Origin of the sequence: Hominilimicola fabiformis (assembly GCF_020687385.1) — a bacterium.
Classification (GTDB): Bacteria; Bacillota; Clostridia; order UBA1381; family UBA1381; genus Hominilimicola; species Hominilimicola fabiformis.
In genome coordinates, this window is the sequence record NZ_JAJEQM010000010.1 from 1 (window position 1) to 105,690 (window position 105,690).

Annotated in this window: 121 protein-coding genes, 2 tRNA genes, 1 rRNA gene and 5 pseudogenes; 28 read left to right on the plus strand and 101 right to left on the minus strand. The window is 36.7% G+C overall.

The genetic code is table 11. The features are described 5' to 3' along the window. Positions 1-297: 297 nt before the first annotated feature. The 3 genes from LKE05_RS07915 to LKE05_RS07925 form a co-directional block, all read right to left on the minus strand. On the minus strand, positions 298-1,383 hold the full coding sequence (locus tag LKE05_RS07915; protein ID WP_178832548.1) for a HipA domain-containing protein: 1,086 nt from the start codon (positions 1,381-1,383) through the stop codon (positions 298-300). Between the two features lie 9 nt (positions 1,384-1,392). Then, positions 1,393-2,001 (minus strand): protein adenylyltransferase Fic, encoded by a 609-nt coding sequence (gene fic / locus LKE05_RS07920; RefSeq protein WP_308456464.1) that lies wholly within the window; start codon positions 1,999-2,001, stop codon positions 1,393-1,395. 115 nt (positions 2,002-2,116) lie between these two features. After that, positions 2,117-4,576, minus strand: a complete 2,460-nt coding sequence (locus LKE05_RS07925) for a hypothetical protein (protein ID WP_308456465.1) — start codon at positions 4,574-4,576, stop codon at positions 2,117-2,119. A gap of 330 nt (positions 4,577-4,906) precedes the next feature. Here LKE05_RS07925 and LKE05_RS07930 point away from each other — a divergent pair, with 330 nt between their 5' ends. From LKE05_RS07930 to LKE05_RS07950, 5 genes are all read left to right on the plus strand, one after another. Next, a complete protein-coding gene (locus LKE05_RS07930; RefSeq protein ID WP_308456466.1) occupies positions 4,907-6,574 on the plus strand; it encodes a hypothetical protein in 1,668 nt (555 codons plus the stop codon). Beyond that, complete coding sequence (locus LKE05_RS07935; RefSeq protein ID WP_308456467.1) at positions 6,571-7,368, plus strand: hypothetical protein; 798 nt, start codon at positions 6,571-6,573, stop codon at positions 7,366-7,368. The genes LKE05_RS07930 and LKE05_RS07935 overlap by 4 nt, the downstream gene beginning before the upstream one ends. Positions 7,369-7,436: 68 nt before the next feature. Further along, entirely contained in the window at positions 7,437-8,093 is a 657-nt protein-coding gene (locus LKE05_RS07940; protein ID WP_308456468.1) for a hypothetical protein, read from the plus strand. A gap of 47 nt (positions 8,094-8,140) precedes the next feature. Continuing rightward, the gene (locus tag LKE05_RS07945; RefSeq protein ID WP_022230532.1) at positions 8,141-8,272 is read left to right on the plus strand and encodes a hypothetical protein; all 132 of its coding nucleotides are present in this window, start codon (positions 8,141-8,143) and stop codon (positions 8,270-8,272) included. Between the two features lie 31 nt (positions 8,273-8,303). Beyond that, positions 8,304-9,824: a recombinase family protein gene (locus LKE05_RS07950; RefSeq protein ID WP_308456469.1), complete on the plus strand. Its 1,521-nt coding sequence runs from the start codon at positions 8,304-8,306 to the stop codon at positions 9,822-9,824. Between the two features lie 42 nt (positions 9,825-9,866). Here LKE05_RS07950 and LKE05_RS07955 read toward each other — a convergent pair whose 3' ends face one another. Beyond that, the gene (locus tag LKE05_RS07955) at positions 9,867-12,344 is read right to left on the minus strand and encodes an excinuclease ABC subunit UvrA (RefSeq protein WP_308456470.1); all 2,478 of its coding nucleotides are present in this window, start codon (positions 12,342-12,344) and stop codon (positions 9,867-9,869) included. A 191-nt stretch (positions 12,345-12,535) separates the two neighbouring features. Between LKE05_RS07955 and LKE05_RS07960 the strand changes: the two genes are divergently transcribed. Then, positions 12,536-13,573, plus strand: a complete 1,038-nt coding sequence (locus LKE05_RS07960) for a HipA domain-containing protein (protein WP_308456471.1) — start codon at positions 12,536-12,538, stop codon at positions 13,571-13,573. 36 nt (positions 13,574-13,609) lie between these two features. Here LKE05_RS07960 and LKE05_RS07965 read toward each other — a convergent pair. Both LKE05_RS07965 and LKE05_RS07970 read right to left on the minus strand, forming a co-directional pair. After that, positions 13,610-13,761 (minus strand): annotated as a pseudogene (locus LKE05_RS07965) (IS3 family transposase); the annotation flags it as partial. Between the two features lie 8 nt (positions 13,762-13,769). Then, a pseudogene (locus LKE05_RS07970) lies at positions 13,770-14,555 on the minus strand (IS30 family transposase). Between the two features lie 82 nt (positions 14,556-14,637). Between LKE05_RS07970 and LKE05_RS07975 the strand changes: the two are divergent. From LKE05_RS07975 to LKE05_RS14075, 3 genes and pseudogenes are all read left to right on the plus strand, one after another. Beyond that, a complete protein-coding gene (locus LKE05_RS07975; protein WP_308456472.1) occupies positions 14,638-15,534 on the plus strand; it encodes a Fic family protein in 897 nt (298 codons plus the stop codon). Between the two features lie 143 nt (positions 15,535-15,677). Continuing rightward, positions 15,678-16,670: pseudogene (locus LKE05_RS07980) on the plus strand (IS30 family transposase). Positions 16,671-16,685: 15 nt separating this feature from the next. Then, a pseudogene (locus LKE05_RS14075) lies at positions 16,686-16,794 on the plus strand (SEC-C metal-binding domain-containing protein); the annotation flags it as partial. Here LKE05_RS14075 and LKE05_RS07985 read toward each other — a convergent pair. After that, positions 16,759-17,214: a manganese catalase family protein gene (locus LKE05_RS07985; protein WP_308456473.1), complete on the minus strand. Its 456-nt coding sequence runs from the start codon at positions 17,212-17,214 to the stop codon at positions 16,759-16,761. The pseudogene LKE05_RS14075 and the gene LKE05_RS07985 overlap by 36 nt on opposite strands. A 99-nt stretch (positions 17,215-17,313) precedes the next feature. Continuing rightward, complete coding sequence (locus tag LKE05_RS07990) at positions 17,314-17,520, minus strand: helix-turn-helix domain-containing protein (protein WP_147514316.1); 207 nt, start codon at positions 17,518-17,520, stop codon at positions 17,314-17,316. Positions 17,521-17,689: 169 nt separating this feature from the next. On the opposite strand from LKE05_RS07990, the gene LKE05_RS07995 reads away from it, so the two are divergent. After that, a complete protein-coding gene (locus LKE05_RS07995) occupies positions 17,690-18,370 on the plus strand; it encodes a hypothetical protein (RefSeq protein WP_308456474.1) in 681 nt (226 codons plus the stop codon). A gap of 111 nt (positions 18,371-18,481) precedes the next feature. On the opposite strand, the gene LKE05_RS08000 is transcribed toward LKE05_RS07995, so the two are convergent. The 73 genes from LKE05_RS08000 to LKE05_RS08360 form a co-directional block, all read right to left on the minus strand. Beyond that, on the minus strand, positions 18,482-19,312 hold the full coding sequence (locus LKE05_RS08000) for a peptidoglycan recognition protein family protein (RefSeq protein ID WP_308456475.1): 831 nt from the start codon (positions 19,310-19,312) through the stop codon (positions 18,482-18,484). Continuing rightward, positions 19,296-19,580, minus strand: a complete 285-nt coding sequence (locus LKE05_RS08005) for a DUF6275 family protein (protein WP_308456476.1) — start codon at positions 19,578-19,580, stop codon at positions 19,296-19,298. Before LKE05_RS08005 ends, LKE05_RS08000 begins: the two co-directional genes overlap by 17 nt. A 2-nt stretch (positions 19,581-19,582) precedes the next feature. After that, the gene (locus LKE05_RS08010; protein ID WP_147514558.1) at positions 19,583-19,783 is read right to left on the minus strand and encodes a holin; all 201 of its coding nucleotides are present in this window, start codon (positions 19,781-19,783) and stop codon (positions 19,583-19,585) included. Positions 19,784-19,797: 14 nt separating this feature from the next. Beyond that, on the minus strand, positions 19,798-20,079 hold the full coding sequence (locus tag LKE05_RS08015; RefSeq protein WP_308456477.1) for a hypothetical protein: 282 nt from the start codon (positions 20,077-20,079) through the stop codon (positions 19,798-19,800). 3 nt (positions 20,080-20,082) lie between these two features. Beyond that, positions 20,083-20,226, minus strand: a complete 144-nt coding sequence (locus LKE05_RS08020; RefSeq protein ID WP_308456478.1) for a hypothetical protein — start codon at positions 20,224-20,226, stop codon at positions 20,083-20,085. Positions 20,227-20,242: 16 nt separating this feature from the next. Further along, positions 20,243-20,656 (minus strand): hypothetical protein, encoded by a 414-nt coding sequence (locus tag LKE05_RS08025; RefSeq protein WP_147514559.1) that lies wholly within the window; start codon positions 20,654-20,656, stop codon positions 20,243-20,245. Positions 20,657-20,671: 15 nt separating this feature from the next. Further along, entirely contained in the window at positions 20,672-23,194 is a 2,523-nt protein-coding gene (locus LKE05_RS08030; RefSeq protein ID WP_308456479.1) for a hypothetical protein, read from the minus strand. A 4-nt stretch (positions 23,195-23,198) separates the two neighbouring features. Then, the gene (locus LKE05_RS08035) at positions 23,199-23,747 is read right to left on the minus strand and encodes a putative phage tail protein (RefSeq protein ID WP_308456480.1); all 549 of its coding nucleotides are present in this window, start codon (positions 23,745-23,747) and stop codon (positions 23,199-23,201) included. Positions 23,748-23,774: 27 nt separating this feature from the next. Beyond that, positions 23,775-24,971: a baseplate J/gp47 family protein gene (locus LKE05_RS08040; RefSeq protein ID WP_308456481.1), complete on the minus strand. Its 1,197-nt coding sequence runs from the start codon at positions 24,969-24,971 to the stop codon at positions 23,775-23,777. A gap of 4 nt (positions 24,972-24,975) precedes the next feature. Next, a complete protein-coding gene (locus LKE05_RS08045) occupies positions 24,976-25,437 on the minus strand; it encodes a DUF2634 domain-containing protein (protein WP_308456482.1) in 462 nt (153 codons plus the stop codon). A 2-nt stretch (positions 25,438-25,439) separates the two neighbouring features. Continuing rightward, complete coding sequence (locus tag LKE05_RS08050; protein ID WP_308456483.1) at positions 25,440-25,808, minus strand: DUF2577 family protein; 369 nt, start codon at positions 25,806-25,808, stop codon at positions 25,440-25,442. Positions 25,809-25,820: 12 nt separating this feature from the next. Continuing rightward, entirely contained in the window at positions 25,821-26,879 is a 1,059-nt protein-coding gene (locus tag LKE05_RS08055; protein WP_308456484.1) for an XkdQ/YqbQ family protein, read from the minus strand. A 220-nt stretch (positions 26,880-27,099) separates the two neighbouring features. After that, a complete protein-coding gene (locus LKE05_RS08060; RefSeq protein ID WP_308456485.1) occupies positions 27,100-27,666 on the minus strand; it encodes a PBECR2 nuclease fold domain-containing protein in 567 nt (188 codons plus the stop codon). Between the two features lie 11 nt (positions 27,667-27,677). Further along, positions 27,678-28,592: a LysM peptidoglycan-binding domain-containing protein gene (locus tag LKE05_RS08065; protein WP_147514326.1), complete on the minus strand. Its 915-nt coding sequence runs from the start codon at positions 28,590-28,592 to the stop codon at positions 27,678-27,680. Then, positions 28,589-32,515 (minus strand): hypothetical protein, encoded by a 3,927-nt coding sequence (locus LKE05_RS08070; RefSeq protein WP_308456486.1) that lies wholly within the window; start codon positions 32,513-32,515, stop codon positions 28,589-28,591. The genes LKE05_RS08065 and LKE05_RS08070 overlap by 4 nt, the downstream gene beginning before the upstream one ends. 81 nt (positions 32,516-32,596) lie before the next feature. Next, positions 32,597-33,583, minus strand: coding sequence for a hypothetical protein (locus LKE05_RS08075; protein ID WP_308456487.1), 987 nt, complete (start codon positions 33,581-33,583; stop codon positions 32,597-32,599). 47 nt (positions 33,584-33,630) lie between these two features. Beyond that, on the minus strand, positions 33,631-33,804 hold the full coding sequence (locus tag LKE05_RS08080; protein ID WP_308456488.1) for a hypothetical protein: 174 nt from the start codon (positions 33,802-33,804) through the stop codon (positions 33,631-33,633). 17 nt (positions 33,805-33,821) lie between these two features. Beyond that, the gene (locus LKE05_RS08085; protein ID WP_308456489.1) at positions 33,822-34,340 is read right to left on the minus strand and encodes a phage tail assembly chaperone; all 519 of its coding nucleotides are present in this window, start codon (positions 34,338-34,340) and stop codon (positions 33,822-33,824) included. Positions 34,341-34,431: 91 nt separating this feature from the next. Further along, positions 34,432-34,917, minus strand: a complete 486-nt coding sequence (locus LKE05_RS08090) for a phage tail tube protein (protein ID WP_308456490.1) — start codon at positions 34,915-34,917, stop codon at positions 34,432-34,434. An 18-nt stretch (positions 34,918-34,935) separates the two neighbouring features. Next, the gene (locus LKE05_RS08095; protein WP_308456491.1) at positions 34,936-36,357 is read right to left on the minus strand and encodes a phage tail sheath subtilisin-like domain-containing protein; all 1,422 of its coding nucleotides are present in this window, start codon (positions 36,355-36,357) and stop codon (positions 34,936-34,938) included. A 2-nt stretch (positions 36,358-36,359) separates the two neighbouring features. Then, positions 36,360-36,602, minus strand: coding sequence for a YqzN/YkzM domain-containing protein (locus LKE05_RS08100; protein WP_308456492.1), 243 nt, complete (start codon positions 36,600-36,602; stop codon positions 36,360-36,362). A 46-nt stretch (positions 36,603-36,648) separates the two neighbouring features. Next, on the minus strand, positions 36,649-37,518 hold the full coding sequence (locus LKE05_RS08105) for a hypothetical protein (RefSeq protein ID WP_308456493.1): 870 nt from the start codon (positions 37,516-37,518) through the stop codon (positions 36,649-36,651). 13 nt (positions 37,519-37,531) lie between these two features. After that, complete coding sequence (locus tag LKE05_RS08110) at positions 37,532-37,888, minus strand: HK97-gp10 family putative phage morphogenesis protein (RefSeq protein WP_022230553.1); 357 nt, start codon at positions 37,886-37,888, stop codon at positions 37,532-37,534. Next, a complete protein-coding gene (locus tag LKE05_RS08115; RefSeq protein ID WP_022230552.1) occupies positions 37,885-38,238 on the minus strand; it encodes a hypothetical protein in 354 nt (117 codons plus the stop codon). Before LKE05_RS08115 ends, LKE05_RS08110 begins: the two co-directional genes overlap by 4 nt. A 2-nt stretch (positions 38,239-38,240) precedes the next feature. Continuing rightward, positions 38,241-38,639 carry a hypothetical protein gene (locus LKE05_RS08120; RefSeq protein WP_022230551.1) on the minus strand — a complete coding sequence of 133 codons (399 nt, stop codon included), beginning with the start codon at positions 38,637-38,639 and terminating at the stop codon, positions 38,241-38,243. Then, on the minus strand, positions 38,639-39,049 hold the full coding sequence (locus LKE05_RS08125; protein ID WP_118445925.1) for a hypothetical protein: 411 nt from the start codon (positions 39,047-39,049) through the stop codon (positions 38,639-38,641). The genes LKE05_RS08120 and LKE05_RS08125 overlap by 1 nt, the downstream gene beginning before the upstream one ends. A 21-nt stretch (positions 39,050-39,070) precedes the next feature. Next, positions 39,071-40,093, minus strand: a complete 1,023-nt coding sequence (locus tag LKE05_RS08130) for a hypothetical protein (RefSeq protein ID WP_308456494.1) — start codon at positions 40,091-40,093, stop codon at positions 39,071-39,073. Beyond that, positions 40,093-40,497, minus strand: coding sequence for a hypothetical protein (locus tag LKE05_RS08135; RefSeq protein ID WP_308456495.1), 405 nt, complete (start codon positions 40,495-40,497; stop codon positions 40,093-40,095). Before LKE05_RS08135 ends, LKE05_RS08130 begins: the two co-directional genes overlap by 1 nt. Before the next feature lie 5 nt (positions 40,498-40,502). Continuing rightward, positions 40,503-41,552, minus strand: coding sequence for a hypothetical protein (locus tag LKE05_RS08140; RefSeq protein ID WP_022229175.1), 1,050 nt, complete (start codon positions 41,550-41,552; stop codon positions 40,503-40,505). Then, complete coding sequence (locus LKE05_RS08145; RefSeq protein WP_308456496.1) at positions 41,542-42,006, minus strand: XkdF-like putative serine protease domain-containing protein; 465 nt, start codon at positions 42,004-42,006, stop codon at positions 41,542-41,544. Before LKE05_RS08145 ends, LKE05_RS08140 begins: the two co-directional genes overlap by 11 nt. 33 nt (positions 42,007-42,039) lie before the next feature. After that, positions 42,040-42,261, minus strand: a complete 222-nt coding sequence (locus tag LKE05_RS08150; RefSeq protein ID WP_118445929.1) for a hypothetical protein — start codon at positions 42,259-42,261, stop codon at positions 42,040-42,042. An 87-nt stretch (positions 42,262-42,348) separates the two neighbouring features. Continuing rightward, entirely contained in the window at positions 42,349-42,579 is a 231-nt protein-coding gene (locus LKE05_RS08155; RefSeq protein ID WP_022229602.1) for a hypothetical protein, read from the minus strand. Beyond that, positions 42,576-44,117 carry a phage minor head protein gene (locus LKE05_RS08160; protein WP_308456497.1) on the minus strand — a complete coding sequence of 514 codons (1,542 nt, stop codon included), beginning with the start codon at positions 44,115-44,117 and terminating at the stop codon, positions 42,576-42,578. The genes LKE05_RS08155 and LKE05_RS08160 overlap by 4 nt, the downstream gene beginning before the upstream one ends. A gap of 9 nt (positions 44,118-44,126) precedes the next feature. Continuing rightward, complete coding sequence (locus tag LKE05_RS08165; protein ID WP_308456498.1) at positions 44,127-45,422, minus strand: phage portal protein family protein; 1,296 nt, start codon at positions 45,420-45,422, stop codon at positions 44,127-44,129. A 7-nt stretch (positions 45,423-45,429) separates the two neighbouring features. After that, a complete protein-coding gene (locus LKE05_RS08170) occupies positions 45,430-46,893 on the minus strand; it encodes a DEAD/DEAH box helicase family protein (protein ID WP_308456499.1) in 1,464 nt (487 codons plus the stop codon). Beyond that, complete coding sequence (locus LKE05_RS08175; RefSeq protein ID WP_308456500.1) at positions 46,883-47,599, minus strand: transposase; 717 nt, start codon at positions 47,597-47,599, stop codon at positions 46,883-46,885. Before LKE05_RS08175 ends, LKE05_RS08170 begins: the two co-directional genes overlap by 11 nt. A 27-nt stretch (positions 47,600-47,626) precedes the next feature. Beyond that, on the minus strand, positions 47,627-48,244 hold the full coding sequence (locus LKE05_RS08180) for a queuosine precursor transporter (RefSeq protein WP_118445934.1): 618 nt from the start codon (positions 48,242-48,244) through the stop codon (positions 47,627-47,629). Positions 48,245-48,246: 2 nt separating this feature from the next. Continuing rightward, on the minus strand, positions 48,247-49,005 hold the full coding sequence (locus tag LKE05_RS08185) for a hypothetical protein (RefSeq protein ID WP_118445935.1): 759 nt from the start codon (positions 49,003-49,005) through the stop codon (positions 48,247-48,249). Then, complete coding sequence (locus LKE05_RS08190; RefSeq protein ID WP_147514340.1) at positions 49,002-49,484, minus strand: ParB N-terminal domain-containing protein; 483 nt, start codon at positions 49,482-49,484, stop codon at positions 49,002-49,004. The genes LKE05_RS08185 and LKE05_RS08190 overlap by 4 nt, the downstream gene beginning before the upstream one ends. 182 nt (positions 49,485-49,666) lie before the next feature. Next, positions 49,667-50,239 (minus strand): hypothetical protein, encoded by a 573-nt coding sequence (locus LKE05_RS08195; RefSeq protein ID WP_147514341.1) that lies wholly within the window; start codon positions 50,237-50,239, stop codon positions 49,667-49,669. A 63-nt stretch (positions 50,240-50,302) separates the two neighbouring features. Further along, complete coding sequence (locus LKE05_RS08200) at positions 50,303-50,803, minus strand: hypothetical protein (RefSeq protein ID WP_308456501.1); 501 nt, start codon at positions 50,801-50,803, stop codon at positions 50,303-50,305. A gap of 41 nt (positions 50,804-50,844) precedes the next feature. Continuing rightward, positions 50,845-50,967 (minus strand): hypothetical protein, encoded by a 123-nt coding sequence (locus tag LKE05_RS08205; protein WP_308456502.1) that lies wholly within the window; start codon positions 50,965-50,967, stop codon positions 50,845-50,847. Between the two features lie 82 nt (positions 50,968-51,049). Further along, positions 51,050-51,583, minus strand: coding sequence for a hypothetical protein (locus LKE05_RS08210; RefSeq protein WP_147514343.1), 534 nt, complete (start codon positions 51,581-51,583; stop codon positions 51,050-51,052). Between the two features lie 93 nt (positions 51,584-51,676). Continuing rightward, complete coding sequence (locus LKE05_RS08215; protein ID WP_308456503.1) at positions 51,677-52,114, minus strand: hypothetical protein; 438 nt, start codon at positions 52,112-52,114, stop codon at positions 51,677-51,679. A gap of 22 nt (positions 52,115-52,136) precedes the next feature. Beyond that, positions 52,137-52,289 (minus strand): hypothetical protein, encoded by a 153-nt coding sequence (locus LKE05_RS08220; RefSeq protein ID WP_022228958.1) that lies wholly within the window; start codon positions 52,287-52,289, stop codon positions 52,137-52,139. Between the two features lie 31 nt (positions 52,290-52,320). Beyond that, positions 52,321-52,734, minus strand: a complete 414-nt coding sequence (locus tag LKE05_RS08225; protein WP_118445939.1) for a hypothetical protein — start codon at positions 52,732-52,734, stop codon at positions 52,321-52,323. Between the two features lie 9 nt (positions 52,735-52,743). Next, a complete protein-coding gene (locus LKE05_RS08230) occupies positions 52,744-53,253 on the minus strand; it encodes a hypothetical protein (RefSeq protein ID WP_118445940.1) in 510 nt (169 codons plus the stop codon). Between the two features lie 2 nt (positions 53,254-53,255). Further along, positions 53,256-53,726, minus strand: coding sequence for a YopX family phage-derived protein (locus tag LKE05_RS08235; RefSeq protein ID WP_308456504.1), 471 nt, complete (start codon positions 53,724-53,726; stop codon positions 53,256-53,258). Positions 53,727-53,749: 23 nt separating this feature from the next. Next, the gene (locus LKE05_RS08240; RefSeq protein WP_308456505.1) at positions 53,750-54,007 is read right to left on the minus strand and encodes a hypothetical protein; all 258 of its coding nucleotides are present in this window, start codon (positions 54,005-54,007) and stop codon (positions 53,750-53,752) included. A 17-nt stretch (positions 54,008-54,024) separates the two neighbouring features. Further along, positions 54,025-54,174: a hypothetical protein gene (locus LKE05_RS08245; RefSeq protein ID WP_308456506.1), complete on the minus strand. Its 150-nt coding sequence runs from the start codon at positions 54,172-54,174 to the stop codon at positions 54,025-54,027. A gap of 68 nt (positions 54,175-54,242) precedes the next feature. Continuing rightward, positions 54,243-55,214, minus strand: coding sequence for a tyrosine-type recombinase/integrase (locus tag LKE05_RS08250; RefSeq protein ID WP_308456507.1), 972 nt, complete (start codon positions 55,212-55,214; stop codon positions 54,243-54,245). Between the two features lie 81 nt (positions 55,215-55,295). After that, positions 55,296-55,493 (minus strand): hypothetical protein, encoded by a 198-nt coding sequence (locus tag LKE05_RS08255; protein ID WP_308456508.1) that lies wholly within the window; start codon positions 55,491-55,493, stop codon positions 55,296-55,298. A 17-nt stretch (positions 55,494-55,510) separates the two neighbouring features. Continuing rightward, a complete protein-coding gene (locus LKE05_RS08260; RefSeq protein WP_308456509.1) occupies positions 55,511-56,518 on the minus strand; it encodes a tyrosine-type recombinase/integrase in 1,008 nt (335 codons plus the stop codon). Further along, on the minus strand, positions 56,515-57,444 hold the full coding sequence (locus LKE05_RS08265) for an SANT/Myb-like DNA-binding domain-containing protein (RefSeq protein WP_308456510.1): 930 nt from the start codon (positions 57,442-57,444) through the stop codon (positions 56,515-56,517). The genes LKE05_RS08260 and LKE05_RS08265 overlap by 4 nt, the downstream gene beginning before the upstream one ends. A gap of 81 nt (positions 57,445-57,525) precedes the next feature. Continuing rightward, positions 57,526-57,864: a hypothetical protein gene (locus LKE05_RS08270; RefSeq protein WP_022229656.1), complete on the minus strand. Its 339-nt coding sequence runs from the start codon at positions 57,862-57,864 to the stop codon at positions 57,526-57,528. A gap of 4 nt (positions 57,865-57,868) precedes the next feature. Next, entirely contained in the window at positions 57,869-58,132 is a 264-nt protein-coding gene (locus LKE05_RS08275) for a hypothetical protein (protein WP_308456511.1), read from the minus strand. A 20-nt stretch (positions 58,133-58,152) separates the two neighbouring features. Then, positions 58,153-59,562 carry a ParB/RepB/Spo0J family partition protein gene (locus tag LKE05_RS08280; protein ID WP_308456512.1) on the minus strand — a complete coding sequence of 470 codons (1,410 nt, stop codon included), beginning with the start codon at positions 59,560-59,562 and terminating at the stop codon, positions 58,153-58,155. Positions 59,563-59,575: 13 nt separating this feature from the next. Then, entirely contained in the window at positions 59,576-60,448 is an 873-nt protein-coding gene (locus LKE05_RS08285; RefSeq protein ID WP_308456513.1) for an N-6 DNA methylase, read from the minus strand. A 15-nt stretch (positions 60,449-60,463) separates the two neighbouring features. Further along, on the minus strand, positions 60,464-60,856 hold the full coding sequence (locus LKE05_RS08290) for a DUF1064 domain-containing protein (RefSeq protein WP_118445946.1): 393 nt from the start codon (positions 60,854-60,856) through the stop codon (positions 60,464-60,466). Continuing rightward, positions 60,856-61,098, minus strand: a complete 243-nt coding sequence (locus tag LKE05_RS08295) for a hypothetical protein (RefSeq protein ID WP_308456514.1) — start codon at positions 61,096-61,098, stop codon at positions 60,856-60,858. Before LKE05_RS08295 ends, LKE05_RS08290 begins: the two co-directional genes overlap by 1 nt. Next, positions 61,095-61,268, minus strand: coding sequence for a hypothetical protein (locus LKE05_RS08300; protein WP_308456515.1), 174 nt, complete (start codon positions 61,266-61,268; stop codon positions 61,095-61,097). Before LKE05_RS08300 ends, LKE05_RS08295 begins: the two co-directional genes overlap by 4 nt. Beyond that, entirely contained in the window at positions 61,252-61,806 is a 555-nt protein-coding gene (locus tag LKE05_RS08305; RefSeq protein ID WP_308456516.1) for a replicative helicase loader/inhibitor, read from the minus strand. Before LKE05_RS08305 ends, LKE05_RS08300 begins: the two co-directional genes overlap by 17 nt. Continuing rightward, on the minus strand, positions 61,803-62,759 hold the full coding sequence (locus tag LKE05_RS08310; protein ID WP_308456517.1) for a DUF4373 domain-containing protein: 957 nt from the start codon (positions 62,757-62,759) through the stop codon (positions 61,803-61,805). The genes LKE05_RS08305 and LKE05_RS08310 overlap by 4 nt, the downstream gene beginning before the upstream one ends. Before the next feature lies 1 nt (position 62,760). Next, positions 62,761-63,489, minus strand: coding sequence for a putative HNHc nuclease (locus LKE05_RS08315; RefSeq protein ID WP_308456518.1), 729 nt, complete (start codon positions 63,487-63,489; stop codon positions 62,761-62,763). 17 nt (positions 63,490-63,506) lie between these two features. Next, positions 63,507-64,142 carry an MBL fold metallo-hydrolase gene (locus LKE05_RS08320; RefSeq protein ID WP_308456519.1) on the minus strand — a complete coding sequence of 212 codons (636 nt, stop codon included), beginning with the start codon at positions 64,140-64,142 and terminating at the stop codon, positions 63,507-63,509. Further along, entirely contained in the window at positions 64,129-65,142 is a 1,014-nt protein-coding gene (locus LKE05_RS08325) for a recombinase RecT (RefSeq protein ID WP_308456520.1), read from the minus strand. The genes LKE05_RS08320 and LKE05_RS08325 overlap by 14 nt, the downstream gene beginning before the upstream one ends. After that, positions 65,132-66,085: a DUF1351 domain-containing protein gene (locus LKE05_RS08330; protein ID WP_308456521.1), complete on the minus strand. Its 954-nt coding sequence runs from the start codon at positions 66,083-66,085 to the stop codon at positions 65,132-65,134. The genes LKE05_RS08325 and LKE05_RS08330 overlap by 11 nt, the downstream gene beginning before the upstream one ends. Continuing rightward, entirely contained in the window at positions 66,075-66,230 is a 156-nt protein-coding gene (locus LKE05_RS08335) for a hypothetical protein (RefSeq protein ID WP_022228931.1), read from the minus strand. Before LKE05_RS08335 ends, LKE05_RS08330 begins: the two co-directional genes overlap by 11 nt. A gap of 91 nt (positions 66,231-66,321) precedes the next feature. Beyond that, positions 66,322-66,570 (minus strand): hypothetical protein, encoded by a 249-nt coding sequence (locus LKE05_RS08340; protein ID WP_308456522.1) that lies wholly within the window; start codon positions 66,568-66,570, stop codon positions 66,322-66,324. A gap of 401 nt (positions 66,571-66,971) precedes the next feature. Further along, positions 66,972-67,178 carry a hypothetical protein gene (locus tag LKE05_RS08345; RefSeq protein ID WP_022228930.1) on the minus strand — a complete coding sequence of 69 codons (207 nt, stop codon included), beginning with the start codon at positions 67,176-67,178 and terminating at the stop codon, positions 66,972-66,974. Positions 67,179-67,382: 204 nt separating this feature from the next. Then, positions 67,383-67,547, minus strand: a complete 165-nt coding sequence (locus LKE05_RS08350) for a hypothetical protein (protein WP_022228928.1) — start codon at positions 67,545-67,547, stop codon at positions 67,383-67,385. Between the two features lie 43 nt (positions 67,548-67,590). Next, positions 67,591-68,079: a hypothetical protein gene (locus LKE05_RS08355; protein WP_022228927.1), complete on the minus strand. Its 489-nt coding sequence runs from the start codon at positions 68,077-68,079 to the stop codon at positions 67,591-67,593. A gap of 32 nt (positions 68,080-68,111) precedes the next feature. Further along, positions 68,112-68,315, minus strand: a complete 204-nt coding sequence (locus LKE05_RS08360; protein ID WP_022228926.1) for a helix-turn-helix domain-containing protein — start codon at positions 68,313-68,315, stop codon at positions 68,112-68,114. 415 nt (positions 68,316-68,730) lie between these two features. On the opposite strand from LKE05_RS08360, the gene LKE05_RS08365 reads away from it, so the two are divergent. The 5 genes from LKE05_RS08365 (at position 68,731) to LKE05_RS08385 (ending at position 72,260) form a co-directional block, all read left to right on the plus strand. After that, entirely contained in the window at positions 68,731-69,099 is a 369-nt protein-coding gene (locus LKE05_RS08365; protein WP_022228925.1) for a helix-turn-helix domain-containing protein, read from the plus strand. Between the two features lie 40 nt (positions 69,100-69,139). Beyond that, positions 69,140-69,517, plus strand: a complete 378-nt coding sequence (locus tag LKE05_RS08370; protein ID WP_022228924.1) for a hypothetical protein — start codon at positions 69,140-69,142, stop codon at positions 69,515-69,517. 13 nt (positions 69,518-69,530) lie between these two features. Next, positions 69,531-69,899, plus strand: a complete 369-nt coding sequence (locus LKE05_RS08375) for a hypothetical protein (RefSeq protein ID WP_022228923.1) — start codon at positions 69,531-69,533, stop codon at positions 69,897-69,899. 634 nt (positions 69,900-70,533) lie between these two features. Then, positions 70,534-70,677, plus strand: coding sequence for a hypothetical protein (locus LKE05_RS08380; protein ID WP_308456523.1), 144 nt, complete (start codon positions 70,534-70,536; stop codon positions 70,675-70,677). A gap of 2 nt (positions 70,678-70,679) precedes the next feature. After that, positions 70,680-72,260: a recombinase family protein gene (locus LKE05_RS08385; protein ID WP_308456524.1), complete on the plus strand. Its 1,581-nt coding sequence runs from the start codon at positions 70,680-70,682 to the stop codon at positions 72,258-72,260. Positions 72,261-72,308: 48 nt separating this feature from the next. On the opposite strand, the pseudogene LKE05_RS08390 reads toward LKE05_RS08385, so the two are convergent. The 3 genes and pseudogenes from LKE05_RS08390 to LKE05_RS08400 form a co-directional block, all read right to left on the minus strand. After that, positions 72,309-72,512 (minus strand): annotated as a pseudogene (locus tag LKE05_RS08390) (manganese catalase family protein); the annotation flags it as partial. Then, positions 72,512-72,772 carry a spore coat protein CotJB gene (locus LKE05_RS08395; protein WP_308456525.1) on the minus strand — a complete coding sequence of 87 codons (261 nt, stop codon included), beginning with the start codon at positions 72,770-72,772 and terminating at the stop codon, positions 72,512-72,514. The pseudogene LKE05_RS08390 and the gene LKE05_RS08395, both read right to left, overlap by 1 nt. Next, on the minus strand, positions 72,772-72,966 hold the full coding sequence (locus tag LKE05_RS08400; RefSeq protein WP_022228918.1) for a spore coat associated protein CotJA: 195 nt from the start codon (positions 72,964-72,966) through the stop codon (positions 72,772-72,774). The genes LKE05_RS08395 and LKE05_RS08400 overlap by 1 nt, the downstream gene beginning before the upstream one ends. 133 nt (positions 72,967-73,099) lie before the next feature. Here LKE05_RS08400 and LKE05_RS08405 point away from each other — a divergent pair, with 133 nt between their 5' ends. The 5 genes from LKE05_RS08405 (at position 73,100) to sleB (ending at position 77,051) form a co-directional block, all read left to right on the plus strand. After that, positions 73,100-73,612 carry a cysteine hydrolase family protein gene (locus LKE05_RS08405; RefSeq protein WP_308456526.1) on the plus strand — a complete coding sequence of 171 codons (513 nt, stop codon included), beginning with the start codon at positions 73,100-73,102 and terminating at the stop codon, positions 73,610-73,612. A gap of 340 nt (positions 73,613-73,952) precedes the next feature. Continuing rightward, positions 73,953-75,422, plus strand: coding sequence for an alpha-N-arabinofuranosidase (locus LKE05_RS08410; protein WP_308456527.1), 1,470 nt, complete (start codon positions 73,953-73,955; stop codon positions 75,420-75,422). Continuing rightward, a complete protein-coding gene (locus tag LKE05_RS08415) occupies positions 75,422-75,667 on the plus strand; it encodes a DUF6171 family protein (protein WP_308456528.1) in 246 nt (81 codons plus the stop codon). The genes LKE05_RS08410 and LKE05_RS08415 overlap by 1 nt, the downstream gene beginning before the upstream one ends. Position 75,668: 1 nt before the next feature. Next, positions 75,669-76,337, plus strand: coding sequence for a ComF family protein (locus LKE05_RS08420; protein WP_308456529.1), 669 nt, complete (start codon positions 75,669-75,671; stop codon positions 76,335-76,337). Positions 76,338-76,394: 57 nt separating this feature from the next. Next, positions 76,395-77,051, plus strand: coding sequence for a spore cortex-lytic enzyme (sleB, locus tag LKE05_RS08425; RefSeq protein ID WP_308456530.1), 657 nt, complete (start codon positions 76,395-76,397; stop codon positions 77,049-77,051). Positions 77,052-77,202: 151 nt separating this feature from the next. On the opposite strand, the gene LKE05_RS08430 is transcribed toward sleB, so the two are convergent. Further along, positions 77,203-80,466: a glycoside hydrolase family 2 protein gene (locus LKE05_RS08430; RefSeq protein ID WP_308456531.1), complete on the minus strand. Its 3,264-nt coding sequence runs from the start codon at positions 80,464-80,466 to the stop codon at positions 77,203-77,205. 164 nt (positions 80,467-80,630) lie between these two features. Here LKE05_RS08430 and LKE05_RS08435 point away from each other — a divergent pair, with 164 nt between their 5' ends. Continuing rightward, the gene (locus tag LKE05_RS08435; protein ID WP_022228910.1) at positions 80,631-81,653 is read left to right on the plus strand and encodes an aldo/keto reductase; all 1,023 of its coding nucleotides are present in this window, start codon (positions 80,631-80,633) and stop codon (positions 81,651-81,653) included. A 308-nt stretch (positions 81,654-81,961) separates the two neighbouring features. Here the strand turns inward: LKE05_RS08435 and LKE05_RS08440 are convergent, their stop codons facing one another. Both LKE05_RS08440 and argS read right to left on the minus strand, forming a co-directional pair. After that, on the minus strand, positions 81,962-82,129 hold the full coding sequence (locus tag LKE05_RS08440) for a hypothetical protein (protein ID WP_308456532.1): 168 nt from the start codon (positions 82,127-82,129) through the stop codon (positions 81,962-81,964). A gap of 70 nt (positions 82,130-82,199) precedes the next feature. Then, positions 82,200-83,900 (minus strand): arginine--tRNA ligase, encoded by a 1,701-nt coding sequence (argS, locus tag LKE05_RS08445; RefSeq protein ID WP_147514367.1) that lies wholly within the window; start codon positions 83,898-83,900, stop codon positions 82,200-82,202. A 174-nt stretch (positions 83,901-84,074) separates the two neighbouring features. On the opposite strand from argS, the gene typA reads away from it, so the two are divergent. Then, complete coding sequence (gene typA, locus LKE05_RS08450) at positions 84,075-85,901, plus strand: translational GTPase TypA (RefSeq protein ID WP_308456533.1); 1,827 nt, start codon at positions 84,075-84,077, stop codon at positions 85,899-85,901. 46 nt (positions 85,902-85,947) lie between these two features. Here the strand turns inward: typA and LKE05_RS08455 are convergent, their stop codons facing one another. From LKE05_RS08455 to LKE05_RS08465, 3 genes are all read right to left on the minus strand, one after another. Continuing rightward, positions 85,948-86,241 carry a helix-turn-helix domain-containing protein gene (locus tag LKE05_RS08455; RefSeq protein ID WP_022228907.1) on the minus strand — a complete coding sequence of 98 codons (294 nt, stop codon included), beginning with the start codon at positions 86,239-86,241 and terminating at the stop codon, positions 85,948-85,950. Between the two features lie 11 nt (positions 86,242-86,252). Then, a complete protein-coding gene (rsmA, locus tag LKE05_RS08460) occupies positions 86,253-87,107 on the minus strand; it encodes a 16S rRNA (adenine(1518)-N(6)/adenine(1519)-N(6))-dimethyltransferase RsmA (RefSeq protein ID WP_147514369.1) in 855 nt (284 codons plus the stop codon). Positions 87,108-87,207: 100 nt separating this feature from the next. Then, positions 87,208-87,759 (minus strand): manganese efflux pump MntP, encoded by a 552-nt coding sequence (locus tag LKE05_RS08465; protein ID WP_308456534.1) that lies wholly within the window; start codon positions 87,757-87,759, stop codon positions 87,208-87,210. 367 nt (positions 87,760-88,126) lie between these two features. Between LKE05_RS08465 and leuA the strand changes: the two genes are divergently transcribed. From leuA to LKE05_RS08485, 4 genes are all read left to right on the plus strand, one after another. Beyond that, positions 88,127-89,788, plus strand: coding sequence for a 2-isopropylmalate synthase (gene leuA / locus LKE05_RS08470; protein WP_308456535.1), 1,662 nt, complete (start codon positions 88,127-88,129; stop codon positions 89,786-89,788). Between the two features lie 474 nt (positions 89,789-90,262). Further along, positions 90,263-90,952: a hypothetical protein gene (locus LKE05_RS08475; protein ID WP_117968163.1), complete on the plus strand. Its 690-nt coding sequence runs from the start codon at positions 90,263-90,265 to the stop codon at positions 90,950-90,952. Between the two features lie 228 nt (positions 90,953-91,180). Further along, on the plus strand, positions 91,181-92,560 hold the full coding sequence (gene purF, locus LKE05_RS08480; RefSeq protein ID WP_308456536.1) for an amidophosphoribosyltransferase: 1,380 nt from the start codon (positions 91,181-91,183) through the stop codon (positions 92,558-92,560). Between the two features lie 28 nt (positions 92,561-92,588). Next, positions 92,589-93,929 (plus strand): MATE family efflux transporter, encoded by a 1,341-nt coding sequence (locus LKE05_RS08485; RefSeq protein WP_308456537.1) that lies wholly within the window; start codon positions 92,589-92,591, stop codon positions 93,927-93,929. A 12-nt stretch (positions 93,930-93,941) separates the two neighbouring features. On the opposite strand, the gene LKE05_RS08490 is transcribed toward LKE05_RS08485, so the two are convergent. Beyond that, positions 93,942-94,289, minus strand: coding sequence for an ArsR/SmtB family transcription factor (locus LKE05_RS08490; protein WP_022229150.1), 348 nt, complete (start codon positions 94,287-94,289; stop codon positions 93,942-93,944). Positions 94,290-94,482: 193 nt separating this feature from the next. Between LKE05_RS08490 and LKE05_RS08495 the strand changes: the two genes are divergently transcribed. After that, complete coding sequence (locus tag LKE05_RS08495; protein ID WP_308456538.1) at positions 94,483-97,431, plus strand: rhamnogalacturonan lyase family protein; 2,949 nt, start codon at positions 94,483-94,485, stop codon at positions 97,429-97,431. A 328-nt stretch (positions 97,432-97,759) separates the two neighbouring features. Beyond that, positions 97,760-100,321 carry an NYN domain-containing protein gene (locus LKE05_RS08500; RefSeq protein WP_308456539.1) on the plus strand — a complete coding sequence of 854 codons (2,562 nt, stop codon included), beginning with the start codon at positions 97,760-97,762 and terminating at the stop codon, positions 100,319-100,321. Between the two features lie 42 nt (positions 100,322-100,363). Here the strand turns inward: LKE05_RS08500 and pheA are convergent, their stop codons facing one another. The 10 genes from pheA to rrf form a co-directional block, all read right to left on the minus strand. Then, positions 100,364-101,176, minus strand: a complete 813-nt coding sequence (gene pheA / locus LKE05_RS08505; protein ID WP_022229171.1) for a prephenate dehydratase — start codon at positions 101,174-101,176, stop codon at positions 100,364-100,366. 89 nt (positions 101,177-101,265) lie between these two features. Then, the gene (gene aroF / locus LKE05_RS08510; RefSeq protein WP_022229170.1) at positions 101,266-102,285 is read right to left on the minus strand and encodes a 3-deoxy-7-phosphoheptulonate synthase; all 1,020 of its coding nucleotides are present in this window, start codon (positions 102,283-102,285) and stop codon (positions 101,266-101,268) included. Positions 102,286-102,360: 75 nt separating this feature from the next. Further along, positions 102,361-103,470 carry a hypothetical protein gene (locus LKE05_RS08515; RefSeq protein WP_308456540.1) on the minus strand — a complete coding sequence of 370 codons (1,110 nt, stop codon included), beginning with the start codon at positions 103,468-103,470 and terminating at the stop codon, positions 102,361-102,363. A gap of 56 nt (positions 103,471-103,526) precedes the next feature. Next, positions 103,527-103,841, minus strand: coding sequence for a TfoX/Sxy family protein (locus LKE05_RS08520; protein ID WP_308456541.1), 315 nt, complete (start codon positions 103,839-103,841; stop codon positions 103,527-103,529). A 16-nt stretch (positions 103,842-103,857) separates the two neighbouring features. Beyond that, positions 103,858-104,772 carry an S-layer homology domain-containing protein gene (locus tag LKE05_RS08525; protein ID WP_308456542.1) on the minus strand — a complete coding sequence of 305 codons (915 nt, stop codon included), beginning with the start codon at positions 104,770-104,772 and terminating at the stop codon, positions 103,858-103,860. A gap of 95 nt (positions 104,773-104,867) precedes the next feature. After that, a complete protein-coding gene (locus LKE05_RS08530) occupies positions 104,868-105,131 on the minus strand; it encodes a hypothetical protein (protein WP_308456543.1) in 264 nt (87 codons plus the stop codon). Positions 105,132-105,153: 22 nt separating this feature from the next. Next, the gene (locus LKE05_RS08535; RefSeq protein WP_308456544.1) at positions 105,154-105,312 is read right to left on the minus strand and encodes a hypothetical protein; all 159 of its coding nucleotides are present in this window, start codon (positions 105,310-105,312) and stop codon (positions 105,154-105,156) included. A gap of 94 nt (positions 105,313-105,406) precedes the next feature. Beyond that, positions 105,407-105,483, minus strand: a tRNA-Ile gene (locus tag LKE05_RS08540). 51 nt (positions 105,484-105,534) lie between these two features. After that, a tRNA-Glu gene (locus LKE05_RS08545) sits at positions 105,535-105,609 on the minus strand. A 5-nt stretch (positions 105,610-105,614) separates the two neighbouring features. Continuing rightward, a 5S ribosomal RNA gene (gene rrf, locus LKE05_RS08550) occupies positions 105,615-105,690 on the minus strand; the annotation flags it as partial.

Sequence of the window (105,690 nt, forward strand, 5' to 3'; positions counted from 1 at the left end):
TAAAAAAATTCCTCCTATGATTTATTTATATTCTATCATAGAAGGATTATTTTTTACAGACTTTTTCTCACACTCTCAAATTACTAAAGAAATTTCACAAGCTCGGTATATCGGTAAAGCCTCTGCCTTGCAGAAGTTCATTACCTGAGCCGTTCAATTTACCGGAATTAATTTACAAATTTGCTGATGCTAAAAAAGTGTGAGAGTAAAAAGTATAGTCTTGGATTACCTTTAAAACCAGTCCATGACTATACTTTTGTTTTACATAACATATTCTTTTTAATTTAGAATATTTCGTCATTCACTCCAGCTAATTACATTCGTAATTCGTTCGTTAAGCTCATTGAACTGTCTTTCGGAAAGATATGCTTTAACCTCGTCTAAATCTATTGATTTAAGTTTTTGAGCAATATCCTTGTAATTGACTATAAAATGTTCGCAAAGGTCATCTAACGGAATAGATGCAGAATTACCCATTGTTGTTCTTGACAATCCTAACAATCCCTCTTGAAAAGCAACATTGTGATCGTAACACGGTGATACAGACTTAAATTCAAATGTTTCACTATTGTATAGAAGTCCATAATTATCATCATGCAAATCAGGGTTTGCTATAATATAATTAAATATATACATTCTCTGCAACTGATTAATAATGTCCCGATACTTATCATCATTTATCAAGATATTATATATTTCGTCTGATGTATCAAAATATGTTTTCAGTTCACTTGCATGAACAAGAGAAGTTGAGTAGTCTGTAAAAATTTTAATCTTTACATATTCCCCATCCAAAGCTACTTCTGCAACATTTACACCAATTTGCTTTCCTATAAGATATGCCGGATATTCTAATACAGAATCTTTTTTCAACTTATAAATATAACCGCCAAATACGGCTTTAGGAAAGTATCCTTTTGTAGTAAATAAAGATGTAAAGCCCTTTAGCATATCTTCATTTTCGGTAATTTCACCTGTTAATGCCACATTATTAAGGGCAAGATTATCATCTCTTAATTTTTTGAGTTCGTCCAAATCTGCAATAGAATCATGAGTCCTTATCCAAAAATTATCGGTAAAAGAAATACCCGAACTGTCCTTAATAACCTTATCTCTGTCTCTGCCAATTTTACGAGCAATATAAACCATATTCATATATGTTCTGTTGAGATTATTTATTCTATTATTAAGCCAATCTAAAACATATGCAGAAGATATTTTTTCTTTGCCACGCAATCCAAACGGAAGATGTGCTTTTTCATACACCGTAACTTCATCAGTTTCTATATTGAATTCCAGAATGGGAATATTTTCAAACATAATAGTATATCTTTTTACTTTCTCTGTCTCTCGTCCACTATTAGGGATTGTAAACTTATCCATACTCTGCACCTACTTTAAATCTTCCGTTTTAAAAGTTGTGTAACCCTCATAATAATAACTCGTGTCAATGCCCTTCATATACACTTCACGGTCATTTATTTTGTTTGTCAACGCATTTTTGAGAACATATTTAATCTCAATATCACGAATAGGACTACGCTCCATCGCAAGCAGGTAATCTTCCTTGTCAACCTTGCTCCAGTCAACAACCTTTCCGATTTCTTTTTTCAAAATCAAATCCAACCAAATACGAGTTGCTCTGCCGTTGCCCTCACGAAACGGATGAGCGATGTTCATTTCAACATATTTTTCGATAATTTCATCAAATGAGGATTGAGGCATTTTATCAATATTCTCAAGTGCCGAACACAAATACATCAACGGAGCAAAGCGAAAATTCCCCTTTGCAATATTTACTTCTCTGATTTTTCCCGCAAAGTCGTAAATATCTTCAAATAAATATTTATGAATAGCACAAAGCGTTTCAGACGTACCGGGTGTCAATGTATCAAGAATACCTGTTTCAAACAGTTTCAGTGCCTTTTGCTTGCTTATTTTTTCTTCTGTCCGTGCAAGTTCAGCAGAATCTGTTATACCTAATCTATTTTCAAGTGCCATTTTCACCCCTCCGTATTCTGAACAATTTAACTGATGATTTCAATTATATATTTTATTATATCACATATCTTGCCACATTCCAATGATATTTGTGCAAAAACTATTTCACTAAATCTTATAGCAATTCCTCTTGTCTTCTTTCATTTTTCAACGAAGAGAAATATTTTTCAAAATATTCATTACGCACTTTAGTTATTGCAATTTTATTGTCTATGGCATAATTATAGACGCTATTCCAAATACCATACAGATGTTCGGAAAACTTATTTATATCATCTTCTTTTTTACATTCCTCAACAACATTTCTGCTCCAAGCAATAATATCTTCTTTTTCGCAAATCTGTTCCAAATATTCAAACATTTCTTTCATTATATTTTCGAAAAATTCACCCAAGCAAATACACTCATTTATCCACTCAGTATTTACATCATTGAACTTCTCTAACCACTTATCTCTATTGTATTTTATAAATGCATCCTTCACTCTCACGGATAATCTAATATTTTTATCTATATCTTTATATCTAAACGTTTCGGATAACATAGCTTCCATATAATTATTCTCTATATTCATCATGCCGTAACTATTTTGATGAAATATATCTTTTATTTCATCAGCAAATGCATCTAATTCTTGTGCTTGTTCCTCTTCTGTTTCTTCATCTTTATAAGAAAATTCCTGTGTCTGTTCATCTTCTTCATCTTTATAGGAAAATTCCGATGTTTGTTCATCTTCTGTTTCTTTATCTTTTAAAAGGAATTCCACCGTCTGGTCCACGTATTTTTTATCATATTCACAAGAAAATTCCAATGTTTGTTCATCTTCTTCATCTTCTTCATCTTCTTCATCTTCATAAGAATTATAAATGTCACAAAAACACTCTCGATAATTCTTTATATAATAAAATACCCATTTATCAACGTTTATCTCAGTTTCAAGATACATACGTTTCAAATACGTCCCCAAAAATAAAGGGTATGTACTGTAATTTGTTACATTAACTATATACTTATATTTGTCATTCACATTATTATAGTGGCGTATATTTTTAATCCTATTTTTCAAATTCTTATCTTCATCCATTTTAATACTTATCATCGAATCCAATATAAAGTTGATAGGTTGAAATAATCTTTCAAATTCATATCCGCCAATACTATTGATCATGTTGTTATAGCCCTCATTGTTACTGAACTGAGAACATTTATCGGTCAACATATTATCAACAAACAATCGTAATCCGCTTATTAGTTCCCCTTTGCCACCATCAACTTTGGTTATTGCTGTACGCTCCGTTTTCGGTACTTTGCATTTTATACCGTAATTATTTGCTTCTTTCGTTAATATACTGAATATAGATAATATATCAAGCATGATCTTTTCAGACTCTTCTTCCCAAAAGAATTCGGGATCTATAAGGTTTTCTTCATTTTTATAGTTATAATTTTCCCCATAGTAAACGTTTCGAACGATTTTACTAAAAGCATTTTTCATATCATCAATAATAATCTTCGCACAGTTTATGTATTTCGTTTCGCAATGATTTTTCTCATATACCCAAACAGCAATATCCTTGATTAGTTCATCAACAAAATCAGAAAATTTATTATTTATTATTAAGAATTTCATATACGGAAGTCTGTTGAATGAAATATTGCATTTTTTATTTGGTTGAAAAAAATTTTTAATAATATATTTACGCATCTGTTGTTCTATATCTTTTTGTGGATTTTCAACATGTATATTTTTTTTATTATTCATATTTTCTTCACCTGTACCCCATGCTCCATACATGTCTTTATTTATTATGAACATAATGTCTTTTAAATCTTCAATTCGAACGCTGTCTTCTTTTTTTGTAAATCTTCCAAATAACCATCCTTGTTCACCAATGTAAAAACAAAATATAATGTTTAGAAAATATAGAAGTATTATTGAAAATATTGTATATCTGTCTTTAAATTTATATTTCTTTATATATCCGCCCTTTATATGTTCCTTACGATAATACTTACCTAAATAATTATCATCTATGCCTTCTATTATCCCTTCAAAGTATTGTTTCATATCATTTATGGGATTATATTCTGTGTCGTTCAATGTTTCAGTGAAATTATCTTCATCGTTTTCATTTAGCATCTTATCCCACACGCCATCAATCGCTTCAAATTTAGTTATAAATACTATAAACGAATTATTTTCTTTAATCGACTCTTCAGATATATCTGTTCTAGGTTCTTTATCCAACTTAAATTCAACAACATTTTCCACCAAATAATTAAACAAAGTTTCCCCCTTAGTTCTCCATTTTGATATTGGCTTTTCTTTTTCTATCGCATATAAATAATCTCCAATATATTTATATGGTATATTCGAAGTTGCACACATATAGCCAAATAAATATTTTCCCAATCGGGTTAAACTTATTGCGTGTTGTTTGTCAAACAACTCTTTTTTAAACAATCCTTCTTCATTCGTTATATTCCATCTCAGTAGATAACGAAATCTACGTTCATATTTCATACGCAGTTTGTTTTCTTCATTCGTATCCTGCTCACAAAATTTCTTCCACATCACAATCCACCTTTTTTGCCAATTAATTTTTCAAATTACAATATCCTCATTCATTCCAAACTTATTTTATAAAATTATATCATTTTGGCACAGATTATGCAATATTTTTTTCTAAAACATTTTTATATTGCGTATTTTATTATTTATTTACAGATTATTTAAGTATATTATTATATATATCAGCTGATCGCTTGAAAGATTAATCTAAAAAGCAGTAACTTGCGAAGTGCTTGCGAAATCTTTTAGGCCTCATTTCGCAGGCAAAAATAGCGTAATCATGCGCCGAACGAGAAAAACAAATAAAAATCAACTTATATAGGAGGAAATATAATGGACTCATCCAATTATTCACAAACTTACAACATCCAGGATATTATAGACAAAATTGAAGAAGAAACTAATTTGACCGTTCCTTCAGCTGTGATAATACCATTGAAACAACACAGAACCGTCAACCTTAATGCAAATGATACATTTGAAATTGATGTAAAGCTGATGACAAGAAAGAGAATATTTAAAAAAATTTCAATTCAGCCGGCCGAAATTGAAAATCCTAATCTTGTTTACAAGTTTGGTACAAAAGGTGTAAGTCGCCTATCAGAAGATGAATGGGACATTTGCAAGAAAATTTACCATAAGCTATCGGAGAATATTGACGAGGAATGTGTTTACGGTTTTGTTGGTGAATTTGATAACAAATACATTTTTGGTGATAACATCATCTCGCCAACTTCAACAAACACTATTAAAAATGTATTTTTTAGAAGTCCTTGTACAATCGAACATGCGAGTGCAAACTTCTTTTTTGAAAAGTATCTTCCATGCTTCAAAAGTCAGACAGAGGGTCTCATCTTTTTGTTTACCCTGCTTTTAAGCACTTGTATATCACGATTGGGTAACTTAGGCACTGATCGACCGTCATTTATTTTGGCTGTTATAGGTCGCACAGGTAGCTATAAAACTTCTACGGTTCAAGCTACACTCAATCCATATAATAATGAAAATTTTAGTGTTTGTTCTTTTGAAGACACAGTTGCCAGTATTGTAGCAACCTTAAAACAGTCGCGTGATATGATCACAATTGTTGATGATTTTTATACAAATACTGACAGAGAAATAACTGCCACGCTTGAAAAAATTATACGCCTTAACGGTGACAAATCATCAGTTGCTAAGAAAATGAGCGGTAAAAAAATCGTATCCGAATCGTCTGATACAATCACGGTTGTCACCGGTGAACAGATTCCAAAAGTGCGATTTTCGTCGATCCCGCGTATGTTCATTATCGACTTCCAAGAGGCAGTCAATTTGCAGGCATTAACGGAGTTACAGGCCTCACAAGCTGAGTTCAGAGGTGCATTGGCTGATTTTATTCAATACACATTAGATATTGACTTTTGTATTAAATTGAGGCAAAAATTCTTGGATCATCGAGATAGCATTTCCCATCACGCAGCTCCGAAATGGCACCCGCGTTATACATCAATGTGTTGTTGGTTTTTGGCAATTTACGATATGTTTTGCGAATATTGCACTGCAAAAAATATATTTTTCACCAACATCAGTGATTTTCCATCAAACATTCGTCACTACATCGCCGAGCAAAGCAAGCGTTATCTTGAAAACGACAGTATCTTCATATTTTTCAAGATACTTGACTCATTACGTGTCGAAAACAAGCTACATAAAATAAATACATCAAAAATCACCAATGACACACCAAAAACAGATATTTTATATGACGATAATTACATTTGGCTTGAAAGCGTTAATGTTTTTGCTAAAATCAAACTTGCATGCCAAAATGAAGGCATTTCGTTTGATTTATCTCGGCAAGAACTTTACCAAAAATTAGAAAGTGAGAAATTACTTATAACAAAGAACAACCATCGTTCATACGAATATCGAAAAGGACAATTTAGGCAATCCGTTATATGTTTGCCAAGAAATAATCTCAACCGTTATTTGACTTATGATAAGGAGGACATCAAACTATGAGTACTGAAAGCGAAAATCTATACACAAAGAATGATCAACTAATAGCACAAATTTATGATAACCTTTCGGGAGAGAATAAATCAGAAGAAGCAATTTCGCTTCTTCTAAATCCTAACCATATCTCACCAACAGAACAGGTAAAAATTCTTGGACTATTAGGTGAAAAGGATGAAAGATTTCATTCTTTGCTCATCAAAACAGTATTAAATAATATTAATATTTTAGACAATAACGAGTCGTTTAAAATAATTAATAATCATTTTATACAACTGGTAAATCAAGCTTATTTACTTGATGATAACGCAATAATTAAGATTTGTCAAGACTTATTTTATCTTATAAGTCAAGGTGTAGCTGCATTTTATCCATACATTTGGATACTGCTAAAAAACCATGGTCATATCACAACATACACCGACAAGAAATTAAGAACCATCAACCATTATGCAGTCGTTTTCAGTTTCGATGGGTACAATGCTAAATCCATCCGAGAAATACTCAAAAGCAACTGTATATTATGCTCAGAACAAGCACTCAGTGCATTTAAAACAGTAAAAACAAAGAAAGAACAAGCATATTCACAATGTGCAAAAGCATTGCTATATATCATGGTTCAAGCTTTTAAGAAACAACAGCCGGACTATGATAAATTTGACGAATACCTATCTGATATTCCAAATAAGTATTGCGAAGAACTTCGTTGCGATTCATTATCAAGAAATTCCGAAAGGCTGTATGCTAATTTGTATAGTTTTTTTGAGAATGGCGGTCACAAGCAAGTTTATGGCTTGTAATTGCTGAAGCCGATATGTAACTGCCCTTGTTTCATTTATGTATTATTTTCATAGAGGAGGAAAACACAATGCAAAAAAGTATTTTACATTTAGACAAAAAACAAGGGCAGACATATCATGCCATATTTAAAAATAATCATGGGAGGCGGTTATACATACAACTACAAATTAATAATAACGAAATTTTCATTTCAGATTGTTTTTACACCGACAGACCTGCAAGGAACGGACATCATGCCGTTCCCTGCAAATTTCATACTTCACACTGTACTTGTGACAGTTTAATTGATGTGTTCAAAAATGAGCTTGACAAAACATTTTTCGGAATTGAATTTTGCGATATCGAAAACCATTTATCAACAGAAGAATATATCAAATTAAAAACACAAGTCAAAACCAAATATAAATTTTTAATTCTTGTAAACGATAATAATACATATAAAACAAGACTAAAAAATCGTATTCACAGGTCGATTTTGCTTGAAATCGTTCGTAACGGCAACAAAGGAACAATTATCGATTGTCACTACAGCGACAGAACATACAAGCGAAACAGTGCATACATAACACCGTCAGGACTGACAAGTATTACTTTTGATTTTAGTCTTTACAACATATTAAAAATAGTCAATTCTGAGCTTAATTGTGATTTTACCGATGTTATCATCACGCAGGACAGTTTTGGCTTTAACGATTCTCCCCTACCGATTTGCGGGAGTATTTAGACAAACCATACACCGCATAAAATAAACTAAAAATGGAGGTAATCATAATGTCGGAATACACGGATATAAGAAACAATACATATCAAATACATCAGCGTTCGCTTGTGAATACTTCTCAAGCGGAGCAACAAAAGCAAGAAATTATAGAAGAATTGTATCGTATCTTTGATAAGAAATAATTTTATTAAAATCTGAAAGGAGGAAGCAAAGATGGCGATTGCGTTATACGCAAGAAAATCAATAGAACGTGAAAACAGTATTTCATGCGAAACACAGATAGAATACTGCAAATCAGTAATCAAGCCTGATGAACGCAGTGAGAAAACCATTGAATTTATCGACAACGGATATTCGGGCGGCAATGTTGACCGTGACGGTTTTCAAAAAATGATGCGTCAAATTGAACGCGGTAAAATCGGCAAGGTTATTGTGTACCGTCTTGACCGTATCAGCAGAAGTCTTTCGGATTTTGTGGGTATTTTGGAAACACTCAAAAAGCATAATGTTCAGTTTGTTTCCTCTCAAGAATCCTTCGACACGTCAAGTCCGTACGGTGAAATGATCGTGAAAATACTTATGGTATTCGCCGAATTTGAACGCAAAAGCATTATTGAACGCGTCAAACACGCATATGCTTACAGAAGTGAAATGGGACTGTATATGGGCGGTCGCCGTCCGTACGGTTTTAATTTAAAAGATACTGTTATAAACAACGTCAAAACAAAAATGTTTGAGCCTGTTACGAATGAAATTGAGCAGATAAAATACATTTTTGAAAATTATTCAATACCGAATGTAACGTTGCGGCGGCTTATGGATAATTTGATTGACAACAACATTTCAGCCACCACAGGCAGTTGGTCCACCGCAAAACTGTCAAACATCATAAAAAATCCAATCTACGTAAAGGCTGATAACGCCATATACGAATACTACTCAAAACGCAATGCCAACATCATGAGCGACATCAATCAATTTGACGGCTTGCACGGAATACAAACCTACGGCAAATCAAAGCATACTGCGGATGATATGTCGGATATTAAAATAGTGGTTATGCCGCATGATGGTATTATAAATTCTGACCTATGGCTAAAATGTCAGAAGAAAATTGAGAAAAATAAAAAGCTCGGCAATTCCGTCAACAACTCTACAAGTTGGCTCGGCGGTAAAATTGCTTGTAAGCAATGCGGCAGAACAATGACCGTAACAAAAGGCGGTAAGAAAAAAGACGGCACACAAACACGTTATTTCAGTTGTACAGGCAAGTCGCATAATCGCATATGTAACGGTCCTAAAGTGACGCTGTATGCCGACAGTTTGGAAGATATGGTATATAACCTTATCGCCGAAAAACTCCAGTCACTGAAAGGCTCTCGCAAAAAGATTTCAACAGACAATTCAAACAAGATTAATCTGCTGAAAAATCAGCTTAGCGAAATTAAACAGTCACAAGAAAAGATTGTTAATATGCTTTTGGACGACAACTTTGAATCGGATATGAAATCACTTCTGAACGAAAAAGCCAAAAAGTTGTCCGAAGAAAGTAAGGCGATTACAGAAAAAATCGAAGATCTTGAAAGTGAAGAAAATGAAATAATCAGTGTTATAAACCTATCACAAAAGTGGAAAAGTGCAAATACAGACGAACGCAAAGCCGTTTGCAATGTGCTTATACATAAAATATTCATATGTGAGGACGGCACTTGTGAAGTAGTATGGAATATATAATAAAAAGCACCTATTTTCGATTATGAAAATAGGTGCTTAATTTTATAAATATCTGCCTGTTATACTTTTTTTATTCAATTTTATTTCCTGCGGTGTTCCGCTTGCAATGATTTTACCGCCATTTTCACCGCCTCCCGGTCCCATATCTATAACATAATCGGCATTGCGAATTACGTCAAGGTCGTGTTCAATGACAATTACGGTTGCACCGTTATCCAAAAGTGCCTGAAAAACTTTGAGCAATACCTGTACATCTAACGGATGCAAACCGATTGACGGCTCATCAAACACGAAAACAGAATCACTCTGTATCTTTCCAATCTCACTCGCCAGTTTCAATCGTTGTGCTTCACCGCCGGATAGGCTCGGTGTTTCCTCGCCAAGTGTCAGATAACCAAGTCCCAACTGTTTTAGCGTATTCAGCTTTTGGCCGACGGTTTTCATATCCTTGCAAAATTCAACAGCTGTGTTTATATCCATATCCATAAGTTCAGGAAGAGAAACACTTTCACCCGCTTTATTTGTAAGCTTCACATCATAAGCAATTCTTGAGTAACGTGAGCCATGACAATCAGGACATTGAATATTTACATCCGGAAGAAATTGCACGTCAAGACTGACAACACCTGTACCGTCACAACCCGAACAACGTAATGAGCCTGTATTGTACGAAAAATCTCTTGCCTTATAGCCTTTATTTTTTGCGTCCTCGGACTTTGCGTAAAGTTTTCGCAATTCATCGTGAACACCTGCATAGGTAGCCACCGTAGAACGAACATTAATTCCGATAGGTGTTGCGTCAATCAGCTTGATACGTCGTATACCCTCGGCGGTAACATTTCTTATATGCTCCGGTAACGCATGACCGTTTATGTTTGCATCAAGTGCGGGAATTAAACTTTCCAACACCAAAGTCGTCTTGCCCGAACCCGACACTCCTGTAACAACGGTAAGTCTGCCTTTTGGAATGTCAACTTCCAACGGCTTGACCGTATGTATTTGAGATGTGGACAAATGAATATTTCCGTTTGCGAACAATTCTTCCTTTGTGGCACATGACCTTAGTTTTGTTTCGGCTTTACCGGATATAAAAGGTCCTATTTGAGAAGCGGGGTTTGCTTCCACATCTGCGATTGTACCTTGTGCAATCACATGACCGCCATTTGCCCCCGCTTCCGGTCCCATTTCCACAATCCAGTCTGCCTCTTTCAAAATCTGCGTGTCATGGTCTACCAAAATAACCGAATTGCCGTCCGATACAAGATCGTGCATAACACCTGTAAGTCCGACAATATTAGATGGGTGCAAACCGATTGACGGCTCGTCCAACACATAAAGAACACCTGTAGTGCGGTTACGCACGGCACGGGCAAGCTGCATACGCTGACGTTCGCCTGTCGAAAGTGTGGCTGCCGAACGGTCAAGAGTCAGATAGCCAAGACCTAAATCAATTAACCTCTTCGCCATACTTTCAAAAGTTTCACAGATACTTTCAGCCATAGGTTTCATCTCATCAGGCAGGCTTGTCGGAACACCACGCACCCAATCCACAAGTTCGGAAAGTGTCATATTGCAAACTTCATCAAGCGATATTCCTCTTAATTTCGGTGCACGGGCGGCGGCAGAAAGACGTGTTCCGTGACATTCGGGACAAATATCCTCTTTTAAAAATTTCTCTACTCGCTTCATGCCTTTTTCATCTTTGACTTTTGCAAGAGCATTCTCCACCGTGTAAACGGCATTAAAATATGTAAAATCCAATTCACCTGCATTTTCCGTATTTTTGGATTTGTAAAAAAGGTGTTTTTTAACCGCCGGACCGTGATAGACAATATCTTTTTCCTGTTCCGTCAAGTCACGGAACGGTACATCTGTACGCACCCCCATCTCACGGCAAACGTCCGTCATTAATGACCACATCAAGCTGTTCCACGGAGCAACTGCACCATCATCAATCGTAAGAGAGTCATCAGGCACAAGTGATGCCATATCAACGGTGTGAACAATTCCTGTACCACCACATTTTTGACAAGCACCTTGTGAATTGAATGCCAACTCCTCTGCCGACGGTGCATAAAAATGAACGCCACATTCCGAGCAGACTAATTCCTTCCCTGCGGCAACCGCCAGTGACGGTTTTAAGTAATGTCCGTTTGGGCAACGGTGGTTTGATAAACGTGAATACATAAGTCGCAAACTGTTTAGCAACTCCGTTCCCGTTCCGAATGTACTGCGTATTCCTGGTATACCGGGACGCTGATGTAATGCAAGTGCGGCGGGTACATAAAGCACCTCATCTACACTTGCTTTCGATGCCTGTGTCATTCGGCGGCGAGTGTAAGTAGACAGCGCTTCCAAATAGCGCCGAGAACCCTCTGCATATAATACACCCATTGCAAGAGAGGACTTACCCGAGCCTGACACTCCTGCAATACCTACAATTTTCCCCAACGGAATATCTACATCTATATTTTTAAGATTGTGGACTTTTGCTCCACGAATAAGTATTTTTTCTATCATTGGTTTTACTCCTAAATATCTTTTCCAAAAACACACTGAAAAAAGCATATCACAAGCATATCTATTTTGTCAATATTCTGCTAAAAATCGGAAAGAAGAAAACAAAGTAAGCGAATGGGATATATAGGTATTTTTATATATTGCGTTTGTGTTGTCGATATGCTATAATATTTTCAAAAGAGGTGAGATTCATGGACTTTTTAATAATGAATAGAGATACCGTTGTGGCAGAATGGATAGATAACAAATTAAATCTGATTAAGCCGTCACTTGCTCCAATGTATTTGGAACTTACAAGCAATGTTCCGAAGTGGCTTGAAACAAGAGCTATCGACTCACACAGAGCAAATTCAAGACTTCTTAAAAAGGCTTTGCGTCTTACCGAACGTGACGATATAGGCTCTGTTTTATCAGTGAATGCAGTCACCATTACGGATAATTATTGGATAAAACCGATTAACAGCGACCTTTGCTATGCCGATGTTCGTTTTGACAACGACTATTTTGCCACACTTGCTTTAACCGGCAGTTACGACAGTTTTAATCGAGCGGCGCATAGCAAAAGTACAAAAACTCCCGAACTTACCAATATAGGTAGCTTTGAAAAGTGTTGGAAACTGATTAACGGCGATTGGTGGATGTATAAAAAGGCTAATCACGATGAAATGTTTTCAGAATTTTTCATATATCAACTCGGAATGGAATTAGGCTTTAATATGGCTGAATACAAACGTGGCAATGGTGTTATTAAAACAAAGGATTTTACCGATAATGCCATGGTTAATTTTGAGCCTGCATTTAATTTTATGAATGACTGCGAGGACTATATACAAACTCTTGAGACATTAAAAGACCTTTGCCCTAATTGCATATGCGATTATGTGAAAATGTTGTTTCTTGATACAATATGTGCAAATCCTGATAGGCATACATTTAATTTCGGTATTCTGCGTGATATTAATACAGGTGATGTTTTGGGTTTAGCACCGAATTTTGACAATAATATGGCACTTATATCAAGAGGTTATCCTAAAAATATTAAGAGAAAAAATGATATATTCGTAAGTTTATTTAACGAACTGCTTGAATTTGATAACAGATTGAAAAAATATATTCCACCTCTGACAGAAGAAATTATTTTAAAAGTTATAAAATCAGTCGGGATGCGTGTCAGAAGTAAGGAAATAACTGAATTTATTATGAACGGATATAATCAGATAGAGCAATAAATAGAAGTACGGACATATTTGATTATCAGCATAAAATAGTACAAGGCTATGTCTGTACTCTACCGGGCTCATATATCCGAGAGATTTTTATTCGTTTTGTGTTAATAGCTGTTAAGCTCATTTATGAAATCTTCCATCGTGACGCCTATCCATGAGCGTCCATAAAACATTTCATTTTTTAATCTGCCTTGAATTGTCAAGTCAAATGCAACGATATATTAAAATAAACTTCAAAAGGCGATTTCCAGTTCAAGCATTTGCGTGGACGCTGATTTAAAATAAGAGCTTTATCTCTAATTAATGATGGTTTAATTTCTGTTAAATCCTGTTTTTTAGGAAAATATTCGCGTAGAAGTCCATTAGTATTCTCATTAGTACCTCTTTTCCATGGTTGATGTGGTTCAGGAAAATAGAATTGCACATCCTTTAGAGCTTTGCTTATTTCTTCATGTCGTGAAAATTCTTTGCCCCTATCAGGTGTAATTGTTTTTGGTTGACTATCTTTTAACATATGAATTATCGCTTGACACTGATAGAATCTTTTTTTGCTACTTTTTCGCACAACAAATAACGACTCTTTCGGTCAACAAGCGTTCCCTGTTACGCCTGCAACAGTATCAGCTTCCCAATCGCCTATTCGCTCTCGTTGATTCACTTGTTCTGGTCGTTCTGAAATGTGATGACTAATTTTACCTCTCGTTTCAATACAACCATTTTTATGTCTGGTTTTCCCTCTATGTCTTAACTTTCTTGCAACCCCTCGCTGCCCCGGTGATAATTTCCCTTCTTCTAAAAATCCTCGATATATTCCACGATAAATTGTAGCATAACTAATTTGTATAGGGTTTTTCTCATGTTTTAAACGAAATGAAATTTGCTCCGGAGACCATTGATATTGAAGAAACAATAATTGAACAGTTTTATGAATATCAGCATTTAATAACAATGGTTTTATTAATTGCAAATATGCCGTTATCGGCACAAATGCGTTGAAAATAATTTTAAATTTATTGATTTTGTTCCTGTAATGTGGTATAATATAAATAGATGTTAGGAGTGAGTTTATGAACTATTTATCTGTATCGCAAATGGCGAAAAAATGGAATATGTCCGAGCGTGGTGTTAGAAAATACTGTGCCGAGGATAAAATACCCGGTGCATTCCTAACGGGTAAGACTTGGAATATTCCCGAAAACGCAGAAAAAACCAAAAGAAAAAATAAAAAAAGCAATGAGCCTCAAACATTGCTTGAACGATTGAAATCAGAGAAAGCATCTCATATTTCCGGCGGAATATATCATAAAATACAGATTGAATTTACCTATAATTCAAATCACATTGAGGGAAGCAAACTTACCCACGACCAAACGAGATATATTTTTGAAACCAATACAATCGGAGTGGAAAATGATGCACTTAATGTTGATGACATTATTGAAACGGCAAATCATTTCAAATGTATCGATATGATAATTGATAATGCAAAATACAAGCTCACAGAAAAGTTTATAAAACAGTTGCATTATACTTTAAAATCCGGTACATCTGATTCAAGAAAAGATTGGTTTAATGTGGGCGAGTATAAAAAGCTCCCCAATGAAGTCGGCGGAAAAGAAACCGCAAAACCAGAAGATGTTGCAACTAAGATTAAAGCACTTTTAAAAGACTATAATCAAAAAGAAGAGCATACGCTTGAAGAAATCATAGACTTTCATTATAGTTTTGAAACAATACATCCGTTTCAAGACGGCAACGGCAGAGTAGGAAGACTTATTATGTTTAAAGAATGCCTGAAAAATAATATTGTTCCATTTATAATTGATGAAGATTTGAAGATGTTCTATTACAGAGGTCTGTCCGAATGGAACAATGAAAAAGGTTATTTGACCGATACTTGCCTTGCGGCACAGGATAAGTTCAAAAAGTATTTGGATTATTTTAAGGTACCGTATATCGAGTAATACAAAATAGCGATTTATAAATTTAGGAGTTTATTTATGACTTGAATTTACAATATAAGTGCAACAAGTAAAAAAATAATGACTCAAAGGGAAAAATCCAGTATAATAGAATTGCAACGACTATTATTGAAAGGATGATTCCCATGAGCCACTACAAACATTTTACCACAAAAGAACGAGAAAAGATACTGTTTTTTCTTGCACAAGAGAAAACAATTAGTTTTATAGCCAAAGAATTGCAGAGAGATAAATCATCGGTATCTCGTGAAATTAAGCGTAATACTAATACTGAAGGCATTTACTCGCCATCATACGCACAAAAGCAATATGAAATTCGAAGACGCAAATGTGGTAGAAAACCATTGTTATTAAATACTGATATTCATAAAACTGTTCAATTCTTGTTTCTTCAATATCAATGGTCTCCGGAACAAATTTCATTTCGTTTAAAACATGAGAAAAATCCTATACAAATTAGTTATGCTACAATTTATCGTGGAATATATCGAGGATTTTTAGAAGAAGGAAAATTATCCCCTGGGCAACGTGGAGTTGCAAGAAAGTTAAGACATAAAGGAAAAACCAGACATAAAAATGGTTGTATTGAAACGAGAGGCAAAATTAAAATTAGTCATCACATTTCAGAACGACCAGAACAAGCAAATCAATGAGAGAGAATAGGCGATTTGGAAGCTGATACTGTTGCAGGCGTAACAGGAAAAGCGTGTTTAGTAACGCTTGTTGACCGAAAGAGTCGTTATTTGTTGTGCGAAAAAGTAGCAAAAAAAGATTCTATCAGTGTAAAACAAGCGATAATTCATATGTTAAAAGATAGTCAAACAAAAACAATTACACCTGATAGAGGTAAAGAATTTTCACGACATGAAGAAATCAGCAAAGCTCTAAATGATGTGCAATTCTATTTTCCTGAACCACATCAACCATGGCTAAGAGGTACTAATGAGAATACTAATGGACTTCTACGCGAATATTTTCCTAAAAAACAGGATTTGACAGAAATTAAACCATCATTAATTAGAGATAAAACTCTTATTTTAAATCAGCGTCCACGCAAATGCTTGAACTGGAAATCGCCTTTTGAAGTTTATTTTGATATATCGTTGCATTTGACTTGACAATTCAAGGAATAAAAAATTGGTCGTAATGATCCGTGTCCGTGTGGAAGTGGGAAAAAACATAAAAAAATGTTGTGTTGACAAAGATTTAGATACAGACAGGAGTGCGGCCATTTATCAATAATAATATTTCAATTAAAAATTTATAATTTTCAATGTCTATAAATTGCACTTTCACACACCTTTTATATCCCCTAAATCTGTTTGAATGAGTCAAAATTGCTTCACCGAATCTTTGGAAATGTACTACTTCACGCTGGCGCAAGAATTTAATTACTTCATTAACGTCAGGGTCATCTGACAATTTAAGTATGTTATCATATACGGCACGTGCTTTTTGTTCTGCAGCCAAGTCTTCATAGAGATTTGTAAGCGGATCACCGGTTACGGCGATGCTTGCGGCGTTAAAAGGTGAACCTTGCGAGCTTTGTGGGAACACTGACGCACCGTTATCCGAATAATACTCCCACGAGCCCATTTCGCTCCACTCTTTAGGCGGAGCATTTTTTGAAAGCTGTGCAACAAGTGAGCCGACAATTTCCAAATGAGCAAGCTCTTATGCACACTGATGTTATCCATAATAGCCCACAAAAAAGAACGATTAAAAATAATCGTTCTTTCTTCATTTTGCACAAATTATGTATTAATCGTCGTCCCTGACAAGAATATCTGATAATTTGCAATCCAATGCTTTACATATCAAATCAAGTTGCTCAAGGCTAACACGTTCTACCAACTCATGATACAATTCATTAATGGTATTCGGTCTTATTCCAGTTTTTCGTGCAAGTTGTGCTTGGTTCCACCGTAGCTCACCGAGCTTTCGGCTTAGTAAAATTCTAATTGCCATTTTCTGCGTCCCTCTTGCAATAGTATATCACTTTTTTGTATGTTGATGTGACATTTGTTATATTTTATCCATACAATATATATTTTATCATTTTTTGATATTTTGATGTTATAAGTACAATTTTGGTGGTATATATAATGTAGAATATTTAATGAATGGAGAATTATATATGTCAAGCAATAAAATATCTTATTACACTTCAGCATTTGCTTTTATTGATGTATTAGGAACAAGTAACGCAATGCAAAATGAGAAAGATTGTTCCTTTCTTAACACCATGAATAATATGTATAAGTCAGCAATACATATTGCGCCATATTGCATCGACCCAAAGATAAAACATAAGATTTTTTCTGATAATATTGTTTTTGAGAGAATTATAAAAAGCAATGATGATCCGATTCAAATTGCTTTACAATTAATTGAATTTCTTGCAATCATACAAGAATTTTTTTCAGATAACAATAAACTAATCAGAGGTGGTGTAACTATTGGTCAATCTTATTTATCCGACAATTTAGTATTAGGTCCTGCGCTATTGGAAACTTATGAATTAGAATCGAAAAAAGCTATTTATCCACGCATTCTCATATCTGATACCATTATTTCAAAACTAAACTCAAATAATTATAATTCTAAACTTATAAAAAAAGACCGTGATAATAAATATTTTATAGACTATTTAAAAACAAGAACAAAAAATTATGATTATATTAAAAATAAAATTAATAATTATATTTCATTTTTAGAAAAAGAATTATCTAATGAAACTGACACTCGTATAAAAGCTAAATTACTTTGGTCAATAAATTATTGTAAAGAACGGTTGAAAGAATTAATGAACAACTAATTTCAACAATATTAATATACTTATATATAATTTCTGGTTTGGAAATATACTTTCAGTAGTATTGTAAAATAGGATGCCTAAGCATTACAGTTTAGACACCCTATTTTTTAATCAGATTTTAATTTTCATCAATCCGGCAACAAATTTAACTGCACGATATACAATAACGCATACCCACAATTTTGTATTGTTCAAGTCAAGATGTGCGTCATCTGTGCCTGATACAATACCATTGTCCAAACACCATTGAACAGGCTTATGCGCCCATTCAGGCATATTGTGGTCGATACAGTCATAAATCATTTCTGATTTATCTGCCTTTTTATTGTCTAACTCTTTTATTTTTTCGATAAGTTCCTCATATTGTGACACTGTCAGTCCCTCCTCATTTCTTAAAATCGCCTTAACCTTTTCTTTGAATGTCGTCCAACCGGCACTGTTCTCAGTTGCCCACTGTGCCGGACACTGTTTGTCCCACACGTCATAGTGGCGCAAAACAAATATATCAACGGTATCTGCCGTAATACCTATGTATTTACACAATTCAGCGCACAAATATGCGGTATTGTTGATTGTTTTTTCAGATACAATGGAATTTCCGCTACAACACATTTCAATGGATATGCTGTTTATGTTGCGGCATTCGGCATGCTTATATACCTTTGTGCCGCCCACCGCCCATGCAGCATTATTCAATGCGACTGATTGATAACAACTATCATCATCAGTAAACAAATGTGCCGATGCACCTCGTGAACCATTATGAAAATATGTTGCATTTGCTTTTGCGGTGTCCTTTGCATTTCCTGTGTAATGAATTACAATGAATTTCACTACACGGCTACTGTATGTGTAATAGTTTGCCGATGATGACTGTATTGACGTATCAATGTCAATACCCTTGAACTGTTTGATTGGGAAACCATCATTTATTGTCCTCATACTTACCACCTCTAACAACGAAATTTTCCCACTTCTTATAAACATCAAAGTATGTTTCGTTCTTATCTCCGTTATGGGTTATTTCGTAATACATTCCGTCCGATACAGTTGTTGACGCCAACGCTTTAAAATTCTGCAAGGTTTTGCAGCTCCAAACAATATATACATTATCTTCAGTAATTGTTTTATGGTCTGTCTTATCTACATGACTGTTAAAATAGTCAACGATTGTTTCTTTTATCAGTTTTATAAATTTTTTATCTGTCATATTTATTCCCTACTTTCATTATTTACTTCAGGTAAACCTGCAACAGAAGTTAAGAGCGAAAGCACACCTGCCAAAGCAGATGCACTACCTACCAATACCCAATTCACATCACCCAATGCGACTGCCGTTCCGATTGTAGCAACGGCTGTCTGTGCTACTGTCTTAATAGCACGAATACCTGCGGCTTTAAACCATTCTTTCATAACTCATTACCTCCTCAAAATCCTAACATCTTTACAACGTACCCTATTACAGCACCAACTAATACTGTAATTATTGCACCTACAACTGTTTCATATCGTTTAGTCGGACGTTTCTCTATCTCGTCAACTCGTGATGTAATATCCGAAACGTCCTCCCTCATAGCCTTAGTTTCAGTCGCCAAGATATGTACACTCTCAGTCAACCGGTCAAGGCTATCAAGTCGATGGTGAGCCGATTTAGTCGATTGCTCAACCACGGTCAGCCTTTCCCACAACTCCTTGTCATCTGCTTCCATAAATTAATCCTCCATCATTTGCATTAATTCTTTGTATTCATCATCAGTAATACGTTCTGCAAGAAGAAACACGTCAAGTTTATCCTTCATCGAATTCTTATCGTATCTACCGCTTGCAATTATTTTTTTACAATATCCATATGTCATTGATATTTCCTCCTCTTTATAATCCTAATTCCATCTTAGACATTCTGTAGTCCATATCAATATTAAATTCATCCTGTGCTTGTGGCAAAGATGCCTCATAAGCCTCTTTACTGCCATACTGGACTATTTCAGCCAATTCAGTGTATGGGTCATCCGTTCTTAGCTTTATACCCTCCATCCAAGTATATGGATTATTCAACTTTTCTACATTTTGAATACTTAACAGTTTATGTTTGTCAACATAATCTGTTTTGTAACTGTCGGATTCCTCTTCATTCAAAAAATATTCAAAAGTCAAATCAAAGTTATCCGGGTCATCATAACCTTCATCTAAGTATTTCACTGACTTCAAGGTCTTTAAAGTCACGATATAATTTACACACTGTACAATATTGTCGGGTGTAATTCTAAAAAATTCACTTATATTCATAGTTGCTCCTCCCAATTAACTTACACTTCTGAAAGACGGTGCTGTTATGCTTATTCCTGTTTTTGTATCAGTAGTTGATACACCTGTTCCTTGTGAACTTATCCAAGTCGATTGATTCACGTAACACGCCTCAAAGAAACAATAATTTTTCAATGTAGCCAAACTCGCCGCCGAAAACCATAACTTACAGTTAGATGCCATACAATAAGCACAGAAAATCACTGACGCCGATATATACAAGTCACAATGGTTAATATGAGATGCACTAAAATAGCCTTCTGCTTGAAGTATCTTAATTCGGCAGTTAGCAAGACTGTTAAAGTTTCCTGTTGTCGTTTCTGATTGACTAAATCGCCTACATTCAATTTGTGTGCCAATAATATTCATTGTAGAGTCGTCCTCAATATAGCTATGATTGCTACTAACAGTTGTGCCTATATGCTTTATAAAACCGCCAACCATACTACCCTCACACCTGTAAAAAACACCATTGCTAAGTGTGTTATTACTTGTTGTAGGAAATATTATATCTGTGTCAATAATTTCGGCAGTACAATCTCTAAATATCCACCAACAAGGATGGCTGTTATCATAGCGTTTTGCAGGCAATGTTACCGTTATTTTACTGTTGTTCAACTTTACATTACAATTTTTAAATAGTGAATCTGTATTATGTAGTGTATTTGCATATGTAATTGAGCAATTATCAAACTCCAACGAGGTATAGTCGCTAAAAGCGCCAACATCAGGTGACCAATTAGTTCTACAAGCGAAATTAATATCCATATTCTTAAATACTGCGGTTGCGTTTGTTTCAGATGTTTTAGATATAAGAACCTTATTACTTGTATTGATTTTCGTAATCCCTTTGCCTTGTCCCTCAATTATAATATTTTTACTATGTGTGAGTTGAGTTGACAAATTATATGTGCCCTCTAAAAGAATAATTTTACCACCACTTTTGGGTAGCAAATCAATAGCTTTTTGTATGACAATCCCAGCATCTTCATATTGATTACACATATAGTCCACATATCTTCCTTCCACCTCATCAGTTGTCGAACCTATAGTGATAACAGAAGAATTTCTACCACCTGATGTATAACCTGATGAGCCGACAATAACCCAATTCGTACCGTCATACACAAGCTCTAAACTTTCTAAAGCACTCCAAGATTTTGATGAGGTTATTGGTGCGTAGCTTATAACCCCATTATGAAAAAAAGAACGAGCACCGAATTTTATAATAGGTTTAGCTCCGGTATTGCTTACGTTTAGAGTTGCTCCTTCTGTAGAGGTATGTGACGAATTAAATTTAACAACAATTCTTGCACCTATAACCAATCTAAAGTTTGATATAGAAACAGTTTTCGCCGCCACATTATCATTAGTGGTACATTCTGCATATGGTGGTTGTTGCCATACAGGAGCACCACTACCATTACTTATTAATCTATATCCTGCTGTGCCTGCACTCGTTGGAGCATACCACGACTTGCTTGCTGTTGCCGAACCGTTATAGCTTGATGATGAGCCGTTCATTGTCAGTGTCAATGAATTCGGATTTTGCATTGACGTTGGTTTGTTTGACAGGTCAGTATATGAACCTGTAAACGCTACCGTTTTTAAATCGGCAAAGAATTTCTTTATCTTACCGAACAATGTGCTTAGCGTTTCACCACTCGCTATATTGGTTCGTGTACCCGATTCAGCAAAAGTCGGCTGTTGGTCGTTTGTCGCTACATTTGGTACATTGTCCAATCCCACTTGTGATTTTGTAACACTATGCGGATTAGATTTACTACCAATATGACTGATTAAATCTGCTATTGCTTTCATAATTTTTCCAAACGAAACTGATAACTTTTCTCCACTTGTAATATTGCTCAAAGATGAATTTTGAGAATATGTTGGTGTTTGATCGTTCGTTGCCACGTTTGGGACTTTGTCCAATCCAATCTGTTCTGCCGTGACACCATGTGGATTGCTTGTATCTGTGATATGTACATTCAAACTATTCTGTAATTCTTCATCTTCTGTTTTTCTTGTATTGACTTCATCTTCAAATTGCTTTAATGTTGGATATACAAGACTGTCAATATCAACAGTTACATTATTGACATCAGCGACTGTCAACGGAATATTAATGATAAATTCACTTAATGATGTACCGATGATTTTATCGCCGTGGCCATCAAACGCATATCCTATTAATGTTTCCGGATGCTCGTCATCATCAGTACCGTCAGCATTAACCACCTTTGCAAATAACCCTATTTCCATCAAATAAAAAGTTGGCAATATACTACAGCCAACCCTGTTTGAAAATTGTGTCGTTGTAATTATTGTACTGTTTTTTACACTCTTTTTTGATATTGGCAATTCGCCAAGAGGATGTATCAAATCAGTAAGCTCTGCTATATTTTCTGTACTTCTTATCCCATCACCAAACTTACCTTTGGTAAACTCTATAATTTTACCTTGTGCGGTTAATGCAGCATATTCAAGACCTGCTTTTGTAGGATAGAATTTTTCCATATTATCATACCTCCTCTAATGTAATTTCTTTTGATTTTTGAATAACACCACCAACATATATATCTCCTTTAGTAGCTTGTTCATAAAATATATCAAACACTTTATGCGATTGTTTAATCAGTTTGATTTTTTTTCTAACAGATTCTTCGTCTACCGTTGACGGAATAGATGAAATATATATTGCAAATCTATTTTTAGCGTAATATTCGTCCATTCGCACAGCTGCACCTGTCATTGCTGATATTATTTCTTCTATTCTTGCAGGATTCATAGCATTTCGTCTACGACGTTTTTCTATAATATTCTGCCGACGTTGCTCTACGCTCTCACTTTCATTAACAGGCAAGCCCATTGACTGCTCCCATAATGATAAAGACCATGTCGCTGTTTGTGGCAGCGTTTGATTTTTGAAATCTTCAACCATTGCCTTAACCTCGTCATTAGACATTCCGATAATCTGAAATAACCATAGTCCGACATAACTGTTACCATATTTATTGGTAACTCGTTGTATTATCTGTTGTCCTATCTCACTGGTTAATATCTGCTCCATTAATTCTGTTGAATACATATACTACACCTACCCGTCTACAAGTCCAACATCAAATTTTATTGTTGTTTCTGATATTGTAGGAATTTGATTTAACATCAGCTGTACATTTGTGTTATTTCCGTTTACAATCAAATTTTTATAATCAGCTACACCCGCGGTATTTGATAAAATAGATGCAATTTTACTATATCGCACTTCACCGTCTTTTATTGCTTGTACAATATATTCAGATATTGACGAAATAAAATTACTCTTTATATCTTCAATTCCAACTGTATTATCCAATTCAATTAAGCCCGAAACACTGATAGCTATAGTTGTTGGTGCTGTAACCTCAAGAATAACTCCGGGCGGTGCAAGCCGTTCGATTGTGGTGGTTTGACCGTCCGTCTTTTTTCCGTCTATCGATAACGGCACTGGTTGCATAATATGATTGTAAACCGCCGCACATAATGTTGTATCTGCAGGAACTCCATTTGAATCAACTATGATAATATTTACAACACCACTATCATCTTCAACATTCGGATTATCTTCAGGACTGATTACAACAGCCTCACCTACTCCGTCAACTTCTAACGCCCAACGTCTGTAATCGTTATCATTTCCGATAAAAGAATTATCCTGTGACTGGTCATATTCCTTGATACGCTCAATAAAATTTTCATCACTTTCCTCATCATAGCCGCCTGTTGTAGCTGTTTCATTTGTAATACTGGATAAACCGACAATTTTATCACTATTAACAGTGATAGTATTTGCCGGAACATTTCCCGATTTTCCCGCTATAGCCGCAATGATATTAACCGTTACCGTTTTATTATCACCTATTGACACATTTTCTGTTGTAACAAACTCCGTTACACTTTCATCAGCGATTTGTGCAGTAGTAAAAACTGTACCTTTGGGGATATTTACACCTATATTACCTATAATCTTGACACTTCCTGTAGCATGCTGTGCCTTTCGTCTTGCCATGCCTCTGCATGCTCCGTGATAATCTGCATATGTACCATAACTAAATTCGGGCCATATCAATCGAAGAGCATTTAGAATACAAAACTGTGCAAAATATGCGTGTTCATATGCCGTTGGATAGGTTAAATTCCAAACGTCCGAACCTTCAGATTTGTCAATATCATTTGGCAGATTATCTCTCATTCGCTTATGTATCTTATTGACATCCGCATTTTTTATAAAATCAGGAATAATAAATTGCGACATATTCTCACCCTCCTACCGTAGCTTTTATATCTATCTCGGCATTATCAATGCCTGTTACCGTACATTCCACCTCAACCGCATCGGTATCAATCCAATTAAACGAAAAATCATCTACTGACTTTGCCCTTTTATAATCATCAGCCATTATCGCCTCTGTTATTTCTTTTTTCAGCATAATTTCTTGTGCAGCTTTATCAGGCAATGCCATAATCAAATCTAAATTAATACCGAAATCAGTTGAATATGAGCTATACGCATATCTGTCTGTTGATATACAATTTTCGCACCATTGTTTAAATGCCTCAACTCCCGACGCAGAAACTAATCTGTGCTGACCGTCACGAACAAAATCACCTGTGTCATAATCGAATTTTAAACTTCTCTTATATCCGACAGGTGTATTTTGTTTAAGGTTATCCAAAGGCACTGTCATGATATTATTTGCCGTTGGAAATAAATTTGCCATAATTAACTCTCCTTCCCTATATCACTGCTACTTACAATAACAGCAACAACAATAGGATCAACATCTATCCAGCATACCAATACTCTGTCGCCCGCTTTGATACGTTCTATCCCCTCTGTGATAGGAATTTTAACAGTGTGACTGTGACCGTCAGATAATGAAGTTACAACTTCAATCTCAGGTTTATAATCTATTGATAATCTCTTATCAATTAAATACTCTCCTTTCGGAATAACCGTATCAAACCTTGCGATTTTAAGTCCAAAATCAGTTGTAATTGTACCATATTCAATTAAAATACTCTTACCATCATTTACAGCGTTATTCATCTGTGCTTGAAGTGTTCGTCCTAATCTATCAAACGCATTCATATAAACACTCCCTTATAACTTACTTTCATCTGCAAGTTCAAAATCAATATTCATTTGTCGATTTATTGCGTTATGCGTGATACTTGTGACAATATATCGAAAATTCATATCTCCTGCTCCCACTTTAACAAGTTCGCCTTTTCTTATCCACGGATTATTTATAGCTGTTACTTCGTATGTTTCTTTAGGTTTTCCGTTTTCATCAAGAATGTATTGACCCTCATCATGGGCATTTTCATATAATGAGTCTTCCGGCTCTTTATCTGATTTTTCATCTTCAGTATCATCACGAATAACCTTTTGAAGTGTTCCCCATTTTTCTGTGTCCCCTTCCAATGTATCTGTGATTGATACTTTTCCGTCATCATCTGCTTTACCTGTAAAAATTATCTTTGTAACAACGTCCTCCATTGAAATGTTACTTGCTGTGGATATTGCATTTTCGCCACGGTTAATTTCGTAAACACGTTCATTTGCATTAGCTCCGTATCTATCTATATAAATAATATCCTCGGCACTGCGTATTACGTATTTTATACCCGTTTTTTTCTTCACACGGTCCAAAAGGTCAGTAAACATAGTAGAAATTTTACCCGAAATAGGCAATTTCTTATGTTCTATAGATTCATAGTTATATACAAGATTGATACCCCATTTGGAGCATATATCATTGAATATATCAACAGTTTTCCAACCGGCAGGGTAATAATAACTATCCTCGCTATTTTGCAGATAAATCAAATTGTCATAGCACGTCAATGATATTATTTTCTTCTGCTTGTTTTGATAATTCTTACGCCATATATACCCTCTGAAAACTTCTCTACACTCTTCTCCGTCATTGGCATATATAAACACCCTATCACACACATTAATTAATTCTGATAGCAAATATTCACCGTTTATACAGTTTACAAGGCTTATCGTTACCTTTTGTGCAAGCTCATTTTTATTTTCGGTAAGTTTTAAATCCGTTGTCACTGCGTCAACAAATACATCTAATTTATCAGAATTAAGAAAATGAATGCTGTATATTGGCGAAGACTTTGATGCCACTCTTACATAATCCATTAACCCCACTCCTAAAAATCGTACAAAAAAAGCACTATTATTTAAAATAGTGCCTTTTACTAAGTCATTATAATATAAAAACCGCCTTGACTTTGTCAAAGCGGTCTAATAGTATTTTGGTGGGTGTGCCCTTTCCCACATTTCTTTTGACCTAAAAGGTGCGTAGCAGCACAATCTCTACTTCAAAATACATATTTATCTTACTTATATTATAACACTTTTATTCCTTTTTGTAAAGTAATTTATTTTTTCTTTCTAATTTACTTAAATTCTTCGAACGAATTCTGTAAAATGTCATTACTGAATTTTTTAAATTCTTAGTATCCGATGTTAAAGATAGTTTACTTACCACATTTAAGTTTGTATTTTCCAACTTCTTTATCATAAATACAGTGTTCTTATTCTTGCAGTCTTTGATAATTTCATCAGGATTCTCAACCGTATCACTTCCATACTTTTTAAACAATTCGTAATCTTCAGGATGTCGCTCTTTAATATGAGTTATACGCTCATTGGTAACGATAATCTCATCGGTTTTCAACGAGCCGAATTCTTGCTCCAACAGATGAGTATTAATTTTACCAAGTTTATTTATCTCAGACACTCTACCACCTCTATCATGTATTATAGCATCATCTTGAGAATTGTCAACTTTTCCTCCATCATTACCGGAGCAAAATCTTCCATTCTTATCATGATTATGATTATACTTTAAAACATTGCATGATAACTTTACTTTTACAACCGTTTGCTTTGGCTTTATAAGTTCACTAAATGAATATGCCATCTTTTTACCCCCTATATGTACTCTTTAGGTAGCCAACCAATGACATATTCACCAACTGGTGTACGTCCTACATCAGAAGATTTATCTGTTATCCTATATCGGCCGAGAATTTCTTTTCCGTCATACAAATAATATGTTCCTGTCACTCTGCCTGCAATACTTTCCGCATCAGACGAAACATATATCGGTGCATTGTTAAGTTCGACTGTTGCACCGGCAGAGTTATCACCAGAAGATGTTCCTGGAATTTTAATAACGGTACCGGGGAATATCCACCAACCTCTTTCCGAGCTACTAAAACCATGCTGTTTTGCGGTGTCCTCGATTACATCTTTGTTTAACTCATAAATTTCTTCCCAACGCAACCCGTCACCGAGATAACATTGTGCGATGCCCCATAATGTATCATTTTCAACTATGGTATATATTGCAGGTGCAGGGTCTTTATCTCTGTCCGTTCCATCAGCAGAATCAGGTTCGGTATTTGTAACGGTAAATGTCGGTTTAACGCAGTCTGTAAACTCTATATAATAATGATAACTGCCAAATCCGTCTTGATATGTAATATCATAATCCGAAAGATGTACATCCATACAAATCGGTGTACCTGTTATCAAAATCGTAAGTACCGTTTTATTAGCTTTCCACATTGAAAACATACCTTGAAAATTGACAGGCGGTTGCCAAGCACCATTTTGCCAAGGCATATTTGCTTGCATTCTACCGGGTAATATACCATCATCCCACCGAATCGAACGTACACCTGTACCAGTAGGCTCTTGAATAGTACCAAGGTCCATTATGTCATATTCGGCAAAATTTTGTCCACCCGAACGGAATTTTATTTTTTGTGGTGTCCACGGTATTGATAAAACGTCATGTGTACCCTTTTCAATTATAAAAATTATACTCTCACAATTTCTCATTCATTATTACCTCCCGAATTAGCAAATGAGGCAGTTAAATGTCGGTCAATTTCATCTGATATTAACTGTGCTATTTCAGGTGCATGTGCCTTTATCTGTTCAACAACATTGCCGTCCTTAGAACCATCAATATTAAACATTATAGACATTGAACCACTTTCAAAATGCACATTTGCACCACTTGTTGAGCCGCCACCTTGTATTTTCTCATTTTCTATGACATCATTATTAAGTCCTGTCGCATAATGAGGAATGCCACGTCCTGATAAAATATCCTTTGTTTCTGATGATGTAAATACTCTATCTCCCGCTGACAGCGGAGCAAGTACATTACGACCTTCATACATCAAAAATTGACCGTTGTGTTCAACCAATTCGCGAGGATCTGCACTTCCGTCATCATTCAAATATGCCAATCCCTCAGGTGCATTACGAGTACCATGTGCAAAATGTCCAAATGTTGTACGATATTCAACTGTACCATATATCTTAGGTGCTACTGTCGGAAAAATACCTGTATATTTAGCTGTGCCTGTTATCTTGGGTACTTCTTTCGGGTATGTTCCGAGTTCATAATTTGCTGTACCATCAACCTTTGCCAAAACGGATAATTCCGAATTATTTTCAGTTATAGTCGATATACTGTCATTTATGGCGGATGATAAACTTGATGTATCAACAGTCCCAGGAACAACCGTAAAATTAGGATGTAATTCAACACTTTCACCCATACTTGCATTAATAGTATCAGTTATCTTTGTACCTATATCTAACCCGCTAAAATCAGTTTCAGCCAAAGAAGAACTAATGCCATTCATTACACTTTCACCTATCGAAATTTGGCTAAAGTCCATATTATCTGCCGATAGACTTGTACTTATTGCAGACATTAAACTCTCGCCAAAACCCAATTTACCAAAATCCATATTGTCCACTGATAAGCTCTCACTTATAGCTGACATTAAGCTTTCGCCAAAGCCTAATTCTTTAAAATCAAGATTATCGGTTGAAAGGCTTTCACTGATTGCTCCCATAAGACTTTCGCCAAAACCAAGTTCTTTGAAATCCATATTATCCGTTGAAAGACTTTCACTGATTGAATCCATAACCGTTTTACCAAGTTCTAAATCCTTTAGTTTTCCGTCTTTAATATTTTCAATACTGCTACTGACAGCATCGAGTACATTCTCTCCTAAATCGTCTGGCAACTCAGTTGATTTTGTATCTTCTTTGGACTGCTCTGTTCCATCGGTTTTGCTTTCTAAAGCCTCTTGTTCCTTGGTGCTATCTTCAACAGCTTGTGCTGCTTTTTCGTCAGTTTCATTCATAGCATCAATCTTTTGGTCTTTATTGTCCTTTATTGCATCTACTGTATCTTTTGCATTTTTTTCGAGTGCATTTTTTGCAGCTTCTGTCGTTTGTTCAATGGCACTTTCTGTATTCCCGCCATTTAGCATTTGCCATATATCAGCAAAATCATCACCCATTTCTTCAGCCATACGCTTGTAATCAGTACCATAGAAATCATTTATGGCTTTATTTGCCTTGATATCACCAGCCATAAGCATTGCCGCATATTTTTCTTGAGCAACGTCATCTCCGCCCATTGCACCAAATTGATATAACCCCATCATCTCATCCAAGTATTGACTTGGGTCTTGATGTTGTAATATTGCAGCTTGATATTGTCGCTCTGCTTGTTCCACCGTAGGTTGCATTTTTTCATATGCTTCTTTTACTACTTCTTTTTCAGCAGTATCTCCGATGTTCATTGAGTGTTCCAATTCACCTTTTGCACCAGCTAAACTACCTTTTTTATCATTGTATCCATTGTATTTTTCATAATTGTCTAATGTTTGTCTAAATGCAGAATGAGATCTATCTCCGTTTAATTGGTCGTTTAATCCTATTAGATGTCCGCCGTACCATGTATCTTTACCATTCCATACATCTGCTAAAACAGAATTATAGTCTTTGCCGTACATATCTTGTGTATTGTTCAACATCGTTTGCAAATAACTTTCTGTTTTACTACTTGTAGCGTCCCACATTGCTTTATCAGCAGAAGTAACATCTGCTCCATTCGCAATAGCTGTTGCTCTCGTTTCAGCTAAATTATACATATCGCTTGTATATTCCGACTGAATATCTTTTATAACACTGTCATAAGCGTCTTTTGATAACATACCATTTTGAACAAGAAATGAATATGTATCGGCTTTTGTTTGGTCTGTGTTTGGTGCAACTTCAGAATATGTCTGTTGCATATTATGTATAGTGCTAAAAACATGACTTTCTTCATCCGGTGAAAACCAATTATCGTTTAATGCTGTCTTTAAATATTTGCTCAGTTCTTTTTTCTGTTTTTTAAAAGTTTCAAAAGCAGTCTTCCATTTGTCAGTTAAGGCAGTTGTATCCCACTGTCCATAGCCAAACAAATCATCATTAACCATAAATGCGTTATACATTTCTTGATTCATTTGATTTTCGATGTCATCCATATAACTGTTGACTTCATCAGCATAAGACGTGAATTCTTGTTGAGGAATATTAAACCCTAAATTTCCTTTTATATCAAGTTTACTTCCGCTTTCAACAACTCCAAAATAAGACGAATTAGTAGTATCTTGTAATGAATATCCTGTTGTCAATGCTTGTTTATGTGCTTGTGATACTTGTGTCTGCCATGAGCCGACCATGTTTTGAACCACTTTACCCAAATCACTTGTCGACATTGCTATATCACCAAATAATTCATCCAGTCGGTCCTGTCTTAATTCTTCAGCCGATTTATGAATTCCAGATATACCGTCAGCAATATCATCACCCCATAGTTGACCAATCAATGCACCTGCTCCAGCTCCGAATAATGTTCCTACTCCGGGAATAAATGAGCCTATTGCAGCACCTGCTCCTATCAAACCGCCTTTTGTTAATCCACGAGTTAAACTACGTTGCATATCATTGCGATTTCCACTGCTATATGCGTCAGTAATATCACTAAAAGCATCCGTTACCCCCGAATACACAGATTGAACACCTAAGTACCTTGTTGCCATACTTTTGCCGAATGATTTTATACTATCTATGGTTTGATTTTCGTTATCGTTCCCATAATCACCAAGCATTTTAGTTGTTTTTTCAATAGCTTTAGTATTTTTATCAACATAATCTTTTTGAAAATGTTCATCTTCATAAGCACCTACTAGTTTTTGCATTGAACTTTCACTGGCATTTTTTGAATATTTAAGTCCGTATTCATCAGCTGACTCTTGCAAATTTTTTAAACTGGCACTCTTTTGCACTTCTGTTTCAAGTTCATCAATGTTATAGAGTCCATAACCTTCTGTTGTTATACCTAATTTTCCAGCATTATCAACAAGTTCATTCCATCTATTTATTTCAGCCGTTGCTTTGCCATTTACTTTAGCGACATGTTCCCAGTCAGTATCAATCGCACATTCTGCTTCGTTTTGGGTTGCGGATTGTGTGCTTGTTTCTGAATTTTTAAAATATTTTTTAAACCAGTCATCATCGCTTAAATCAGCGCCCGACAATTCCCTTGCACTCATTTTTCCGATACTATTTTCAACTGTGTTTATTTTATTGATACTCTTATCAACAGCATTTTCAAGCTCTGATGTATCTGCTTTAAGTTTAATTGGTGATACTCCATCAGCTATATTGTTTACTCTGTCAACAGCTTTGTCGATTTCGTCAGTAGCAGTCTTTGTACCGTCAACTTTACTTAATTTGCCATTTATGCTTTCCATAGCTTTTGAGGCTCTGTCTGTTGCTGTAATATCAACATTAACATTTCTTTTTTCGAGTTTATCGAGTTCGGCATTTAATGCTTTAACTTTACCTGTGGCATTATCTTTAAAATCAGCAACTATTTCAATTTCTATACTTGAATTTGCCATAGTGTCCTCCTTTCCATCAAATTTACATACAAAAAACGGCTATCATTTTTGATAACCGTTCTTTAGGTATTATTTTTCTTTTTACTGACCAGGTAGATATAATATGTAATATTCTCCACCTTCGTAGTCTTTTAATGCTAAATATATTTGGTCCTTTTTATCTTTGAAAAAGTACGCTGGACGTTCATTTAAAGAAACCTTATTCTCCCAACTGAATTTTTCCAAAACTTTAAATGTTATTTGAGTATTAACTAAAACTTTCTGAAGTTCTCTATTTTCATCCTGAACAGCTATCTCTTTAGTTGGTATCTGCTTTATTGTATAATTATACTCGGCTGATGAACCACCTATAAATAAGCAAGCAACAGGAGGCTCATTCAACACTTCTGAATCCCTTGACGTAACCCATGTCGGATATGATTCTGTTTGTTTTACAAGTGGTTTAAAGCTTAGTTGAGCTGGAATTTCTGCTTCTTTTACTGCAAAAGGAAAATCAAAGTTTTCTTCATCTGTGACTTTGTTATATATCTCTGATAACGATTTTTGGATATTGGTTTCAAGTATGGTATTTTGCTCAGACAACGTATTATATAACTCTTCATATTGGGTATATTCTGACTCTGATATAGCTTTTTCAGCCTTATCTTTAGTAGTATCCAATTTTGAAGTATCATAAGTCTTTGAGAAATAGTTTTTCTTTAAATTGTTTGAATTTTCAACAGTTTCCGTCAACAGTGTGTAATACTTATTATATTTATCTATCTCTGCAGATATTTTATCGTACAAATCTGTCGCTTGATTTCTCACTTCGGATAGTTTTGATAGTTGCTTATTCTCAAAAGCAATTTTGCTTTCTGATTCAATGTCAGAAATATCTTTCTTATAATCAGGATTAAAATACACCTCGTTCTCAAGATGTGACAAATTCGTCAGTTGCTCCCGTATATCTGTATTATATTTTTCCAAAGTAATTTTACGATACTGAAAAAAGCCAATCACTCCTATTGTAGCTAATATAGCCACAATTACAGATATTATAATAAAAATTTTTATTTTTTCCTTTTTCATATGCAAACCTCCCTTTTGTATAATTTTAGCAAATAGAAGAAGATTTGTCAACTATTTTGCTTTGTAGGGAAGTTTCCAAGCACAATAGGCATTTTACGTTCATTCTTGGCTTTTTCCATGAATGCAAATACTACTTTTTGTTCACCCTCTGTCAGTCGCATTATTTCATTTGGAAATGTACGAAATCCCGAATACACAAAAATATCATACAAATTCCGCATTAATGGACTGACTTCTATCAGTTTTTTATGTAGTCTTCTTCGTCAACGACATCCTCACCGTCAAATCCGCTGAGTTTAAGAACTTCTTCAACTATTTTTGACTTTGTGCCTGCATTAAGCAGAATATCGACACAGTCAGCCTCATCAAAGATATTGAATTTCTGCTTTATGTCATTGTTACCCCAAATTCTCTGTTTATCTTCATCAACCGTAGCTGTATAAATCAGATTATTATGATATTCCGTTGTACTTCTTTCACCCGAAATTTTAGGATATTTCGGACCTGCTGGATTAGAAATTTGCTTTGTTGCCTTTTTTGCCGCCGCTTGTATTTCGCTTTGTGATAATCCTCTTATTCTAAATGAAAATAGTGGCTCACCACTTTGCTTTTTTACAAATATTTTTTTTGTATTATCTTCGTTGCCTGTTTTATAATCTGCCGCTTCAAGCAATGCCTTAACAATACTCTTTTCGTCTTGTTCAAAATTTGTTGAAGACTCAAGACCTGTTACATTTGTATTTTCTTTATTTACCATTTTTATTACCTCCGCATATATAAATTAAAAATTTTTATAACTTAAAAATGGCTCGTCCTCTCAAACCAAGAACGAGCCATTTTTTATGTGATTAGTTGTAAAGGTGCTTTGCTGCCATTTCTGAAATCATCTTTGGAATAGAATTCAATCTGAATGAGTTTGCTCTCTTGATTACATCACCAGGAGTTAAACTCATCAAGTCAATCGTTCCGTTTGGTACGGCATTGTTAAATGCTATACGTCCCTCACTGCTGCCATCAGGCTTAGTATTAACACCTTGAAAATTGTATACCGGAAGGTATCCATTTTGTATTGCAGTAAGTAACGGTGCCATTATAACATCATCTCTGATTACCGCTTCGGTATATGTCAAATCAAATGTTACACCTGTCGGAACAGTTCCCACCAAAATTGAACCAACACCTTGATATTCAGCAGTGTTTACATTCATTGCAACTTTAAACTCATTGATTTCAGCAAGAAATGTATTAACACCATTAACTTCAACAAATAATTTTCCGTCTTTACCTGTCATTAATTCAGTTGTATCTAATGTACTGTTGTTTCCAGCTGCCATTTTTATTCCCTCCAATCATTAAGAATTTTCGCTGTATTTCCATTTGTAATGAATGAAAATACGCTCTAATGTATCAACATCAACTGCATTGACTACGAAATAGCCATAATCGGCGCCGTACCCCTTATTGGTATCAAGCTTAAATGTAGGGTCAATAAGCTTGCCCTCGTCAGCCATGGTATCAAGCACAGCTTGACCACGTTGGATAACATTTGCAATACCGTCTTTTGTACCATTGACTTTTCCGATTAATTTATCCATTTCACAGTCCAAGCGATAGAATGTTTCATGTCTTACTTTTGCTCGTTTGATTTTCTTCCAGCCGTTATCCTGTTTTTCTTCATCAGGATTAATCAGTGTATTAACACCGCTGTCAAAAACAACCTTGCCGTCTGCATTAACAGATAGTAGTAACAATCCGTTTCTTACCGCATTTTCGTATTGGCTGTTCTTTAGTCGTTCTGTAAGTTTTGCCGCACCAGGCATTTCTGTACGAACGATACTTTTACTTGATGGCGTTGCAGCTATAACACCTGCCGCCTTGGCTATTGCCTCAGGTCCGCTGACAGTTTCACCGTCAGAATTGATAAAATCGCTTGCAAAATAAACAATAGGATAATTGTCTATCTTAGACGCATTCTCCATTCTCTTGTTTATATCTACACTACCCTTATCACCTATAACAGCAATAGCAAGATTACCGTCTTTAAATGACGTATTGATATATTCTATCAGCAATGCTTGTACATCCGAATCGACTGTATCCAGTGCGATTGTGTTATAGTAATACGGCTCAAATGCTTCAAATGCCGTACTGTAATCGGCTGTCGTAGCGGTAGGATTTTCGCCGCCCTCAAACGGTTGCTGTGAAACGTCTGTAATAGCGTCTGTAACACCATCTTCAGCCTTTGCAGTAATGTAATTACTCTGAACATCTTCAACGGCTTTTTCCAACGCTTTTGGCTCACCTGTACCGGAAGTGAATGTGATTGTTTCAACCTCTTTTGCACCGTCATAAATTACAAGTTCTCTTGTACTCTCTGCACCCAACTTATCTCGTACTGATACAGTAAATTCATGCGTTCCAGGATATTTAAGTGTCAATGTAACTGCCTTTGTTTCATTCGACTTTAGCTCAATCTTGCCGCTCTTACCGCCTGTTCCTAAACGAACTAAGTACAACTTATCTAAGCCGCCATCCATATAAGCCTCTGCCACACTCATTGTACCGCCTGTGCCATATGTATTTTTCATAGTAACATCAGATGTTCCAATTTCATGAATGGTGACTTCATTCAGCGGTCCCCAATCAGATTTAATAGGCAATGCTCCTATACCGTCTAAAGCAGACGCTACCGCATTGTTGACATTACCGTTACTTGAACGTCTGTAAACACCGGCACGAGGGTACTCCTTACCGTCTTCATAAACATATCCCATGCTTATTTTACCTCCTTATTTTTAAATTTTGATACAATCTCTTTAGCTTCTTCCAACGTAAACAAATCTTTATCTGACATTGAAAGTGCTGTACGAATAATAACCTTATTCGTATTAAATTCATTTTCTGCTTTTGATAATTCATCAACGGTATATCTTGATACAGATGATGTTTTTACCCTTGCAGAGTTCTTTTCAGCTGGCACATCTGCTGTTTTTTCATCTTTTACAGTTTTGGTTGCCATAAGATTACCTCCTTAACAAAAAAGAACGCCTTTAAATAAGACGTTCTTAATCATTTATTTTAATATGTTTCAATAATTCTGAATCAGGCTCTTTGCGCAATACGCAATAATCACCTTCAACAGATAATTGACCGACTCTTAATTCATCAGCTCCAAGCTGAAGTTGATTGTTATTATCAACACGCATCCATGTTCCATCAGGAAATTGTAATACCTTTTTTTGATTTAGCTTAGTACACATCATACTCGCAATAGCATTAGAAACAGCTATATCTTCTGTAAAGATATGAGCATTCATTACAGCAGTGTACCAATCACCTGCATACATGCTAGGTATTCGTTCACAATTACCTACCTTTGATTTTCGCCAGTACACCGCAGGAATATCCTTTTGAGGTTTCCATACGGTCGGAATATCTTCATCATATCCTATCAGTTTTACATCGGGTAGTAATTTTCGTGTCCATTCATTAACCAGTTTAATCGGATCAGGCTCGCAGGTTTGTTGATTAGGAAACGCAAGTAGTGTAAACAATACCGCCGCAACGGTTATTTTTTTGTCCGCAACATCAACGTATCGTGTAGAATTCCATTTCGCAAGAATTGTTGTTTCCGACTTACCGCTAAAGAAATAGCCGTCTACATTTGTTTTGACCGTTTCTGCTATTGCTTCAATCTCTGATGTGTCTTGTAAATACACATCAATTTCTACTGTACCACTGATTTTACGTTCTGTGTCGGATTGCATATTTGCAAAAAATACAATTCGTCCATATTGTACGTTATCGTTCCATAAATCAGACATATCGTCAGGGGCTGTCTGATTAAAAATCGCAGGCTCATCATCATATTTAGTTAAATATGATGTTATATCGGAACATTTCCTTAGATGATTATTTAAAATTTCTTCAAACATAAATCTTTCTCCTTTAATATAGTTCACTGTATATTGCAATAGCTTGCGGCAATGCGTCTTCTGCAATGCGGTCACAGTGTGGTCTTGCTGCCATCTTACTTGTACCGTCTTCCAAAAACGGACCGTACAAACAATCACTTGTTACTTTCGCTGTAAATGACATTCCGTTGCTTTCTGTTGATGAAACAAAAGAATTACGGTAATTTCCCGTTCTCACTCCCGGTGGTTGACCTGGAGCAGATACACCGCCGCCTGCCATCACATTAAAAACAGAATTTCGCAATGCACTTGATACTCGTGCAGTTCTTCCCGGCAACTGTGCTTTTATCTTATCAAGTTCAGCTTGAACAATAATTTCAATGCTAATCATTTTATATCAAACCTTTCCTCAACATAATAAATCATAGATACATTAAGGCTACCTGCATTATCTACACCCTGAACATAAAATTTACGTCCGTCTGGGAACACAAGATAATCGGTAGCCTTTGCTTTTACCGTTGCTCCATATTGTACAACTGTATGTGTTATAGGGTGCTGATTTTGCCGCCATTCTTCTTTTTCGCGTTGACTTGCCTCGGCAGCAATACCCAAAAATGCTTGTTCGGCAGGTTGGTATCCTACTTCTGTCACACGTCCGCTGGCTGTTTTCCCATGTCTTTTTATATAAATTTCTACCTCTTGAAATCCATATCCAGGTACAATATTTGCTGTGAACATAATTACTCGCCCTTTCTGCTGTTACTGTGCATATCCTCATAAAAATACGGTGGTCTTACCTGTCCGTAATCATTTCCCGATACGGGCGGAACAGAAATACTTGCTTCATTCTTCAATCGGTTATAGAGGTCTTTCCATACCTCTACTCTACTTGAAAAATCATACGACACAGGACCTATTTTTGTAGTGCAAGAGTGTGCAAACTTCATTAGAATAGCTTCCAACGCTGCTAATTTAGCACGTTTCCAATGTCTGTTCATATCCAAAACCGCTTGATACTCCTCATCCGACAAAGCCGCTGTCAACTCTGCTGGATTGAATGTTGTATCTCCCAGTTCAAACCTCAATCGGTCAACTCCGTTTTCCGTAATTGCATTGGGATTATATGAGTATCTCGGCATTACTCATCACCGCCACTATCTTCTTCCTGCTCTGTTGTATGCTTTGAAATTGCCGCTAAAACGGTTTTTCTCGTATCAACTGCGCCTAATACGTCACATACAGAATCACTGTTAATATTCTTTATATATTCCGCCGCATCTGTGGCCGACATTTGAAGTACACGGAAAATTTCTGTTACATCGTCCGCAGTACAATTAATGCTTTTTCCGTCTTGTGATAAAATCGGTATCGATACAACAAATTGTATCGGTTCAACCATTTCCTCTGCATTAATAGGTAACTCGCATAGGATACCGTATCTAACCAGCTTTAACCCCTCATATGCGGACAATTCATCAGGCTGAATTATATCACCTTTGTTATAGTTTTTACCGCCAATACGGCAAGATTTAAGTGCTGTGTATCTCATATATTAGTCACACCCCTTAAATCAATTTTTAGGAGTAACGGCATTTTGGAAATAGAAACCTAAGTCCTTGCACACGATTTCCATATCTTGCGCAATCATACCGCCGATGTAATGAGAATATGTTCCCTCATCGCCCTCCCATTCAATGATAGGAAGAACATTTCCTGTACCCATATCCCAACGGAATGTATATCCGGCAGTTGGCTCATCAATCATTGGCGTAGATGTTGCATATGCCAAAAGCATTGCGTTTTCATCACAAATAAAGCCTGTATTTTCTTCTTCGCCAAGATTTGCACTATTCCATATAGCGTCAAATACAACAACCTCGTCTACACCCAAAATAGCAGCCAATGATTTTGTTGTAACCATTGCAGGTGAGGCTGTGTTACCGCCGTAAATAACACGATTCATTACGTCAGGGTGATTAATTAGTGCGTCAAATACACGCTGACCCAATCCAAGTTTATTAGGTTTTCTACCCGTTGTCCTTTTGATTTCTGTAATGCAATCTCCAATAAACTTAATCGGACTTGAATTATCATTATCAAATGATACAAAATCAGTAGAACTTGAACTTGCCGATGTACCACCTGTTAAATCAGTACCCCATACGCCCTTTTTAAAATATTGTTGTGCAAATGTTTTATTTTGGTGAATAAATATCTGTTCAGCGATAACTTTCGACTTGTTTTGACGAAAATTCATTATTCCTTTTGCTCCCATACGCTCTATATCTGATTGAATAATGTTATCATAACCTACAATAATTTGGTCAGGCGTACACTTATAATCATCAGTATCGTAACTGAAAACGGTAGGATCTACTTTACCAAGAATAGGCTTAGGACGAACATTATCTCTTAACAAATCTTCTTTTGAAAATTTATAATATGCTGCTCTCGAAAGCGTTACTGGTATTTCAGGAAAAAATGATGTTGCACCGCCACTCTTACTTTGAAAATATGCCGTACTGATATTCGTAAGCGGAACATTGATAGGTGTTTTACCCTTTCTTATTCTATCAAAAACTTCTGTACCCATTATTTAGCCTCCTTTTTATAATAGTCAACTCTTTTGACTGTTCCCATTGCGTTTGCGTTGCAATCATTCATTGCTATTGCACACACAAAATCACCTGCCTCAGCGGCAACCAATGTACCGTCCGAACCAGGTGTTAATTCTGTTCCTGCTGTTACTGTGGCACTTATAGCCGCAATACCGACAGCAAATATTTGATATGTAACATTATCGCCTTTTGAAACGTCCGCCTCATTGTCAATAGTAACAATACCGATAGGCATTTCCCCTTTGGTATTACAAATTTCCAATAGTCCGTCACTGTTCAACTTAACAGCTTTACCAGCGACGTTTTCCATATCTTCAGCCGCAACACTGACACGGGTAGTTGATGTATTAATTCCGTTTGTAATATATTGCTTTGCCATTAATATCAACCTCCAATCTCATTATCATAGTCTTCCATAAGTTCGGGGTGTGTTTCCCACGTTTTTGCCATAGCCTCTGTGTCACTCATTGTTGGATTTGATTTCTTAATCTCATCGGCAATAGCACGAGCTTTGGCAATGGCAGTAGAACCGGATACATCAGAATGACCGCTCTTGCCGATTTCGGTGAATGCGCCCGACTTCTCTACCGCCTCAACCGCCATATCCAACACACCAATCATGTCTTGATATGCTGTACCGCCTGCGGCTTTCAAGCTTTTTAGTGTAGGTACGAGTTCTTCAGACTTTTTGCCTATAACTTCGTACTTTTTCGCAATAGCTGTAATTTCTCTTTCTTCCGACTCGTCACGAGCCTTTCTTAAGCTTTTAAGTTCGGCCGCAACCGCCGGATGAAGTCCCTTATAAATATCTTCTGGATCATGATTTATCGGTTCATCCTTAATCTTCTTAACGTCCTTGTCGTCTTTATTGTCATTTTTGCCATTGTCATCATCTTCAGGCTTCGTTATACCAGCCTTATTAACGATAGCCTCCAACTGCTTCTTTTCTTCATCAGTTAGCTTATCCTTATCAATATCTTCAATTTTCATATCATTATCAGCTCCTTCATTATTACTTTTTAATATACCGAGTGTTTCTGCCTTTAATGCCTTCACAATCGTGGCTGTTTGTGGTTCTTCCGAACCTGTCGCAACATAGTCACTTACACTGCCGCCGCTCCATTTTTCTGTTGAAAGTGTAGCGGCACCGTAAAATTCTTCAAGACTTTTATCCATTGCAGATTTTTTATCTGTAACGTTATCATCTCTAAGAATTGAAATAAGACTACTACTTAGCGATTCTGTGTATTGCCATATTTGCCTAACTACATCGTCCAATTTAATATCCTTTAATTTTGCAGCAAAACTTTCAGCCTCACCGCTCTTTCTTATAGGAGTTTTAGACTTGTACATTGTAACAAATGCGTCAGGATTGGCACCCTCCGGCACTAAATCAACCTTTGTAATATTCAAATTTTTTAACTTATTTGGCATTACCCTCTACCTCCTCTCTGATAGCCTCACCCTCAATACTGAACATTGAGTATGTACCATCTTTAACTTTTTTCCACACGCTTTCATCCGTCACATGAAAACCTATCCACCAACCGTCAGCTAATGCATCTTCAGGCAAACCTAATGCTTTGAGTTTTTCTTTTGTGAACACCATGCTTTCAATCATTGTGGCTACACCGCCACGTTCATGAAGTTCGCCACCGTCACCATAAAACTCAACATAACGATAAACTGCTTTTTCAAGTTCGTCAATATCAATAATATCTTCCTGCCAATCGGTGATTTTTTCGCCGTTGGCACGAGCCGATACATTCGCCCAACCAAATACCAATCGTTGTTCTTCATATGATTTCTGTACATTGAAACGTGCCTTTACTACCTTTTCAGGTTCATCCCTTGCCTTGTGAATGATGTAATCATTAAAACTTTTCAATTTAATCAGCCTCCTAAAATTTACTTGAAAATATTATGTATTTATTGTAGGTTCATTAAACAAAGGAATCTTTAAAACCAAGTATGCTAATTCTCCTAATTCTTTACGAATTTCATACTCTGATACAATATTAGTTAAATCAATTTCATTTAGTTTAATTCTCGCACCTGAATAGAATTCATTCTTATCTTCGTGCATTGTAGGTATCATTTCTGGTGTTATAGAAACTTTTAAATTCTTAGCATTTAGTCCCATAATTCTTTACCTCCTTTATTTTTGTGCAACAAAAAAACACGCTGATTTAAAACCAACGTGTTAATTTATAAATTTCATTTTTAAACATTATTCAATTTCAATTTCATCCGCTATATCACTTAATGAACGTCCATCAAAAATGGTATCATTCATTAAATCATCTATATCCGAATATATCTTCACAATGTCATTATAACCCACTTCAAATTTAGTCCTACTCCATGGATTGATACAACAAGTCTTATTGTCATATTCGAATACCACATCTTGTACAAGCGATAATATTAAATTTTTTATTTCTTCTGAATTTAATTTCATAAAATATCACCATTGACCTTTCTTTCTGAATCCGTTATGTCTCGAGTTCTTCGTTCTTCCAAAGTTCCGTCTTTCCACTTGTATGTATGAATATGTTCTCCGTTTTTACCATATGGATGTTGTTTTGGATTGCCGTGATCCGTAGGATGAATTTGTTTTACCATATATCCGTCTTTGTCATATATTGTACGTTCTATATGTCCATCCGATTTTTCTAAATCTAACACTGCATATGGCTTTAATTGTCTTGGAACAGAGCCACCTTTTCTATGGTTGGTTGCTATAAATGTTCCATCAGTCGAATATTTATAGCCACTTCGTTCAGACTTTGTAACTCTATATGCAGCCTTTAATTTGTCCCATTCCTCTTTATTATTATACTTTAATTTTTGGAAATCTTCAAGAGTTTTAGGGACATTTTCAGTCCCAAGCTGTTTTTTATATTCTGCATATTGCGATTTATCGGCATAATAATTAACACATGCTTTCTTTTCCGCCTCGCTCATACTGTCCCATTTGTTTGGAACACTCGGTATTTTATTATTGTCACCTGTGAAAAATTCTTCGCCACAACAACAATTTGTATGTACCGGCGGTGCCATTATCTCAGGACCGTTATATTTAATATCGGACGGTACATTATATGGTTTATCAAATGGTACTGCCTGTCCGTTCAATGCAACGCAAATCGGGCAAACATTGTCATTGTTTGATGTTACCCAACGTCTATATACATTCTGCATATATCTATGTTCTATCGCCCATTGTATGTACGCTCTGGTTGCCTGATTATGTGCTGTAACAATTTCAGTTCGTGCTATATCTTTTGCCCGTTTGGTCCGTTGTTTGTCTGCCATCCGTCTTGCCGCCTTTGCAGCTCTGCTGTTAATTTCATAATCAGTTAATTTAGGATTATTCTCACGCAGAGTATTCCGCATATTTTCATAATAGCGGGTATTCTGATTAAGCTGTCGCTCTGTTAATCCTACCGTATCTTTTATTCTACGGGCGGCAAAATACGGTGTATCACCTTGTTGTAATGCAGTATTTATAATGCTTTTAACATTTTCTCTCTGTGTATCATTGATATTTGCAATAAGATTACCCGCTCTTTCATCACACCATTTGGTGTAAAATGCAGAATAATCAAACTGACTATCTTCATTATTTTCGTTATCATCATCTGATATTTCGGTATTGATACTTATCAAGTCTTTATTATCTTCATATGCGGTTTCAAATCTTTCTTCGCCAATATGCTCTAAGGTTGGTGTCAATGTTTCATTTTCAAAATCACGCAGATTGGAATCAAACGGTGCATGTACATCTTCTACGCTCTCATTACCGCTCATGACTTCATCTGCTGTTTCTTCATCTATGTTATAGTCATCCCATAAAAATAATAATGCCAATGTTATCGGAGTTTCGTATTTATTCAACATATTACGAATACGTTGTAGCGCATTTTCACCTTTTTTACTTCTATCGGGTTTGCGTATTTTTTCAAATATTCTCCTTGCTTTTCTGAATGTAAACATATATTTATATTATTCCTCTTTGAATTCGCTCTTTTCGGGTGATGTTCCGCCATTACCGGAGTAATCTGCACGTTCCGGCAGCTTTGCGGCGTCACGAAGATAATCTTCAAGTTGTTCATCGGGCGAAATAAACCCTGCACTTGAAACTTTCTGAATAAAGTCACCAAGTTCACTTATATTTCTATTTTCAATTTCGCCATGTATTATCTTTGGATAATCCGTAATATCTTTAAATGTATCACCATTCATATCTATTAAATCGGGGATAGCTTTGTTGTTAAACACTTCCGCTATCATATCAAGATACGCACCTATTGCCACAGAAAACATCTGTGACTTATCACTGCCGAGATTATATGTTCCTGTACTCTGATGTCCCAACATTATAAAATCAGCTAAGACCGTCATTGCAATTCGTGTATCATATCTTTCAATAATAGCGTTTGTATCAAAATTACGCTTTCCGCCGCTTGTAAGTAATTCCAGCTTCCAGCCTTCAAGCTTTACAACTCCCTCCAATGAATCGCGACGTATACTTTTAACATATCGTTCCGCTTCACGTCTTGCACTGACCATGTTTTTATCATCATTATCCCATATATCAACACCTTCAGGCGCGGTCATTACAGGTAAACCTGCCAAATCACGTTCAATTCCTATACCCTCAATTTCTTGTATTCGCTTTTTAAAGTACCAAGAGCGGTACGAATTACGCAATATACTGCGTCCTTCGGGGTTTCCTTTACTGCTTTTCGTACGGAATAGCAATAATTTATTTGCAGGAATTGTGATTAAATCAAACTTCGGCGGTGGCATTTGCGTTAATCCCAACAGATTATCATTATCATCATATTCCCATCTGTACAAAGTTTCCTGTGAACGTATCGGTAACTTCTGCCACCCTATTCGACCGTCATTATATTTACTGTTCAGACGAATATCTTTTTTACGTCCCATTCGACGCTTATATACAATTTCGTGAGCACTCCATCCGTATGTCAACATAGACAATATTTCTGATATTGTGTCAATCCACGTTTCAGTCATATCATTCATACATTGCCACACAAAATCAGCCGCTTCCTCATCCGCTGGAGTATTGCCGCCCGGTTGAGTGTCCCATGAACAACCTCGTATTAGCATATCAACCGCAAATAAAATAGCTCCAACTACATCATCATTGTCAGCCATTTCACGATATGTTTCTATACCCTTTTTTCCTTGCAGTTCCGGTAAGAATTCCTCGTAAAAAATTCCGCCTGTACGCTTTTGACCTGCACGACCAAATTCTTTCATGTAACCCATATTTCAGTCACCTCATCATCCATTCGCTTTCTTTTTTCAGACCGTCACTGATATTTGGCATACTGCCTGTGTATTTCTTTATCTTTCCAAGATATACCGATAATGCGGCGGCATCTCCTCTGTCGGGTGATTTTAATCCACGCTTTTTCATTTCGTCTTTGCCCTCAATCTCAATCTTTCCGTTTGAAGCTATTCTATATTTTCGTGTTGAAAGCTGTGCTACTGTATCAGCGTCATCTTCCACTTCAATTTCTTTATGTTCGATTAATTCTTTCAGGCACGCCCACATATGTGTTGTAAGGTCATTATAATACTCTGCCGCCTCTTTACCTGCCTTTGTATCAGTTTCAATTTTTTCAGCAGCATTAATAGGAACAACGGCTAATCTATATAGCTGTTGTTCCTTTTTGACTTCTTTTAATCTATCCGTCACGCCGCCGCCTAAGCCCGTATCATCAATGTTGACATATATTTTCCCTCTGTATTCGGGAAATTCATTGATTGTTTTTTTATATATTCTTATAACGTCACCAGCAGTCGCCATCAAATCTTGACCTTTACGCTCGGCCATGATTTTTAATCTTCCTTGCGCATTACGATATATAATAGTTTCGTCATTTCCGAAACGAGCTATATCTACACCTAATATAATATAGGGTAATTTATTGTTGTCGGGAAGTTCATACAACTTACTGCTGCACTGTTCAATTATAGAGAGCGGTATAAATACATCATCTTCTTGTGTCGGGAATTCACCATATACACGAACACGAACAACATTGCTGTCCTTGCCGTATTTCTTTTTCAGGTTTTCTATATTTTTTTTATTTACCCTCGCCACATTCTCGGAATTGACCGTATGACATTTATATAATGCTCTGTCTACCGTGTGGCTGTCATAAAACACGCCAGAAGTCTTTGTCGGATTTCCTAACATCAATAACTTGTTATTTTCACCTGACAATGTACCAAGTATAGCTTCCATAATGGTGTCCGCAACACCTGAAGCCTCGTCTACTATGAACAACATATTATCTTCGTGAAAACCTTGCATATTTTCGGGTTTTGTTGCCGTTTTCGCCACCGCAAACCACCGCTTATCGTGACCTTTCATATAAACATATGTCTTGGTCCATTTCAATATTTTTTTCAGCACAGGGCTTTTTTCTTGCCATTTTGCAACTTCGGACCACAATACATCATTCAGTTGTTGTTTGGTCGGAGCCGTTGCAACTATTCTCGGGTATGAAAAGCAACTCAAAAACCACAATAGGATTATTGCCGTTATTGCTGTCTTTCCCACACCCTGCCCCGATTTTACGGTAATACGATTATCGGTAACTATATCGCAAAACACATCATCTTGCCATTTGTCCGGTATGAATTTGAACATTTCCCATGCAAACAATTTTATGTTTTTCCTGTAAAGAGGAATACGCTTTTGAAATATCTCAAGCGTTTTAGTCATCATCCTCACACCCCTCTACTGCTTTTATCCAATCATCTATTAATTCACTGTCACCGTCCGTTGCCTTTCCTGCTCGAATTTTAGCCAATGATTCAAGTGTTTTGATTTTCAACTTTTGCACCCGAGTCAATTCGGATTCTATTATTTGCATTTGTTCTACTGCATCAACCTTTGTTTGTTGTGCCGTAACCGTTTGATGTTGTTTGCTACTGACACATTTTCCGAATGCGTTACTTTCTTTAGTCAACACCCGTATATCTTCTTTCAAAATCATTCCATCAGGCGAATTTTTCAACAATTCATTATATCGTGCCAATAATGCCATATAACGCCGCTCTCGCAAAGTAGCCAATTTCAATGTTTCAATTAACATAAATTCTTCATCTGTCGGCATATCTGCCATCATTGCACGTTCTTCATCACTGATATTCTTCCAATATTCACTGGCATAGGTTGCATTTTTCAATGCATTGTTATTACCTATCTGACCACCTCTATGACGTGTTTCTGATTTATCCGAACGTTCGCTTTTATTATCCGAACGCTCGTTTTGTTTTTTTTTAGAATTTCCATCCCAATGGTATGTACTTTTCCATCTTCGGACAGTACCCGGCGGCACGTCAAGTTTTCTTGCTATATCCACGAGTTTCATACCGTCATGATACATAGCCTCTGCTTTCGCTGCTTTTTCATTAGGCACTCGTGCCACCTTAGACACCTCCCTATAATTCGTTCCTTAATTTTTGCATTTTCTTCGTCTTGTGAAGAAATAAAAAAACGGCGTATCTAATGCCGCTAAAATCAATTTAATTAAGTATTGAGCAAATATCATAAGTATTATATTATCAACTACACCGTAAAAAGCTATAGCTATGAAGATAACAGTATCTATAAGTTGACTGCTCATTGTACTTGCATTGTTTCTTAACCATTTATACTTTCCGTTCGTCTTATTCTTTAACCAATGAAATGAAATAACATCCATTGTCTGACTTACTGCAAATGCTCCAAGGCTTGCGAACGTCATTCTTGTTCCTTGATTTAATACTGCTGTCAAACACTCTTGCAAATGAGTTGTTTGCGATAATGTCGGTATTTTCAATGATAAATACCCTAATATCAAAAAGCCGATTTGAACAATTATACCTACTTTAACGCAATCGTTCGCCTCTTTCTTTCCCCATATTTCACCGATAATATCAGTTGTCAAGAATGTGAGTGGATATGTTACTATCGCACCCGCAACGGTTAATCCTAAGACGCTTATAAGCTTACCACCGAATAAGTTGGACGTTATAAGCCCTAAGCAAAATATTCCTGTTAATAGTGTTAAATTAAATGTATTCTTTTTCATAATCAATTCACTCCATCCATATATTTTTGAAATTTTGTCCACTCTATCATATTATGAGCTACCAACTTCGGCAAATCTACTTTATGCCCTTTTTTCTCTAACTGCCGAGTTTTCATATACCCATTTTTGAAAAAGTGTATTTGTTGTCCTCTTGTGGCCGACACTACCCAGCTTGCGCTGTCTACACTGTAAAACTTGTAATTTTTCAATTCTCGTGTTTTCGTGAAACCTAAGCCATGTACCTTTACACCACAATAATACGCATATTCAACCAATCGTCGTATCAATTCATATTCCTGCTTCTTTACATGGAATACTAATCCGCCTATCGCTATATATGAGTATTTTTTGCACATCCGTTTCCAGTATTCAACGCCCCTGCCTTTATGCCACACAGGAATACATTGATAACCTATTGCGCTCTCCATCTTGTTCCGCCAAAACTCAACGCGATCAAGACCAAAAATATTATCAACATCGATTTCAAAATAATGTTTGATTTTATAATTGATTATGAATTTTATATATTTGTCAATATAACTATCCATTTGCGACAATGTCACCTTTGCACCGTTCATATATGAAAACGCTCCGCTATCAAGTAAAAAATTATCATTTCCTACAATGCTCATAGCCTCAAGACATGATTTTTCACCATTGAAAAATGTTTCAAGTATATATCTCGGCCGACATATTTTAACCGTCTTATCCCTTAATTCCTTTGACATACCCGACCCGGTGGACGCAAGAAATACTCTCATATTTCAAACACCTCGCCGCATTTAGGGCACGTTGTTGTCTTATTATGATGTTCCCTCACTATTTCCGTATCCTTTAAAAAATCATCATCGGAAACATTTAATTCTACATCATCTAATTCTGGGAAATTATACAGTCCAATGTCTATGTCAATAGCCTTTAGTTCTTCCTGCAGCTTTTCAAAATCCCATGTTGCAAATTCAGATGTTTTATTTTCAATCAATCGAAATGCTTTTATTTGCTCATCTGTGAGTTTATCTGCTATAATACATGGTACTTTGTCAAGTTGTAACAGTTTAGACGCTTTTAAACGGGTTTCTCCCGCTATAATCATGTCATTCGTATCAATTACTATTGGCACTAAAAAACCGAACTCTTTAATTGATTCTGCCACTTTTTCAACCGCATTTTCATTGTGTCTTGGATTGTTTTCATAACATTTTAATGCACTGACACTGCGCATAACTATCGTACTTTCCATATACATCCTCCTAATTTTATAAATGTGTTAGGAGGGAGCATACATTTCTAATTCTCCTTTCCGACAATAAAAAAAGTCCATTTATTCGCAAATTGAATAAATGGACTTTTTTAATTATTTTAGAATTTTACTAATACTATTTTATCATATCCATATAGCCACGTCAATGCCCTGTTTGTGCCCTAATTAATACTGTCAATTCCGAATAGCAATACACTTAATTCTTTGCAGGCAGCGTCTATATCCTTATACACTGTCCGTTTATCAATGAAATATATTTCTGCAATCTGTTCCTTTGAATAAACTGTATCAGATATATACATATCATAAAGCACCTTGCTACGACGTATTTTCATTTCACTGTTTGACTTTTGACACATATCTTGATACACGTTAATCATTCCGTCTATATGATTTATGATAATCTGCGTTCTGGCTGCACTTCGTTTGATTGACTCTACAATCATGTCAGACGTCACTCTTGGCTCCCACATTAATTCTTCAATGGCACCAAGTGCATCTTCATTTGATTCTTCGCTTTCAAACACTGCATTATTCACATATTCTTTAAACGTTCTGTAATGACGTATCAAGAGTTTTGTATTATGTAATCTCCTATCCTTTCGGTTGCGTTTTTCTTTAAGTTTTTCTGCCTTAAAGTGTTCCATAGCTGCGTCAGCCCCTGCTTTAGCAGCTACTTTCACTATTTCGGTTAATTCTTCATCAGTTATAATTCTTTTTTCGTCTGCCTGCATTTTTTATACCTCCGATTCCTGTGTTGGTTGTGGGAGTTCGAAGGCTCTCTATGAATAGCATTTTTAATTAGGGTCTACCGTTCCATCATCATAGAATTTAAGACCGCACTCCTCATACATGGTCCTTTTGATATTATCGATTTCATCACTTTCTAAAATATCAATTAAAGTTTCCTTTAAAGCTTGTCCCAAGCGGTTCATTCGTTTTTGTTTCCACCCCTCTCTTGAATACAACGGATATATAACCATAGGTAATATGTACTTAATTTTTTCAAACATAGCCTCTGCTTCTGACGATTTTTGAAGACTTACCTTTTTTAGCATATACGGCTTATAACCCTCAAAAATTTTGGTACAGTCAATTCCTGCTTCTGTTTTCAATTCATCATTTAATGCCGGAATATCTCTGTCTTGCTTGCCGACAGAAGTAATATATCTGTTCATATCCACAGCATATCTGTATATCTTAATTTTTCCCCAACCGAATGTTTTTCTTAAACAATATGCAACTGCCATAACGCTATATACAATGCTTAATTTAACCATTTCTTTATCGACTTTCATAAATGTTTGCCACAATGTTTGTTTGTTGTATTTTACATTATTCACACCGTGTTTTTTGCAATCTCATTAAATTTTTTCAGTAAATTTTCTTGTTCTTTACGTCGTTCAGCCTCTTTTAACGCACGTCTTTTTTTCTTCGCACGTTCGGCCACTTTATTCTTCATTGGTTGCTACCCACCTCACATTCTGTTAATGTCTATCACAATTATTATAACTGTGACGAGTATTGCTAATAATTTTATCATTTTACACCTCATCAAGACGTTGCATATATTCAGTGAAATACCACTTTAATTCACCTTCAAACTGTTTGATAGCCTTGTAAGCCTTTTCAGGTGATGAAAAATATATAACATTTGGATATCTACTTGACCTATCGTAGCTTATTAAAATACGTTCTAACGTATAATCGTAGAAGAATGAAAATTTATCTTCTTCAGTTTCTTCCCCCCAATCTTCCACAGTAATAGGTTGGTCGTGCAAAGCCTGCCATTGTCTTAAACAACGAAACAGTTTATCTGCTCTTGCGTTGTTTTCAACAATGGTTTCATCATTATAGTAATTACCATTGTTGTAATATAGGTCATTTACCAGTGTTCCTCCGCCTCCTATCACTTCGTGTCCGTCATTGATTGTATCATCAACAAAATAGCTGTCGTCTTCATCAACTCTCTCATAGCCTGTTCGGCTTCGTTCCTCGGTCAATCCCAACTCTTTCAGCTGTTTTTCCGACATTTCAACTTGAACGGTTTTACCGTTTGTCTTTATTTTAACTTGCATTGTTAGTCCTCCGTTTGTTTGTTGTACATAAAATAAACTTTAACATCTATTTTAATTAAATTTTTAGTGCAAAAAGCATTTTCCAAAATTAAATTACACTTTATATTCAATTTTCTTTGTAATAGACTCTGCAAATTTTTGTTGTTCTTTTAATTTAGAAGTCAAAATATTCATATCATATCCACTGTCAATAAACTTTTCGCATAGCGGTCTATTACAGTCATTACCGAGTTCTGTATAAATAATGTCCATATCTTGAAAATCAAAGTTTGTTCCGAGATACCTGTTTATTCCGTCAATCATAAATTGATGGTATTCATTATTTTTCTTTTTTGAATTATAATGTTGTGTTTTATGAGTGCCTCTTGAAAACCACGCTAAAACTTTGCATTTTATTTCACGCTCATCTTTGCAACTTTCAAGTATAAAATACTCGTTTTCTTTTACCATTGCGATAAATTCGCCATTGTGATTTATAATACTTCCCGGGAAACAATCCATTAACTTTTTAACTTTTTCCCACTCAACCATTTAATTTATTTTTCCTCTCTTTCTACAGTTTCAATATAAGTTCCTCTGCAGGTATGTCAAGATGAGTGATATGTATTTCCGCAAACCAATCACATCCTTTAAATAACACCTTATAATAGCCCTTGCCGTCTTCTTCTAATGCCTTTAAACATTTTAATAATTCTGATACTGTCATCGTTTTATTCCTCCGTTTTATTCATCATTCCTCAAAAATTGATAACAATCTTTACAATGCTTGCAAGTAACTTCAACGCAGCCTCATTATCATGCTTATCACACCCATATTCATTTGAGCATAATTTTGCACTTTTTTGTCCTATTTCGTAGCAAATACTCATAAATTCAAGGCTCTCAAAATCACTTTTATTCGGAAATTCTCCGTCTTCGCTCATTCGTCTTTTTGTTTCGCTAAGTATTATATCTTGTACAGCTTCGTCTGCGTCTTTTGAACGACTCATATATGCAACACAACAATCTATAAACCTTAGCTTATCTTCATATCGGTATTCTTCTTTAGTTCCATCAGTAAATTTTCTAAAGCTGTCACGAATAATTACACCAAAATTATTTGGTACATTACTTGTATCCATAGTTACACCCATCGGTAATTTTATAATCATTTTTATTCCTCACTTTCCCGAACGCAGCATAAAAAATAGAAGTTGTGACAATGGTCGCTCACGATTTTTACTATGTGCGTTTTTCGCAGTCTTGAGTATCCAATCATCTATATTACCGTCTATTTGCGTAGGATTTTCAATTTCATCTTTAATTTCTCTTAGCACCGGACACGCTATAAGTACACCGACATCATAGTCTACATCTTTGATAATTTTCTTGTATGTTTCTGCCGTAGTGATAATATAATTTTTATCACCCTCAAAAGTCAAACCGTTTCCGCTATTATAATCTTCTTTGCAGCTTTTTACCTCATAGAAATAAAAATCGCCATGTTCTATACCACTTACAGTTTGATTTTTAGGTACAAACTGTATAAAATCAACACGTCGCATTGTATGTGTTATTTTGCCAATGTACCAATCCATAGTGACCTCACTCGCATAGTATTTACCCATGCCAGATAATCTTTTTTTGACAAGTAACTCACTTAAGAATCTTGTTATTTCCTTTCTGTTCATTTTTATTCCTCCAATAATTCGGGATTATCATATATGTTGCCTATAACAGAAAGATTACCAAAATAACATATATCATTACGCAATCCGTGAGCATTTGTTTTCCCGTCTGGTTCAAGATAAAAACCTATATAGCCGTTATTATAATTAACAAATTTATTACTACCGCATTTACCGAACCTTACTACAAATCTATAATTTTGCGATTTTACAATATCGCCTTCAAATATTTTTTGACCGTTTACATCTGCCAAACCTGTATATTGACCGACTGTATCGGCTATAACCTCAACGGCTTGCATTGTTCGCGGCATATTCCAATCCGCAAACGAATTTACTGTTATTACGTATGATATTTCATCATCTTTCAGCTTATCATCGCCAAAACATGTTTGTCGCTTTTCCCATATATGAAAACCACCGTAAATCCATTGATTTGTTTCAGTGCTTTTTCCCCTGAATAGTATTTCTCGCATTATGTACCTCCTAATACTTGCAATCAATCTTTAATTTGCTTCGTATATCCCTTAATTTTCGTCTGTACTTCTTTTGTATTGCTTTCGGCTTTTGCCGCTTTGCAATACTCCTCGATTGCCTCTATGCAATCATCACAAATATGCACCTTGTATTTGCGTTTCATGTTGGATATTACATGATTATCTATTATCCTTGTCAACGTATGGTCTGACGCTTTCAGCGTTACACCCTGTTTATGACCTATTATTTTATCGCATATATCACAAATATTTACTTTCATTTTGCGTCCCTCTCTTTTTAATACAATAGTATTTCATCGTCCTCTTCACGAACATCAACATCATATAAAATCTGTTCGTCAAATTCGTTTGAAATAATAACATGATAATCTTCGTAACCATCACGGATTAACTGTTCTAATTTGTCATATAATTCTTGTACCGTCATATTTCTCTCACCTTTCCTTGTAATATACTGCTTACAGTTGTTCGTATTGTTCCGTACTCTCTACAACCCTACCATTTAACAGCCGCATTAAATCGTTTTTTCTGTTCTGTCGAGGACAGTTGGGTATATATTTGCGTAGTATCAATACTGCCATGTCCCAATAAATCTTTTAATAACGACATATCCACGCCGTTATTAAGGGATTGTATTGCGAAGAAGTGTCGAAATGAATGCGGATGCATTACTTCTTCGCGTATATCATATTTTTTAGCAAAATCCTTTAATAGTGAATTAACGCCCCCTGCAGTAATATGCTGCCCCTTTTTTTGTCCAGGAAACAACCACCGTCCTTGCACACCTGCAAAATATTCCTTGCTTTCCTTAATTAGCTTGTCTGGCACTAAGATGCGCCGGCTATGACACTTGGTGTCTAAATCAATGTATCCGTCCTCTAAAGTTTTTTTCTCGAACCGCACAAATTCACTGACTCGTGCGCCCGTTTGTCCCAAAAAGCGGATCATCCAATACCCTTTCATCTTGTTGTCCGATTTCAGACAACTCAATAATTTGTAATACTCGTCTGTCGTTATCACATTATCAACAAACGACTTCTTTTGAACGGGCAATTTATTCACATTCAGTTTTATCCCTTTGAATTTGGCAAATGCCATCACTCCGCACAAACGTAAATTTATTGTTTTAGATGATTTCTTCTCTTTTTTTAATATCTGTATCCATTTTTCAATATTACTGTCGTCCAAACAGTCACAGCGAGAGAAAAAATCACTCACGGAGAATACATAGGAATATACTGTATTATGTGACCTCCTTTGTTTTGCTAAATATTCCTCAAAATCGGGCATATCTTTGTTTTTTAGGCGCTCGATTTCCGCCACATTTATATCATTGTTTAATATAATATTTGATTGTGAAATATTATTCTGCGGATTTGACGTATTAATGATATTTATAACTATGCCGCCTTGTGAACCCTGCGGCAATGCCTGCATTATTTTATTTAATATTTCCGCTTCATTCATATCCTCACTCACCTTTTTATATACTTAGAACGGACACGGTTTTAATTTGTTATTTTTCATAACTTGCCCACCTATTCAATCTTAATTTAACAATTCAGCTATTTCCGACATTGAAAGTTCATTTCTTGCAATCTGCAATGCCTGTAAATCTGTAAGATTATATTTATCACGAAATGGAATTACTAAATCACATATAGCCTTTTTTGTCATTCTTCTCTCATCTCTCAATTTCTGATAGTTATTTTGAAGTTCTCCGACTTCTTTCATCAAATTATTCATTAAAATTCCTCCTATACTTATCCTAAATATCGATTATGTTCGACTGCCAGTTTATCTGTATCGATACACAAATATACTTTCGTTGTTTCAATATTTTCATGTCCGAGCAATGCTTGTATCTGCTCTATCGGCATACCTTTTTTCAGTGCATTACATGCCATTGTTCTACGAAATCTATGCGGGTGACAATTTGTTACACCAGCTTTTTCACCGATATTTCTTATATTCGTTTCTACGCCACCCACATTTAATCTTTGGAACGGTTTTTTTAGAGAACAAAACAGATACTCACAATTATCTTTTCGATAATCTATGTATTCGGATAGTCTTAATATTGACCTATCATTAAAAAAGACTTTCCTTTCCTTGTTGCCCTTGCCATGTACAATACACTCGCCTTTACGAAAATCAACATCTTCAATTTTTATTAAGCTTATCTCACCTACTCTGCAGCCTGTTGATAAAAGGCACTCTATCATCGCTATGTTTCTGCGTCTTGCCAACTCGTTTTTATCGTTTCGGCATACATCAAGTATTTTTTCAAGGTCAATTGGTGAAAATGGCTTTTTCACAACTTTTTCTTGCCTTACAACGTCTATATTTAACATAGGGTCTTTAACAATGTAATCATCATTCACCAAGAATTTAAAAAACGAGCATAATACACGTCTAATATTATTCAATGTTGTATTACTTCTGCCATCTCTCTTTTTGCAAGCCAACAAATACCGAATATCATCAGCCGTAATTCTGTCTAATGGCTTATTTATTCTTATCATTGCATCATCTATAACACATTTATAATATTTTAGGCTCTTATCAGATAAGCCTTTTACTTTCTTCGTGACAAAGAACATTTTGTATCCTTTGCTCAAGTCATCATATACCGCAATAGCTTTTTCTTTAGGTGATACTGTGTAATTGTTCAAAGCCATAACAAGTATATCCTTAAACTGTCGTATATCCGTTATAATTCCGCAATCCATGCACTGAATTGCTACCTCATTTGCAATTCTATCTATCATTTATGTACCTCTTTCATCATACACAATGTGCGATATTTCAATAATTCCACTAAATCCGTAAGACTTTTTTGGCACTTCCCTCTTGTGTGAGATAAATATAATGCTTGCTTAACATTCGGTTCCGGAACATTATCGCCCCACTGACCATCACCAATCATAGCTCTAACTTTATCAGCATTCTCAGTTAAATATTTGTTGTATACTCTTCCTCTTATTGCTCTTTCTGACTTTCCTATACGCTTTGCTATCAGCGAATATGAATCACCGTTTTTTATACCTTCTACAACAATACGGTGCATATCATCAGTCCACGGATTCCTCCTTGTATCCGCTTTTATTGGACGTTCGCGAATACCAAGGTCCGTACATTGCCGTTGTATTGCCCCCTCACTTCGATGAAGTATATCGGCAACTTCCGCATACCCATATTTCTGTTGTTTTAATAAATATCGCAATTTATCATCTTCATATGGTGTCCATTGGTCTTTTCTTTGTAGTGCGTTTGACTTATAGTCTTTCTTACGTTGTTCGTTTACCCATCCAGGCTCTTTGCCCAAAGCCAACGGCTCCATCTTTGAAAAATCTAAAAATGAACGATTTTTTTCAGCCCATTTCCAAAACTCATCTAAATAGATAATTTTAAAAGTATTATTCATAACTTTCTTGTTGTGAACAGGCATACCTCTATTTTCTATCCACGACTTCTTGTAGTATGAAGAAAATGGTCTTCCTGTCAATGCTATTGCCACTTGATTTAATGTTACATATGATCCGTTTTCCAACATAGGTCCAAGATTTAATCTTCCCGCTTTTAATTTTATAGCATTGACACTGCGATTTAGTTTTTGGGCAATGTATGGAATTGAAACAGTTCCCCATTTCTCTTTGAGATATTCAACATCTTCTTTGGTCCATTTTCTGTTCATGGAATCACTCCAATACAAGTTTTATTACGGGAAGTACCCAACTACATAAATAATAGTCAGATACTTCCTATTGTAATTTTTTTATTTTATCTTATGTCTTATAATAGCAACTGCCCCTCGCTCTTTAATTTCTTGTGCCACCATTTTATCCTTTTCAGTCATGTCCTTTTCCAAAGCCTCTAAAATAAGCTTTAGAGTTGCTATAACTGACGGAACCGCATAACGAGGCAGTAGCTGGATTACTTCTCCGATATCCTCCATATACATTTCTGCCATTTTATAATTCATGTCCATAAACTTTTCTTTAATCATCGGACGTAAAATTTCCGACATATTTTTATTACCCATTATTTCATGAAGAAATAACATTTCCTTTTCGCAGCTTTTGAAAATTTCTCTCCTTTGTTCCGTTGTGTGCATTTTATTAATTCTCCTTTTCATCTTCCGTATGAATACCTACAACAGTTTTAACCTTATCCGCAAAGGTCGCAATTTCTTCTTCCGGCACATTTATTTGTGATACGATAACTGATTTTGTTTTCAATTCATTGTCAGTGTCACTTTGACGTGGTGCAGGTACATCTACTATTTGACCGACTTCAACAGGTATTTCTGTTTTATAGCTGTATTCTCTGCCTCTCGGTTCACTGTCTTTATCCAAAAATCTGCATTTTATAATATTTGTCATCTTAATCTCTCCTTTATCAATTATTCATCTTCAGCGGTATATAATTCATGCGTACCGTCCATTAGGGCTTTTTCTTCATCTGACATTTCATATCCTATCGTTGTTAATCCGTCATAAAGTCGTTGCAGTTCTTCATTCCCACAATAACACCCCTTATAATCAAAGCAATTCGTTACAGTGTTGTCACCGTATAATACATAACCTGCAATAACCATTTTATTCTGTTGCGTTTTACTTGAAAGATTATATATTCTTTGAACATCTCGGGTGTCTGAAATATCATCTTCATCATACTCGACATCTAACATATTAAGAAATTTCTCTACATCAAAACAATTATCTTCCAACAACGCTGTAATAAGAAAATTTTCCAAATTCTTAGAAGTGGCTTTTTCATTCAGTTTAAAATCTTTCACAAAATTTCGTCTGAGATTATACGCACGTTCCGTGGCTTCCTTAAGCCTTTGTATTCTGTTATCCCTTTCTTCCTTAATCTTATTTTCTCGTTCTGCTTGTTCCACTTGTTCTTTTTGTATTTGTTGCCTGGTCTGTTCTTCTTCAGCCGTACGGCTACGGTATAGTGATACACCTACACCGCTTCCATAACATTTATAATACAATTTTGTATCGTCAGGAATTGAAAAATCGTTTATATTCTCTACATTAGCACACCAACTAACATATACTAAACCGTCTGTATCCGTTATCTTTTCAGCAATTTTATTTAATTTTTCAAATAGCTGTTTTCGTTTCTCTATCTCTTTTTCCGCATTGACGGCACGCAATAGGTTATTCTCAAAATTATTGGTTCCTATAGTCTTAAGCACTTCATTTCGCTTTTTATCGTCTTTAATTTCAAATAACTTATCATACTCCGACATGGTTATCTGTCTGCCCTCGGTTTCCTTGAACACATCACTGTCCAACTTCAACAAACGAGTTCTACGTCTTACAGTGCTTTCGGAAAAACCAGTTTTTTCTGCAACTGTTTCAACCGTTTCGCCCAAATCTAACATCATCTGTATTCCTTGAGCTTGTTCATATACAGTCAAATCCGAACGTTGCATATTTTCAAGCAACATTGTTGCTATCTGTTCCTTTGGGCCCATTTCACGAATAACGCACGGTACAGTTTTCAATCCCGCTTGTTTTGCCGCCGCCAAACGTCTGTGACCGATTATTACGGTATATTCACCGTACCAATAACCTGTTGCCGGAACAACCGTAAGATTTTGCAATATACCGTTTTTCTTTATACTGTCCGCCAGTTCCGTTACATCACCTATATTTTTTCGAGGATTTGCGTCATGTGGATGTAATTTATCAACTTCAATATACACGATTTCAGATTTTGTCTGTTCGTCATTATTGATTTTCTCTGTATCTTGTGATATAATTTTGTCTAAGTTATTTTGATTTGTAGTTTCCATATCCAAACTCCTTTCAAAATAATGATAGCTGACCGTTCTTTTCGGTATTAAACTCGTTTCTATCTATATCTTGCGAGTTTTCTACTGGCTGGGCGGTCTTTTCTTTTTCATCATTATTTGTTATCGTTATATTTTTTTGCATGGTTTTATCAAACATATGAAACATTCTTCGCCAATTCCAAACATCATTGAAATACATTGGTGTATACCAATAACAACTATCTTCTTTTGTCATTTCATACAATGACTCGTTTGCCGTTATTGGATTCGCCATTGTATCGCCAATCTTAACATACCCGGCACACCCCAATAGAGATAATTGTGTATAACACATCTTGGCCGTAACTGCATCTATATCTTGAGCAACAAATAGGATGTGATTTTGCCAATTAAATTGTTTTATTTCTTCTGCCGCAGTATTTGCTACCGCAACCAGCAATGCGCCTGCTCCACATGCCGGGTCATTTACAGATACAAATCCATTTGCTTTTATTTCTTGTTCTATATCATTTTTTTGTAATTGAGCAGTCATTTTACACAAACTATACGGTGTAAAAAACTGCCCTTTCCAATGGCTTCCCAGGTCCAGAGCCATATACAACTCACCAAGGAAATCGCAATCCCTGTTTTCCTCCATGCCATTAATGACATGACCCATCATCTCAGGAAAGATTGCCTGTTCTTCATTTGTGTATTTGCGAATAATTTGCATATACATTTCTTCTCTCGGTTTGAAATGCACCCTATCTATGCCATTTGATATGGCACAGGCAAACATTGATATGAAATCAGCGAATATTTCCCATGTTTGATATTTACCGCCGAATTTCTGAATACACTTCACAAACTCGGCTTGATATTGATTTCGAGTTCTTATTTTACCCATCAATTATCTACTCCTTTATTCCAACTCTACTTTAAGAGTCGGATACTTTTCTCGGAACGATTTCATTTTTAACTTGAATTCATTGGTTTTCACCCCTTTCGTGTCAACAATGCGACTTGTTCCGTCATTGTTGAAGATTACGAAATCTGCAACATATTCAGTACCTCGTTCTATACTCCCTACACCCTCTGTCACAACAAATCTTGCTTGACGACAGAAACCTTTTATCTCTCCTGCTCTTGTAAGCAACTTTAACTGACAATAATAATCGGCTTCCTTTTTACTGTCAAAACATATACCATCAATCCAAGTTTTTTGAGAAGAGTATTTATTTTTAGGCTTTGGACTGCTTGTGTTTTGTTCCGTATTCTGAATATATCGTGCATACTCCGCTTCACTCCAACGCATTAATCAATAAACCCCTTTTCTCTTGCCAGATAATATAATTTATTTTCTGTTGTTTTACCTATACCTTTCATTCCTGCCACACAAGTTAAAAACTTACTCACACTTTTATCCCGTGTATCATTCTTGCCTTGTGTATCATCTATGTATTTACACAACTGCTCATCTGTCATTTTGCGAATTTTAACTGCCCTATCGTGCATTTCTTTTTCTGTATCAGTCATTCTGCAACTGCGTTTTTTCATGCGATCACCTCCATATTTTCTATTGTGCCTAAACTAAATAACGTTTCGTTTACAGCCTCATCACATAACATTACTGCAAGTGCGTTAATCATATGAGGTTGTATTTGCTTTACGGCATACTTGTTGATTTTTTCTTCAAAGGTTATTCTTATATCATTTATTCCTCTCATTTACTTCCTCCAGTTTCGGCATTTTTGCGGATATTTCCTCAACAAATTTTTTTACGCTTTGTGGCAAACTTTCATATTCCTGTTTGCTTTTCGTTTGTGAACGAAAATTCCGCATAAAATTACTTGCTACTACGGTATCGAGTTCATCTGCACTTACCTTAGCCCATTCGTGTATCATCAGAGGGTTTCCTATTGCCGTTTTTACCTTGTCAGGCAATTTTCTATATTCCTCTTTATATCCGTAAATTCCATTACGGATAGCTTTTCGCACCATGCTCCAAGCCTCGCCCTCCGTCAGTTCCGGTTCTTTGGTTAATAGCTGTATTTTTTCTATTACCTCGGCTATTGTCGGTGGAAACTTGCTTGATACAATCAATGCCTTAGCTGCATTTGAAACAGTTTCATAGCTGTAATCGGCAAGCATAGACGCCCATAATGTTGTTACCCGTCTTGCTTCTTCCACGTCTATGTTTGCATAGTAGCGTGAATATGCAGCCCTAAATACCGCCATAATTTTAGCAGTTTCTTGAAATGTCATAATATATCATCTCCGTTATCAAATTCACTGTTTTCAAGTAAATCAAGAAATAGATTATTGTTTTTTCTTGCACCGGCATTATAATCATTTCTTTGCATAGGTCTATCGTCATAATTTCCGTCAAGCGTCTTAGCCATATTGGAATCTTTTATCAGCCAATCAAACGTGGCAGACCAGTTACGATTATTTGCACCTTTTAAAAAACTGCTATTTTCCGCTTTCTCAAACAGACATTTGAAATCGTCAATACTGTACTGTCTAAGTCTTGCTTTAATTGCTTTCTTTCGACTATCTGACATTGAGCGTAATTTAGGATATGATGTACATATGTTGTTATACATATCTTTGATTTGCTCATATGGTGCAGGTGGGCGGTGAGAGTCATCTATTATACTTTCTTCTACTCTACTCTCCTCTACTTTATTTTCTTCTATTTTACTTTGTGAATTATCTTTACTTTTATTGGGGTTATCTTTACTTTTAACTTCGTTTTCTTTATCGGAAACCTTTTTAAATGCAAGTTTATTAAGAATACCTTGTGGTACATCTTTTTTATCAGATATATCAAGCAGAAAGTATTCTTCAATAAACGTGAAATTTTCGCGGCTGTTTAACATTCTTATAAAGCGCCGCTGGATACCCACAGATGTCAATGCTCCAAACATTTCAAACACCCTTTTATCAAAGAAAGAACATCTGATACACCCGGAAATAAACTCTGCAACAAACTCAGGAGAACAACCACATCCCGCACCGTCTGACACAAGGTAGCACTTGTTTTTATCCCATTTGATGAAATATCCATTTTTGCCGTATAAGTCACATAATATGTAGTCTAAAAGATACATTCCTTTCGAGCCAAACTCCGCTCTTAAAAGTCGCACTTTATCATCTGCATAAAAATCAGTATCTTTTGGAAAATAATCAACCCCATCTTTCAAGGGTCTTGCCATATTATTCTCTCACCTCCTCAAGCTGCAAAAACTGTTTATCACGTTCAAACAGCTCGTTATATACAGCCTTTCGTCCTAAATTTAGTATTTTGCATAAGTACGAATCAAGTATTATTCCATATACATGATACTGTTTTAAAAATTCATTTTTGCCCATATTATGAGCCTGTATATGGTGCTTGCGGCATAACGCAATAGCATTCATACCTACATGAACAATATCATTTCTATCCCTACCCATACCGACAGCGTCTAAGTGATGTACTTCTGCCTTATCATTACAAATAGCACACTTCCTATGCTCCAAGCACATATATAAATATTTACCGATTTCTTCGGCACGATTAAGCATGGTATCGAGTGTCGGTACATTCCATTCAAAACAGAATTTTATCAAATAAGATATAAAACCTGTTGCAGTTTCCATATCCGCTAAATTAGGCTTTTTTGGGGATAAGCTGAAATACTCAAGGTCATTATCCATACAATAATTTGATGTAAAGTATTTACGCAAATCTTCACTGTCATGTCCGCTCCAATCAGCAATCTCTCCGATTATTGCAAATATTTTTCTTCGTTGTTCAGACGTACATTCCCGACCGTCGCATAACCGTAATTCAACGTTTTTCACTTGTTTTCTAATCATCTCACAGCTTATCGGTTCTTGTGGAATTATCAGCATATTACAGCCGTCATACTCTACAATTTTTGCTGTTGTTATCTGCGACATTCTTATCCCCTACCTTGTTATTTATCAATGTGTTCGTGCAAGAAGATATATCTGCTTTTCGAGGTCATATTTGAATATATAAAATCTTCAGCTTCTTCCTGCGACAGATGTTCATTCATGGCTCGCACCTCATACGCATATTCGCCCTGTTCTTTTTTGTCTGCAATTTTACGCTTAATTTCCTCTTTTTTGTAATTTGCTTCAATAAAGTAATAATCGTATCCCTTTGCACTGATACCTTCCATGGTTCGGGTATCTGTTGCGTATAGCACTCTCTTTCGTCCGAAATATAGCCTATATCCGCAGTTCGGAACGTCATGATATAGTTTGATAGGTGACAGAGCAAATACTTTATAATCGTATCTTTTTCCTATGTCGTATACATCAATTTGTGTCGGTGAAACTCCACAGTCTATCAACTTGGGAACCATCCAACGACAACAACCAAATCTTAAAGTCGGACGTTCCGCCGCCAACTTTCGTATGGTTGACGGTCGGAAATGGTCCGAGTGTTCATGTGTCAGTAGTACCAATCTTATATACTTGTACACATCTTTAAGTTTTTTGAAAGATACACCACAATCTATCAATATATCATCAATTTTAACTGCATTACCTTTAGAACCTGTGGCTATGATACTATATCGAATCAATATCTATCGCCTCCTGCTCGGTCATCTCACTACCGCTTTGTTCCTGTTCGGTCTGCTCTCTGTTATCCATTTCATCTATTGTTTTAAAATCGTCAGTATTGCCTACCATATCAAGTTCAGATTGTTGTAATATCTGATTATCACTATCAGCATATGTATAATCAAATTCTGATTCTTCACGGTCTGCCGGAATTGCCTTTTCCATCTCTATTGATACAGGACCCCATTTTGATATAATGTGTCTAAGCATTGTCTTTATAGCCATTTCATCAAAGTTTTTATACCAGAATGAAGAATATCGCCACATATCTTTTTCAGGGACTTCTCCGTTTTGTATTTTTTCGTACATTTCCGCACTAAATGCGGGAGAATATCTATCGGCATGAGCCATCATTTTGCGAATTGGCCAATATATTGCTTTGCGAAAATTATCAGTTGTCTTTATCATTGCATAATAACCGATTGTCCTTGCTTGTTCTCTTTCATACTCATCTTCAATCAAGCATACGTTATATTCTTCTTCCAGTTCATTTCGGCTGATTAATTCGCCCTCTTTTATTGGTAAAGCTACAATCTTTTCGTACTTACCTGTTCTTTGAGCAAGTTGGATATATCCTTTATAACCCATTTGGAACTGTGCCTTTTTCACGGTATGTTTTTTCCACTTGCCATTGTTATCCAATATATGATTGCCGTTTTCATCTAACATCCACATTGTTTTTCCGTATTTGTCCTTTAGAGCCGTTTCATACGGAACTAAATAGCAATAGCCTAACTGTGGTGACATAGAAAGATTTAAACTATCTGCTAAAAATGCAGCAGAAAGAATTGTACTTGCTTCACATTCTTGCAGTTGTGGATTATTCGCAACTACTGTTGATACATTTGCTATAAAGTTATTGGCACGTTGAGGGTCTTTCAACGTGTTATTAATCAATTTTTTGTATGCCGGTGTAGTTATCGCTACACTGAATTTCGGTTTTTGCATATTACTTGCCATAACGAATACCCTTTCTCTTCATAAATTCTGTCAGTTCTCTGAACTGTTGTAGTGTGGCGTATACCTTAAACTGTGACATAAATATTTTTTCCTCTTGCGGTTTAATCTCTGCTTCTGTCGGCTTGAATACTTGTGGAGGTGCAAGCTGTTCTTTTGTCTGTACAGGTTCTTTTACAGCTTGTACAGTTTCTTCATTGTCACTTTCCGACTGTACCTGTGCTTGTTGTCTTGCTGCTTCCGCAACGGCTCGTGCAGCTGCTTTTTGCTTTGCACGTTGTTCTTCCTGCTTTATTTTTCTTTCTTTTTCAGCTTGAATGGCTTTATGACGTGCTGCAACGGTGCTTACTGCCTCCGACACATTTAGATGTTTCTTGTATTCAACCAAAATTTCTTCTTTGTCTTCTTGTATATCAATAGCCTTTAAATCGGTTGCTACACGCTCTACAATATTATTTACTTGCTCTTTTAGCTTTTTTTCCGATACTGATAATGTTATTTTCAAGCCTAATTGTTCAAATGAAATGAAATCAATATTTTTGGCAGTAACCAATTCTTCAAAATACTCTTTTACCGAATTTTCTTTTGCGAGTTTTAATCCATCTTCGATAACATCAATTTTGGCTTTCAGTTGCGAATTGGCTTTTGTATATAGTCCTACACAATCCTTGTATTTGTCCTGCACCGCCTGTATCGGTGCAATAACTTTTTCAATTGCCGTTTTATATACATCATCAAGTCTTGATTTTTCAGCATTCATAGCCGCACGCATTTTTTTGATTTCCTGTCTATTTTCCTCTGATACTGTAACAGTGTCAGCAAATGCAGTACGTCTTTGAATTTCCGCTTTTACCATATCCAACTGTTCCGATATGACCGGAAGTTGGTTTATAACTATTAAATTCGGATTATCTTTTACGATAATCATTTCTTCTTTATCGTTCATCTCGTTCCTCCTCATACTTTGCGTCAGCCATTACGTCCCAATAATCATCCGGTCTGCCATTATCAAAATAATCTTCGCCGTAATGACCTGTTCTTGCTTCTTCCATTGCCATAAGTGCGTCATAGCTATCACTATTAAAAATCATTGACAACTCACCTCATTTCTGATAGAATAAAAATATGGTATATTGATATGTACCTGATTGCATTGACCGCATTGAGCTGCAACTCTGCGGTCTATTTTTTTTCAATTTTTAAGCTCAATTCGCAATGACATGCACTACCAAAATTATCATTTTCTCGGTACATTTTTGTTCTTTTAAACTCTCTTTCTTCATAAATACTGCAACAATTCAACATTTCATCATCAGGCTGAAATGCTGCTCTGAATAGCATACACGCTTGAGCTCGGCTATCTGCGTTGATAACAACCCAACCACCTGTAAAAGGCTGATTAACCAATCCGAATGTAAAGTAAAATTTCATAATTTGCCACCTCCCATTATTATCATCATTAAACTTTCTAAACCTATCAATATCATGCTGAATATGACAACTGATATGATATACTCCAATTTTTCGTGCTTTTGTTTCAGTTTTAATCCCTCGCTTTCTTGTACCTTATAAGCACATATAGACAGGGTTGCTATACATATTTATTTCGGATAATAAGTAATAGTTTTAACAGCAGAACTGTATGGAAATTAATTCATAGGATTTAGTTTTAATTTATAATTTTAACAACCCTGTCCGTATCTGCTTATAAGGCTTGTCCTATATCTCACAGACACATCAGAACCGCCAACCTATTAAAAATAAGTTTTATGGGACGTCTTACATATTAAAAGTTGACGGCTCATATCTGCCTGCGAGATTTTATTTATTATTTACTTGTTTATAATTGCCAAAATTTGATTTGTGTCAGCATTCCACTTCGCATCAAATTTGCGTTTTATTATTTGTGGCTTTTTCTTAGCTGCATATCTGCCGTTTTTAAGTGTAGGTAAAACCTGTCCCTCTCCAATCCATAACTTACGACCCTCCGGACTTAAGCTATTCCATATATCAATTATCAACTTCATTGCGTCGTCCATTATTTTTACCTCCAATAATTTTCATTCCGATAAATATACCTATACCAAATGACACCATTGCCAAACCTATCTGTATCATTGTTATCCTCCGTTTCTTGTTTGACATAATTAATGAGCTATGTTATAATGATATTGGTTGTGGGAGTGTGTACGCATAGAGCGTCACGCTCTCTTTTTTATTTCGTAAATAACCGCTCATAATTACTACCCTGCCTTATCTTGTTTATTCATTGCAAAATGCGGTAAAGCATTTACTCCAATTCTTTTGAGAATTGCATTAACATCTTCCGGTGTTTTATCACGACAATAATCATCTGCAATTTTTACATTGGTGTTACCAATCTTAAATTCTTCAACAAATTCACTCATATAATCCACCTCCCAACTTAATATATTTACATCACAAATTGTCCTATTCTGTTTTTGACAAATTCTTTTTCGCCCATAATTTCAGTGATTGAGCCACATTAGATATTTCATCTAATGTTTTTATGACGTTATTTAATTTCGGTCGTTCTTCGACAGATATAGCACCGTCAGCGGTTATATCTAATAGGTCTTCTTTCACATTTGATATCTCGCGTAATGTCGATAATGCTTTGACTGTAAGCCTGTCCAAATCCTCAATTTCGATTTTCGGAAATTCAGCACCCAAAGGGCAAACATTGGAACAGTACCAATTTTTTAATTCGGGTGCATTATATACATCTGCCATCATCATAATGCTTTCGACTGGTACGACCTTTGTCAAATCCAATTCGTAACTTGCCAAAGTCGAACTTGATAATCCCAACATTTCCGCCGCTCCCTCACGACTGTTTAATTTGTCATTGTACTTTGCCGCCGCCAATCTGCACTTGCAGTACATATTGTTGGCCGCTTTTGTAGGGTTACTTCCCATTTATTTCACCTACCTTTCATGTTATAATCTAGTTATGATGAAATTAGTTCAGATGAAATGTCCAGATACTTCGATATGCGTTTTTTAGTTTCCGGAATAATAAAAGTTCCATTTATAATTCTTGTTACATATGCACTTGAAAGATTAAGTTCCGCCGCTAAATCTGCTATCGACATATCTCTATCAATCATAGCTTTTTTAACCTCTTTGCACCAAGGGGATAATTTTCTCTTCATTAATAAACACCTCCTTTAAATCAAATTGACTTTTTTGTATAATTGTGTTACACTGTTTGTATATAACACATATTGATGAAGGGACTAATTAACAGTGAATGCTGCTTAGCCAATCCTTATGCAAAACATTACTTTTTGCAGACCGAATTTGGTTGTGCTTGATGGAATTCAGAACAGTATTTCTGTTCACTTATTTCGCAGTTGTGTATTGATATCCTTTAATAGGCAATAGTTTATCTAACTTCTTGTCTATATAACTATTTGACATAACAATAACTCCTTTCATTTAAGTTGATAAAGTTCATAACACATTTTGTTTATAATGTTATTATAGTGTGAATAATTCACACTGTCAATACTATTGGTGTGAATTTTTACAACTTTGTTTAATTTGTATAGATTGGCGGTGTGAATTTTGAACACTTTAGATAAAATATTATCTTTGCTTACCGAAAAAGGCATTCAACAAAAAACATTTGCCGAAAACATCGGTGTTACAAAACATACTATAACTGATTGGAAAAACGGTAGAAGCAAATCATATATGAAATATATTGATAAAATTGCTGATTTCTTCGATGTTTCCGCTGACTATTTGCTCGAAAAAACAGATGATAAATCCCCTTTACCCAAAGAAGCAATAAATATATTTGATAATGTTGATATGAATGCTTTTAGTAGACAATTATATGAGCAATTAACAAAAGAAGAAAGAAAAAAAGTCCAAGAATATATTTTATTTTTAATTAGTCAAAGAGCAAAAAACGAGAAAAATGATAAATAGAATTAATTAAGTCACATTGAAACAATAAGGAAGTGGTATATTGAAAAACATCTTGTCTAATATTCTAACTTTAATTAGTATATTATCAGGAATAACAGGCATATTATCTTGGCTTATACCTAATCTTTCTCTACACCAGAAAATCTATATATGTATGATTGTAATATTAATTATATTAATTATATTTAATATCAAACTATTAATAAAATATAAAAAAGTAAAAAAGGAATTACGTCAATCTAATAAAAATAGAAAAGGACTTGAACAAAATATAAAAGAATATCAACATTCCAATGCTGTTATGAATGATATAATACAGCAAATTGAAAATTTATTTTATGTTTCAACTCTTAATGATACAAATGATAAAATTATATATATTTATGAGTTTCTGCAAAAATTAAAAAATCGATTATAGGAGGAATTGTATTATGTTTAAAGTAATAAAAATAATTAGCGATAAAAGAATTGTTATAAACGCCGGAAAAAACGAGGTCCAGACAGGTGATATATTAAGAGTTATTGAAAAAAACAGTGAGGAAATAGTAGACCCTGATACAAATGAAGTGCTTGGCACTCTTGATTATATCAAAGCCACTATCACTGTCGAATATGTATATGAACATATGAGTATATGTAAAAATTATGAAACTAAAACAGTGAATGCTCTTGACCCTTTTGAAACCCTAAGACAACGTGAAGTCACCTCGCCTTTAAATGTAAATTTATCTCAAATCACCGGTGGATACAACATTGATAACAAACTCATTGAGATAGGTGATTTAGTAGAATTACTATAATATCATAATAATCACTAAAGTCGCCAACACCAATATCTCAGCCTTTAATAAATATCTCTTTTGCAAGTATTTACAATAAGCCATGATATACGTCATTATACACCAGTAAAAACCTAAAGAAAAATAAAATGCTTCTTTCTTTGTACAAAAAAATGACATACTTTTAAATAAGAAATCACTTAACATAATTAATCACCGTCCATTAGTAACTTTATTGTTATTGTAATTGTAATTTTATAATTTGTCAATATTTTTATAAAGAACGGAATATAAAAAGTATAAAATACTTTTTATCAGTTGTGCTATCCTATATGTGCATAATTTAACTTGCCGGTAATTTGCCGACAAATATATCAAATCACTATGTAGTAACAACCTTTTATATTTTTCCTTGTGTATAATACTAAATATAGTTTATTTCTAACTTGCCTGTAACTTGCAGATGTATACTTATCATTATTTTATATTTATATTGAGAAAAAAATAATAAACAACCGTAAAATAACCGGTTGTTTATTTTTATACCCATTTTACTGTTAAATATATCAAAATTAGATATTTTCTATCAAAACCAACTTTATTTTGTAATATAGTTGTAAAATAACTGTAATGCAAATAAAGGAAGTGTACATATATGAATAAATCAAACAATGACGAATATTCTGAAATGGTAAAGCTATTTAACCAACTTACCGTTGAAGAAGCTGAACTTGTACTGATTTTTATAAGAAATCTTCGTCAAAACCGTAAAACCGATGAAAAGCGAAAGGATGACTGATTATGCAATATTGTTTATATCTAAGAAAATCTCGTGCCGACAGTGAAGCAGAAGCACTAGGTGAGGGCGAAACATTGGCTCGTCATGAGAAAGCATTATTGGACCTTGCGAAAAAACTTAATTTAAACATCACTGCTATTTATCGTGAAATTGTTTCCGGTGAAACTATTGCCGCCCGTCCTGTTATGCAACAATTACTGCAGGAGGTAGAGCAAGGCATATGGGACGGTGTATTGGTTATGGAGGTAGAGCGTCTGGCAAGAGGTGACACCATAGACCAAGGTATTGTTGCTCAAACATTCAAATTTAGCGATACAAAAATAATTACTCCAATAAAAACCTACAATCCGAACAACGAATTTGACGAGGAATATTTTGAATTTGGTTTGTTTATGTCACGCCGTGAATATAAAACAATTAATCGACGTTTACAACGTGGCCGAATGGCTTCAGTAAAAGACGGAAAATATGTTGCCAATAAAGCACCGTACGGATACAATCGGATCCGTATTGAAAACGATAAAGGCTGGACTCTTGAGATTAACAAGGAAGAGGCTGATGTTGTCCGATTGATTTTTGAATTATATACTGTCGGTGAAAAACAATCGGATAATACATTTAATAGGCTGGGCACAGGTTTTATTGCCAAACGTCTTAATACAATGAAAGTGTCACCAAAGCGAGGCAAAGTATGGGTAGTAGCATCTATTCGTGATATATTAATCAATCCGGTATATATAGGTATGATTCGCTGGAACTGGCGACCACAACAAAAAAAGATGATAGACGGTCAACTCCATATTTCACGACCGCGGGCAACAGATTATATGCTTTGCAAAGGATTGCATCCACCTATTATATCCAAAGAAACATTCGACATAGCTCAAGACTTAATGCAGCATAACCCTGCACGTCCTATCGGCGAAAAAAATACAGTAAAAAACTCATTGAGCGGCATTGTTGTGTGTGGTGATTGCGGACGGCATATGGTTAGACGACCGCATACAAAATACCCCGATATGTTAATTTGCAGTGAACCGACTTGTAACAACGTAGGCTCACAGTTACGAGTTGTCGAAGAACGTATTCTTCAATCCCTTAAAGAATGGTTAGGAGAATATAAAATATCATGGGATATAACTTCACCCCCTGTTGAACGAATTTCCCAGGTTTCCATAAAGAAAAAAGCATTACAAAAAGAACAACACGAACTTGATACATTAAATAAGCAAATAAGCAAAACACATGACCTATTGGAGCAAGGCATATACACCACTGATGTATTTCTTGAACGTTCACGAGCCTTATCCCTGCGAATGGACGAAGTTAAAGAACATATCGCCATATTAGATAAAGAACTTAAGACCGAAATCACCCGCGAAGACAGTGCTGTCAATATAATCCCCAAAGTAGAAAAACTGCTTGAGGTTTATCATGACTTGCCTTCCCCAAAAGCAAAAAATGATATGCTGAAAGATGTTCTTGAAAAAGTTGTCTATACAAAAAAAGAACGTTCAAAAAAAGGCAACCTTGATAATTTCAATATCACAATTTATCCGAAAATTCCGAAATATATTACATAATGAAAAGCTGTTCACTGTTGAGCAGCTTTTATATTATAGATAACCTCAATGTGCCAATTCCTCCGTACCTATATCCGTAAGCAACCCCTTTGAAACTTCATCGGGCATAGTATATCTTTGCGACAAATATCTAAGTGACGCGCCGAGTTCACCGTTTGGACCGCCGTATTGAGTTATAACCACATTTGCAAGACGTGGATTTGGTTTTGAAACCTTTACCGGAAATTCAAGAAATTTATTATAACTAAACATTACTTATTATCCTCCTTTTCCCACGGCCACGGATTATCAAGCCAGTTAAACTTATCCTGCATAGCGGTTGAAAACTGGTTTAGCGGGCCGAATTTTTCTTCATATTCACATTTCAATTCCTTGGTTTTCTTAACAAGTGCCTGAAACATTCTGAATGCCTTTTTATCGTCCGAATGGGTATCAAGATACAAAAGCATATCATAAGCGGCAAAATTACTGCACTGAATTTTTTTCAGCATTTCAACTCTTGAACATTCCATCACATACCGCCTCCCCACTGTTTACAAACCTTACCGTATTCACACATATTCAAATCAAGTTCAGGGAATATCGTACCTTGCATAAGCCCTGTACAATCATCATAAACTTCTTCCATTTCCTGCACAGGAACATAACCGTAGCCGACACAACCGCACTTCGGATAAGGGCAGCTCGGTTTATTTGATTCTGACATTTATAACAACTCCTTTTTTCAAATTCGGATTTACATATCCGTAATATATAGTATGATTTTATACCAATAAAGGTGAATTTTATTTACATATACCTTGATTTAAGTTATAATAATGAAAAAGGAGTGAATGAATATGAAACGATTACTTATAGTAGTAGATTACCAAAACGATTTTGTATGCGGAAGTCTTGGTTTTGACAAGGCAAAAGAGCTTGAAAAAGGCATTTTAGAAAAAATCGCCGAATACCAAAATGACGAAATAATATATACTTTAGACACTCATTTTGACGACTATCTCACCACAGCAGAGGGTAAAAGTCTGCCTGTTCCCCATTGCATTAAAGGAACCGGCGGTCACAAGCTTTACGGCGGATTAGCCGACGCTTTAAAAGGCAAGCTATGTTTTGAAAAAAATACATTCCCGTCGCTTGAAATGGCAAAGTATCTTGAGGGCAAAGACTTCGATACAATAGAGCTTTGCGGACTTGTGAGCAACATATGCGTACTTTCAAATGCCGTTATGGCAAAATCGGCTTGTCCGAATTCCGAAATAATTGTCGACTCATCTCTTACCGCCGCGGCAGACGAAGAAATGCATCAAAAATCACTTGACGTTATGAAAGGTTTATTCATAAAAGTACTTTAACAGAGCCTGTCGACAAAATGTCGACAGCTCCAAAAATCACATCTTATGATGTAATTTTTGAGTATTTTCAAAGAAAAAATCTAAAGTTCCTCCAAAGTCGAAACTTTAGATTTTAAGCCATTTCTGCCGCACATGTCGTCAGAAATGATTATAACTTGAGGTTACACCTCAAACTCCCAAAATAAAGTAGACAAAACCATAAAGGTTTTGTCTGCAGTCTGTTTAAAAATCAGAAAAAAGTATTAAATATCAGATTATTTTTTCTAACATATTGCATTTGAAATTCGGTCATAGTATAATCAAAACGGATATTTTTTGTATGTGAAAGAGAGGAAATGAAATGGCAAAAGCAATAATAAATACAGCAAGAAATCAAGGAAAGATAAGCAAATATATTTACGGTCAATTTGCCGAACATCTTGGCAGATGTATATATGAAGGATTATATGTTGATGAAAATTCGGACATACCTAACAAGAACGGTATGCGTTGTGATGTTGTAAACGCTTTAAAGGAGCTTGAAATACCGGTATTGCGTTGGCCGGGCGGTTGTTTTGCGGACGACTATCACTGGCGTGACGGTATCGGCGAAAAATCACAGCGTCCTTATATGGTTAATACAAATTGGGGCGGTGTTGTCGAAAACAACCACTTCGGTACACACGAATTTTTTGAGCTTTGCGAACAGCTCGGAACAGAGCCGTACATATGCGGAAATGTCGGCAGCGGTACTGTACAGGAAATGCGTGACTGGGTTGAATATATGACATTTGACGGTGATTCACCGCTTGCAAACGAACGCCGTAAAAACGGCCGCGAAAAGCCTTGGAAGTTAAAATTCTTCGGTGTCGGCAATGAAAACTGGGGTTGCGGCGGTAATATGCGTCCCGAATATTACGCCGACCTATACAAGAGATATGCAACATTTATAAGAAACTACGGCGATGAGCCAATCTACAAAATTGCAGGCGGTCCGAATGTTGACGATACTCGTTGGATGGAAACATTAATGCAGAATATCCGTCATATAACAGAGGGTATTTCTCTGCACAACTATACTTTTGAAAGTGCTTGGGAAAACAAAGGCAGTGCAACCGAATTTGACAATGACGGTTGGTATAAACTTATGGCTAACGCTATGAAGATGGACAAAGTTATAAACGTTCACACTGCAATTATGGACAGATACGATCCGGAAAAGAAAATCGACCTTATCGTAGACGAATGGGGCAACTGGTTTGATGTTGAAATTGGAACTAATCCGGGATTTTTATATCAGCAGAATACTATGCGTGACGTTATAAGCGGTATGCTTATACTTCACGTTTTCCACAAGCACAACGACCGTGTTAAGATGGCTAACATTGCACAGATGGTGAACGTACTTCAGGCAATGATTCTTACGGACGGTGAAAAAATGGTGCTTACACCTACATATCACTTGTTCAGAATGATGAAAGGTCATATGGACGGCGAAAGAGTTGACGTTGACTATGACTGTGAAGAACAGGAAATCAACGGCTTGAAGTTCCCTAAAATCAGCATTTCCGCTTCAAAGAAAAACGGTGAAATGACTGTTTCAATCTGCAACACAAGTCTTAACAGTGACGAAGATATGGAGCTTGATTTGCGTGACGGTGAATTTTCTGTTGCAGACGGAGAAATTCTTGTATCGGAGCATATGAACGACTGCAACACATTTGACGCACCGAACACAGTTGAGCCGAAAAAGTTTGATGTATCACTTGAAAACGGTAAACTTTCATTCAAGCTGCCTAAAATGAGTGCTTGTGTAATAACATTAAAGTAATGGCAAAATGTAAACGGTGCAGATTAAAAACCGTTCTTTCCGAAGACGATATTCAAAAAATGGTTGAGCAAGTCACTTCAATGAAAAGTGTACGGCTTGTAAGCAGTGATGTATATAAAAACAGATTTGATATTTGTCAAAACTGCGATGATTTTATGTACGGCTCAACGTGCGGTGTATGCGGCTGTGTTATGCAGGTAAGAGCGAGATTATCGGACGGCAAATGTCCGAAGAAAAAGTGGTAATATGAGTAAATATATTTGTGTATTTTGTGACGAACGAAAAAAGAGCGACACCGCTCACCTTATAAACGGTAAAATCGGCATATGCCGACACTGTTTTGAAAATCTTGACAAAACGGCATACGCCTCACCTTATCAAGGTACGGAACATATCGCTTTCACAATGTCGCCCTTTGAATACACAAAAAGTATGCGTAAAGTTATACTTGATTTAAAATTCTCAAATTGCAAAGCCTATGCAAAATTACTTGCCGATATGATGAAAAATTATCTTGATTCATATGATATATGGGATACATTTGATTATATCGTTCCGGTTCCTCTGCACAAGAAACGTTTAAAGGAACGCGGTTACAATCAATCCGAACTTATAGCAAAAGAAGTTGCGGAGTATTTAAAAATACCTATGCGTACAGATTTGCTTATCCGCACAAAAGCAACTAAAAAGCAAAGTTCACTTGTACGAACGGAACGTGTTACAAATGTTCAGAGTGCATTCAAATGCACAGAAAAATGTGACGGTAAGAAAATATTGCTTTTTGACGATATTTACACCACAGGAAACACTGCTCAGTCTTGTGCAAGAGAATTGGCGAATAACGGTGCTGAACAAATATGTGCTTTGACGCTTGCAATTCACGTTCAAATAAAATTACCTATAATTGCGTATTAAAAACAAAATATCCGTTAAAAATAGATATATATTACATCAAGAAAGAAAGGATTTCTTATGAAACATATATCTAAACGAATATCGGTAATTTTATTGTCAACAGTAATATGTTGTGTGTTTTGCGAAAGTACCGTTTTCGCATTGTCAAAGATAGGCTCGCGAGGTCAGGAAGTCACAAATATTCAAACAAGGCTTAAGTCTTGGGGATATTACAGCGGAAATATTGACGGAATATACGGTTGGCGTACCGCCAATGCGGTGAAAGAATTTCAGCGTAAGAACGGTCTTACCGCCGACGGTATCTCAGGTCCCGCAACACTTTCAAAAATAGGTTTGCCGACAGGCTCATCATCAAGTTCATATTCTAATGATACAACACTTCTTGCAATGGTTATAAATGGTGAAGCAAGAGGTGAAAGCTATGAGGGGCAAGTGGCAGTAGGTGCTGTTGTTTTAAACCGCGTACGTCATTCCTCGTTTCCGAACACAATCGCAGGAGTTGTATATCAACCCGGTGCATTTACCGCCGTTGACGACGGACAGATTAACAAAGCGATACAATCATCTTGCTATAATGCCGCGCGTGACGCTTTGAACGGCTGGGATCCGACAGGCGGTGCAATATATTACTACAACCCATCCACAGCAACAAGTTCATGGATCCGTACAAGACCTATTATTAAAACTATCGGAAAACACGTTTTCTGTAAATAAGGAGAATAAATTATGTCTGCAAAAGCTATTGTATTGACTGTTCTTATTGTAATATTTCTGCTTTTGGTCGTTATAGACGGCCGCAGAAAATTAAAGAAGAATAACAATAATGATTAAAAAAGACTGTCGGCGATTTTTTGCCGACAGTCTTTTATTGTTTGGTTTCTATTCTGAAAACTTCCACTTTATCGTCATACCACGCACTTACGCCGTCAATATATGACGCTATCGCGCTGACTTCCATAACGAATTGTCCGCTGTCCGAAATATACGGCTCACCGTCCATAAGATTTTCATTTCCGTTTACAAGTAAATGAGTACGTCCGCACTCTGCCGTAACGACATATTCACCGCTTTTCAGTGTAAGTATTTTTTCGTCCGAATTATATTCAAAGTCGAAATGTTCGCTCCACTCGGTTTTAAGACGTTCAAGAATACAAATCACCGCACCCCATATACGACCGTTTTTATTAAGGCTCCTTACTCCCCTTGTATCAGGCTCTTGACCGTTCACAAGTATTTTGCAGTAAGGCTCGGATTCGGGAATGTACTTAATCTTATCGATTTCTTCTATCGCCTCAAATTCCGCTCTGTCTGCGTCATTTTTGCAATCTTCGTATATTCCGTCAAACGTACATTCCGTAAGAGTATCATTTTTAGTTTCAACACTTTCAAATTCAATTTCCGTCGTTATGCCGTTCATATTCGCCTTTAGCTTTAGCTTTCCGACATTTTCTGTCGAACGAATAAACACTCTGTTCGTACCGCACTCGGCATAGACGTAATTTTTATGTATAACACTCTCGTGCTTATCTTCAAAATCAAATTTACCGCTGTTATATCCGCCCAAGAATACACCGTCACCGCTGAATTCAAAGTCAATTTTATCATAACACAACGGACAAATATCGCCGTTTTCATCGGTTACTTCAATATCAACGTATGCAACGTCATTGCCGTCAGCTTTAAGTCCGTTTGTATCGGTGTGAAGTGTTAAGTGAATTTGTGACGGTTTACCGACTGTTTTAATCGTGTCATTTGCAACAAGATTGCCGCTGCAGTCATATCCGTATGCGGTTATCTCACCGCTTTCGGTTATGTCGATATTCGGAAACGGGAACACAAATGTGTAAATCGGTTTATCGCACACCCCGACTTCTCTGCCGTTGACTTTTAAAACAATTTTCGCAATATCATAACTGCCGATTACATACACCGTCTTATTATGTGCGTCACGAAAATCCGTTTCGCCTGTTTCTTCCCAATATGTGCCGTTGAACTTTTTCACATTGTATTTGTAATTATCGCCGTCAGCTTTAGGATAATTTCGGTGACCGAAAATTTTAATCGCACTTTTCGGTGACTGCATAACGCGAAACACGTCGAAGCTCTGCTTTTTATTACGCACCGCGTCAACTCTGCCACTCATTCTTGCGTTTTCACTGTACGCCTGTCTTCCGTGTTGTGCCGAATCTGTCCAGCACAAAGCCGCACAACCGCTGTAATAATCCTTTTTCGACGCACCGCCTATTCTGTCATTGAAAAATTCGCCATAGCCCTTAGCCGAAGCAAGTGCCAAGTCCTCCGAAGTCATATCGTAAAAATCAATACCGACCTGCTTACGACCGCCCTTTCCGCCCCACTTTGTCTTATAATCAAAATCAGGCGGTGAAAAATCGTCCCAAATTCTTCTCGGCGCTTCTTCACGCAAATATTCAGTTTCCATAATCGGTCCATGCTCGGCGGTAAATCTTGCGGCATGGCGGTTAAGCATAGTTCCGACAAATTCGGATTCTTCTATAACGTCCTCTGTATTCAATGTACGGCACCCCATAAATCTTCCGCCGCTTGGGTCAAGTTTATCTTTAATCGCACGCATCTCAGCCATATGCTCTTTGTTTATCGAATTATTGCCCGCCTCCCAAAACAGGATTGACGGACTGTTTCTAAACGCAATTATCACATCACGCATAAGTTCAACTCTTTGTTTCCACTGTCTGCCGAAATTCTCACGTTCTTTGTCACCTGCAGGTTGTGTACACACAATGCCGTGACGGTCAAACGAACGAACATCTGCTTTTGAGCCTGCAACGTGCATAAAGCGAATATGGTTTGCATTACTTTCTTTTATAAGCATTGCGTCAACGTCTTTCAGCCATTCGGGTGCAATGCCGATTGTCGCCCATTCATTCGTTGCCCTTTGTGCGTAACCCCTAAGCCAAACAGGAACATCATTCAAAAGCACGCCCCTATCCTTGTCGTAACCGACCTTTCTGAATCCTGTTTCAATAATTTCACTGTCGCACAATTCACCGTCTGCAAAAAGTCTTACTTCCGCTCTGTACAAAAACGGATTGGCTATGCTCCAAAAATTCAGCTTTGTTGTATCCGAAACGGCGCTTACTTCCGTTACGTTAAGCGACTTTGTAACCGTTTCGCCGAGTTTGCTTTCATCATTAACCGCTGTATAGTGCTTTCTCCCGTCAGGCAAAATCTCCGCAATATATGCGTCTGTCGGCGTTATTGACAACGGCGGTATTTTAGCACTTGTTGAATTTACAACACATTCGTCCGATTTAAAATGCGTTACTTCTTCGCCGTCAATATTTTTTATGATTACTTCAATATATGCCTTGACAGCTTTTCCGCTTTCGTTTCTGATTTCCGACTCAACATTTATTTTCGACGTACCGTTTTGTATATCAAAATCACTGCCGTAAATATATGTACCTTTTGTCATAAGATTGCTGTAAAGCGGCAAAGTCAAATATATCTGCGATTTAAAATGAATTTTTACAGGTCTTGTTATACCGCCGACAGACGGATTGAAGTCATTGCAATTCCAAAAATATCCCACACCCTCACACGCTTTATCGACCTCTTTGTCCTGCGGAAACAAGTACGAACCGGGTATAACGTCAGGCTTGTTCGGTGTTTCTGCAATACAAAAATCCGTTTCACGCGTGGCGGTGTTGTCAGTCGCAACAGCGATTAAATTCGGTTTATCGTAATCGATAAACGGAGTCAAATCAAACCCAAACGGTGCAACACCGTTTTCGACATATCCGACCATTTTACCGTTTACGTACAAATAGCACGTCTGACGTATTCCCTCAAATTCGATAAGTACCTTTTGACCGCAATATTCTTTCGGAACGGTCAAATAATTTCTGTAAAATACCGCAGTACGTTTTTGACCGCTGCCGGCGTCCTTTATTCTGTCACGAAACAAATCGGTATCGTTAAACGTATGCGGAAGAGTTACTCTCTCCCAATTTTCTTCTATATAATCAAGTTCATAAAAACAGCGTCCGTTTTTATCCTTATGCTTTTCAAGTGCTTTTTGCATAGGAAACTCATCCGCAAGCAGAAAATGCCAGCCGTGATGAAAACAGAAAACTTTACCCTCTTTCATAAACAAAATTCCTCCATTATAATGTTATTTCTATTTTACCACATCAAACACATTTTTGTTATTCAATAATTGTCTTTTATATTGCAAAGATTGCTTTTTATATTGAATGTGGTAAATCTATATGATATAATTTAAGAAAACTTGATTTAAAGAGGCGAAAATATATGGATTATGTAACTTTAGGAAGGACAGAAATTAAAGTCTGTAAGAACGGATTCGGTGCATTGCCGATACAACGTATAAGCTTTGATTCCGCAAAAGAAATACTTCTTCATGCGTATAACAGCGGAATTAATTTTTTTGACACCGCACGTTTTTACACAGACAGTGAAGAAAAAATCGGTTATGCGCTGTCGGACGTTCGTGACAAAATATACATTGCCACAAAAACCGCCGCACAAAATGCCGATGATTTTTGGAAAGACCTAAATACAAGTCTTAACAATATGAAAACGGATTACATAGATATTTACCAATTCCACAATCCGTCATTCTGTCCGAAACCGAATGACGGTACAGGACTTTATGAGGCAATGCTTGAGGCAAAAGCACAAGGCAAAATTCGTTTTATCGGTCTTACAAATCATCGTCTTGCAGTCGCACAAGAGGCTATCGACTCCGGACTTTACGACACAATTCAGTTCCCGTTCTGCTATCTTGCAACGGACAAAGATATTGCGATAGTTGAAAACTGCAAAAAAAATAATCTCGGTTTTATAGCAATGAAAGGACTTTCGGGCGGTCTTATAACAAATTCCGCCGCCGCTTATGCGTTTATGGCACAATATGATAATGTACTTCCTATTTGGGGTGTTCAGCGTATGAGTGAGCTTAACGAATTTTTGAGTTACAACACAAACCCACCGTCTGTGACAGGTGAAATTAAGGAACTTATTGATAATGACAGAAAAATGCTTGCAGGCGAATTTTGTCGCGGTTGCGGATATTGTATGCCTTGTCCTGTCGGTATTGAAATAAATAACTGTGCAAGAATGTCGCTTCTTCTAAGACGTTCACCGTCCGAACTTCAGCTTACTCCCGCTGTTCAGGCTAAAATGAAAAAGATAGAAAATTGTCTGCACTGTAATCAATGTAAATCAAAATGTCCTTACGGACTTGACACTCCAAAACTTTTGGAGGAAAATTATAAAGATTACGTTGAAATTTTAAACGGAAAAGAATTTTAAAAAAAGCGGTTTGCTTGCAAATGACCGCAAAATATGATATATTATAAACAGCCTAACGGCTCGGATATTGAGTTTGAGCAGTAGGCGGTTGTTTCGGAAAGGATTCAGCTATGAGTGAAACAACGGTACAATTATTGTTGATTTTGCTTATTGTATGGGTAATAAAGAAATAACCGCCTTACGGGCATAAGGCGGTTGTGTAGAATGTAATCTACATTTACATAACATTATGACGTAGAAACAATCGTTTTACTGCTCCTACTCTCTATTTGAATTATAACACTTAACAAATGTCATGTCAAGCACTGTTACAGTGAAAAATCCTCAGGATTAAAATTCGTTTTCAATTTACGCATACGTCTTACATGACGTTTTAAAATATCGTATTTGAATTTATCACAAGCGGTATCTGTAACGGACACCGCTTGTTTTTTTATATCACAATACATTTCATCTTCGCTTTTTTTATGTGCCATCTGACAGACGGCACACACTTTATTTATATTTTGCGAATATATCATTGCACATACAACACCCTTTTATAAATTACATACTTTCAACAGTTTCAATTCCAAGCAAGCCCAATGCTGTCTTTATAACCTTTGTTGTTGCGTCAACTATTGCAAGACGTGCTTTCTTTGTTTCTTCGTCAACATCGTCTTTCATAATAGGATTTGTGTTATAGAACTTGTTGAATGACTTTGTAAGATTTGTAACGTATCTGTTTATATAGAACGGCTCGTTCTTGTCTGCCGCATCTTTTACCGCATCACCGAATCCGTTAATTTGCTTTACAAGCGAATATGCCTCATCAGATGCCGCTTTTGAGAAGTCTGCATTTGAGTAATCAATCCCCTCTGCTTTTCTCAAAATACTTCTGCCGCGCGCATAACCGTACTGACAATACGGAGCAGACTCACCCTCAAAGTCAAGCATAGTATCCCAACTGAATATAATATCCTTTTCACGCGAATTTTTAAGGAATGTATAAAGTATTGCGCCGATACCGATTTTCTTTGACGCGTCTTCGATATCCTCAACATTTGAGCCGTTTTTCTCGATAATTTCCTTAGTCTTTTCGATTGATTCGTTTAAAACGTCCTCAAGGAATACAACGTCACCGTGACGTGTTGACATATTCTTACCCGGAAGTTTTACAAGACCGAAACCAACGTGAACACAATCATCTGCCCAATCCCAGCCTGCTTTTTTCATTACGGCAAATATCTGCTTAAAGTGAAGTGACTGCGGAATACCGACAACGTATATATTTTTATAGAAATCATATGTTCTGTGACGATATAGAGCCGCCGCAATATCACGAGTTGCGTAAATTGTCGCACCGTCCGATTTAAGCACGATACAAGGCGGTATATTAAGTTCTGACAAGTCAACAACCTGTGCGCCGTCACTTTCGGTAAGCAATCCTTTGTCACGAAGTATATCGACAACTTCGTCCATTTTATCCGAATAGAATGCTTCGCCGTTATATGAATCAAACTTAACGCCAAGCATATCATATACTCGCTTGAACTCAACAAGGCTTATATCTCTGAAATAAGTCCATAGAGCCGTTGTTTCCTCGTCACCGTCCTCAAGCTTTTTGAAGTATCCTCTTGCCTCATCGTCAAGTTCCGGGTGCTTTTCAGCTTCTTCGTGGAATTTTACATATATCTTTAAAAGCTCGTTTATAGGGTCTTTTTCGATAACCTCTTTAACACCCCATCTCTTGTAAGCACATATAAGCTTACCGAACTGCGTACCCCAGTCGCCAAGGTGATTAAGCGACTGAACATCATATCCAAGGTGCTTGTAAATCTTTGAAAGCGAATTTCCGACAGCTGTTGAGAAAAGGTGACCGATATGGAACGGCTTTGCTATATTCGGTGACGAATATTCGACAAGCACAGTCTTGCCCTTACCCATATCCGACTTGCCCCAATCCTCGCCTGCGTCAAGTGCGGAAGAAACAGTTTCCGAAATAAACTTTTCACGGTTTAAAAAGAAGTTTAAATAACCGCCGGCAGCCTGTGCCTTTTCAATCATATCGTCACCCGACATTTTTTCGGCAAGCTCCTGTGCAATAATAGGAGGTGCTTTTCTCATAACCTTTGCAAGCGGAAAACACGGAAATGCAATGTCACCCATTTTTTCATCAGGCGGAACTTCGACGGATTTTTCCACAACTTCTCTTTCAAGTCCTGTTATATCAACAATTTTTTCAATTATATGTTCTTTAAAATCCATTATCTTTACTCCTCATTTATTAAATCACTTGTTATTATAACATTTAAACAGTGTTTATGCAAGGTCGGTTTTGTACATTATTCTGTTTTTTCGGCAAAAATATTGTAATAATTGCAAAACGGGTATATAATAAAGAGGTTAGAGTAATTAAATGAGGAGATTAGGAGATTAATTATGATAAAACGTGAAAATATAAGAAATATCGCAATTATCGCCCACGTTGACCACGGTAAGACAACTCTTGTTGACGCAATGCTTGCACAGAGCGGTACATTCCGTGAAAACGAACAAGTGGACGAAAGAGTTATGGACTCAAATGACCTTGAAAGAGAAAGAGGTATCACAATCCTTGCAAAGAACACTTCTCTTTACTACAAGGGTGTTAAAATAAATATCATCGATACACCTGGACACGCCGATTTCGGCGGTGAAGTTGAACGCGGTCTGGAAATGGTTGATGGCGTACTTTTGCTTGTTGACGCATTTGAAGGCTGTATGCCACAGACACGTTTCGTATTGTCAAAGGCATTGGCACTTGACCTAAAGCCCGTTATCGTTGTAAACAAGGTTGACAGACCGAACGCAAGACCTTACGAAGTTGTTGATGAAGTGCTTGACCTGTTTATTGATTTAGGTGCAACAGAAGAACAGCTTGACACTCCTGTTATATACGCATCCGGACGTGATGGCTGGGCAACCGCAGAATACAATCCGGAACAGCCGAACAGTGACCTTACTGAATTGTTTGAACTTATCGTAAATTCAATTCCTTGCCCTAAATGCGAGGACGACGCACCGTTCCAAATGCTTGTTTCAAACATTGACTATGATGATTATACAGGCCGTATCGCAGTAGGTAAAATCGAAAGAGGCAGTATAAAAGTTAATATGCCGCTTTCAATCTGCCGTCACGACGGTAAAGTAACAAGAGGAAAAGCTACAAAGCTATTTACTTTTGAAGGACTTAAAAAAGTTCCTACAGACGAAGTCGGTGCAGGTGACGTTGTTGCGATTTCGGGTATCGCTGATATTAATATCGGTGAAACGGTTTGTGACGTTGACAATCCCGAAGCACTTCCGTTCGTAAAAATCGATGACCCTGTACTTTCAATGACGTTCAGCGTTAATGACAGTCCGTTTGCAGGTCAAGACGGTAAATTCGTTACTTCCCGTCATCTTCGTGACAGATTGTTCAGAGAACTTGATTCAAACGTAAGTCTTAGAGTTGACGAAACAGATTCGACAGAAAGCTTTATCGTTTCGGGACGTGGTGAACTTCACCTTTCAGTACTTATCGAAAATATGCGCCGTGAAGGTTATGAATTCCAAGTTTCAAATCCTGTTGTTATTTATAAAGAAATTGACGGCGTTAAGTGCGAACCTATCGAAAGACTTACAGTTGACGTTCCTGATGAATACACAGGTACTGTAATGGACGGTGTTATAAACCGTAAAGGTGAAATGACAAATATGGCACCGACTGCACAGGGATATACAAGACTTGAATTTTTAATTCCGTCAAGAGGTCTTATCGGTTACAGAAGTGAACTTCTTACCGCAACAAAGGGTACGGGTATCATAAACAGTATTCTTGAAAAGTACGAGCCGTACAAGGGCGACTTTAACGGCAGAACCCGCGGTACTCTTATCGCTTGGGAGGACGGTACAACTATTACTTACGGTCTTTACAACGCACAGGAAAGAGGTACTTTGTTCGTAGGTGCGGGCGTTAAGGTTTACGAAGGTATGATTGTCGGTGAAAACGCAAGACTTGAGGACGTTGTTGTTAACGTATGTAAGAAAAAGCACGCAACAAATACCCGTTCATCAGGTTCTGATGACGCATTAAGACTTGTTCCTCCGAGAGAAATGAGCCTTGAACAGTGTCTTGACTTTATCGCTGATGATGAATTATTGGAAGTAACTCCAAACCACCTTAGAATGAGAAAGAAAATTCTAAGCACAAGCCTTCGAGCAAAAGCAGGCAACAAGAAGAAATAAAAACATAACATAAAAATAGGATTGCATTAATCGCAATCCTATTTTTTTATAGCAAATGCCTTTCTTGCAAAGCATTCATTTTTTCAAGCGAAATATTTAAAAGTCCCTGTCTGTATTTTTCACGAATCGGATCACCGAAACCTGAAAGCAGTTTCATAACAGATATGTCAAGTGCAATAGCCAAATCGGTAAGCATATCGACATTCGGTTGTGATTCGTCATTTTCATACTTGGTAAGTGTCGAAACACTTATCCCTACTCTTTTGGCAAGTTCTTTTTTGGAAAGTCCCGCTCTTTTACGGTAAATCATAAGTCGTTCACCAAATGAAAAGATTTCCATTGAAAATCCTCCTATTTTATCTTTTGTAATAATGTATCGGCGATATTTGCAAATTCTTCAAGCGAAAGTGTTTCACCGCGTCTTGACGGTGCAATTCCTATACTTTCAAGAAGTGTTGATATTTCATCTTTCGGAATAGGAAAATTTGCCGAAAGGCAATTTAAAAGAGTTTTTCTTCGCTGTGAAAATGCCGCTTTCACCACTCTGAAAAATACACCCTCGTCCTTTACTTCCACCGACGGTTTATCAAGTACCTTTAATTTTAACACCGCACTGTCCACCTTTGGCGGCGGAACGAACAGTGACGCAGGAACATTTGCCACGATTGACGGCTCCGTATAATACTGACAAAGCACCGTTATCGCACCGTAATCCTTAGTTGACGGCTTTGCCGACATACGCTCGGCGACCTCTTTCTGCACCATAACCACTATATTTTTAATCGGTAATTTTTCCTCAAGCAATTTAGTGATAATCGGTGTAGTGATGTAATACGGCAAATTTGCCGCTATACTGACCTTTTCGCCGTTAAATTCATCGTCAATAACTTTTTTTAAATCAAGTTTTAAAATATCTTCATTTATGATTTTTACATTGTCATATTCCGCAAGTGTGTAGTCAAGCACATCAATCAAACGTTCGTCTATTTCTATCGTAACGACCTTATCGCTGTTTTGCGCAAGCTCGCTCGTAAGCACGCCGAATCCCGGTCCGACCTCTATAACACCGCTTTCAATCTCTGCGGCGTCCACTATTTCTTCAAGTATGTTTCGTGCAGTCAGGAAATTCTGTCCAAGACCTTTTTTAAACGTAAAACCGAATTGTTCCTGAATATTTCTTATCGTGCGTGGTGAAGTTAAATCCATATTATAATATCCCTTCATACATATTAAGTACATATCATTGAGCCTGCCGACAAAATTTCAACAGCTCTGAATATCATTATATCCCACTTTGCAAATTTAGTCAATATAAATGCTCGACAAGTGTTTTTACGCCTATTAATATAAGAATAATTCCGCCGATACATTCTGCCTTTGAGCCGAGAAAACCGCCGAACTTCTTACCGATAAAAACACCGCCGAACGAAAACAAAAATGCTGTAATTCCGATAACCGTGGACGAAAACAAAATCGGCGTACCGACCGCCGCAAGCGTAACACCTGCCGCAAGTGCATCAATACTTGTTGCGATTGCCGCAAGCAAAAGCGATGAATTTTTTAAAGGATTTTTCGGTATTTCCTGTTCGGTGCGTGACTCCCATATCATATGCAGTCCCAAAAATCCCAAAAGCACAAACGCAATCCAATGGTCAAAACGTTCCACAATATCAGTCGCAAACCCCGACACCAAATTTCCGATACAAGGCATCAGAAACTGAAACACACCGAAAAACAATCCCACTTTAAGCGCATCATAAAATCGTATTTTTTTCACAATCATTCCGTCCGTAACCGCCGCCGAAAATGCGTCCATCGCAAGTGCAACAGCAAGGAACAATAAAGACAGTATATCCATAAACCAATCCTCCTACGTCCAATATATGCTCCGTCTATTCCTTTAATGTATAAAAAATCACTATATAATCCGCAATTTCACCCTATAAATTCTATATATTAATTTTCAAAAAAATATTGACAAAGCCTTGATTTTATTGTAGAATAGCCATATAGTATAGAAAGAGGTACGGAATTATGGATAAATTTTCAAAGGCAAATTTGAATAACCTCCTACTCCTAAGCTGAATCGACAATGTGGTCTTCAGTTTTGTTTTTCTGTACTGAACTGTATTGAAATTATGCTGGGTCACATTGTGGCTCAGCTTTTTTAGTTAGAAATTTCATATATTATTTTAGGCGTATTCGCCGGAAAGGCAGTGTTCATTATGAATTATAAAAAATATCAAAAAATGTACCATCCGATTCCGCTTGAGGATCGTCAGTGGCCGAACAATGAAATAACTCATGCTCCGATTTGGTGCAGTGTTGACCTTCGTGACGGTAATCAGGCACTTTACTCACCTATGACGACAGAAGAAAAAATCGAATTTTTCAAATTCCTTGTAAAGCTTGGTTTTAAGGAAATCGAAGTAGGTTTTCCGGCAGCGTCGCATACTGAATTTGAATTTGTTCGCCGTCTTATTGACGAAAATCTTATTCCCGATGATGTCACAATTCAAGTGCTTACACAAGCAAGAGAACATATTATAAAGAAAACCGTTGAGGCTCTAAAGGGTGCTAAAAACGCAATTATCCACCTTTACAACTCAACTTCAACACTTCAACGTGAAGTTGTTTTCAGAAAGAGCAAGGAAGAAATCAAACAACTTGCCGTTGACGGTGCAAAGCTTGTAATGAGCCTTGTTGACGGTCAGCTTGACGGAAATATTCGTTTTGAATATTCACCTGAAAGTTTCACTTGTACAGAGCCGGACTACGCGGCAGAAGTTACAAATGCCGTACTTGATGTATTCAAGCCGTCCGAAACAAACAAAGTTATCGTAAATCTTCCGTCAACTATCGAAGTTGCGACAGCAAACGTATATGCCGACCAAATCGAATATATGTGCAAGCACCTTAACAATCGTGAACATCTTGTTATCAGCGTTCACGCACATAACGACAGAGGTACAGGCGTTGCGTCAAGCGAACTTGCATTGCTTGCAGGTGCGGACAGAGTTGAGGGTACAATATTCGGTAACGGCGAAAGAACAGGTAACACGGACGTTATCACTGTTGCACTTAATATGTTCTGTCAAGGTATCGACCCTGAACTTCATCTTGAAAATATTGATGAAATCATCGAAGTATACGAAAAGTATAATCGTTTGCCGATTAACCCAAGACACCCATACGCAGGTGAAATGGCATACGTTGCATTTTCGGGTTCTCACCAGGACGCAATCAAAAAGAGTATGGATAAATTCGGTTCAAGTCCGTCAAATAAATGGGCTAACCCATACCTTACAATCGACCCTACCGACATCGGCAGAAAATATGAGCCTATTCTTATCAACAGTCAGTCAGGTAAAGGCGGTGTAAGCTATATTATGGAAAACAAGTACGGCTACACCCTACCGAAGCCAATGCTTGCGGAATTTTCTTCACTTATCACAGATATGTCTGACGAAAAGAAAACCGTACTTACAAATCACGAAATACATCAAGCATTCAAGGATACATATGTGAATGTGGCAGAGCCTATTAAAACCCGTTTCTATCGTTCAACGGAGGAAGATGACTGTACAATTCTTTCGGCTACTATCGAAAAGGGCGGAAAAGTTACCTCTATCGAGGGCAAGGGTAACGGTCCTTTGGACGCACTTTGCAACGGTCTAAGACAATTCTTGGGTCAGCAGTTTGAAATCTGCAACTACACAGAACACGCCCTAACACGTTCATCAAATTCAAGAGCGGCAACATATATTGAAATCAACGACCACAACCACCACAAAACTTATTGGGGTGCAGGCGTTGACGCAAATATTAACACCGCGTCAATCTATGCACTTATTTCGGCAGTAAACAGAATGCTTGCAGATAACTAAACATCATTATAAAAAAAGTGGCAGTTTTTCTGCCACTTTTTTTATAATATATTTACTGATTAGAATTAAATTATACCAATTTTCCCGTTTAAATTACAATTCAATAAAAATATATTGACAAAAAGGATTTTTTTTTGTAAAATGAAAATGTACTAAATAATTGGTATATTTGTAAATTATTTTGTGCATTAATACTTTTAATAACATCAGTTTAGTGAACTTACTCACCTATATCTCTATGCTATCTTTTATGTTATATTAATTGCATATTAGTGTTTTATACTCATATACTAATAATATTTGATACAAATAGTAAGCTTACAAAAGAATACATAACAGATGGGACATTCTGGAACGACATATTCTGTTATGTCTACTCCTCAAGCTAAAGGGCAACGAAAAAGATCTTTATTTGAAGATGATATAAACGGTATAAATGCTATTTACAATAAATAAAAAAGGAGAAATATTATTATGAAAAAATCTATTTTAAATATAATCAGTTTAATGTGTTGTCTCACAATAATGCTCACTGCAACATCTTGCGGAAATAATGCAAAAAAAGAAGAAATAGTCGTTGACGGTATTATACCGTTAATATCTGAAAGTGAGCTTATTTTACGTTCAGACTTAATAATAGAGGGTACTGTTTCAGAAATTATGGACAGTAAATGGAGTAATCCCAATAATGAAAAAGGTGAAAATTTCAGAAATATTCTTCAGACAGACATAGTTGTAAACATTGATAATTACCTTTTCGGCGAACGTGACGATAATCAAGCTATAGTAAGAATAGATAAAGGCGAAGATGAAAACACAATCGTTTCTTCCGACGGTTATCCTGACTTTGAAGTTAATGAAAAAGTTTTATTATTCCTTTCAAGAGATGACAGCGACATTGCAACCGATGAAGACTATTATGTTTTAACAGGTATGCGACAAGGAAAATACGACCTATCAGAATCAGAAAACTCACGTTCGAGTAATACTATCAATACTTATATAAGTTCTATGGAAGTCGATAACGAAAGAGATACCGAAGTTATAGATGAGTTAAAAGACAAGATTGAAAAAGAACATAATATGCACCCTAACTATTCGGATGAACAAAAGCAAAGACAGATTGAAATTGATAACGAAAACAAAAAATTGTTCGGAGAATAATTTTAATTCGAATATTGTTGTAAATTATTGACAAAAACATTCACAAAATGACCTGAAAAATCTCAAGAGCTATACTCTTGAGATTTTTTGTTTTGTCGAAAAAGCAATATTTAATCTCGCTATGCAAATTCACTTATAAAAACTGTTGAATTTTATCGGAAAACAGTATATAATATAATATGTATCAAAATTTTAATACAAAGCGTATTTTAAGAGAGGATAAAGATTATGCAAAATGACAACAGAATCGGTGAAGAATGTGGTGTATTCGCCATTTATGATCCTGACGGTGATTGTGCAAGAACGACCTATTACGGACTTTATGCACTTCAGCACAGAGGACAGGAAAGCTGCGGTATCGCGGTAAATAACAATCGTGACATTACTCATTACAAGGATATGGGACTTGTCAACGATGTATTTAATGACGAAATATTGACAAAACTTGACGGTAAAATGGCTGTCGGTCACGTTCGCTATTCGACAACAGGCGAAAGTATGCGTGAAAATGCTCAACCGCTTGTACTTAGATATGTAAAAGGTAATATCGCCATTGCCCACAACGGCAACCTCGTAAACAAGGACGAATTGGCACAAGAACTAAGCGTTACAGGTGCTATCTTCCAAACAACAACCGACACAGAAATGATTGCTTACACAATCGCCAAAGAACGTCTTAATTCAAAAAGCGTTGAAGAGGCGGTTGAAAAGACTATAAATCACCTTGTAGGTGCGTTTTCACTTATCGTTATGAGTCCGCAAAAACTTATTGCCGCTCGTGACCCTTGGGGTTTCAGACCGCTCTGTATGGGTAAAAAAGGCGACGCTATTGTTTTTGCCTCGGAAACTTGTGCACTTGACAGTGTGGGTGCGGAATTTGTCCGCGACATTGAGCCCGGTGAAATTGTTGTCGTTCAAGACGGTAAAATTTCCACTATCAGAACTCACGTCGGCAAAAAGCCACATACAATGTGTATCTTTGAATACTTATATTTTGCACGTCCTGACAGTATTATTGAAGGACAGTCTGCACACGATTCACGTATGCTTGCAGGCAAATACTTAGCGCAGGAATTTCCTGTTGAGGCTGACGTTGTAATCGGTGTACCGGATTCGGGACTAAGTGCCGCAATGGGTTATGCAAAGGAATCGGGAATTCCTTACGACATCGGTTTTGTAAAGAATAAATATATCGGCAGAACTTTCATTCAGCCGTCACAGGCAATGCGTGAAAATTCCGTAAGAATTAAACTTAACGTACTGAAAAGCACAGTTGAGGGAAAGCGTGTCGTTATGGTTGACGACTCAATCGTAAGAGGTACGACTTCAAAGAGAATTGTAAGCCTTTTACGTCACTTCGGTGCAACAGAAGTTCACGTTCGTTCATCTGCTCCGCCGTTTATGTTCCCTTGCTACTTCGGTACAGACGTACCGTCAAAGGATCAGCTTGTAGCCTGTAACTACACCATGGACGGAATTAAAGAACTTATCGGTGCAGACAGTATCGGATTTTTAAGCGTTAATTCTTTGAAAAAGATTATTCCTAACGCAAACTGTCAATTCTGTGACGGATGTTTCTCGGGTAAATATCCTGTTGATGTTGACTGATAAAATTTAATAAGAAAGAATGAGGTAAATGATTACTGACTTGACAGAGGGCAAACCCTCAAAAATATTATGGAGCTTTTCGATACCTATGCTTTTGAGCGTGGTATTTCAGCAACTCTATAATATAGTGGACAGTATCGTAGCCGGAAAATTTGTAGGCGCCCAGGCATTAGCTGCTGTGGGCGCTTCTTATCCGATTACGATGATTTTTATGGCAATAGCCACAGGTGCAAACGTCGGTGCGGCTGTTATTATTTCGCAGTTGTTCGGTGCGAAAAATTTTGAAAAACTCAAAACTTCCATTTTCACTTCAATAATTTCAATGACTGTACTTGCCGCAATTCTTACAATCTTCGGAATTGTTTTCTGTTCGGGAATGTTAAAAATGTTATCTACTCCCGACAATATTTTTTCCGACTCAATGACATATCTTAATATTTACATAGGCGGATTGATTTTTCTGTTTCTGTACAACATATGCACAGGTGTTTTTACCGCTATGGGGGACAGTAAAACTCCGTTGTATTTTTTGATTATGTCGTCAGTCGGAAATATAATTCTTGACCTTGTTTTCGTAATTGTATTTAATATGGGCGTGGCTGGAGTCGGCTGGGCAACATTTATTGCACAGGGTATATCTTCCATGCTCGCATTCGCCGTACTTTTAAAACGCGTTCACGGTATAAAATCGGGGACATATAAAAAATTTTCAATCCGTATGCTCGGACATATTTCAAGAATTGCAATACCGAGTATCTTGCAGCAAAGTTTTGTATCGGTCGGAAATTTATTTATACAAAGCCGTGTAAACAGTTTCGGCTCTGACGTTATCGCCGGTTACAGTGCGGCTATAAAGCTGAATACATTCGCTATAACAAGTTTTTCAACGCTCGGAAATGCAATGTCAAGCTATACGGCACAAAACACAGGTGCGCGAAAGCTTCTCCGCATACCTGAAGGACTTAAAGCAGGTATTGTTATGCTTATCGTTGTTTCTCTGCCGTTTTTCATTGCGTATTTCGTATTCCCGAATACTATGATGAATATATTCGTAAAAAGCAGTGAGACAGGTATTATAGACGTAGGAAGAATATTTTTAAAAATCGTCACACCGTTCTATTTTGTAATTTCCGCAAAGCTTACATTTGACGGTATTCTTCGCGGTGCGGGACGTATGAGGGCGTTTATGGCAAGCACGTTTACAGACTTGCTTTTAAGAGTTATCCTTGCGTATGTTTTCTCATACGCACTTAATTCGGAAGTCGGAATATGGCTTTCTTGGCCTGTCGGCTGGACTATCGCCGCAGTTATTTCGGCAGTATTCTATTTTATTTATTATAAAACAACAATCAAAAACGGTGCAAATTAATTGCACCGTTTTTTAGTTTTCCTCAATATGAATAAGCATTTGTTCTATAATCTTTTTAACGTGGTCGTCATCAATCGAATAAAAGGCATTTTTACCGTCACGGCGTGACTTTATAAGCCTTGCCTGTTTTAAAGTTTTAAGCTGATGACTGATAGCCGACTGGCTCATACCGAGTGCATTCGCTATATCATACACACACAATTCCTTATCAAACAACGTCCATAAAATTCTTATTCTTGTACTGTCGCCGAACACTTTAAACATTTCCGACAATTTATCCGTTACATCTTCATCGGGAAGTTGATTTTTCAATCTATCTAAAATCTGCGGATTATATTGACAGGTACTGCATTTATCCATTTATCTTCTCCTCTTTTCAGTCATATGTTCATATATTCATATTATACCCTTTTAATCTTGATTTGTCAAATCGCTTGAAAAATCAGATATTAATTTATAAAAATCAGAATTCATTATTAAATTTACCCAAATTCTTTTTATAATATGATAAAATATAACTTAGATACTTTGAAAAGGAGGATTTTAATACACTATGAATAAAAAGAAAATCATTTCGGCTATGCTTACAGTTGCAATGCTTGCAAGTTCGGCGGTTTCCGCACTTGCCGCAGAAGTAGGCGAAAGCCTGAAAGTCGGCGATTACACAGAATCCGCCGCCGAAACACAAAAATTAATCGACTCACGACCTGATATTCAGCGTCCTATGGAAAATCTAAACAGAGGTGCTGTTGCCGTAAGAATGGACGGCTATACATATATTTCGTGGCGTTGGCTCGGCACTGAAAGTGCGGATACGAGATATAACATTTATCGAAGTTTAACAGAAATGTCCTCATACGGACAAAAAATAAATAACGAACCTCTAAATGCAACAAATTTCACCGATTTATTTATCGCAAGTGACGATACACAGTATTTCATTGTACCTGTTGTAAACGGCGAAGAACAATGGGACAAAGTTGGAGCAGTTCAGCTTTGGGACAACAATTATATGGATATTCCAATCCAAAAGCCTGAAAACAATAAAGTAAACGGTGAAGAATATTCATATACACCGGGTGACGCGTCTGTCGGTGACCTTGACGGTGACGGCGAATATGAAATCGTATTGAAGTGGGACCCGTCAAACGCAAAAGACGCCGCACAGGCAGGTTTTACGGGTGAATGTATTCTTGACGCGTACAAGCTTGACGGTACACGTCTATGGCGTATAAATATGGGACCTAACATTCGTGCAGGCGCACACGACACGCAGTTTATGGTATACGACTATGACTGTGACGGCAAAGCCGAAGTTGCTTGCCGTACGGCTGACGGCACAATCGCAGGTGACGGCTCTGTTATCGGTGACGCAAACAAAAACTATGCCGTTGTAAGCAACGGTAAAAACCTTACAGGTCCGCTTTATCTTACAGTATTCAAGGGTGAGGACGGCTCTGTAATTGATACAGTTGACTATGACCCGCAAATCACAGGCAAAACCGCAAGCGGTCAAAAATGGGATATAAGCTCTTGGGGCGATACATTCGGAAACCGTTCCGAAAGATACCTTGCCGCCGTTGCATATCTTGACGGCACAAGACCAAGCATGGTTTTTGCAAGAGGTTATTACACAGGTCCTGAGGGTGAAACAGGCGGCAGAACAGTTATTGCAACATACGATCTTGTAGACGGCAAACTTGTTAAGAAATGGCGCTTTGATACAATGGATTACAACAATAAATATATCGGACAGGGCAACCACTCAATGAGTGCCGCAGACGTTGATTATGACGGTTGCGATGAGCTTATATACGGTGCGCTTGCAATAGACAACGACGGCAAGCCTATGTATTCGACAGGTTTGGGACACGGTGACGCACAGCACGTCAGTGACCTTGACACGTCAAGACCGGGACTTGAAGTTTACTCTTGTCACGAAGAAACTCAAGCAAAATACAGCTTTGAAATGCGTGACGCACGTACAGGCGAAATACTTGTCGGCGGCGAACAAATGGGCAGTGACAACGGTCGCGGCACATCTGATGACATAGACCCGCGTTATCCTGGTTGCGAAGGCTGGTCAGCCGCAGGAATACTTACCGCCGCAGACGGTACCGTCATTTCAACAAAATACACTATGCCGGCAAACTTCCTATGCTATTGGGACGGCGATTTGGGCCGTGAAGTTCAGGACAACATTTATATCAGCAAGTGGAATCCCGAAAAAGAAAAGGTTGAAACTATCTTCACCGCTTCGGGTTGTACTTCTGTAAACGGTACAAAAGCTAATCCGTCACTTACCGCCGATCTTTTCGGCGATTGGCGTGAAGAAGTTATGTATCCGCTAAAGGACGGCAGTGCTTTGAGAATTTACACAACCACTACACCGACAAGCTACAAAATCCCTACACTTATGCACGACATTCAATACAGAATGCACGTTGCATACCAAAACGACTGTTACAATCAGCCTACACACCTAAGCTATTATCTTGGTTTTGACACTGAAAATGTACCTGTACCGCAGATTTATACAGTAGGCAACAATGAAAAAAATCCCGACCTTGCAAAGAAGTCTTGGAATATAAACGATTTATACAGCGGTGAAAAGGTTGAGCTTGTACTTGACACACCGACAGCACTTACAAACGGTGTTCCGAAACGTGTTGATAACGACAGCACGGACGTTGTACCATACCTTGACGAAAACGAAAGAACTCTTGTTCCGTTGAGATTTATTTCTGAGTCATTCGGCGCAGACGTTGAATGGGTGGCAGATACACAGGAAATCAAAATCAACGGTGACGCCGTTACAATGAAAATCGGTAGCAACGATTATACTGTAAACAACGAAACAAAAACAATGGACACTGCACCGATTTTGAACAACGACAGAACAATGGTTCCGCTTCGTGCAATCGGTGAAGCACTCGGAAAGATTGTTTACTACAATGATAAATATATCTGCATAAGCGATATTGACTTAAATATGTCGGACGATTTCGCAATGTCAAGAAAATCTACAATCACATCTGCAAAAGTACCTGACAAAATTGAAGTTGTCGCAATAAACGGAACAGGTCAAAAATATTATCCTAACCAACTTGACGTTTTTGCCGTTGAGGCAAGCGACAATGACGGTAACGTTGAAGCAGGTGCGGTTGACCTTGATATAAACACGCGTTGGTCAAGTTACGGTAAGAGTACGCTTACGCTTGATTTAGGCGAAGAAAAGGACGTTTCTGGTGTTGCAATCGCAATGTGGAAAGGCAGTGAAAGAATTTATCCGTTCACAATCGAATACTCGGTTGACGGCAAGACTTGGGAAACTGCACTTCCAAAAACTCAAAACACAGGTGAATCAAGCGAATTTGAAAAGTATATGTTCCATGAAACGGTAAAAGCACGTTATATCCGCTACAACGGTGACGGTGCAACAGACCCTGACAAGAATTACTGTCATATCAGCGAAATCGCTGTTCTTGGCGCTGAAGAATAAAAAAAGGAGCTGTCGACAGGCTGACAGAGGTCGAGAAATTAGTTCGGATTTTGCGAAAATGAACTCGTCGGCGTACGTTGGTACGTTAGAGTTTATTTTCGCAAAAAGTGCACAGGCAAGCCGTATATCGAAGATAGGCTTGCCTGTTATTTGTTATAGCTATAAATTTAGTTTTAAAATACAAAAATAATATTTTGCACGTTCCGGACAATTTGTCGACATTCTGAAACGGTGTTGCAATGCAACACCGTTTTTTTTGTTTGAATTGGACAAAACATTTCTATTATGATATAATTAAAATAATATATACTGTAAAGGCAGAGATGATATGAACAGAGTTGTAATTGGAATACTTGCACACGTTGACTCGGGTAAAACTACGCTATCTGAGGGAATGTTATACAGTGCAGGTGAAATACGAAAAATCGGTCGTGTTGACCATGGTGACGCATTTCTCGATTCACACGAAATTGAACGCGACAAGGGCATTACGATATTTTCAAAGCAAGCCGTTATGCGTTTTCGTGACACAGAATTTACTTTACTTGACACTCCCGGTCACGTTGACTTTTCTACCGAAATGGAGCGTACTTTGAGCGTGCTTGATTACGCAATCCTCGTTATAAGCGGTACGGACGGGATACAAAATCATACAGAAACACTATGGCGGCTTTTGGCACGATACAATGTACCTACATTTATATTCGTGAACAAAATGGACCTAAACGCCGACAGAAACGCCGTTCTTGATGAATTGCATACAAGATTTTCGGACGGTTGTATTGATTTTACGCAAAATCCTGAAAATGAAGATTTCAGAGAATCGCTCGCTATGTGTGACGAATCTATAATGAATACATTTCTTGCGGACGGTACTGTCAAAAATCAAGACATAAGAAATGCCGTTGTACAAAGAAAAATATTCCCGTGCTATTTCGGCTCTGCACTTAAAATGGAAGGTGTATCGGAATTTCTTGAAGGACTTGAACTGTACACCAGACAAATTATTTACGATGACAAATTCGGTGCAAAGGTATTCAAAATTGCCGAAGATGAGCAAGGCACACGTCTTACTTATATGAAAATTACCGGCGGTACTTTAAAGGTAAAAACACTTTTAAAGGGTAACAAGAAAAATGAGTGGTCGGAAAAAGTAAATCAAATCAGAATTTATTCCGGTGCAAAATTCCAAGCGGTTGACGAGGCATTCCCCGGTACGGTTTGTGCCGTAACAGGTCTTACACAGACATATTCCGGTGAAGGAATAGGTTGTGAGCCTGATTCAAAAAATGCCGTTCTTGAGCCTGTTTTGACGTACCGTATGGAGCTTACGGACGGTATTGACGTGCATACAGCACTTACCGAATTACGTCATTTGGAGGACGAAGACCCACAGCTTCATATAATATGGAACGAACAGTTGCAGGAAATTCACGTTCAAGTTATGGGCGAAGTTCAGCTTGAAGTTTTAAAACGAATTATAAAAGAGAGATTCGGTATTGATATTGAATTCAGTCACGGCGGTATTGCGTATCGTGAAACAATAGCCGCACCTGTTGAGGGTGTCGGACATTATGAGCCGTTAAGGCATTATGCTGAAGTGCATTTACTTATGGAGCCGACTGAAAAAGGCAGCGGTATGCAGTTTGCGGTAAATTGCAGTGAGGACAGTCTTGACCGCAACTGGCAACGACTTATTCTCACCCATCTAAAAGAAAAAGCACATATCGGTGTTCTGACAGGCTCACCGATTACCGATATAAAAATAACGCTTATCGCAGGACGTGCACACCAAAAACATACGGAGGGCGGCGACTTCCGTCAAGCTACTTATCGTGCGGTACGTCAAGGCTTAAAAATGGCTGAAAGTGTTTTGCTTGAGCCTTGGTACGAATTTCATCTTGAAATACCTACCGAAAACGTAGGACGTGCAATGACCGACATTCAGCAAATGGGCGGTACATTCAGTCAACCCGAAACAATCGGTGATATGACGCGAATTTCAGGCTCTGCACCCGTTGCGACAATGCGTGACTATCAAATGGACGTAACAGGTTACACGCACGGCAAAGGCAGATTAAACTGTATTTTAAGCGGTTATGAGCCTTGCCACAATACCGAAGAAGTGATTGCCGAAATCGGTTACGACAGCGAAACCGATATTGAAAATCCCGCCGATTCGGTTTTCTGTTCGCACGGTGCAGGCTTTGTTGTAAAGTGGGATAAGGTTTACGACCATATGCACATTGACGGCATAAAGCTTGACCAAGACGATGATGAAGAAGAAAACGTCTATCAGCGTGCAAACGACTACATCAATATGGTTGCCGATGATAATGAGCTTATGCAGATTTTTGAACGTACATACGGTCCTGTACGCCGTAAAGTAGCGTCATACACTGTAAAGAAATCCACTCCCGACCGAAAAAGCCATCAAAAATCAAAGCCTGTTAAATTAGGTGACGAATATTTGCTTGTAGACGGTTACAATATAATTTTTGCGTGGGACGAACTGAAAGAACTCGCCAAAGATAACCTTAATATGGCGCGTGACCGACTGATTGATATTCTTTGCAATTATCAAGGCTTTAAGCAATGCAATTTAATACTTGTTTTTGATGCGTATAAAGTTAAAGGAAATGTCGGCAGTACCGAAAAAATTCATAATATAAACGTTGTGTACACAAAAGAGGCTGAAACCGCCGATATGTATATTGAAAAAATCACACATAAAATCGGTAAAAAACATCGTGTGCGTGTTGCCACTTCGGATAACCTTGAACAAATTATCATTCTAGGCAACGGTGCGACACGACTTTCCGCAAATGAACTGTTGCAGGAAGTAAAACTCGCCGAAAAAACTATTATGGATATTATAAATTCAAACTAAAAAAGGAAGTTTTCAAAACTTCCTTTTTTAATATTTCGCATTTTAGTAATTATATGATCCGAGAAATTTATAGAAAAATGTATTCTGTCTTACTTTATCAAGTGCAAAGTAAATTGACGCATCATCAATATTGCCGTCAATATCAATGAAGAACACATACTTACCGAGTTCCTTTTTCATAGGACGTGACTCGATTTTAGTCATATTAATTCCGGACTTCGCCAAAAGCTCAATCGCACTGTACAAGCTGCCCGGTTTATTATCAATCGCAAATACGATTGATGACTTATCGTGACCTGTAACTGTCTTATTCGGTGTTTTTTCAATAATAACAAATCGAGTTGAATTATTTGCGTCGTCACCGCAGTCGTGACACAAAATATCAAGGTCATAAATTTTTGCACTGTTCGGTGAGCCGATACACGCCACAGAGCCGTCCGATTCTTTTACACGTTTTGCCGCAGACGCAGTTGAATCGGCAAATTCAATTTTCACATCCGCAAATTCGTGTGACAATAATTTTGAACACTGTCCTATCGGTTGAGGGTGGGAAGTGATAATTTTTATATCCTCTTTCTTTACACCTTTTTTAACCATAAGATTTTCGCTTATATGAAGAATGTATTCACCTGTTATATATAAATCCACATCAAAAGCAAGAGTATCCAAAGTTGTGTTGATACTTCCGTCAATAGAATTTTCAATCGGCACGATTGCCCTGTCAATTTCGCCTTTTTCAACCGCCAAAATTACAGAATAAATCGTTGAAAACTCCTTTATTTCTTCTTTACCCTCAGACCATTCCATAGCCGCCTGATGTGAAAATGTTCCGTTCGGACCAAGATAACCTAACATATTAAGTCAATAACTCCCTTCAATAAAACGAAAGGCTGAAATAAAATTGTTCACACAATGTGGGCAACTTCATCCAGCCTATAAATTTCTTATAATAGAATCTTATTTACTGCCTTCGCGATTGGATCAAGCTCCTTCATAAGCTTGTCAAACTTTTCAGGTGTAAGCGATTGAGCGCCGTCTGACGCAGCCTTTTCAGGGCAGTTATGAACTTCAATCATAAGACCGTCAGCACCTGCCGCAATAGCACCTTTTGCAATAGCCGGAACATACTTATATGTACCTGTTGCATGGCTCGGATCGGCAATAATAGGAAGATGAGAAAGTTCCTTTGAAACAGGAATTGCCGAAAGGTCAAATGTATTTCTTGTAGCAGTTTCGTATGTTCTGATACCTCTTTCGCAAAGGATTACCTTTTCATTACCCTCAGACATAATATATTCGGCAGCCATTAGCCACTCTTCCATAGTACAAGCAAGACCTCTCTTTAGAAGTATAGGCTTGTCGCACTTACCGACTTCGCGAAGAAGTTTGAAGTTCTGCATATTTCTTGCACCGATTTGCATAATATCAGCATACTTTGCAACAAGTTCAACATCTCTTGTATCAAGTACTTCAGTACAGATAGGCATATTAAGTTCCTGACCGCTGTTGTACATAATCTTCAAGCCGTCACCCTCAAGACCTTGGAATGAATATGGTGATGAACGAGGCTTGAACGCACCGCCGCGAAGAATGTTTGCACCCGAGGCCTTAACAGCCTTTGATACAGTTGTGAACTGTTCCTGGCTTTCGATTGCGCAAGGACCTGCAAATACTGCAAGCTGCTTGCCACCGACTGTTATTCCGTGACCGATTTCGATAACTGACGGTTCTTTGTGAAGCTCCTTAGATGCAAGTTTATATGGTTTCATAATCGGAACAACGTTTTCAACACCGTCCATAGTAAGAATTTGATTCATACTTAAAAGACGCTTGTCGCCGATTGCGCCGATAACTGTTTTCTTTTCGCCTTGAATAGGGTGCGTTTGGAATCCGAACTCGGCAAGTAGTTTTTCAACACTCTCGATTTCCTTTGCCGATGCGGATTCTTTCATAATAATAATCATTTATGTTCACATTCTTTCTTTAATAATTACAACATATACAGTATAGCAAAAAAGGACAATTTTTGCAAGTTAGTTTTAAATAATTTCAGAAATATCTGCAAAAACAGCTACCGTTCTGTATTTTCCGTTGTAACATTTGCACTGTTTATTAAAGTACAGCCGCTTTCCGTCACGCGAAAACGACGGATTTGGATGTACCTGAAGTTTCCATGTGGTGTATTCGTCCTTCGATATTTCAAAAGTTGCAATCGGATTTTTGTCACCTCGCTTGTACAAATAAACATTCGGTGCAAAGTCGGGATAACATCTGTCACCGGCAAAATATTTTCTGTCAAAACTTCCGTCCATATGATTTGAAATTCCGCCAAGCACTTCTAATTCCTCTCCGTCCTTTGAAAAACGTGCAATGTAGCTTGTTTCCATTTCAATGTGTCTGCCTTGATTAAACTGACGTGTAGCCATATATGTGTCATCGTCAAACCAAAGCTGATGTACAGGCTTGTCCGCTATCATATGCGTTTTTTTAGTGTCTAAATCTATGCAACCCAACGCACCGAATACAGGGCAGTCCTTTACGCCCAAGCGCATCATAACTGCCGTTGCGGACGGATTTAGCTGAACGTGGCTGACAGACGCGGTATGCTCGTTCGGAGTAAGACCGTGTTCCCTTACCATATTTAAAATATCTTCCTCTGTTGCAACAAGCATTATTTTTCCGCTTTCAACATCAAGTATGTAAATTCCGCACGAATTAATTTCGGGATAATCGGGATTTTTGTCAAGATATTCTGTCGATATTGAAAACGGATACTTGCCGTTTTCCGCACAATGACTTTCTTTGCCGCGAATTTTGTACTTAACCTCACCCGTATCAACATCGAGTATACGGAATACACATATAGACGGTTCTTTGCCGGCTATTCCCTCAAATTCCACATCACGAAAAACTATAAGGCTGTTTGTTATAAAGGTTGCTGACGGGCCGTTGTGATTGCCGCAGTGTACATCATATACTTTGCGATGATTTTCAAAACCCCTGTCGCATATCCATATTTCCGTTTCAGGCTTTGTCAAGTCTGCTTTGCGTGCATATATAATTCTTTTTGAATCGGGACTCTCAACCATTCCGCCGTTCATTCCAAGCAATGTTGAACCCGAATAATCACATATTTCCTTTACTTTCATCTCTCTCACCTCATTATATGAATTATACCATAATATTGAGGTGTTTTCAATATTGGTTATTTTTTCTTTTTCGGTGTCGGTAAGTCGTCATATATCGCCTTAAATAATTCGGTTAAATATTCTTTGTTGTCAACTTCTTCTATTAAAATCATTTCTTTCGCACCCTCATAAGGTACTTCGTACCGAATGTCAGAAACATAGTCAATAGCCGATTTAACAGGTTTTATAAGCAGTCGGTCATCATATATTCCGCCGGCAATTCTGCCTTTGTAGTAAATAATGTACTCCCCCATCATCGCCCTGTACGCTATTTCCTCTAACTCCGATAATTGCTCTAATATGTATTCTAAAAATTCTTTACTCGATGCCATCTGTTTCTCCTTTTTCTTATATATCACTTTCATATACAAATTTTAAAATATAATTGTTATCAACGCATTCCACAACCACATTGTATTTTTCATTTTCTGATAATTCATATCCGTTTGTGTTTAACTCAAAACTGTAATTTTCCGTACCATTGTATTCTTTGTCGCAAAAATTTCTTGCATTGACTATTTTCGCCGTAGTAATATCGCCCGATATGCTTTCAATGATTACATCAGCATTATAACATTTCTTTTTTGTAAGAAGTGTTCTGTAATCTGCACCTGTACCGTTATAGATTTTACTTTCAACAAATTCACTTTTTTGTTCCGACAATATTGTTGATATTGGTTTAGAAATAAACTCCATTATTGGTGTGTTCATTGTTCTTTGGGCTAATAATGCCGCTGATGCGCGAGTAATAGTATCATCATAATTCAAATTTATATCATCTGTAATATTAAAATTTTCAGCATATTTGAAGTAACCGTTCGGATATCCTCCAACTGCCTCTGAATAAAAGTCATATCCTATTGATGTAACCAACATTTTTACAAATTGTGCATACGTTACATTATCATTAGGTCGTGCCGTACCATCTTCAAATCCACTTATCACACTGTTACAGTACGCATAATTCCAATACTTCCAATCCCACGAATCCTTTGATATGTCACTAAACGGTAAATCTGAATTTTCTTTTTCTGTATATGATGTTTCATCGCTGAATCCCATCATATCATCAACTATTCTTATAGCTTCAGAGCGCGTAAGTACATTATAAGGTTTAAATATTCCGTCCTCGTAACCGTTCATAATGTCCATAATCCTTAAAAATCTTGTTTCTTCTGTATCATAATCCGAATACGCCGATACATTAACTGCTACTCCCACTAAATTAGCACATATCACCAACAAACATATTAATTTTTTCATATTTATTTCTCCCTTGCTATTATTTGTTATCATAATATATGTAAAATTATATTTTGTCAATATTTTTTTACTAAAATTCAAAAAACTAATAGTAATTAATTTTTAGATAAATATTTATTGGTATATTCCGTTTGTTCAAATATCAATACGTTATCTTTCTTTTTAATTTTTAACACAATCGGCAGAGGTATCTCATCATTTAAACCTTTTCCATTATTTTTTGAACTATCATAATATTGTAAAATCAAATCATCTTTTCCCCAACATTTCGCCATATTCTTGGCTTTTTCAAAACTTAAATTATTAATTTCACAATACTTTTTTATATCGTCTTCCCATTTATCAAATAATTCACTCATAAAAATACCTCAATATTTATGTTTATAATGATTTTCCCTGTTCTCCGGATGTCTGTTCTAAATAATGTTTGTAACTCTCTTGCGCCTCCTTTGTGGCATCGGGCTTTATTACTCTCATTCCATTTGGTTTCCATGCCCAGCAATCGGGATTTGAAGACCAATAAAACTCTAATCTCTTCATTATTTTCATCCTTCTCATCAATAAAATCCAATCAGCATTTGTATAAAAAGGTGTATATACAAAAATAAACCGCATAAAAATGCGATTTATTTTATGGTGGACCATCTAGGACTCGAACCTAGGGCCGTCCGGTTATGAGCCGGATGCTCTAACCAACTGAGCTAATGGTCCATAATATTAAATAGATTAAACAGCCTTTACAAGAAAGGCTGTTTAAAATGTTGGTGACCCGTGCGGGAATCGAACCCGCGTTACCGCCGTGAAAGGGCGGTGTCTTAACCGCTTGACCAACGGGCCATGAGTTCCGGCAACTTTCTACTTTCCCAGGCAGTCACCCACCAAGTATCATCGACGTTAAGGAGCTTAACTTCTGTGTTC

Bases quoted from the DNA above. Each gene is read 5' to 3' on its own strand.
- LKE05_RS08235 (WP_308456504.1), bottom strand. From the start codon at position 53,726: ATGCGAGAAATACTATTCAGGGGAAAAAGCACTGAAACAAATCAATGG.
- fic (WP_308456464.1), bottom strand. From the start codon at position 2,001: ATGGCACTTGAAAATAGATTAGGTATAACAGATTCTGCTGAACTTGCA.
- LKE05_RS08240 (WP_308456505.1), bottom strand. From the start codon at position 54,007: ATGAAAGTAAATATTTGTGATATATGCGATAAAATAATAGGTCATAAA.
- LKE05_RS07950 (WP_308456469.1), top strand. From the start codon at position 8,304: ATGGCGATTGCGTTATACGCAAGAAAATCAATAGAACGTGAAAACAGT.
- LKE05_RS08005 (WP_308456476.1), bottom strand. From the start codon at position 19,580: ATGACAGATAAAAAATTTATAAAACTGATAAAAGAAACAATCGTTGAC.
- LKE05_RS08305 (WP_308456516.1), bottom strand. From the start codon at position 61,806: ATGACATTTCAAGAAACTGCTAAAATTATGGCGGTATTTAGGGCTGCA.
- LKE05_RS08180 (WP_118445934.1), bottom strand. From the start codon at position 48,244: ATGAAAAAGAATACATTTAATTTAACACTATTAACAGGAATATTTTGC.
- LKE05_RS08420 (WP_308456529.1), top strand. From the start codon at position 75,669: ATGAGTAAATATATTTGTGTATTTTGTGACGAACGAAAAAAGAGCGAC.
- LKE05_RS08515 (WP_308456540.1), bottom strand. From the start codon at position 103,470: ATGAAAGTAAAGGAAATATGTGATTATTCGGGTTCAACATTGCTTGGA.
- LKE05_RS08195 (WP_147514341.1), bottom strand. From the start codon at position 50,239: ATGCAGGCAGACGAAAAAAGAATTATAACTGATGAAGAATTAACCGAA.
- LKE05_RS08045 (WP_308456482.1), bottom strand. From the start codon at position 25,437: ATGGCAAATTTATTTCCAACGGCAAATAATATCATGACAGTGCCTTTG.
- LKE05_RS08185 (WP_118445935.1), bottom strand. From the start codon at position 49,005: ATGAGAGTATTTCTTGCGTCCACCGGGTCGGGTATGTCAAAGGAATTA.
- LKE05_RS08400 (WP_022228918.1), bottom strand. From the start codon at position 72,966: ATGTCAGAATCAAATAAACCGAGCTGCCCTTATCCGAAGTGCGGTTGT.
- LKE05_RS08535 (WP_308456544.1), bottom strand. From the start codon at position 105,312: ATGAAGAGATTAGAGTTTTATTGGTCTTCAAATCCCGATTGCTGGGCA.
- LKE05_RS08135 (WP_308456495.1), bottom strand. From the start codon at position 40,497: ATGGCAAAGCAATATATTACAAACGGAATTAATACATCAACTACCCGT.
- LKE05_RS08020 (WP_308456478.1), bottom strand. From the start codon at position 20,226: ATGACATATGGATATTGTAAAAAAATAATTGCAAGCGGTAGATACGAT.
- LKE05_RS08380 (WP_308456523.1), top strand. From the start codon at position 70,534: ATGAATAAATCAAACAATGACGAATATTCTGAAATGGTAAAGCTATTT.
- LKE05_RS08265 (WP_308456510.1), bottom strand. From the start codon at position 57,444: ATGAACAGAAAATGGACCAAAGAAGATGTTGAATATCTCAAAGAGAAA.
- LKE05_RS07945 (WP_022230532.1), top strand. From the start codon at position 8,141: ATGTCGGAATACACGGATATAAGAAACAATACATATCAAATACATCAG.
- LKE05_RS08110 (WP_022230553.1), bottom strand. From the start codon at position 37,888: ATGATTAGCATTGAAATTATTGTTCAAGCTGAACTTGATAAGATAAAA.
- rsmA (WP_147514369.1), bottom strand. From the start codon at position 87,107: ATGGATTTAACTTCACCACGCACGATAAGAAATATTCAGGAACAATTC.
- LKE05_RS07930 (WP_308456466.1), top strand. From the start codon at position 4,907: ATGGACTCATCCAATTATTCACAAACTTACAACATCCAGGATATTATA.
- LKE05_RS08485 (WP_308456537.1), top strand. From the start codon at position 92,589: ATGATTACTGACTTGACAGAGGGCAAACCCTCAAAAATATTATGGAGC.
- LKE05_RS08260 (WP_308456509.1), bottom strand. From the start codon at position 56,518: ATGATAGATAGAATTGCAAATGAGGTAGCAATTCAGTGCATGGATTGC.
- LKE05_RS08350 (WP_022228928.1), bottom strand. From the start codon at position 67,547: ATGAGTGAATTTGTTGAAGAATTTAAGATTGGTAACACCAATGTAAAA.
- leuA (WP_308456535.1), top strand. From the start codon at position 88,127: ATGAATTATAAAAAATATCAAAAAATGTACCATCCGATTCCGCTTGAG.
- LKE05_RS08115 (WP_022230552.1), bottom strand. From the start codon at position 38,238: ATGTTCACAGCAAATATTGTACCTGGATATGGATTTCAAGAGGTAGAA.
- LKE05_RS08275 (WP_308456511.1), bottom strand. From the start codon at position 58,132: ATGACAAATATTATAAAATGCAGATTTTTGGATAAAGACAGTGAACCG.
- LKE05_RS08010 (WP_147514558.1), bottom strand. From the start codon at position 19,783: ATGAAAGAATGGTTTAAAGCCGCAGGTATTCGTGCTATTAAGACAGTA.
- LKE05_RS08325 (WP_308456520.1), bottom strand. From the start codon at position 65,142: ATGGCAAGTAATATGCAAAAACCGAAATTCAGTGTAGCGATAACTACA.
- LKE05_RS08385 (WP_308456524.1), top strand. From the start codon at position 70,680: ATGCAATATTGTTTATATCTAAGAAAATCTCGTGCCGACAGTGAAGCA.
- LKE05_RS08065 (WP_147514326.1), bottom strand. From the start codon at position 28,592: ATGAGAAATTGTGAGAGTATAATTTTTATAATTGAAAAGGGTACACAT.
- LKE05_RS08340 (WP_308456522.1), bottom strand. From the start codon at position 66,570: ATGAAATTTTACTTTACATTCGGATTGGTTAATCAGCCTTTTACAGGT.
- LKE05_RS08125 (WP_118445925.1), bottom strand. From the start codon at position 39,049: ATGAGATACACAGCACTTAAATCTTGCCGTATTGGCGGTAAAAACTAT.
- LKE05_RS08525 (WP_308456542.1), bottom strand. From the start codon at position 104,772: ATGAAAAAATTAATATGTTTGTTGGTGATATGTGCTAATTTAGTGGGA.
- LKE05_RS08355 (WP_022228927.1), bottom strand. From the start codon at position 68,079: ATGGGAAGTAACCCTACAAAAGCGGCCAACAATATGTACTGCAAGTGC.
- LKE05_RS07940 (WP_308456468.1), top strand. From the start codon at position 7,437: ATGCAAAAAAGTATTTTACATTTAGACAAAAAACAAGGGCAGACATAT.
- LKE05_RS08335 (WP_022228931.1), bottom strand. From the start codon at position 66,230: ATGATTTTTAATAGTGATAGCTATGACGCACTTATGGCAATGGAAGAA.
- LKE05_RS07955 (WP_308456470.1), bottom strand. From the start codon at position 12,344: ATGATAGAAAAAATACTTATTCGTGGAGCAAAAGTCCACAATCTTAAA.
- LKE05_RS08205 (WP_308456502.1), bottom strand. From the start codon at position 50,967: ATGAAGAATAAAGTGGCCGAACGTGCGAAGAAAAAAAGACGTGCGTTA.
- LKE05_RS07995 (WP_308456474.1), top strand. From the start codon at position 17,690: ATGTCAAGCAATAAAATATCTTATTACACTTCAGCATTTGCTTTTATT.
- pheA (WP_022229171.1), bottom strand. From the start codon at position 101,176: ATGTTAGGTTATCTTGGTCCGAACGGAACATTTTCACATCAGGCGGCT.
- LKE05_RS08245 (WP_308456506.1), bottom strand. From the start codon at position 54,174: ATGACGGTACAAGAATTATATGACAAATTAGAACAGTTAATCCGTGAT.
- LKE05_RS08455 (WP_022228907.1), bottom strand. From the start codon at position 86,241: ATGGAAATCTTTTCATTTGGTGAACGACTTATGATTTACCGTAAAAGA.
- LKE05_RS08300 (WP_308456515.1), bottom strand. From the start codon at position 61,268: ATGAGAGGAATAAATGATATAAGAATAACCTTTGAAGAAAAAATCAAC.
- LKE05_RS08440 (WP_308456532.1), bottom strand. From the start codon at position 82,129: ATGGCACATAAAAAAAGCGAAGATGAAATGTATTGTGATATAAAAAAA.
- LKE05_RS08055 (WP_308456484.1), bottom strand. From the start codon at position 26,879: ATGGATTATGTAAGAGTGGCATCAAAGTCTTCGCCAATATACAGCATT.
- LKE05_RS08215 (WP_308456503.1), bottom strand. From the start codon at position 52,114: ATGGTTGAGTGGGAAAAAGTTAAAAAGTTAATGGATTGTTTCCCGGGA.
- LKE05_RS08435 (WP_022228910.1), top strand. From the start codon at position 80,631: ATGGATTATGTAACTTTAGGAAGGACAGAAATTAAAGTCTGTAAGAAC.
- LKE05_RS08475 (WP_117968163.1), top strand. From the start codon at position 90,263: ATGAAAAAATCTATTTTAAATATAATCAGTTTAATGTGTTGTCTCACA.
- LKE05_RS08155 (WP_022229602.1), bottom strand. From the start codon at position 42,579: ATGAAATTAAATTCAGAAGAAATAAAAAATTTAATATTATCGCTTGTA.
- LKE05_RS08415 (WP_308456528.1), top strand. From the start codon at position 75,422: ATGGCAAAATGTAAACGGTGCAGATTAAAAACCGTTCTTTCCGAAGAC.
- LKE05_RS08040 (WP_308456481.1), bottom strand. From the start codon at position 24,971: ATGTCGCAATTTATTATTCCTGATTTTATAAAAAATGCGGATGTCAAT.
- LKE05_RS08035 (WP_308456480.1), bottom strand. From the start codon at position 23,747: ATGGAGCAGATATTAACCAGTGAGATAGGACAACAGATAATACAACGA.
- LKE05_RS08360 (WP_022228926.1), bottom strand. From the start codon at position 68,315: ATGAAGAGAAAATTATCCCCTTGGTGCAAAGAGGTTAAAAAAGCTATG.
- LKE05_RS08295 (WP_308456514.1), bottom strand. From the start codon at position 61,098: ATGAAAAAACGCAGTTGCAGAATGACTGATACAGAAAAAGAAATGCAC.
- LKE05_RS08465 (WP_308456534.1), bottom strand. From the start codon at position 87,759: ATGGATATACTGTCTTTATTGTTCCTTGCTGTTGCACTTGCGATGGAC.
- LKE05_RS07915 (WP_178832548.1), bottom strand. From the start codon at position 1,383: ATGGATAAGTTTACAATCCCTAATAGTGGACGAGAGACAGAGAAAGTA.
- LKE05_RS08330 (WP_308456521.1), bottom strand. From the start codon at position 66,085: ATGAACGATAAAGAAGAAATGATTATCGTAAAAGATAATCCGAATTTA.
- LKE05_RS08190 (WP_147514340.1), bottom strand. From the start codon at position 49,484: ATGGAAAGTACGATAGTTATGCGCAGTGTCAGTGCATTAAAATGTTAT.
- LKE05_RS08160 (WP_308456497.1), bottom strand. From the start codon at position 44,117: ATGTTTACATTCAGAAAAGCAAGGAGAATATTTGAAAAAATACGCAAA.
- LKE05_RS07935 (WP_308456467.1), top strand. From the start codon at position 6,571: ATGAGTACTGAAAGCGAAAATCTATACACAAAGAATGATCAACTAATA.
- LKE05_RS08100 (WP_308456492.1), bottom strand. From the start codon at position 36,602: ATGGCAACCAAAACTGTAAAAGATGAAAAAACAGCAGATGTGCCAGCT.
- LKE05_RS08090 (WP_308456490.1), bottom strand. From the start codon at position 34,917: ATGGCAGCTGGAAACAACAGTACATTAGATACAACTGAATTAATGACA.
- LKE05_RS08120 (WP_022230551.1), bottom strand. From the start codon at position 38,639: ATGCCGAGATACTCATATAATCCCAATGCAATTACGGAAAACGGAGTT.
- LKE05_RS08170 (WP_308456499.1), bottom strand. From the start codon at position 46,893: ATGATGACTAAAACGCTTGAGATATTTCAAAAGCGTATTCCTCTTTAC.
- LKE05_RS08015 (WP_308456477.1), bottom strand. From the start codon at position 20,079: ATGGAAGCAGATGACAAGGAGTTGTGGGAAAGGCTGACCGTGGTTGAG.
- LKE05_RS08000 (WP_308456475.1), bottom strand. From the start codon at position 19,312: ATGAGGACAATAAATGATGGTTTCCCAATCAAACAGTTCAAGGGTATT.
- LKE05_RS08280 (WP_308456512.1), bottom strand. From the start codon at position 59,562: ATGGAAACTACAAATCAAAATAACTTAGACAAAATTATATCACAAGAT.
- LKE05_RS08270 (WP_022229656.1), bottom strand. From the start codon at position 57,864: ATGCACACAACGGAACAAAGGAGAGAAATTTTCAAAAGCTGCGAAAAG.
- LKE05_RS08095 (WP_308456491.1), bottom strand. From the start codon at position 36,357: ATGGGATATGTTTATGAAGACGGTAAGGAGTACCCTCGTGCCGGTGTT.
- LKE05_RS08140 (WP_022229175.1), bottom strand. From the start codon at position 41,552: ATGCCAAATAAGTTAAAAAATTTGAATATTACAAAGGTTGATTTAGTG.
- LKE05_RS08025 (WP_147514559.1), bottom strand. From the start codon at position 20,656: ATGAATATAAGTGAATTTTTTAGAATTACACCCGACAATATTGTACAG.
- LKE05_RS08210 (WP_147514343.1), bottom strand. From the start codon at position 51,583: ATGCAAGTTAAAATAAAGACAAACGGTAAAACCGTTCAAGTTGAAATG.
- LKE05_RS08405 (WP_308456526.1), top strand. From the start codon at position 73,100: ATGAAACGATTACTTATAGTAGTAGATTACCAAAACGATTTTGTATGC.
- LKE05_RS08075 (WP_308456487.1), bottom strand. From the start codon at position 33,583: ATGAAAAAGGAAAAAATAAAAATTTTTATTATAATATCTGTAATTGTG.
- LKE05_RS08085 (WP_308456489.1), bottom strand. From the start codon at position 34,340: ATGGTAAATAAAGAAAATACAAATGTAACAGGTCTTGAGTCTTCAACA.
- LKE05_RS08200 (WP_308456501.1), bottom strand. From the start codon at position 50,803: ATGAAAGTCGATAAAGAAATGGTTAAATTAAGCATTGTATATAGCGTT.
- sleB (WP_308456530.1), top strand. From the start codon at position 76,395: ATGAAACATATATCTAAACGAATATCGGTAATTTTATTGTCAACAGTA.
- LKE05_RS08225 (WP_118445939.1), bottom strand. From the start codon at position 52,734: ATGATTATAAAATTACCGATGGGTGTAACTATGGATACAAGTAATGTA.
- LKE05_RS08500 (WP_308456539.1), top strand. From the start codon at position 97,760: ATGAACAGAGTTGTAATTGGAATACTTGCACACGTTGACTCGGGTAAA.
- LKE05_RS08220 (WP_022228958.1), bottom strand. From the start codon at position 52,289: ATGACAGTATCAGAATTATTAAAATGTTTAAAGGCATTAGAAGAAGAC.
- LKE05_RS08105 (WP_308456493.1), bottom strand. From the start codon at position 37,518: ATGTTTGAAGAAATTTTAAATAATCATCTAAGGAAATGTTCCGATATA.
- LKE05_RS07960 (WP_308456471.1), top strand. From the start codon at position 12,536: ATGGACTTTTTAATAATGAATAGAGATACCGTTGTGGCAGAATGGATA.
- LKE05_RS08250 (WP_308456507.1), bottom strand. From the start codon at position 55,214: ATGAATGAAGCGGAAATATTAAATAAAATAATGCAGGCATTGCCGCAG.
- LKE05_RS07975 (WP_308456472.1), top strand. From the start codon at position 14,638: ATGAACTATTTATCTGTATCGCAAATGGCGAAAAAATGGAATATGTCC.
- LKE05_RS08030 (WP_308456479.1), bottom strand. From the start codon at position 23,194: ATGGAAAAATTCTATCCTACAAAAGCAGGTCTTGAATATGCTGCATTA.
- LKE05_RS08495 (WP_308456538.1), top strand. From the start codon at position 94,483: ATGAATAAAAAGAAAATCATTTCGGCTATGCTTACAGTTGCAATGCTT.
- LKE05_RS08230 (WP_118445940.1), bottom strand. From the start codon at position 53,253: ATGAACAGAAAGGAAATAACAAGATTCTTAAGTGAGTTACTTGTCAAA.
- LKE05_RS08375 (WP_022228923.1), top strand. From the start codon at position 69,531: ATGTTTAAAGTAATAAAAATAATTAGCGATAAAAGAATTGTTATAAAC.
- aroF (WP_022229170.1), bottom strand. From the start codon at position 102,285: ATGATTATTATTATGAAAGAATCCGCATCGGCAAAGGAAATCGAGAGT.
- LKE05_RS08315 (WP_308456518.1), bottom strand. From the start codon at position 63,489: ATGTCGCAGATAACAACAGCAAAAATTGTAGAGTATGACGGCTGTAAT.
- LKE05_RS08345 (WP_022228930.1), bottom strand. From the start codon at position 67,178: ATGGACGACGCAATGAAGTTGATAATTGATATATGGAATAGCTTAAGT.
- LKE05_RS08290 (WP_118445946.1), bottom strand. From the start codon at position 60,856: ATGCGTTGGAGTGAAGCGGAGTATGCACGATATATTCAGAATACGGAA.
- LKE05_RS07990 (WP_147514316.1), bottom strand. From the start codon at position 17,520: ATGGCAATTAGAATTTTACTAAGCCGAAAGCTCGGTGAGCTACGGTGG.
- LKE05_RS08410 (WP_308456527.1), top strand. From the start codon at position 73,953: ATGGCAAAAGCAATAATAAATACAGCAAGAAATCAAGGAAAGATAAGC.
- LKE05_RS08395 (WP_308456525.1), bottom strand. From the start codon at position 72,772: ATGGAATGTTCAAGAGTTGAAATGCTGAAAAAAATTCAGTGCAGTAAT.
- LKE05_RS08130 (WP_308456494.1), bottom strand. From the start codon at position 40,093: ATGGGTACAGAAGTTTTTGATAGAATAAGAAAGGGTAAAACACCTATC.
- LKE05_RS08080 (WP_308456488.1), bottom strand. From the start codon at position 33,804: ATGCGGAATTTGTATGATATTTTTGTGTATTCGGGATTTCGTACATTT.
- LKE05_RS08050 (WP_308456483.1), bottom strand. From the start codon at position 25,808: ATGAATGCGTTTGATAGATTAGGACGAACACTTCAAGCACAGATGAAT.
- LKE05_RS08255 (WP_308456508.1), bottom strand. From the start codon at position 55,493: ATGAATAATTTGATGAAAGAAGTCGGAGAACTTCAAAATAACTATCAG.
- argS (WP_147514367.1), bottom strand. From the start codon at position 83,900: ATGGATTTTAAAGAACATATAATTGAAAAAATTGTTGATATAACAGGA.
- LKE05_RS08520 (WP_308456541.1), bottom strand. From the start codon at position 103,841: ATGGCATCGAGTAAAGAATTTTTAGAATACATATTAGAGCAATTATCG.
- purF (WP_308456536.1), top strand. From the start codon at position 91,181: ATGCAAAATGACAACAGAATCGGTGAAGAATGTGGTGTATTCGCCATT.
- LKE05_RS08070 (WP_308456486.1), bottom strand. From the start codon at position 32,515: ATGGCAAATTCAAGTATAGAAATTGAAATAGTTGCTGATTTTAAAGAT.
- LKE05_RS08490 (WP_022229150.1), bottom strand. From the start codon at position 94,289: ATGGATAAATGCAGTACCTGTCAATATAATCCGCAGATTTTAGATAGA.
- LKE05_RS08530 (WP_308456543.1), bottom strand. From the start codon at position 105,131: ATGAGTGAATTATTTGATAAATGGGAAGACGATATAAAAAAGTATTGT.
- LKE05_RS07925 (WP_308456465.1), bottom strand. From the start codon at position 4,576: ATGTGGAAGAAATTTTGTGAGCAGGATACGAATGAAGAAAACAAACTG.
- LKE05_RS08430 (WP_308456531.1), bottom strand. From the start codon at position 80,466: ATGAAAGAGGGTAAAGTTTTCTGTTTTCATCACGGCTGGCATTTTCTG.
- LKE05_RS08150 (WP_118445929.1), bottom strand. From the start codon at position 42,261: ATGGGACTAAATGCTAAGAATTTAAAAGTTTCTATAACACCAGAAATG.
- typA (WP_308456533.1), top strand. From the start codon at position 84,075: ATGATAAAACGTGAAAATATAAGAAATATCGCAATTATCGCCCACGTT.
- LKE05_RS08165 (WP_308456498.1), bottom strand. From the start codon at position 45,422: ATGGGTTACATGAAAGAATTTGGTCGTGCAGGTCAAAAGCGTACAGGC.
- LKE05_RS08285 (WP_308456513.1), bottom strand. From the start codon at position 60,448: ATGGGTAAAATAAGAACTCGAAATCAATATCAAGCCGAGTTTGTGAAG.
- LKE05_RS08310 (WP_308456517.1), bottom strand. From the start codon at position 62,759: ATGGCAAGACCCTTGAAAGATGGGGTTGATTATTTTCCAAAAGATACT.
- LKE05_RS08060 (WP_308456485.1), bottom strand. From the start codon at position 27,666: ATGGCATATTCATTTAGTGAACTTATAAAGCCAAAGCAAACGGTTGTA.